The following is a 112,392-nucleotide window of genomic DNA, read 5'->3' as shown; positions in this document are numbered from 1 at the left end:
GGATGTGGTCCTCCTCGACGTCCACATGCCGGCCGGAGGCGGTCGCGGGGTGATCGAGGGGGTGCGGGCCGAGGGTTCCAGGGCGCAGTTCTTGGCGCTCTCGGTGTCGGATGCCGCGGAGGACGTGATCGGCATCATCCGGGCGGGCGCCCGTGGCTACGTGACCAAGTCCATTTCGGCCGACGAGCTCGTCGCCGCGGTCCAGCGCGTCCACGATGGAGACGTCGTCTTCTCGCCGCGCCTGGCGGGCTTCGTGCTGGACGCGTTCGCCGGCGAGTCCGACCAGCCGATCGACCCGGAGCTCGACCTCCTCACCGCCCGGGAGCGCGAGACGCTGCGCTTCATCGCGCGCGGCTACACCTACAAGGAGGTCGCCACCGAGCTTCACATCTCGGTCAAGACCGTCGAAACCCACGTCTCGGCCGTGCTTCGCAAGCTCCAGCTCTCGAACCGATACGAGCTGACCCGCTGGGCCTCGGACCGCCGCCTGATCTAGGAGTCGCGCCGACCTCGTTCGGCTGCCCATTTACACCCAGCGTGCGTAACGACAGAGATCGGCTCAGTAAGTCGGCCCTACCGGCCATGGCGACCGCAATAGCGCGCAACCCGGGGCTGGCTCGTGCTCAGCCGGAAGGAGGACGCCGCTTCCCTTGGCGCGGGAGGCCTCCAACTTGGCCGATACGTACGCTGGGCGCAAGCGAACGCGGCCTAGCCCTCGAGGGTGTCTGCGGAGCGGTCGAAGGCACGTCGGACGACCAGGACGCCGGTGACCAGGGCATACACCCCGGCCAGCCCGACGCACACCGCCAGCGGCCAGCTGTCAGCGCCGATTCCGTCCTCCAGCCCGGGAATATTGCTGAGCACGATGATCGCCACCCCGACGAATCCGAGCGCGAACGCCGCCAGCGGCCAGCCGATCAGCCGCCTCGGTGCGATCAGGGCGCCGAAGGCCGCAACCGCGAGGCCGATCAGCACGGCGAAAAGCCCGGCCGTCGGGCCGACCAGCTCCGGCTCGGTGATCCCGAATCGCGCCACCTCCCATTGCTGGAGAACGATGTTCAGGACGGCCGATAGCCCGATGCCGAACGCCGCGACGCCGATGGCAAGGAGTGGCGGCCGCAGCCACGCGCCCAGGGCCAACTGCGCGGCCAGCAGGACGCCGAGCACTGACAGGACGCCCCAGATCGGCGACCACGCGGCCATCTCCACGAGATGTGGCGTATCCCAGACCAGTCTCAACGCGGCAGTGAATGGCAGGACCGCGAGGAGCGCAGCCAGGAAGAAGACGAACGACAGCGCCGCCCAGGTCAGGCCGCGAGCCGGGGTGAGCGTCATTCGCCCCCGAAGAAGTCGTTGATCGCTGCGGTGTCGTCGGAGAATGCCCAGCGCTTGGTGATCTTTCCATCCTTCATGTGATAGATCTCGGCGACCTTGTAGTCGAAGGTCTGCCCATCCTTCGTGGCGTGTGCGCTGGCCAATACGACGGTGTGGTCGTCGTTGGCGATCACGTCGTGCAGGTCTCCGGTGATTTCGTACGGCGGAGGCGTGTCGCTACCCATCCCGAACCGCGCGGCGAGAGCCTCCTTGCCGATGATCGGCTCGGCGCGGCCGATCTCGTGCCATTCGACGTCATCGGCGAGCATGGCGGCCATTTCTCCGATGCTACCGCTGTTAAAGCTCTCCATCATGCTGCGAACCAGGGCTGCATTGGGGTGGTCGGCCATGGGACTCCTCCTGTGGGGAACGTGGAACGAGATGATAGGCCTGTCGACGATCCGATCAAGACCCGTGCTGGTGGCCCGGTGGCGGATCGACGGCGGGGGAGGTGCCGGCGTGCTGCGGATGACGGCGAAGCCGATGGCCCAGCAGACCGTGCGTCGGGCTGGCCACGAATGCCACCACGAAGAGGGCGGTTGCCAGCAGCACGATAGTGCCGCCGGACGCCGTCCCCAGGTGGAAGGAGATGTAGTACCCGGCCACGCCCACGCCCGCTCCGATGATTGATCCCAGCGCAAGCATTGGCACGAATCGGTCCACCAGCAGGCGCGCCGTCGCCGCCGGGGTGACGAGCATGGCCAGTACCAGGATGATGCCGACCGCCTGGATGCTCACCACGATCGTGACCGTCAGCAGCGCCAGCAGCAGGAAGTCGAGCGCGAAGACGGGGTAGCCGAGGGCGGCGGCCAGGGTGCGGTCGAAGGAGACGAGCACCAGCTCCTTGTGGAGCACCGCCAGCACCGCGATGATCGCCAGCCCGACCGCCGCGCTGACGGCGATGTCGGCGGTCGACACGCCCTGCAGGTTGCCGATCAGGAACCCGGTCAGGTCGCCCTGGAAGGTGTGGCGGGTGCTGATCAGGACGATCCCCAGCGCGAAGGCGGCCGCGAAGAATATGCCGATGGCGGCGTCCTCGCGGACGCGCCCGCTGCGCGTCACCAGCGCGATGGCGAGCGCGGTGATCAGCCCAGCCGCAAGGGCGCCGCCGAAGATGCTGAGCCCGGCCAGATAGGCGAGCACGATCCCGGGAAAGACGGCATGACTGATGGCATCCCCGATGAAGGCCAGGCGGCGGACGACGACGTACGCGCCGATGGCTCCGCAGGTGGCTCCCATCACGACCACCTCGGAGAGCGCGCGCAGAACGAAGTCGTAGCCGAGCGGATCGGTCAGCCAGTCCATCGCTCAGCCCGCTGGCGGCTGGTCGGTCGGCCCGTGGTGGCCGCCGAGGTGCACGTGGGTGTGGTCGGCTTCGCGCACGATCAGCAGCTCGCCGCCGAAGGTCGCGTGCAGGATCGGCGGGGTGAAGGTCTCCGCCGGCGGCCCGTAGGCGATCAGGCGGCGATTCACGAAGCACAGCTGGTCGGAGATCTCGGCCGCCGACTCGAGGTCGTGCGTCGCGTGGACGATGGTGGTGCCGGCGTCGCGCAGCTCCCGCAGCAGACCCACGATCAGCTGCTCGGTGGTCTGGTCGACGCCGGTCATCGGCTCATCCAGCAGGAGGACCGATGCCTCCTGCACCAGGGCGCGCGCCAGGAAGACGCGCTGCTGCTGGCCGCCTGACAGGGCGCCGATCTGCCGTCTGCCGAGGTCGGCCAGCGCCACCCGATCGAGCGTTTCGCGCACGGCGCGCCGGTCGGCCGAGCCGGGCATCCGCAGCCAGCCGATGCGCGGGTAGCGGCCCATCATCACCACCTGCTCCGCACTGGCCGGGAAGCTCCAGTCGACGGCCTCACGCTGCGGGACGTAGGCAAGCCGGGTGCGCTGCTCCGAGATCGGACGGCCGTCGAGCAGGACGCTGCCGGTCACCACCGGCGCAAGTCCCAGGATCGCCTTGAGCAGGGTGCTCTTGCCCGATCCGTTCGGCCCGATGACACCAACCAGCGTCCCGGGCGGGACCGCCAGGCTGACGTCGTGCAGCACCGGCCCGTCGCCATAGCCCGCATCGACGCCGTCGAGGACCAGTCCGGGGCGGTGTTCAGTCACGCCGACATGATACGTAGTCTCGGCTGTGCTAGCGTTGTCGCATGGATCGACGAACGTTGGCTGCGGGGGACCGGCTTGCCGCGGCCGGCGAGCGGGTGACCCAGCAGCGGCTCCTGGTTGCCAATGCGCTGGGTGCCGCCGGACGCCAGCTGACCGCCGAGCAGCTGTATCGCGACCTCCGACGACAGGAGCCGAGCATTGGGCGGGCGACCGTCTTTCGCACGCTCGAGACGCTCGTGGACGCCGGGGTTGCGCGCCGCCTTGAGCAGGACGGGCACGTTTACGCCTACGTGGCGTGCCTGCCGGAGCACCACCACCACCTTTCGTGCACCCGCTGCGGCCGAGTCGAGGAGATCAATGAGGCCTACGTGCAGCCCATCGCCGAGCGCCTGACACGCGACATGGGATTCGAAATCGACGACGCGCGCCTGGACTTCTACGGCCGCTGTGCCACCTGCCGCGCCGAGGAGCGCGTCGCTTCCGGCTGAGGGTTGACACCATCTTCGGCCACCTGATACTGTGTCTCAGTCATGAGACACCATCTCATCTTCGTCACGCTGCCGGGGCTCCTTCTCGCCGCCTGCGCCACCTCAACCCCCAGCCCGAATGACGCGCTGCTGCGGGTGGTGGCCACCACCACGCAGGTGGGCTCGGCGGCCAGGGAGGTCGGCGGCGACGACATCCAGCTCACCGTGCTGTTGACGCCTGGCGCGGAGGCGCACGACTTCGAGATCACGCCACCGGCGGCGGCCGCCATCGAGGACTCGGACCTCATCCTGGAGAGCGGCGCCGGGCTCGAGACATGGCTGGAGGACGCGCTCAACACGATAGGCGGCGCGGACCGCGTCCGGGACATGAGCACCGGCATTGAGCTGCGCGCGCCGGAGGATCCGACGGAGTCAGAGGAGTTCGACCCGCACTACTGGTTGAGTGCCCCGAACGCGATCAAGCTGGTAGAGCACGTGCGCGACGCGCTCACCTCCGCGCGACCGGACCTGGCCGACGGCTTCGCCTCCCGCGCAGCGACCTACATCGACCGACTCGAGGCGGCGGATGTGGAGATCCGGCGCCGGATGGCCGAGATCCCCGAGGAGCGACGCGGGATTGTCACCAACCACGACGCGCTCGGCTATTTCATTGCCGAGTACGGCCTGCACTTCGTGGGATCGGTCTTTCCCAGCCTGGACGTGACCTCGGAGCCCGATCCCGCCCAGCTCGCCGCGCTGGCTGACACGATCCGCAGCGAGGGCGTGACCGCCATCTTCAGCGAATCGGCCGTGAACCCGGGGCTGGCGCAGGCGATCGCCGATGAGACCGGCGCCCGGGTGGTTGACGCGCCGCTCTTCACCGATTCTCTTGGGGCTCCCGGCTCAGGCGGTGAGACGCTGGACGGCATGCTCCTGCACGACGCCCAGGTTGTCCACGACGCCCTCGTCGGTTCATAGCGGTCGCAGGCTGGCCGTATCAGGCCGGCTTTGATTCCGCGCCGGGGACCTCATCTGCGCCTGTCGGTTCGTCGGTCGCGGAGGGCTCGGGCTCATCCAGCTCCGCCTCGGCAGGCGGCGGCTCAGCCACCGGCGCGGTGGTTGTCTGGCGCGCTTTCAGCTCGGCGAGCAGGGCCTCTTGGCGAGCATCGGCCTGCTCTCGGGCGATGGCCTCGTCGCGTTCCTGCTCACGTCTGCGCTTCATGCGTGAGCGAGTCTACGCCCGGGCGCAGCCTCTAGTAGTCGGGCGGGTTGTAGGGCGTCCTTGACGGCTCTTCGGCATCCGACCCTGTGGCCGGCTGGCTGGGCGACGATGCGTCGACCGGCGCGATGAACCAGACGCCGCCGATCCCCTCGCCTTCCGAATCGCCTGCCGCCTGATCGGCGCCGTAGTAGTAGAGCGGCTGGCCGCCGTGCGTGACCTGCTTGCTGCCGTCATCGCGGATGGTCGTCCCGAACTCGCCCGTCACGCCCTCGCCGGCGTTGACGTCGGAGCCATCGCCCAGCAGGGGTGGCCAGGCGGCGGCGCACTCGCCGGTGCAGGTGCTCGTGCCCGCGGTATCGGCCGTGAAGATGTAGAGCGTCATTCCGTCCGGCCCGGCAAGTGCGTCACCTGCGCTGGTGGTCGAAACGGTGATCTCGATGCCGCCGGCCTGCGAAGGGCTTCCGGCGCCGACCTGCGGAGTGCACGCGGCGAGCAGCAGCGCGCCGGCAGCCATGCTTGAGGCGAGACGCATCGGTTCTTCTCCCTGGCGCGGTTTGGTGTGACAGGCCACGTGCCCTTATCTCAACGTACGCCCGGCGTTACACCATGCTGGGCGCCTACGGTACTTTCCCGTCATCGACATGGTCCGTCCAATGGCTACGCTCGTCCAATGCCAGTCTTTGAGAACGGGTGGATCTGTCGCGAGTGCTGGTCCGCGAATCGCGAGCAGGACGAGCGCTGCTATCGCTGTCACGCGGTCCCCAAGCGGAGGGAGATGCCCGAGCCCATCACCTTCTCCACGCCGGATGGCAAGCCCAACGAGGAGCGGAAGAAGGTATCCAGCCTGACCGCCCCCCCGCCCCCGCCGGCGCCAGCCCCCGAGCCGACCACCCCCGTCGCCGCTGAGCCGGCTCCGCCCCGTGAGTTCGTCCTGCTGGCCCGGCTGCGCACCGTCGCGGCCACGATTGGTCGAAGTCTCGCCCACCTGGTGCGACTTGTGCGCGCAGTCCCTGGCGCACCGCGCGCCGCCTGGCAGTTCGCGACGAGGAAGGCCCAGGCAGCCGTTGAAACGTCGATGTCGCCGATCCGCGCCGTCCTGTCACACCGACGCGCCTGGCTGACCGCCGCCTGGCTGGTCTCCGCTCTCACCTCCGCGCTGCTCTTCTCGGTCGCGCTGCACGCCAGCCTGGCTGCCAGCCTCCTGGTGGTGGCCAGCGTCGCGATCTTCAGCGGTCTCTCAGCTGCAATCACCACCAGTGCCTCGGAACGCCGCGACCGGAGGGCCGGTGACGCACCGCAGCCCCTCGTTGGACTGCACGAGGTCCACGACCCTGCAGTCCGCGCGGCTGCCGAGCAGGCAGCGCAGCCTGCCCCGGTCCTGGGGTCCCACACCGGCCGCTAGCCCTCTCGCAGCGTCATGGACCGGTAAGAACGCCGATCCCGAGCGTGACGACCCCGATCGCCAACGACGTGGCGCCCGCATACACGAGCCAGATGAACCGATTCGGCTCGGTCCTTCCCGCACCGGCCGACGAGAAGAAGAAGCCGGCCGGCATCAGGATCGCCGCCAGCGGCACCCCGGAGCGGGCGATCGCCGACCACGGCTGGCCGAGCCCGATGGCATCCGCGTAGACCTGGCAGACCAGGCTGAAGACGACCAGCACGCCGGCATGCGCATGGCCGGCCCGGGCGAACGAGATCTGGAAGCCGGTGGCCGCCACTTGGCGTCGGACGATCGCGAGCATGTAGAGGCCTCCGGACTCGACGGCGACCACGCTGAGCAGCAGCACCCCGGCGGTCAGGCGGGCTTCGTCGGAGAGGGTCATCGGTCAACCTCCAGTGGTTTGCGGAAATGGCGGTCCAGCTCGGACGCCCAGCGGCGACCCAGGCCCTCGGCGTTCGTGGTCAGCCAATCGGCGAGGTGGATCGTGCCGGCCGGCGGCTGCTCGGAGAACATGAGGCGCTGCTGCAGCTCGGTCACCTCGTGTCGGGTCAGCACCACGTCACGCACGACAAGGCCGATGAGCCCCGCGGCCGCAAGCGAGAAGGCTACCGGCGTATGGACGACCAGCGCCCGGCTGCCGACCGCACGGCGCACGAGGCCAACGAAGTCGTTGAAGGCGAAGATGTCGGGCCCACCGGCATCGAGCGTGGTGTCCTCGGCCATGCCTCCAGCCCGCACCGCCACCTCGGCAACGTCTTCCACATGGACCGGCTGGATCGGATAGCGTCCGTCGCCCGGGATCCCGAAGGCGGGCAGCCGACGCAGGGTCCAGGCCAGGTTGTTGACCAGGATGTCGCCGGGCCCGAAGGTCACCGTGGGCCGCACGATGGCATGCCCGATGCCGGACGCGCGCAGCGCGTCCTCGACCACCGCCTTGGCGCGGAAGTACGCGGTCGGGGCGTCATGCGAGGCGTTGACGACGCTGATGTGCACGATGCGCCGAACCCCGGCCTGGCGCGCGGCTTCGAACAGCATCCGGCTGCGCTCGATCGCCCAGGCGTAGGTGACCGGTCCACGCTCGAAGCGGATCCAGAACGTGTTGTAGAGGGTGTCGCTGCCGCTCAGGGCCGCGTTCAGCCGATCGGGATCCGCGAGAACCTCACGCGTCAGGTTGCGGACCTTGTCACCCGCGGCGACCAGGCGCTGGGCGATGAATCGGCCCGTGAAGCTGGCGGCCCCCGTCACGGCATGGCTTGTCATGTCAGAGGCTCAGTCTAGGACGAGCCGTTGCAGCGCTACTCCACCCCGATTGAGAACTCGAGGGATTGAATCATCTCATCCAGCGTTGCTTCATTGGCGGCATAGTCGCCCGGTGCGTCGGGCCCTGTACGTGCGATGAACCATGATCCGTTCTCGCAAGCCACCCCCGGACGAAGGTCGATGAAGTACGCATAACCGGACACCTCACCAGCGTTTGCTCCCTCGCCGAACGCCAGCTCTCGCGCCCAGGCCGGGAACCCCTGGATCACCAGCACTCTTTCCGAAATGACTACCTCGAAGGATCCAAGGCACCCAGTTCCCATCGTCAGGGCGATCTGGGCGCCCATCCACCCTCCGTTCTCGTCCTGCTCCGCGCTGAATGGTTGCTTTGCGAAGAGGCGACACTCAGTGAGGTTCAACGAAGGGTCGGCTGGGTGAACGAACCAGCCTGGCGGATACGAAACCGAGAATCCGTTGGGATTGGAGCAGCGGGGCCACGCGACCGCCGTCGCGGAAGCCTGGGCGCTGTTGGACTCGGAGGGGATCGGCCGCGGCGAGCAGCCCATTAGCAGCACCCCAAGCAACACCGCGGTCACAGCGTCGGTTGTCATGCGCGAGGCCAGTCTAGGGCGAGCCGTTCCAGAGCCTCGAGCGGCAGCCAGGTCCAATCCGGCCGGTTGTTCGCCTCGTACACGACCTCGTAGCACGCCTTCTCGAGCTCGAATGCGGCCAGCAGCGGCACCGCGTCCGGGCTGATCCCGCCATACCCCTCGAGGAGAGCCGCTCGGGCCGTACTGAGCCATTGGCTGCGCTCGCCTGGTGCCGACCCCTGGGCGGCCGCCGTGTGCGCCGCGTAGTCGAGCGAGCGCAGCATGCCGGCCAGGTCGCGCAGCGGCGACGCCGGCGCCCGACGCTCGGCGAGGGTCCGCGCCGGCTCCCCTTCGAAGTCGATCACCGTGAAACCATCGTGGCTGCGCAGCAGCTGGCCCAGGTGGTAGTCGCCATGGACTCGGCTCACGCGAACTACCCCTGCGTCCTCGATCGCTGCGAAGGCGGCCGTGATGCGGGGAGCCAGGCCCGACAGGCGAGGCAGCGTTGCAGCGTTCAATACGCTCAACGCAGCGTTCAGCTGACGCCCGGCCGAGGCGCCCCAGGCGACGAGCTCAGCCTCGGTGGCGAGGCGGACGGGAAAGCCGGCTGCCCCGGGCTGCGACGCAAGGGCCGCGTGCATCCCGGCGGTGAGGCGGCCGATCTCAGAGATTCCACGGATCGCCTCCACCGGCCCGTCCGGCTCCGCGGCGAGGCGGTCGAGCACCCAGGTCCAGGCGTCGTCCTTAGAGCTCACGAGCTGCTGCAGCATGGCTGCCGAATGCGGCTCGCCGTCGAGCAGGTAGGTTGCGGAACCTGCGAGGGCGGGCGCCTGGCGGAACCCGACGTCGGTCAGGAACGCGTTCACTTCGACCTCCGGGTTGGGGCCTGACTCCACCAGCCGATACACCTTGAGCATCAGCGCCTCGCCCAGCGCCACCGAGGTGTTCGACTGCTGCACCCCCAGGCGGTGCTCGGCCAGCGACGTGAGCGCCGCCGCCCCGCCCGGGAGCAGCTCGGGCGCGGCGCGGGTTGGTGTGAACAGCCACTGGCCGCGAGCGCCGGACAGCTCGCCCCCGGCGAGCATCAGCGCGGCGAGGCTGCGCCACACCCCCTCCCCCTCTCGTGGCTCGCGAAACTGGCCCCCGGCCAGGGTCACCGGCACCAGGTAGCGGGCGCGCCCTCCAGCGACGTCGGTCGCCTCGAGGACCACAAGCCAGCCGGGGGGCCCACCGATCTCCGCCGCGTCAACGAATTCGACGGTCGCCAGCGCCCGGCTCTTGCCGCGAAACCAGCGCTGGGCGGCGAGCCACTCGGGGGTGAACGCCGACGCCAGGCGCTGGAGCCGGCGATCAATCGCCGGCTTGGGTGCCATCGGTGAGCAGGAACCAGTAGAACCCGTGGGGGCCGAAGGTCAGCAGGTATGGCAGCTCGCCGATGGGCGGGAAGCGGACGTGACCGATCATCTCGACCGGCACCATCCCGTCGAAGGCGCGCAGGTCGAGCTCGACGTACTGCGCGAAGCGCGACAGGTTGGCCACGCACAGGATGGTGACCCCTTCGTGCTCGCGCAGATAGGCGAGCACGCGCATGTTCTCCGGGGCGAGGAATTGCAGCGACCCGCGACCGAAGGCAGGGAATTCGTGACGCACGCGCAGGATGCGGCGCATCCAGTGCAGCAGCGAGCCCGGGATTCGCTCCTGGGCCTCGACGTTGACCGCCTGGTATCCATACACCGGGTCGACGATCACCGGCGAGTAGAGGGCCGCTGCATCGGCGGTCGAGAAGCCGGCGTTGCGGTCGGGCGTCCACTGCATCGGCGTGCGGACCCCGTTGCGGTCGCCCAGGTACACGTTGTCGCCCATCCCGATCTCGTCGCCGTAGTAGATGACCGGCGTTCCTGGCATGGACAGGAGCAGCGCGTTCAGCAGCTCGATGCGGCGGCGGCTGTTCTCGACCAGGGGTGCGAGGCGGCGCCGGATCCCCTGGTTGATGCGCGCGCGCTTGTCGGCCGCGTACTCGGTCCACATGTAGTCGCGCTCGGCGTCGGTCACCATCTCGAGCGTCAGCTCATCGTGATTGCGCAGGAAGAGCGCCCATTGCGCCGTGGCGGGGATCTCCGGGGTGCGCTCCATGATGTCCACGATCGGGGTGCGATCCTCCCTTCGCAGTGCGATCCAGATGCGCGGCATGAGCGGGAAGTGGAACGCCATGTTGGACTCGTCGCCGTCGCCGAAATAGGGCCGCACGTCCTCCGGCCACTGGTTCGCCTCTGCCACCAGCATGCGGCCCGGGTGCTTCTCGTCCATCGCCGCGCGGAGCCGCTTTAGGACCGTGTGAGTCTCCGGCAGGTTCTCGCAGTTGGTCCCTTCGCGCTCAACCAGGTAGGGGACCGCATCCAGCCGCAGGCCATCGACGCCCATCTCCAGCCAGAAGCGCATCACCCGCAGCACGGCGCGCAGGACGGCGGGGTTGTCGTAGTTGAGATCGGGCTGGTGGGAGAAGAAGCGGTGCCAGTAATACTCCTGCCGCCCGTTGTCCCAGGCCCAGTTGCTCGCTTCCGTGTCGACGAAGATGATCCGGGCGTCGGCGAACTTCCTGTCATCGGTCGACCAGACATACCAGTCGCTCCGGGGATTCGTCGCGGATGCGCGCGACTCCACGAACCACGGGTGCTGGTCGCTGGTGTGATTGATGACCAGCTCGGTGATCACTCGCAGGCCACGCTTGTGTGCGGCCCGCACGAAGGCTCGGAAGTCGCGGCGGTCGCCATACGCGGGGTGGACGTTGGTGTAATCGGCGATGTCGTAGCCGTCGTCGCGCAGCGGTGACGGGTAGAACGGCATCAGCCAGATGGCGGTCACGCCCAGGCTGGCGATGTAGTTGAGCTTTCCGGTGAGGCCGATGAAGTCGCCGATGCCGTCTCCCGACGAGTCTGCGAAGGCCTTCACGTGCAGCTGGTAGATGACCGCGTCCTTGTACCAGAGCGGGTCATCAGGCGGGCCTGGCGTGGATTGGCGGCTCATGGCGAGAGGGTACCCGCTCGCAACTGGCTAGGCTTGCCGCATGAGCCGGACCGATGGCGACCGCCTGACAGATCTGCGGGCGGACGTTGCAGCGCTGTACCGCGCAAATCGACGGCAGGGCCACGCGGACTGGTGCGGGGCCGATTACGACTACGTCTGCCCGTCCGCAGGGACGTACCCATACCAATGGTTTTGGGACTCGTGCTTTCACGCCGTTGTGCTGAGCCATCTCGACGTCGTGCGTGCCGAGAGCGAGCTGACCACCCTCCTCGCCAACCAGCAGCCGGACGGATTCGTGCCGCACATGACGCTCTGGCCGGCGGATCGCGCTCCTGATTCCTCAGGCCCCTACCGCGTGGCGGGACGATCGCCGTGGCTATCGGCGAGCATGCAGCCGCCGGTGCTGGCCGAGGCGGTCGCGGCGGTGGCGGCCCGCGGACGGGGAGCCGCCTTCACGCGGGAGGTGCTGCCCGCGGTCCGGCGCTTCTACGACTGGTGCGCACGGGAGCGTGACCCCGATCGGGACGGGCTGATCGCGATTTTCGAGCCGCACGAGTCGGGGATGGACCAGACCCCTGCGTACGATGCCTACCTCGGCGTGAACGGAGACGAGCCGGCGGCCTTCGAGGCGGCCTGGCGCGAGGTCGCTGAGAGCAACGCACGGGCCGGCCACATCGCGGAGGCGATCTTCGACAGCGACCGGTTCGTCGTCGAGGACCTCGCCATCAACGCCCTCTATGCCGAGAACCAGCGCGTGCTCGGGCGGCTTCTCGACGAGACGGGTGATGCAGACGGGGCGGCGCTCCTCGGCGAACGTGCTCAACGAACGACCGCGGCCCTGCTCGAACGCTGCTGGTCGCCGGCGGACGAGGACTTCCATGGCCTTGCCGGTCGGAGCGAGACGCGGCTCCCCGGTGGAACGGTCGCTGGCCTGCTGCCGATCATCCTGGCTGAGCTGCCGGGCGAGATCGTCGACCGCATCGTGCGCAGGATCGAGGACCCGGCTGACTTTGGCGCGAGGTACCCGGTCCCGTGCGTGTCGCTGGGCCACCCCGCCTATCGGGCGGCGCCGGCCGGCGGGACGGTGCTCTGGCGCGGGCCCAGCTGGATCAACACCAACTGGTACATCGCGCGCGGGCTGCGACGCCATGGCCGCGAGGAACTGGCCGCGAGGATCGAGGATGCCAGCCTGTCGCTGGTGGAGCAGTCAGACTTCCGCGAGCACTACAACGCGCAGAGCGGCGAGGGCTACGGGGCGAAGGGATTCGCCTGGTCGGCACTCGTCCTCGACATGGCCGAAACTCGCGTCAACGAGCGCGGTGTCGAAATCGGTTGAAGATGCGCCGCAGGAACGACATGCTGAGATTGTAGCCGCCCGACACGCAAGCCCAGGCTCAGCCCTTGACCGCGCCGCCCACGATGCCGCGCACGAAGAAGCGCTGCAGGCCGAAGAAGACGATGAGCGGCAGCGCCATCGAGATGAATGCCGCAGCTCCGAGGAACTCCGTGCCCGCCCCCTGTGAGGTCATCAGGCCGGCGATGCTGACCGTCAGCGGCAGGTTGTCCGGATTGACGATGCTGATATAGATCAGCGCCACCAGCAGGTCGTTCCATACGAACAGGAACTGGAAGATCGCTAGCGCCGCGATGGCCGGCACGCTCATCGGCAGTGCCAGGCGGAAGAAGCTGGTGACCGAGCTCGCTCCGTCGATGGCCGCCGACTCGAACACTTCGCGCGGCAGCGAGCCCATGAAGTTCCGCAACAGGTAGATGGCGAACGGCAGCCCATAGGCGGTATGCGCCAGCCAGACCGCCAGGAAGGTGCCCGCGATGCCCCAGCTGGCGAACATGCTGAGAACCGGAATCAGGGTAGCCTGCAACGGGACGACGAGCAGCCCCACCACCACCACGAACAGGATGTTGCGGCCGGGGAACTCCATCCAGCTGAAGGCATAAGCGGCGAAGGCGGCCACGAAGATCGGGATCACCGTGGCCGGGATGCTGATGAACAGGCTGTTCAGGAAGTTCGTGCCGATGTTGCTCTGGCCGAGCACGTGCTCGTAGTTCTCGAAGGTGAAGTTGTAGGGCGGGAAGAGCGCCGACCACCAGCCCGTGCCGAATGCGTCCGTTGCCGGCCGGAAGGAGTTGATGAACAGCCCCAGGGTTGGGATCGCCCAGATGATCATCAGCACGATCAGGGCGGTATGCAGGCCAATGTGCCTGTGCGCCAGCCAACCCTGCTTCGGCCCGACGCGGTCGAGGGCGGCACCGGCGGCGGTCATCGGACCGCCTCTTGGGCTCGGAAGCGACCGATGTTGAAGAACATGATCGGGATGATGGCGAGCAGGAGCACCACGGCGATCGCGCTCGCTCGCCCGTACTGGCCGAACTTGAACATCTCGGAGTACATCTGGTTGGCGATGACGTTGGTGTTCAGCTGCCCGCTGGTCATGCTGTAGACGATGTCAAACGCCTTCAGGGCGGTGATGATCATCGTGGTCGATACGACGACCAGGGTGGGCACGAGCAGGGGGAAGACGATGCCGCGAAAGACCTGCATCTCCGTCGCACCGTCCATGCGCGCCGCTTCCATCAGCTCGGGATTGATGCCCTTGAGAGCAGCCGAGATGATGACCATCGCGAAGCCGGTCCACATCCAGGCCATGACGATGATCAGCATGAAGGTATTGACGCTGAAGTCCTCGACCTGCAACCAGGGCACCGGCCCCAACCCCCCGATGCCGATCGCCGCATTCAGGGTCCCGGTCTGGATGGCCCCCGGTGGCTTGTACTGGTACATGTACAGCCAGATCACGCCTGCGGCGACCATGCTGATGGCAAGCGGCACGAAGATCACGCTCTTGGCGACCGACTCGTAGCGCACCTTGTCGACGAGCACCGCCACGAGCAGGCCAAAGCCCACCACGAACAGGGTCAGGAAGATCAGCCACAGCACGTTGTTCTTCAGCGCCGACAGTGCGTCGCTGCTGCCGAAGAACCAGACATAGTTGTCGAGCCCGACGAACTCTGTGCCGGGATGGTTCTGGAAACTGTGAATGGCAGTCCCGAGCATCGGCCAGACCAGGAAGAGGGCGAGGAAAGCGAGAGCGGGAGCCAGCCACAGCCAGGGCCGAACAGCCGGCCGCCGACTCTCGGGCAGGACGCGAAGCACCTGCTCCGTGGCCCAGATGTAACCGACCAGGACGGCAGGCACACCGATGACCACGATGACCGCGGTGATCAGCTTGTCGGTCATGCTCCTCCTCGGGTGATCAGGAGGTCCGTTGTGAGCCGAGGCGCGGCGTGTGCCGCGCCTCGGCTCTGATGAGGGTCAGATGCCGCTACTCAGCGGCGTAGGCGTCGATGGCGACCTCCTGCAGGGCCTCAAGGGCCTCGTCCACCGTCTCATCACCATTGGTCAGGCTGACCATGTGCGACCAGAAGGCCGCGTTCATGGCGCTCGGCATCAGGTCCGACGCATCGAACACGAACTGCTCCGCGTTCGCGACCGCCGCCCCGGCATTCTTGCTGAAGTCGTCGGGATACGAGGTCGCATTCTTGTTGGCTGACAGCGCGCCACCGGCCGCGACCCAGATGTCCTGGGCCTCGGCAGTGACGAGGTACTTCATCAGCGACTTGGCCGCGTCGGTGGCATGGAACATGCCGAACAGGTCGCCGGCACCCTCCACCGCTTTCGCGTAATCAGGGTTGATTGCGGGGAACGGGAACGCATTGAAGTCGGTCCCCGCCGCGAGATCGGCGAACTTGCCGAGGCCGCTCATGAAGTTCGCCTGCTGGAAGAACTCGCATCCAGGCGGACTCGAGAAGAGCGGGTCACCGGCCAGCTCGAACTTGGTTGCGACCGTGTTGGTGCCGCCACCATACGAGTTGTCGATGACGTCCACGTAGAGGTCGAAGGCGGCCTTGATCTTCGGGTCGGTCCACTCGACGTTGCCCGCCCACCAGTCGTTGTAGACCTCCGGACCGGACTGCCGGAGCAGGATGTTCTCGATCCAGTCGGTGGCAGGCCATCCAGATGCGTCGCCGGACGAGATGCCGACACACCACAGGGCCTCCGCGTCACCCTGGTTCGTCGCGCCCTGCGAGATCAGCTCGTCCCAGGTCGCGGGCGGGCTCGCCGCGTAATCGTGCGCGGCGGTGTTGTAGTAGATCAGCCCCTTCAGGGCGGCCTTGATGAAGACCCCGTAGGTCTTGCCCTCCGACTTGCCCAGCTCCACCAGGGCCGGCGATGTCTCGTCGGTGTACGTCGCCACGTCGAGGACGTCGTCGAGCGGCTGGAGCGCGCCAGCGGCGGCGTATTCGGCCATCTGTCCGGGGCCTGGCAGCCCTGCCAGATCGGGCAGCACGCCAGTCGGGACGCCGGCGGCCAGGATGTCATTGATCGATCGCGTGCCCTGGTACTTCACCGTATTCCCGGTATCGGTCTCCCATGGCTTGACCATGGCGAGGAAGGCGTCCTGCTCCGCATCGGTCCAAGTGCCGATGACCGTTACGGTCTTGTCATCAGTGGTGGTCGAAGTGCCGCACGCCGCCACCACGAGGGTGACGACCACGAGCGGCATGAACCAACGGAATCGTCTCGCCATGAGTTCCTCCATTACGAAGCCACCTGTGAGTGGCGAATGCTCGTGGTTCGTCGGTCCGCTGCTCCAGAATCAGTCAACTGACCAGCGCCTTTTCGGACTCCGGGTCGAAGACGTACAGCCGGTCGAGCGGCACCGCCAACTCGACCTGCTCCCCGGCCTTGACCTTCCGATCGGACGGCAGGAGCGCCACGATGTCGTTCCCCTCCGCCCGCGCGTGTATCAACTCTTCGTTGCCCATGTACTCCACCACGTCCACCATGGCCGGGAAGCGCACCGCCTGCTCGCCACTCCCATTCACCAACTCCAGGTGCTCAGGCCGAAAGCCGATGGTCAGGCTCGACCCAGCAGGACGCGCAGCGGCGGCCCTGGCGGGCTCGCCCGACAGCGTCAGCTTCGCCTGCCCCATCATCAGCTGCTCGCCCGAAGCGGTGACGGTGACGAAGTTCATCGCCGGCGAACCGATGAAGCCGGCCACGAACAGGTTGGCGGGATGCGCGTAGAGCTCCTGCGGGGTGCCGACCTGCTGGAGGAGCCCGTCCTTCATCACCGCGATCCGGTCGCCCATGGTCATCGCCTCGACCTGGTCGTGGGTGACGTACACGATGGTGGTGCCAAGGCGTCGGTGGATCCTCGCGATCTCGGCGCGGGTCTGGACCCGCAGCTTGGCGTCGAGGTTCGAGAGCGGCTCGTCCATCAGGAAGACCTGCGGCTCGCGGACAATGGCTCGGCCCAGCGCCACTCGCTGCCGCTGGCCACCGGACAGCGCCTTCGGCTTGCGGTCTAGGAATTTCTCAAGGCCCAGGATCCCGGCCGCATCTCGGACCCGGGTCTCGATCTCGGCCTTTGGCATCTTGCGCAGCTTCAGGCCGAAGGCAAGGTTGTCATAGACCGACATGTGCGGGTAGAGGGCGTAGCTCTGGAAGACCATGGCGATGTCGCGGTCCTTGGGAGCCACGTCATTGACCACCCGGTCACCGATCAACAGGCGCCCGTCGCTGATCGACTCCAGCCCGGCGACACAGCGCAGGGCCGTCGTCTTGCCGCAACCGGAGGGGCCCACCAGGACCAGGAACTCGCCATCGGCGACCTGCAGGTTCAGGTCGTTGACCGCGATGACCTCACCGGGGAAGCGTTTGAACACGTGATCGAAGGTGACCGTCGCCATCTCGCAATGGTCCTCATGAGGGGTCTGCGCTCGCCCATCGGGCGGGTCAACCTGGCCGCGCGATACCGCGGGTCCTTCATCATAGGACACCGCGCCACCGGGGGGAAGTTCGCTAGTCGGCGAGGCCCCACAGATCGCCGACGGTGAATCCCTCGGGGAACGGATCGTCTGGATCGAGTACGTACTCGGCTCGGCCCGTGATCCAGGCGCTGCCGGTCAGCTGCGGCACGACGGCACGGTACGGCCCGACGGTCGTCTCGCGCAGCAGCCGGCCGGTCCAGGCCGTGCCCAGGATCCCCTCGTGCACGAAATCCTCGCCGATGCCGAGCTTGCCGCGCGCGTGCAGCACGGCCATGCGGGCGCACGTGCCGGTGCCGCACGGGGAGCGGTCCAGGACGCCGGTGAATGACTCGGGGCGATCCCAGTCCAGCGTGCCGGACGAGACGACCACAGTGTTCTTGCCGTCGGCCCCGGCGAGTGTTGGCGGGCCAGTCAGCTCGACGATGCTGATGCCGCGGATCTCGGGGTAGTCGGGATGCGCGACCGGGATCTGCTCGCGCGCGGCGGCCTTGACCATCTCGCCCAGCCGCACGATGTCGCGCCCCTCGTCGGGCGTCAGCCGCAGGCCCAGCGCCGAAGCTTCGACGATAGCGTAGAACATCCCGCCCCACGCCACATCGACCTTGACCCGGCCGATCTCGGGCACCTCGACCGGCGCGTTGATCTCGATCGCGAAGGCGGGGACGTTCTCGAAGGTGATGGAGGTGGCCCTGCCGTCGCGGACTTCCGCTCTGATGCGAATCAGGCCGGCGGGCGCCTCGAGGGTGAGTTGGGTGATCGGCTCCGCGACCGGAACCAGCTTTTCGGCTATCAGGACGGTGGCGGTGCAGATCGTGTTCGAGCCGCTCATGGCCGGGTACTCCGCCTGCTCCATGATCACGAAGCCCGCATCGGCCTTTGGGTCGGTGGGGGGCAGGATCACGTTCGCGCAGAGGGCAGGGTAGCCGCGCGGCTCGCGCAGCATCAGGCGTCGCAGCTGGTCCCCGTGCTCGGCCAGGTGGTTGCGCTTCTCGAGCATCGTCGCGCCCGGCACGTCGTGGACTCCGCCAATGATGACCCGCCCCGGCTCACCTCCGGCATGCGCGTCGACGGCCGTGATGGTCGGGTCAAGTCGCATGCCGGCATGGTGCCACGCCTGCGCTGCCCGGGGACATCGCGCATAGTGACCGCCTCGTGGTCAGCCTCCTCAACGCCCGTTCCACCGTGCACGAGCTGCTCGACGCGGAGCATCTCGACCTGCTCGAGCTGCGCCGGAACCTGCGCGAGATGGCGATGCTCAATCGCCTCCCGGGAGGCATCGGCGAGAGCGTGCGGGCCGTCGAACGGCTGCTGGGCGAGCAGACCGAGGCGACCGTCCTGGACGTCGGGACGGGGTCGGGAGACTTCGTGCGTCGCCTCCGGCGCCAGAGGCACGTCGAGGTGATCGCGTCGGACCTGCGGGCGGAGGTGCTCGACATCGCCGCTCGTAACCTGGCCGGTACCAACAATGTGTCCCTGCTGAAGGCCGATGCGCGCGCCATCCCGCTGGCCGACGGCGAGGTGGACGTCGCCCACGCGTCGCTGCTGATGCACCATTTCGATCCCGATGACGCGATCACGGCATTTGCCGAGATGCGACGAGTCTCGCGGCTCGGCGTGGTCATCAATGACCTGCGGCGCGGCCCGCTGCCGTTTGTGATGACCGCGGCCGCGGTCCTGGCCCTGAGTCGTGGCGCCTACACGCGGCACGACGGCGTCCTCTCGGCGCGCCGCGCCTACACCCTGGCGGAGCTGGACACGCTGGCGTCGAAGGCTGGCCTGAAGCGGGTCAGCAGGAGCGGGCGCTTCTGGCCCCGCGTCACGACGGTGTACCGGTGAGCACGGCGGCGCTCGACTGCGAGGTCCTGGTGGTCGGCGCGGGGCCGGCGGGGTCGGCCGTTGCCGCTGCCCTCGCTGCCCACGGTCGCGACGTGCTCCTGCTCGAGGCTCGCGCCCATCCGCGGCCGAAGGCCTGCGCCGAGTACGCCAGTCCGCGGATTGTCGAGGAGCTCCGTCGGCTCGGCCTTGCTGACGACGCCTGGAGGGCCGATGCGCTGCCCCTGTCCGGCATGCGCGTGATCCGCGGGGACGATGCGGTCGATGTTCGGTATCGCGATGCGGCCGGTCCTCGCAGCGCGTGGGGCCTCGACCGTCTCGTCTTCGATGCGGCACTGGCGGCCTACGCCGTGGCCTCCGGCGCCCGGCTCTGGGAGCACGCCTCGTTCGGCGAGCCTCTGTGGACGGATGGCCGTGTCAGCGGGGCGGTCGTCAGCACACCCAATGGACCCGCCACCGTCACCTGCCGCTGGCTGATCGGGGCCGATGGGGCTCGCTCCCGGGTCGCGAATCGGCTGGGCGTGGAGCGACCGGTCGTCGTCCCCCGGCGACTGGGCATGGTCGCCCACTACCAGGGCGACGCCGAGCTTGCTGACCACGGCGAGATGCACGTGGGCCCGGGCTGGTACGTGGGGCTGGCCCCGCTGGCCGGCGGCCGGCTGAACGTTGGGATGGCACTACCCATGGACGGGCGAATGGGTCGCACTGCGCTGGAGCGGTTCCAGGCGGGGATCGATGGCATCCCGGCGGTCGCCGCTCGCCTCGCGGGGCGCAGGCGCCTGACGCCCATCCGGGGTGCCTCGCCGATCGGCCATCGCGTGGCGCGCGCCGCCGGCCCCGGCTGGATGCTGGTCGGCGACGCGGCCGGCTTCATCGACCCGTTCACCGGCGAGGGGATCTATCGCGCGCTGCGCTCCGCCCGGGCGGCCGCGGAGTCGCTGGCCGGCAACGATGACGGCGCCGAGAAGCGCTACCTCGCTGCCCGCCGGCGTTCCTTCGCGGCCAAGGACGCGTTGACCTGGCTGGTCCAGGGGATGCTCGCCGCGCCGCCCATAATGGGCTACGCGCTGCGTCGCCTCGCATCCAGGCCCGAGACGGCCGAGCGGCTGGGCAGCGCCCTGGGCGACTGCCGCCCGGCCAGCGACGCCCTCTCGCCGCTCTTCCTGGCGCAGGTCCTCCGGCCATGAAGAGCCGAGTGGAGATCCACATCGACGCACCGCTGGAGCGCATCTTCCCGCTGGCCGCCGAGGTCGAGCGCTGGCCCGAGCGACTGCCGCACTACCGCTACGTGCATCGTCTGCCCGCCTCGAACGGGGAGCGACGCTTCGCGATGGGCGCCCGTCGCGGCCCGGTCCCGGTTCGCTGGGAGGCGACCCAGCGCCCGCTCCCCGACGAGCGGCGGATCGAGTTCACGCACACCGGCGGCGTGACGCGCGGCATGCGGGTCGCCTGGCGCTTCGAGCCGAGCGACGGCGGCTGGGAAGTCAGCATCGAGCACCAGCTGAAGCTGGACTGGCCCCTGATCGGTGGCGTGGCGGCGGAGTGGGTCCTCGGCCCGCAGTTCATCGAGGCGATCGCGCGCCGGACGCTGCGCCGCGTGAAGGTCCTGGCGGAGACGGGCTCGTGAAACGGGTGGCGGTGACGGGGATCGGGGCCGTGACCCCCATCGGCTCGGGAGCGGATGGGCTGTGGGCCGGCGTCCTGGCCAACCGCTCGGCGGTGCAGGCGATCGACCGGTTCGACGCCTCGCCATTCCCATCGCGCATCGCGGCCCAGATCAACGACTTCGTGCCAACCGACCATCTCGACGCCAGGCGCGCCAGGCGGCTGGATCGATTCAGTCAGCTCTCGGTCGCCGCCGCAAGGATGGCCATCGGTCAGTCATGCCTGACCGATGCCGATCGGTCCGATGGCCACACCGGGGTCTGGATCGGTTCGGCGCTGGGTGGCGTCGCCTTCGGTGAGGAGCAGCACGCCGCCTACGTGCTCGGTGGAGTCCGGGCAGTCGCGCCGACCCTGGCCACGGCGGTCTTCGGCGGGGCGGGGGCGAGCAACGTGGCGATCGACCTCGGCAGTCGCGGGCCGGCGGTCGGGAACGCCAATTCATGCGCCTCGGGCGCGGTCGCCATCGGACAGGCGTTCGGGGCGATCAGATCGGGGATGGTCGACATGGCGATCGCCGGTGGAGCCGAATCACCGCTGGCGCCGCTGACCCATGGCGCATTCGCGATGATCCGCGTCCTCTCGCAGCGCAACGACGACCCTCTTGCTGCGTCGCGTCCCTTCGACCGCGACCGCGACGGCTTCGTCATGGCCGAGGGCGCGGCCATGCTCGTGCTGGAGGCGTGGGAATCGGCAGAGCGGCGAAACGCCACCATCCTGGGCGAGGTGGCCGGCTTCGGCGCCTCGACCGATGCGTACCACCTGACGGCGCCACTGCCTTCCGGCGAGGCTGCCGCGGCGGCGATCGCAACGGCCATGGCAGATGCGGGCGTTGCGCCCGGCGAAGTCGGCTATGTCAACGCGCACGCCTCGAGCACGCAGCTCAACGAGCTGGCCGAGGCGAAGGCGCTGCACCTCGCGCTGGGAGAGCACGCCGCTGCCGTGCCGGTCTCGGGCACGAAGGGACTGTACGGCCACCCGCTGGGGGCGAGCGGGGCGATCGAGGCGGCGATCACGGTCATGGCGCTGCGGAACGGCCTGCTGCCGGGAACGTGCAACCTCGTCAACCTCGACGAGCGATGCGAGCTGAACGTCCTGCGAGAGCCCGTCGCAGCGCGCCCGCAGGCGGCGCTCTCGACCTCGTTTGGCTTCGGCGGCATGAACGCCGCACTCGTCTTCCGCGCGACGTAGCATCGGCTCGTGTCCGAGTTGACGCAGCTTCTCGACGCCGCGGAGGCGATGGCCTCCCGCGGTGAACCGATGGCGCTGGCGACCGTGGTGGCCACGCGGGGCTCAACCTACCGGCGCGCGGGCGCGCGTCTGCTCATACCCGCCGCGGGCGAGCCGATTGGCAACGTCAGCGGCGGCTGCCTGGAGGGCGACGTGACCCGCATCGGCCGCGAGGTGATCGCCTCCGGTGAGCCGCGCCTCGTCGAGTTCGACATGACCGCGGACGAGGACGCGGTGTGGGGCTACGGGCTGGGCTGCAACGGAGCCATCGAACTGTACGTCGAGCCGACCGGCGGGGCGCTCGAATCGGTTGGGGCGCTGCGCACCGGCGAGGGCGCATGCCTGGTCATCCCGCTCGGCGGCCCGGACGCAGGGACGCATCGGCTGGAGACCGATGGCGCCGCCGCCGCGGCGCTCCACGCCGGCTCACCGCGCGTCGAAGAGCTCGGCGGCGAGCGGGTCTACTACGAGCCGCTGCTGCCACCTCTGCGACTGCTGGTATGCGGCGCCGGCCACGATGCCATCCCGCTGGTGCGTCAGGCGACGGAGCTGGGTTGGCGGGTGGTGGTGGTCGACGTGCGCGAGGCGCTGCTGACCCCGGAACGCTTCGGGGTTGGGGTCGACTTCGCCAATCCGAACCCGGAGGCCGCGGCCGACGCGCTCGCCCCGGATGCGCGCACCGCGGCCATCCTGATGAGCCACAACTATCTGCGCGACATCGCCTACCTGCGCTCGTTCCTCGATCGGCCGCTTGCCTACCTCGGCGTGCTCGGCCCCCGCGGCCGCACCGAGCAGATGCTGGCCGAGATCGGTGCGCCGGAGGCCATCGAGCGGCTCCACGCGCCCGCCGGCCTGGACATCGGCGCCGAAGGGCCGGAGGAGGTGGCTCATGCCATCATCGCCGAAATCCTGGCTGCAACCCGTGGTCGGAAAGGCGGTCCGCTGCGCGATCGGAGCGGCCCGATCCACGATGCGGGCTAGCTTTTCGGCAGGCCGACCGCCTCGTCCAGGCGTCGCAGGAAGGCTGGCGCCCCGAGTCGTGTGAAGATCGACCGCGCTTCGCTCGCAGCGGCCTCCGTGTCCGGACTCTCGCCCTCGACGAACTTCACGAAGTCCAGCTCGCAGAGCGCGAGGTCGAACCAGCACTCGAGATCGCGCCACTGACGCATTGCATCGCGGAATGCCACGGCAGCCTCCTCGAGATTGCCGCTCAGCGCGGCGATGCCGCCGTCGATAGCGCGGGTGCTGGCGTGAATCGCGCGACCGTGGAACCCGAGCTTGCGAAGCTGCTCCGCCGCCGCGCGCGCGCCCTCCGGTAGGCCGGCCCACAGAGCCGCACGCCCGACCAGGGGGAGGTCGGCGGATGCGCCGTCGGGGATCGCCGCCACGTCCGCGGCGAACGATTCGTGCGCGTCCGCAAAGCGTCCTTCGGCGAGGGCAACCCAGCCCTTCAAGGCATGCAACTGAGAGAGCACGACCGGCTCATCGGTCGTCTCGCCGAAGGTCTCGGCTCGGGCCGTACCCGCCTCCGACGGTCGTCCGCGGAGCGCCTCCAGGATGGAGGTGTAGACATCAGCGACGAAGCGGTCGGGCGGCGCCAGGTCGGCTGCCAGCAGGTCCGCGAGGATCGCCTCGGCGCTGTCCCATTCGCCGACGTGGATGGCCAGCTCGCTCGCGTTCGCGCCCATAGTCGCCATCATGTCCCGACTGCCAGCTCGCTTGGCCACCTCGAACCCCTCGAACGCGAGCCGAAAGCCGGCCTGCGGGTCCTCGGCGGCGAGCAGGCTGCTCAGGTTGACCCGCGCCCGGATGCCGGCGTACGAGAGCCCGTAGGAATCGCTCATCTCGAGCACGCCGCGCAGCCCCGCGACGCCCTCGCGGACGCGGCCGCCAAAGCCCAGCGCGGTTGCGCGGGTGTTCAGCAGGTCGGCGATCTCGGGAACCATGTCCAGCCGTTCCGCCAAGGGCAGGGCGCGGTCGGCCCACTCGACCGACGGACCGAATTCACCGTGGAGCATGTAAGCCCGCGACAGCGCCGCCCAGACGGCCACGATGCTCGCATCCTGGCCGAGGCCAGAGAGTGCGGGCAGGGCAGCCGTGATCTCCGAGATTGCAACGGCCGGTTGCGCACCGCTGGCGAGGAGCCTCCCGAGGCTGGCCACCGACTGCGCTTCCGATGGCGGATGGCCTGCCTCTCGGGCAGCGGCGACCCCCCGACGCAAGTAGCCCTCGGCCAGGTCGTACTTGCCCGCGGCGCCGGCTGCTTCGCCGGTCCGCCGGAGCAGCCGGGACTGGTCGGAGGCGTCGGCCGTCACATCCATCGCGAGCTCAAGGAAGCGGACCGCCTGCTCGTGTGAGCCGAGGGCGGTGGCCCGCTCAGCGGCCCGCTGGAGGAGCTCCGCGGCATGCGCGCGGATTCGGTCGGCATCGGGATCGTCGGGCGCGCTGCGATAGGCGTCAAGGTAATGCGATGCGGTCGCATCGATGATCTCGTCGTCCTGGAGCGACTCGAAGTGCTCGCCGGCTGCCAGGTGCACCACCTTGCGGTCGCGCTTGGTGAGGGTGCCGTAGGCGACGTCGCGTACCAGCGCCTGGACGAAGCCGTACTGGCCGCGCTCAGGTGACCGCGGGTCGGTGTCAAGCGTGAGCAGCTCGCGCCGGACGAGGCCGTGCAGGCGGGCCTCGAGGTCGTCTCCCTGGCCGGTGACGGCCTTCAGGCCCTGCAGCGTGAAGGTCTGGCCAAGGACCGATGCGTACTGAAGCAGGGACCGATCGGCCGCATCGATCGCGTCCAGCCTGGCCGCGATGAGCGCGTGCAGGGTGGCGGGCACGGCCAGGGTGCTGAGGTCGCCGATCGGCCGATACGCTCCATCGCGCAGCTCCAAGCGGCCATCCTGCAGCAGCATCCGTACCGTCTCGACGGCATACAGGGGGATCCCCTCTGCGCGGGTCACGATCTGCGCGACCGTGGTATCTGGGAGCCCGGGCACCAGGCTGGCGAGGATGTCCCGGATCACATCGTCGGGGAGCGGCTCCAGGGCCAGGCTGGTGAAGCTGCGCTGTCCAGCCCCCCAGTTCGCGCGGCGCTCGAGGAGCTCGGGGCGCGCCAGGGTGATGATGTAGATCGCGTAGCCGCGGCTCCATTCCAGCAGGTGGTCGATGAAGTCGAGCTGGCCCGGATCGGCCCAGTGCAGGTCCTCGAAGACCATGACGAGTGTGTTGTCGCCTGCCACCCGCTCGAAGAACGTGCGCCAGGCCGCGAAGAGATCGTCACGGCCCACCGTGTCGGCGTCGGCCATTCCGAGCAGCTGCTCGAGGCGTGGCCCCATCCAGCGCCGCTCCGCGTCGTCGGGGACGTAGGTCTCCAACGCCACTCCGAGCTTGGCGCGGGTCGTGGCGGCGTCGTCCAGCTCGAGGAGGCCGACTCGGCTGCGCACCATCTCGGCCAGGGCCCAGAAGCTGATCCCCTCGCCATACGCCGGCGAGCGGCCCTGGTGCCAGAGGACGGTCATCTTGATCCCGTCGATGTACTTCAGGAACTCCCATGCCAGCCGGCTTTTGCCGATGCCTGCCTGGCCGATGATCGAGACCAGCCGCGGGCGCTTCTCGCGCGGCGCGGCGTGGAAGAGGTCCTTCACCAGGCGCAGCTCGGAGTCGCGCCCCATGAAGGGCGCCTCCAGCTGATCGCCTCGCCCGACGCCGCCGCGCTGGGCGACCACCCGCAGCGCACGATAGGCGGGGACAGGACTGACTTTGCCCTTCAGCTCCTGCTCCCCGACCGGCTCGAAGACGATGGCGCTCTCGGCGCTCTGCCGGGTGGCCTCGCCGACGATCACGGTGCCAGGCGTCGCCACCGCCTGGAGTCGCGAGGCCGTGTTGACGAGGTCGCCCGCCACCATCCCCTGGTTCGAGGCGCCGAGCGTGACTGCCGCCTCGCCGGTGAGCACCCCAGCCCGTGCGCTGAGCTTCTCGCCGTCGTGCCCCAGGTGGCTGACGGCATCGACCAGGTCGAGCGCGGCCCGCACCGCCCGCTCGGCGTCATCCTCGTGGGCGACCGGTGTGCCCCAGACGGCCATCACGGCGTCGCCGATGAACTTCTCGACCGATCCGCCGTACCGGGTCACGATCTCCTGGGCGACGCCGAAGTACTCGGTCAGCTGCTCGCGCACCGCCTCCGCGTCGCGCACCTCGGACATCGTCGTGAAGCCGACTAGGTCGGCGAAGAGGACGGAGACCAGCTTCCGTTCCGCGACCGTGCTCGCAGAGCCTGCATCGGGTGCAACGGCCATTGCCGGGGCTGGCTGTGGCGCGCCCGCGGGGGCGCCGTTCGTCGCAGCGCCTTGCGCAGTGGGCGCGGCCTTCTGGAGCGCAAACCCGCACTCGGGGCAGAATTTCGGGCTCCCCTCGTATGGCGTGGCGCACGATGGGCACACCTGCTGAAGTCGGGTGCCGCATTCGGCGCAGAACTTCTGGTTCGGGGACGCGGCGACGCCGCAGGAAGGGCACTGCATTGGGCGCACAGAATACCGGCGAGCGCGAGTCGTGCCTAGGCCGCTTGGCGTCTAGCCGCCGATGTAGCTCATCTCGACCTTCGGAAGCGCCACTGTCTCCGCAGAGCGGATCTCCGAGTAGCGGTCGTCGCGGGTCTCCCAGATCTGACGCAAAGCCGCCTCGATCTCCGCATCGGAGGCGCCGCCTCGCAGCAGCGCCCGCAGATCGTGGCCGGCGGTCGCGAAGAGGCAGGTGTAGAGCTGCCCGTCGGCGGAGAGACGGGCGCGATCGCAGTCGCCGCAGAACGGCCGGCTGACCGACGCGATGATCCCGATCTCGCCGCCGCCGTCGAGATAGCGGTAGCGCTCCGCCACCTCCCCACGCTTCGTGGGCGCCATCGGCTCAAGGGGAAATTCCGAGTTGATGGTCGACAGGATCTCGTCCGCGGTGATGACCTCGTCCAGGCGCCAGCCGTTGGAGTGGCCGACGTCCATGTATTCGATGAAGCGCAGGATGCGGCCCGTCCCCCGGAAGCGCCGCGCCATGGGCAGCACGGCGTGCTCGTTCCAGCCGCGCTTCACCACCATGTTCAGCTTGATCGGGCCGAGGCCGGCCGCCTCCGCCGCCTCGATCCCGGCCAGCACCCGGGAGACGGGTACACCGGCGTCGTTCATGCGCATGAAGGTGGCGTCGTCATCGGCGTCGAGGCTGACCGTAACCCGATGCAGCCCCGCCTCCTGCAGCTCGGAGGCTTGCTCCGGGAGCAGCACCCCGTTGGTGGTCAGGGTCAGGTCGCGCACGCCCGGGATCGCGGCCAGCATCCCCACCAGCGTCGGGAGCTCGCGCCGTACCAGGGGCTCGCCGCCGGTGAGGCGCACCTTCTCCACGCCGAGGCGAGTGAAGATCGCCACCAGCCGCGCGATCTCCTCGAAGGTGAGCAGCTCCGCGCGGGGCAGGAAGGCGTGGTCGCGACCGAAGACGGCGCGCGGCATGCAGTACACGCACCGGAAGTTGCAGCGGTCAGTGACGCTGATGCGGAGGTCGTGGAGCGGCCGGCCGCGCGTGTCGCGGGGCAGCATCGGAAGGAGCTCGGGCATGGGCGTAGATGCTACGCTCGGTCGGGGACCAGCGCCTCGAGACGCTCGGGGAGGCCGGCCAGGTCGGTCAGCTCCGCGGCCCGCGGCAGGTCGCTTTGCTCCGCCCCGCGGTTGATCCAGACGCAGCGAAGCCCAAGCCGCGCACCCGGCTGGATGTCGTGGAAGAGCGAGGCTGCCACGTGCGCGTGGCGCCCGCGATCGGCCCCGGTCTGCGCGAAGAACGCGTCCCAGTGGCGGACTGCGGGCTTGTAGGAGCCGATCTCGGAGGCCACGATCCGCAGGTCGACCGGCACCCCGATCGCGCGCAGCGAAGCCTCGAGCAGGTCCGGGTCCGTGTTCGAGAGGATGGCGAGCCGCCAGCCACGCCTCCGCAGCTCGGCGAGGACAGTGGGCACCTCGGTGAAGACCGGCCAGGCCGGGAGCGACGAGCCCAGGGCATCCTGCTCGCCGCGGGGCAACTCGAGGTGGGCGAGAGCCGCCACGCTCGCCAGCGTCTCCGCCATAACGTCGCGATAGGTCATCCCGCGCCCGGCCTGGACCGCGGGCTCGAGCTGGTGGTAGAGGGTCAGCAGAGCGGCCGCGTCCGCATCGGGCCAGATGCGGGCAAGCGAGCTGCGGATGCCGCCCATCCAGTCGACGAGGGTGCCGTAGCAGTCGAAGGTCGCCCACCGGTCGCCCATCGCCCGAGTCTACCGGCCGCCGGCCGGTCAGGTGCCCAGGCACACCTTGCCGTAGAAGACCGGGATATCGAGCGCGACGTGGATCGCGATCGGCAGCAGCAGCGAGCGAGTCCGCAGCGCGATGGCGCCGAGGATGAGGCCCGCCGCGGCGGTGGCCGCCATGACCGGCAATGGTGAGCCGATGAAATCGGTCCCGGCGCCGTGCGCCAGGCCGAAGACGAGGGCCTGCAACGCGAGGGCGGAGGCCGCGCCGGTGATGGGCGTCAACCAGCGGAGGAGCGCCCCGCGATAGGCGACCTCCTCCATGCTGGCGTTGGCGATTGCGAAGGCGAGCGCGGGAACGAGACTGAGCAGATCGGCCGGCATGGGCGAGATCGGTCCGAAGAACGGTTTCGCCAGGATCGGTCCCAGCAGGACCGCGGCAGCCCCGATCGCGGGCAGGGCCGCCAGCCAGATGAGCAGCCACCGGCGGGACGGCCAGCGCAGGCCGACGTCGGCGGGATCGGCGCGCACGAGTCGCATGATCAGCCCAACCGACGTGAGCACCAGCAGCGCACCGATGATCCGGAGGACCGCGAACGGAGCGAACCGGTCTGCGCAGGCGAGGTCATCGGCGAATCCCCCCAATGGCACGCTGGCCCACGCCATGTTCAGCGCGACCACGAGGCAGCCGGCATAGACCAGGACCACCGGGCCGGCCCGCTCGTCGGGTCTGCGCCGCGCGAGGAGCACGGATGCCAGCAATCCCAGCAGGAGACTCAGCATCACGGGCAGGCGCATCCATTCGACCGCCGCTCCTGCCACGAGGAGGATCAGCGGCAGCAACGTGCTGGCCGGGACGCGGATCATGCGAGGCGTGGCAGCATGTTCGCCGATGACGCCTCACGACGCCTTCCTTGACTCGCTGCGCGCCGCGGTCGGTGCCAGCCACGTCCTGACCGACCCCGACCTGCGTGCCTCATACGAGACCGATTGGACCCGTCGTTGGCGCGGTGAAGCCCTGGCCGTGGTGCGTCCGGCCACGACCGACGAGGTGGTCGCCGTCGTCCTGGCCTGCGCGGCGGCGGGCGCGGCCGTGATTCCCCAGGGTGGCAACACCGGACTCGTGGGCGGCTCGGTACCGCATAGCCTCGCGGACCGTCCGCAGGTCGTCGTCTCGATGCTGCGCCTGCGCGACCTCGAGCCGGTCGACACCCTGGCGGGCGAGGTGACGATGGGCGCCGGTGGGACGCTTGCCGCGCTGCAGGCTCATCTGCGTCCCGCTGGCTTCGCGTTCGGAGTCGACCTCGGGGCCAGGGACTCCGCAACCATCGGCGGCATGATCGCGACCAACGCGGGCGGGATCCATGTGCTGCGGCATGGGCCGATGCGCGCGCAGCTGCTGGGCCTGGAGGCGGTTCTGGCCGACGGCAGCGTCGTGCGACGACTGCCGGGAATGGTCAAGGACAACACCGGCTATCACCTTCCCTCGCTGCTCGCAGGCAGCGAAGGGACCCTGGCCCTGATCACGCGCGCACACCTGCGCGTCGTTCCGGTCAGGCCGCGGCGCGCGGTGGCCCTGCTCGGCCTGGCGCGAGTGGCAGATGCGGTGTCGCTGGCCGGAGATCTGCGGCGATCCCTGCCCGAGCTGGCAGCTGCCGAGCTCTTCTTCGACGAGGGGATGGAGCTCGTGCTGCGCCATGTCGCTTCCGACCGCCCATTCCGCGACCGCCATCCGGCCTACCTGCTGTTCGAGGCCGATGGCGACGCCGACCCGACCGAGCGGCTGGCCGACGCCATCGCCGACGCGCCCGGGGTCGACGATGCGGTCATCGCCTCCGACGAGGCCGGCCGCGACCGGCTCTGGAGCCTGCGAGAGCGCCACACCGAGGCGATCAGCGGCGAGGGTGTCGCCCACAAGCTCGACGTGGCGCTGCCACTCGCGCGCCTGGCTGAGTTCATCGAGCTCGTTCCCTCGGTGGTTGAGGAGACGACGCCGGGCGCGGCGACCTACCTGTACGGGCATGTGTGCGACGGGAACGTGCACGTGGGGATCATCGGTCCGGCACCCGACGACGAGGCCGTGGACGACGCCGTCCTGCGGCTCACGATCGAGATGGGGGGAACGGTGAGTGCCGAGCACGGCATCGGCGCCGCCAAGGTGGCCTGGCTGGATGCGGATCGCGGAGTCGCCGACGTCTCCGCCATGCGGGCCATCAAGCGTGCGCTCGACCCGGGCTGGATGCTGAACCCCGGCGTCCTGCTCCGCCAAGCGGAGGCCTAGGGCAGGAAGATCAGCTTCAGCCCGGCGACGAGCAGGACCGCTGCGAGCGCGCGGCGGATCCAGGGGGCGGGCATGCGCCGGCTGCCGAGCTGCGACCCGACAGCGCCGCCAATCGCAACGGCACCCAGCCAGAGCGGAAGGGCGGGCGGGAGGCTGCCGACCGAGGCCAGGTTGCCGGCCAGGCCCGAGATCGAATTGGCCAGGATGAAGGCGGCCGAGGTTCCCGCCGCGAAGCGCGTCCCCGCCCAGCCCGCGGCCAGCAGGAGTGGCGTCAGGAAGATCCCGCCGCCGGTGCCAGTCAGGCCGGCCAGCAGGCCGATCCCCGACCCGGTAGCGACCGCGCCGGGCCAGGGAGCTCGGGGTGGGAAGTCAGCGCCGGCGTGGGAGGCGGTCCAGCCGAATCGCGCTGCCGCCACCAGCAGGACGGCTCCGACAAGCGGCCGATAGATCGTGGTCGGCAGGGTGAGCCCGCCGCCGATGAAGGCAGCAGGGATCGAGCCCGCCACGAACGGGATGAGAGCCAGGGGTCGGACATAGCCGGCCCGAGCGAAGCGGAGCGTCACGATGCTCGCCACCAGGATGTTGAGCACCAACGCGGTCGGCTTCATCACCTCCGGAGCGACACCGACGAGCGCCATGCTGGCGAGGTAGGCCGATGCGCCGGCGTGGCCGACGGAGCCATAGAGCAGCGCGGCCACGAGGAAGAGGACGGCCAGGATCAGGGTCGGATCCACGCAGCGATGCTACGGGCTACGCTGATAGTCGTGTTCGAGACCGACGCGGAGCTCGCCGAGCTGCAGGCCATGTTCGATGCGCACTTCGCGCGTGCCACGAGCATATGCGCGAGATCGTCAAGCCCACTCGCCGGCTCACTGCGCGGCAGGTGGTTCGCCATCTGGACGGCATCCGGCACGTCGCGTTCGCCACCGTGACCTCGCGCGGCGAGCCGCGGGTGTCTCCACTCGACACGCTCTTCATTCACGGCCGGTTCACCGTGAGCACTGGCGCGGGCGCGACCCGCCTCGAGCACCTGCGGCTGAATCCCGCCTGCAGTGCCGTGCACATGGAGGGCGATCGCATTGCCGTCGTGGCCAACGGCACCGTCGAATGGATCGCGCGAGAGCATCCGGACCACGACGAGATCCACCGCACGTGGAGTGAGGCGTACGAGTCCGATCCCTATACCTGGGGTGACGGTGTCGTGCTCTTCCGCATCCAGCCGCGATCCATGTGGGCCTATGCCTTCCACCCCGAGGAGTTCCCGGAGTAGGGGGCGTCAGCGGCGCCCGGCAGACGCATCGGCGAAGAGCAGGCCCATCACCCGGGCCACCGTCGGGAAGGCATGGATCGTGTCTGCCAGCACGGAGAGCGGCGTCTGCAGCTTCACCGCCAGCACCGCCTCGTGGATCGCCTCACTGACGCCGGGTCCGGCCAGGAAGACGCCGACCAGCGTGCCCGCCACGCGATCGACCACGATCGTGACGTGGCCCTCCGCCTCGGCCGCCTCGCCCTTGGCGGTCGATGCCAGGTCGCTGGTCAGCTCATCGGCGTCGATGCCGCGCTCCTGCGCCTCCTCGACCAGCAGCCCAACCGACGCCGCCTCGGGATTGGTGTAGATGGCGCGCGGGATGGCGCGAAGGTCCGGGGTGACCTCGTCGCCGAGCGCGATGCGGGCCGTCATCTCGCCCTCGTAGTGGCTGACGTGGGTGTGCATCTCGGGGCCTGCCGGGTCGCCGGCCACGAAGACCCTCGGCGCGATGCGCAGCTGGGCGTCAGGCTTCAGCGTACCGGTCGAAGTGTCCACCCCAACGCTCTCCAGCCCGAGCCCGGCAAGCGGCAGGCTGCGGCCGATGGCCAGCAGCACCGCGGCGCCCTCCTCGCTCGAGCCATCATCGAGGTCGAACCGATGCGAACCGTTCGCGCCGGCACCAGCGTGCGCCGCAACGGCACGCGCACCGGTGCGGATCGTGACGCCGTCGCGCACCAGCGCCCTGGCCACCGCGGCCGAGCTGCGCTCGTGGTCGCGCGGCAGGATGCGCGGGCTCGGCACGACCAGCGTGACCGGGACCCCGTAGCGGGCGTAGACCTGCGACAGCTCCACGCCAGTCGGGCCGGCGCCGAGGATCAGGAGGCTCGCCGGCAGCTCGCGGGTCGAGGTGGCCTCGCGGTTCGTCCAATAGGGGACCTCTGACAGGCCGGGCAGCTCGGGCACCTTGCTGGTAGAGCCGACGGCGACGATCACGGCGCCGGCCTCGAGCGCGTGCTCGACATCGTCGTGGCGGACAACGACGCGTCCCTGGCCGTCGAGTCGGGCGGTGCCGCGCATCGCGACCGCGCCGGCCTTCTCCAGGTCCCTGAAATGGCGCGAGTCATCGGGGTAGTCGATCCCTTCGCGGCTGATCATCCAGTCGCGTCGCAGCGAGGCCTTCGGCCACGGGTAGTCGCCCCCGCCGGCATGCACCGTCGCCGAATGGAGGAGCGACTTGGAAGGCATGCACGCGAAGAATGGGCAGGCGCCGCCGAACAGGTCGCGATCGATGATCGCGACCGAGGCGCCGAGCTTCCTGGCCTTGAAGGCAGCGGCCTCTCCCGCCGGGCCGGCGCCGATGATCACCAGGTCGAATCTGTCCACTGGCGCAGCATCATAGGGCGGCGTATCCTTCCGACCTCATGAATCCGCTCCGCCTCTCACCGAGCGCCGTCGACCTGCTGTCGCGCCTCGAGGGCGAGCCCTGCGGTTGTACGCGGCGGGGAGCCGCCGCGTAGCTCTCGTCCGGCGCCATCCGCGCCGCGCGCCCGGCCCCTCGCATCTCGTGACGATTCGCCACGTACTCCAGGAGGAGCCGATGTCCCTGTTCAGTCGCCCAATCACCATTCCCGCCACGCTGGCGCCGGCGAAACGGCCGGTGCCCGGTCGCTGGATCGACCCGCGCGCCCAGCGCCTGGGCGCGGCAACGTCCGGAATCACGCTGCTGCTCGCGGCGGCCCTCAACGCGTGGCCGATCGTCGCCGTGACCGGCTCATTGCTCGCTCTCTCCGCAGCCCTTGGGACCCGGTGGTTCCTGTTCGCTCGGCCGTGGCCATTCGTGCGCGCCTGGCTCCGTCTCGGGCCGTCGGAGCTGGAGCACGAGCTCCCGCCCCGCTTCGCGCAGGCCCTGGGAGCGACCTTCCTGGCGCTCGGGAGCGCGCTGCTGGCGGCCGGCCTGGCGCCGTGGGGCTGGCTGCCGGTGCTGGCCGTGATCGGGCTGCAGGCGCTCCTGGCGGTCACTGGCTTCTGCCTCGGTTGCCGCCTCTTCTTCCTGCGCTGGTGGGTTCCGGACCTGTTCGCGCGGCTGGTGGGTCGTGGAATCCGGCGCGAGGCGCTGATCTACTTGGACGACGCCTAGGGACGAGGCCTGGCCGGGGACGACCAGCCGCTCAATAGCTGAGAACGCGATCCGCCGCAAAGACGAGCTCGACCAGCTGATCTGGCGTGGCGAACTCGACGCTCTTGCCGCCGAGTGCCTCGACCGTGACTTCGCGTGCCTTGCTCGACATGCCCGAGGCATAGAACGTGGCGCCGCCCGCCGCGAGCGCCTCGTAATGCTCGCGCAGGCTGCCCGTCCCAATCCCCTGCGCGAGGTCCATTGTCGAGTTGCGAAGGAGAGCCACCGCGTCGCCGGCAAGGAACAGGTCCACCTCATGCCCGTTCGACAGGGCAGTTCGCGCCACCAGGAAACCGAGGGATGCGCGGGTCGGGTGCTCGGGGCCGGACGTGATGTGGACCAGGAGTCGGCTCATCGTTCTGTCCTTCCAAGTGATGACGTAAAGAATGCTTGCATGGTTGTGGCTCAGGCCACCACCCCCGCGATCCAGGTTCGCATCGGCCTCAGTGACCCGAGACTCAGGGCGAACGCCCCTTCATGCTCGGCGTCCCACGCGACGATGTCGGCGTCGGCGCCGATCTCCAGCGCACCCTTTCGCCCGGCGAGCCCCAGGGCCGCAGCGCCTCCCGCCGTCGCAGCGGTGACAGCCTCCTGCACGGTCATGCCGAGCATCGTGGCCCCGAGTCCGATCACGAGGGGCATCGCCCCCCATGCGCCGAACGTGCCGGCATTGGCGTCACTCGCCAGGGCGACGGTCACCCCGGCATCGAGGAGCGCGCGTGCCGGCGGGAGGCCGCCGCGCATGACGAGTGCGGGACCGGGGAGCAGCGTCGCCACGGTGCGCGACCCGGCGAGCGCAGCCACGCCGGCTGCATCGAGCTGCTCGAGGTGATCGGCGCTGGTCGCGCCGAGCCGGACGGCGAGCTCCGCTGCGCCGGTGCGCTCGAGTTGGTCGGCGTGGATGCGGATCCCCAAGCCAAGACCTGCCGCACCGGTGAGGATCCGTTCTGCCGCCTCGAGTGAGAAGAAGCCGCGATCGCAGAAGACGTCGCAGAATTCGGCGGCTCCCGCCGCCGCCACCGCGGGAAGCATCTCCTCGGCAACGGCCGCGGCGTGGGCGTCCATGGAGCCGGCCTCCGTCGGAACGGCGTGGGCTCCGAGAAAGGTGCGCACGACGTGGACCGATACGGACTCGGCAGCCTCGCCGATCAGGCGCAGGCAACGAACCTCCTCCGAAGTGGAGAGCCCGTACCCGGACTTGCACTCGACGGTGGTGGTGCCCGACGCCAGCTCGGCGCGCAGCCGTCCCTCGATCGCGGAGCGCAGCTCCTCGTCCGATGCGGCTCGCGTCGCAGCGACGGTGCGCAGGATCCCGCCGCCGTCATACGGAGCGCCAGCCAGCCGGGCCGCAGCCTCGTCGGACCGGTCACCCACGAAGGCGGGGTGGGTGTGCGCATTGACAAGGCCCGGCGTCACGAGGGCGTCCGGCAGGTCGGTGATGGCGCCGGCATCGGGCGCCTCGGTCCGAGCGCCGATCCACTCGATCCGGCCACCGCGCACGAGGATCGCCCACGGCAGGACTCCGTCGTACGGCTCAGGCCTGAGGAGTCGGCCGCGCCCGGTGAGCAGGAACGAATCGCCAGGCATCGGCCCAACCATAGCCCCTAGCCGATCTCCGGCTCGGCGATCGGCTGGCGCCGGGGCTCACCCCGGAAGCGAAGGGTGGCAAGCACGAGGCCGATCAGGATCGTGCCGGCGCCGAGCAGCTGGATCAGCGACGGCGCCTCGCCCAGCAGGAGCATCGCAAGCATCACCGAGCCGACCGGCTGGAGGGTCAGGATGACGCTGGTCAGCGCCGCCGGGAGCCGTGGCAGCGAGACGCTGATGATCAGCCAGCCCACGACCTGCGACGTGAGCGCCAGGAGCAGCAGCCACCCGTGCGCCGGCCAGCTCGGGACCAGGTTCACCTCCCGCAGCGGCAGCCCGATTGCCAGCGAGGCGAAGGCAGCGATCAGGGTCGCCTCGAAGAGCGGCCCGGCGGGGCGCTGCAGATCGGCATTGCCGCGTCGCAGCACGAGCAGGAAGGCGGCATACGCCAGTCCGACCACCAGGCCCAGGATGACGCCGAGCCCAGGATTCGTGCCGTAGGCCCCCGTGCCGACCACGCCGGAGATGAGGACCACGCCGATCAGCACCACCGGCAATGCCAGCAGCGTGCGCCTCGGCGGACGCTCGCCCAGGATCCACCAGGCCAGCACCGCCACGATCACCACCTGGGTGTTGCCGAGCACCGTCGCCAGGCCGGCGCCCACCAGGCCGATGGTGTGGTGCCAGATGACGAGGTCCAGCGCCAGGAAGACGCCGGCCAGCATCGCCAGGCGCACCTGTGCGGCGGGCCGCGGGCCGTAGGCTCGTCGCTCGAGGTACGCGATCAGGCCCAGCGCGGGCAGGGCATACGCACAGCGGAAGATTGCCGCTGTCGCGGGCTCGACGTCCGCGAGCCGTACCAGGATGCCGGAGAACGCGATCGCCATCGCTCCGAGCCCCGCCGTCATCACGGGTCGATCGGCAAGGGCGCCGAAGACGGAGACGATCATCGCTGCGCAGGGTAGCCGAGCGGTCAGGCCGTTCGCATATGGCTTGCCGTCCGCTGATCGGCCGACGACACTTGCCGGGTGACCGAGAGTCCGACCGGAACCGTCACGTTCCTGTTCACCGACATCGAGGGTTCGACCCGCCTCGCCCAGGACCTGGGCGAGGAGTGGCCGCCCCTCCTGGAGCGGCATCGCCAGATCGCGCGAGCGGCGTGGGCGGAGCAGCACGGCGTCGAGATCGGGACGGAGGGTGACTCCTTCTTCGTGGTCTTCACCAGCGCACCGCAGGCGGTTGCGGCGGCGGTGGCGGTACAGCGCGGCCTGGGCGCAGAGGCGTGGCCGGTCGGCGGCCAGGTCCGCAGCCGGATGGGGCTGCACACCGGCGAGGGCGTGCTGAGCGGCGGCTCCTACGTGGGGCTCGACGTGCATCGCGCGGCGCGGATTGCCAACGCGGGGCACGGCGGCCAGGTGCTCCTCTCGGCCACCACTCGAGCACTGGTGGAGGGGAGCTTGCCCGATGGCGTCTCGCTGCGCGAGATGGGGGAGCATCGGCTCAAGGACCTGTCACGACCCGAGCGCATCTGGGACCTGGTCATCGAGGGAGCAGCCGGCGACTTCCCGCCGCTGCTCACCCTGAACGCGGTTCCAAATAACCTGCCGATGCAGCTGACCTCGTTCCTTGGGCGCCAGCGCGAGATCGCCGAGGGCCGGCAGCTGCTGATCGATGGTCGCCTGCTCACGCTGACCGGCCCGGGTGGGACGGGAAAGACCCGCCTCTCGCTGCAGATCGCGGCCGACGCCACCGATCGATTCGCGGACGGCGTCTATTTCGTGCCGCTGGGCACCATCAGCCAGTCCGACCTGGTGCTCCCCACCATCGCGCAGGCGCTGGGGCTGGTCGACCCGGGGACCCAGCCGCTCGACCGCCTGGCGGAGCACATCGGCGACAAGTGCATGCTGCTGGTGCTCGACAACTTCGAGCAGGTCAGCGACGCCGCCCCGCAGATCGCCGAGCTGCTGGTGCGGGCCACCAGGATCTCGGTGCTGGTCACCAGCCGCAGCCCGTTGCGGGTCTATGGTGAGCGCGAGTACCCGGTTCCGCCCCTCGGCGTCCCGGATCCGCAGCACCTTCCCGACCTGGAGCAGTTCTCGACGTACGAGTCGGTGGCGCTCTTCGTCGAGCGCGCCATGGCGGTGCGGCCCGGTTTCGCGGTAACCGGCGCCAACGCGCCGGCTGTGGCGGAGATCTGCGTGCGCCTTGACGGATTGCCGCTGGCGATCGAGCTGGCCGCCGCCCGGGTCCGCGTCCTCAGCCCGCAGGCGATCATGGAACGGCTGGGGGACCGGCTGAAGCTCCTCTCCGGCGGCTCCCGCGATCTTCCGGAACGCCAGCAGACGCTGCGCGGCGCGATCGCCTGGAGCCACGACCTGCTCGAGGAGGCAGACCAGCGCCTGTTCGCCCGCTTCGCGGTCTTCGCGGGGGGAGCCACGCTGGATGCCATCGAGCAGGTCGTATTCGACGCCGATGACGGGGCGGACCCCCTCGACGCGATCGCATCGCTGGTCGACAAGAGCCTGGTGCGCCAGGAGAGCGAGCCGGACGGTGAGCCGCGCTTCCGGATGCTGGGCACGATCCGCGAGTTCGCGATGGAGAAGCTCGCCGAGCGCGCCGAGGCCGACGGTCTCGCGGACCGGCACGCCGCCTGGATCCTGGCCCTGGTCGAGGCGGCGGGGGCATCGGTCTTCGGACCGGACAAGAAGGCGATCCTGGACCGATACGAGCGCGAGCACGACAACATCCGCGCCGCGCTTTCTCGCGCGATCGCCCGCGATCAGGCCGAGATGGCGATGCGCATCTTCGCGGCCTGCTGGCGGTTCTGGCAGATGCGCGGCTACCTCGCCGAAGCGCGGGAGCATGCCGAGCGTGTGCTCGCGCTCCCCGGCAGTACCGATCAACCCGACGCGCGAGGCGCAGCACTCGAGGCTGCGGGTGGGATCGCCTACTGGCAGGGCGACCTGGCGCCCGCCCGGGCCTGGTACGAGGGGGCACTCGAGATCGCACGGGCCTCGAATGACGAGGCTCGCATCGCCAACGCCATCTACAACCTGGCCAGCTCCGCGGGCATGGAGCACGATGACCAGGTGCGCGCGCACACCCTGGCACAGGAGGCGGTTGAGATCTATCGTCGGGTGGGGGACGACGCGGGGATCGGTCGCTCCCTCTGGGGTTTGGCCAACTCGTTTTACTTCTTCGGCGATTTCGCAGGCGGCATCGAGTTGGCTCGGGAGGCGCTGGAGGTCTTCCGGCGCATCGAAGATCGGTTCATGACCGGCTGGACGCTCTACATGATGGCCCTCTACAACCTGACCCTTGACCAGGCGGCCATGCGGCGGTTGCTCGAGGAGGCCCTCCCGCTCTTTACCGAGAGCGAGGACAAGTCCGGATACGCGCTCGTCTTCGACGCCTTCGCGGCGTTGTACTGGATCGAGGGCGACGTGAAGCGCGCCGTCAGGCTGGCGGGGTACGCGGCGGCCACGGAGGCGAGCGCCGGCACTGGCCTGGCCAAGATGAACCGCGAGTTCGCGGGCTTCTACCCGGAGACATTGACCGACGCTCCCTCGCTGGCTGCAGCCTTCATGGAAGGCCAACGGCTCACGGTCGAGCAGGCCACCGAACTCGCCCTGGGCCGCGGATAGGCCGAGCCTCAGGCGGGGGCGGCGAGGTCTCGGCGAGGGAAGATGATCAGCGCATAGGCGACCGGGATGACGATCGCGACGGCCAGGATCACGAAGTCCAGCCAGTCGGTGTTGCCGGTCAGGATGTTGCCGGGATTGAAGTGGTGGAAGAGCGAGTATTGCTGCGACCAGGCCACGTCGCGCCAGAGCGAGCCCAGGATCTCCAGGAAGTAGTTGACCAGGAGGTAGGCCATCGTCAGCCCCAGCGCCGGCGCGTGCCGGTCGAAGGTGACCGAGGCCGCCAGGCCGAACGCGGCGAAGGCCGCCCAGAGCATGACGCCGTTGAGGAAGACCAGCGGCATCAGACCCAGATCGAGCTCGTCGGTCACTCCCTGGATCGCGACGCCGATGAGCTGGCCGCCCAACAGCGCCAGCATCACGATCCCCACGAGGGTGGCCGAAGCCACCGCCAGCGTCACGTACAGCGTTCGGCGTGAGATCGGTCGCGACAGGAGCACCTCCAGCGTGCCGCCCTCGCGCTCGCCGGCGATGGCACTCACGGTCGAGCCGACGGCGAAGATGCCGACGAAGGCGATGGCCAGAGGATGCTGCAGCCCCAGGGTCAGTGCTCCCGGCAGCGTGAAGAGGCTGCCGGAGCCGAAATTCATGAGCTCCTCGGGGAACACACCTGAATTCGCGAGGTCCTTGAAGGCTTCGGCGAACTGGACGTAGATGATGGGGATCAGCATCCCCCAGCCGACGGACGCGACCACCACCGCCGCCAGCCGAACCCGGTTCCAGCGCAATGTCTGGAAGAAGAGGCGGAGGTTCAACCGCGTCGCTCCTCGCTGGCGTCGTCGCCAGCGTAGTACTCCAGGAACGCCTCCTCCAGCCGCGCCGGCTCGATGGTCAGGTCCTCCAGCGAAGGGGAGGCGATGGCGCGCACGAAGCCCGAGACGTCGCCCTGCAGGGTGGCCCGCATGCGATCGCCCACCACCTCGATGTCAGCCAGGCCGGGAATGCCGGCCAGGTCTGGCGCGACGCCCCGCCAGCGCAGCTCCACCTTCTTCTTGCGCCGTGCCAGCAGGTCGTCGACGTTCTGAAGCGCCATCAGGTGACCCGAGCGGATGATCGCGACGCGGTCGCAGATGCGCTCCACCTCCGACAGGACGTGGCTCGAGAAGAAGATGCTGCGGCCCTTCCGTCGCTGGTCGTCCATCAGCGCGTAGAAGGCGTGCTGCATGAGCGGGTCGAGCCCCTCGGTCGGCTCGTCCAGGATCGCCAGCTCCGGGTCGTGCTGCAGGGCCTGGATCACGCCGATCTTCTGCCGCATCCCGCGCGAGTAGTCCCGCACCCGCCTGCGCAGGACCGATGCCGGCATCTGCAGCCGTTCGCACAGCTCAGCTTGCATCGCCGAGCCCTGGCCCTGGAGGTCGGCCAGGTACTCGAGCGCATCGGCTCCGCTCAGCGAGTCGTAGAGGGCGATGCCGCCGGGGAGGTAGCCGGTCCGCCGCCGGATCTCGACCGAGTCGGCCATGATGTCGAGTCCCAGCACGGTCGCGGACCCCCGGGTCGGATGCAGGAAGCCGAGCAAGGTCCGGATCAGGGTCGACTTGCCCGCGCCGTTCGGCCCCAGGAAGCCGAAGATCTCGCCGGGGCGGATGTCGAGGGTCAGGTCGACGAGCGCCTCCACGTTGCCGTAATGCTTGGTCAGCGCATCGGTGGCGATGACCGCCTGCGGCGTGCCCATCGGCTCGGCGTCCATGGAGGGCAATCTACACCGATGCCGGGCAGCCGCGGGGGGTTGGGTGGCCGCGCTGGACCCGGTGCTACACTCTGCCTCCCGAACCGCCACGCGTCGACCGCTGCGGCGGTTCGTCGGTGTCACCCGTTGGAACGCCAGGAACTGCCCAATGAAGATCGCTGTCCCCCGCGAGACCGCGCCCGGCGAGACGCGCGTCGCGCTGACGCCGCAGGCCATCGCCGCCCTGCTCGAGGACGGCGTAGCGGTGGTCGTGCAGTCGGGCGCGGGCGACGCATCGTTCATCAGCGATGAGGCCTTCCGCGAGGCTGGAGCCACCATCGTCCCGGATGCGGCCGCCCTCTACGGCGACGCCGACGTGGTGGTGCGTGTTGGTCGGCCCTCGGACGAAGAGACCGGCATGCTGCGGTCCGGCGCGATCCTGATCGGGACGCTGGGGACCCTCGCCAATCCCGAGCTGGCACGCCGCCTGGCCGAGACCGGCGTGACGGCCATCAGCATGGATTCCATCCCTCGGATCTCCCGCGCCCAGAGCATGGACACTCTCTCCAGCCAGGCGACCGTGGGCGGCTACAAGGCGGTCCTGATTGCCGCCGAGCGGCTGCCGAAATTCATGCCGCTGCTCACCACCGCAGCGGGTACCGTCCGACCGGCGCGCGGGATCGTGATGGGCGCCGGCGTGGCGGGGCTGATGGCGATCGGCACCGCGCGGCGGCTTGGCGCGGTGGTCGAGGCGACCGACGTGCGGCCGGTCGTCAAGGAGCAGGTCGAGAGCCTGGGAGGGATCTTCATCGAGGTCGAGATGATCGAGGAGGAGAAGGCGAACGCCCAGACCGCCGGTGGCTACGCCCGCGAGATGAGCGACGACTACAAGGCCCGCCAGGCCGCGCTGATCGCCGAGCGGGTGAAGGAGGCGGACTTCGTGATCACCACCGCCCTCATCCCCGGGCGCCCCGCCCCGCGCCTGGTCACCGATGCGATGGTCGCCTCCATGAAGCCCGGCAGCGTCATCGTCGACATGGCCGCCGAGGCGGGCGGCAACGTCGAGGGAACCGAGGCCGGCAAGGAAGTGGTGAAGCACGGCGTGACCATCATCGGCCTCACCAACCTGCCGGCCACCATGCCCGGCAGCGCCACCGCCATGTACGCCAAGAACATGCAGACCCTCCTCAAGCACCTGATCAAGGACGGCGCCATCGCCCTCGACTTCACCGATGAGATCACCCGCGGCGCGACCATCACCCACGGCGGCAAGGTGGTCAATGAGGCGACCGCCAAGGCGCTGGGGATCGAGGTGGCCGATCCGGCGCCGGCTGCATCGGCTCCGGCCGGAGACTCGGTGTGAACGAGGCCGTCCAGACCCTCGCCACCGAAGCGCTGCTCCAGGCCCTCTTCGTCTTCGTGCTGGCCGCCTTCGTTGGCTACGAGGTGGTGAGCAAGGTGCCGACCATGCTGCACACCCCGCTCATGTCGGGGGCCAACGCGGTCCATGGCGTGATCGTGGTCGGGGCGATGCTGGTCGCCGCCTCGGCGGAGGGTCCACTGCGGATCGTGCTGGCCCTGCTCGGCGTGATCCTGGGCACGATCAACGTGGTCGGCGGCTTTGTCGTCACCGACCGGATGCTCGAGATGTTCAAGCGCCGCCCGGACGCCAAGCCATGACCACACTCGAGGTCGTCACCTTCTTCGTCTACCTGGTCGGCTCGGTCAGCTTCATCCTGGGCCTCAAGTTCCTCTCCTCGCCTGTCTCGGCGCGACGGGGCAACCGCCTGGCGGCGACCGGCATGGCGATCGTGGTCGGCTGGGTCTTCATCACCGAATTCCTGCTCCGCGACGGCGGGCTGTCGACCGTCTGGATCCTGGCCGTGGGCATCCCGGTCGGCGCGCTGGTCGGTGGGGTGGGGGCTCGCCGGGTGCCGATGACCGCCATGCCCCAGATGGTCGCCATCTTCAACGGCGCGGGCGGCGGCGCGGCGGCGCTGGTGGCCGCGGCCGAATTCCTGCGCGATGCGGGCGACTCCGGGCCCCTGCTGCCGGTGACCTTCATGGTGGCCACCCTGCTCGGCGCCGTCATCGGCGCCGTTTCCCTTACCGGTTCGGTCATCGCCTTCGGCAAGCTGCAGGGGATCGTCTCCGGGCTCCCGGTCACCTACCCCGGCGACAAGATCGTCACCGGCGCGCTGCTGGCCGGGATCCTGGTGCTTGGCGTCGTCTTGACCCTGGTCACCAACAGCGTGCCTCTCTTCCTGCTCTTCGTGGCGCTGGCGCTGGTGCTGGGCGTCGCCGCCGTGATGCCGATCGGCGGAGCCGACATGCCGGTCGTGGTCAGCCTGCTCAACGCCTACACCGGGATCGCCGTGGCGGCCACCGGTTTCGTGCTGAACAACTACGCGCTGCTCGTGGCCGGCACGCTGGTCGGCGCGTCCGGCACGATCCTGACCCAGCTGATGTGCCGGGCCATGAATCGGTCCATCTTCAACGTTCTGTTCGGCGCCTTCGGGACCGCCGGGGCGGTCACGGCGGGCGCCGGCGGTGACCAGGACGTGCGCGAGATCAGCGCCGATGACGCCGCGGTGCTGATGGCCTACGGCAAGAAGGTGATCATCGTGCCCGGCTACGGGATGGCCGTGGCGCAGGCGCAGCAGGCCGTGCGCGAGCTGATGGACCTGCTGATTGAGAAGGGCGTGGACGTCGAGTTCGCGATCCACCCGGTCGCCGGCCGCATGCCGGGGCACATGAACGTGCTGCTGGCCGAGGCGAACGTGCCCTACGACCGCCTCAAGGAGATGGACGAGATCAACGACGACTTCCCGAACGCGTCAGTGGCGCTCGTCATCGGCGCCAATGACGTCACCAACCCCGCTGCCAGGACCGATACCTCCTCGCCGATCTACGGCATGCCGATCCTCAATGTTGACCAGGCCGAGCACGTGATCGTGCTGAAGCGCTCGATGGCCGCCGGCTTCGCGGGAATCGACAACCCGCTCTACGCCGACCCCAAGACGACCATGCTGTTTGGTGATGCCAAGAAGAGCGTTGAGGCGCTGGTCAGCGGAGTCAAGGCAGCCTAGCCCTTTGGTCGTCTGGCGGATATCACTCTCGGTGGTACAACCACACCGATGACTGCCTCGGATTGCGCGATCTGCGCCGGCCCGGCGGGGGACCCGCAGCTTGACCGGGTGGAGGTCTGGCGCGACGACCTCTGGCGCCTCACCATGTCCCGACACGGACCGACGCTCGGATTCGGCTACCTGGAGCCGCTGCGGCACATTCCCTTTCTCGCCGACCTGGACGGTCCCGAGGCGGCGACCTTCGGTCCGGCCATCGCCCACGCGAGTGCCGTCTTGCGGGAGGCGAGTGGTGCGGCGATCGTCTACGCATACGTCTTCGGCGACGGCATCCCGCACCTGCACGTGCACCTCGCGCCCAACCAGCCGGAGGGTGTGCTCAGCACGGCCCTGATCAACGGTCCGCTGGAGGAGCGCAGGCTGCCGAGCGGGGCGACCATGATCACGAGCAGGGATCACCCGGACCTTCCGGAGCGTGAGGTCGTGGCCGTGATCGAACGAACGCGGGAGCTGATGGCGAGATGATCGATCGCTGGGTGGTCCTCGATGTCGGGGAGACGATCATCGATGAGACGCGGGTCTGGTCGATCTGGGCGGACATGCTCGGCATTCCACGGCTCACCTTCCTGGCGGGCTTCGGGGCGGTGCTGGCCCGCGGCGGCGAGCATCGCGACGTGTTCGAGCTCTTCAACGTCGCCGATTGGCGCACCGCCTGGCCCGAGCACGAGGCGATCTACGGCGGCTTCCAGGTCGACGACCTCTACCCCGATGCCATCCCCGCCATGGATGCGCTCCGCGGCCGCGGGTATCGGGTGGCCGTGATCGGCAACCAGCCCGCGAGCCGAGACGAGGAGCTGCGCCGGATCGGTGTCGAGGCCGAGGTGATCGCCATGTCGGCGGAGATGGGGGTCGCCAAGCCGTCCCAGGAGTTCTTCGAGCGCGCCCTCGAGCTGCTCGGCTCGCCCAGGGCGTCATCGGTCGCCTACGTCGGGGACCGGGTCGACAATGACGTGCTGCCGGCGGTCGTGGCCGGGATGCGCGCGGTCTGGATCCGGCGCGGACCGTGGGGCTTCATCGAGCGCCTGCCGGAAGGGGTGCACCCCGCGCTGATGGTCTCCTCGCTGACCGAGCTGGCAGACCGGATCGACGATGCCTGGTCCGGCTTGCCCGAGGCGGAGGAGAGCGACTAGACTCACCGGACCTCCTTCGGGAGCCAGGGCCGAGGCCGGGCCCGTATCGCCGGACCTGAGGTGGAGACTGCGCATCGCCGCGCGGTCTCTTCTGTTTTCGGAGAAGAACATGGACCTGACCCCGGAAGCCGTCACCCAGGCGACGTCCATCGGCGAGGTCGATCGGCTGCTGCGAGGCACGGATCCGATTCTCGTCAATCTCGGCGACAGCCTGCACCGACTCGCCAAGATGGCGGTCGAGCGGCCCGGGTGTCGGGTCCTTTCGGTTGTCGATGAGTCCGGCCTGCTCGTCGGCCTGGTGCCCGTGCGGCTGCTCGTGAACGACATCTTCCTGAAGATCGTGCCGGAGGAGTTCCTGGGCGTCATCACCGATATGGACGACGTGATGGAGTACGCCCGCCACCTCGGGGCGCGAACCGCCGGTGACATCATGCTGCGGCCCACCTCCGTGCGCCGTGACGCGACCGTGCGGGACGCGTTCGAGACGATGCACCACGCCCGCCTCAACGGCCTGCCGATTGTCGACGAGAAGGGCAGGGTCGTGAGCTACCTCGACCAGCTCGAGCTGCTCCTGGTCTGGGTGCGTGCCAGCGGGCGAGAGCCCCTCCTCCATCCGAGCGCGGACGCCGACACGGGCACCGACGGGGAATGACCGCCACTGTCGTCCTCGGCCTTGCCGTCTTCCTGGGCACGTATGTCCTGATCGCCACCGAGCGGGTCCACAAGACGATTGCCGCCATGGCCGGTGGCGTGGCGATGATCCTGCTCGGGATCGTCACCCAGGAGCAGGCGTTCGAGCACATCGACTTCAACGTCATCTTCCTGCTCGCCGGGATGATGATCCTGGCCGGGATCATCCGGAAGACCGGCGTCTTCGGCTGGATGGCGGTGCGCGCGGCGCGCTTCGCGGGGGGCGATGCCTATCGGGTGCTGGTGGTGATGAGTGTCATCACCGCGGTGGCGTCCGCTCTCCTCGACAACGTGACGACCGTTGTCCTGGTCGGGCCGATCACGCTCTTCCTCGCCGCTCGACTTGGGCTCAACCCGATGCCCCTGATCATTGCCGAGATCCTCGCCAGCAACATCGGCGGGACCGCGACCCTCATCGGCGACCCGCCGAACATCCTCATCGCCAGCGCGGCGAACATCGACTTCGCCACCTTCTTCCTGAACATGGGGCCGCTGGCGGGCATCGTGCTCGTCGTATTCCTGGTGGCTGCGCGGTGGCTCTTCCGCGGTCAGCTCGTCGTCGACCCGGAGATGCGCGACGCGCTCCTGGCTCTGGACGAGCGCCAGATGATCACCGACCCGACGCTGCTGCGGAGCTCGCTCGTCGTGCTCGGCCTGACCATGCTCGGCTTCGTGCTCCACGGACCGCTGGGGTACGAGCCGGCCACGGTGGCGCTGACGGGCGCGGTGGCGCTGATGGTGGTGGCCAGGGAGAACCCGCACGAGGTGCTGCGGGAGGTCGAGTGGCCGACCCTCTTCTTCTTCATCGGCCTCTTCATGCTCATCGCCGGCGTGATCGAGATCGGCATGATCGAGGCCATCGCCACCGCGCTGACCGATCTGACCGGCGGCGCGCTGGCCGGTGGCGCGATCGTCATCCTGTGGCTCTCGGCGGTCCTGTCGGGAGTGGTCGACAACATCCCGTACACCGCCACGATGCTCCCCGTCGTGGAGCAGATGTCGGAGCCGCACGGTGGGTCGCAGGCGCTGTGGTGGGCGCTGGCGGCCGGTGCCGACATGGGGGGCAACCTGACCATCATCGGGGCATCCGCAAACGTGATCCTGGCCAGCATGTCCGAGCGCGAGGGCCATCCCATCGGCTTCTGGACCTTCATGAAGTATGCGGTGCCGGTCACCCTCGGCAGCATCCTGATCTCGACCGCCTACATCTGGCTGCGCTACCTGCTGTAGGGCGTCGCCCGCGCGCCAGGGCAGCCTGGAACATGCAGGAGGCCCCTCGCGGACGAGGGGCCTCCTGAGCGTGAACCAGGGAACGGTTGGGGCTACTCGCCTCCCTCGGTGACCTCCACGACAGCCTTCTCGAAGTCGTCGCCGGTCGCTTCCTCGAGCCCGTCGAGGGCAGCCTCGGCGAGATCGGTGCGGAACGCTTCGTCGGGCGGCTCGGCCGCGATGATGTCGGCCTCGAGCGCCGTGTCCACGGTCTGCGCCCAGGCATCAGCGCTCAGGATGCCGATCCCGTCAGGCGACGGCCAGATCAGCGCGTTGATCTCGTTCATCATCCACTTCTGGTGGCCGGCGCCGAGCGTGCTGCCGTTGTCGACCACGAACTGCTCGCATGCCGCGGCGTTATCACGGCAGTAGATCCAGCCCTTAAACGATGCCCGCAGGAACTTGGTGGCGACGTCCTCGTTGTCGCCCTCGGCGAGCCACGCGGCGCGCGCCCAGACGGCGTCCTGCAGCATCGCCGTCCCGACCTCGTTGTAGTCGATGACGTTGATGTCGTCTTCCGTGTACAGCTCGCCCGTGACCGGGTTGATCGTTTAGAGGAGCTGGGCGTACTCGTTGTAGATCATCGCTTCGGCAACGTCGACGCAGTCGGTATCGGCCTCCGCGCAACCGTCATAGGCGGCGAGCAGCTCGGCCATGCTGAAGCCCTGGGTCACCTGGGTGAAGTCGACCCCCGGCTCCAGGCCTTCCTTCCGGGCGGAGGCGATCACCTCGAGCTCATTGCCGAAGCCCCAGGCTCCCACCTTCTTGCCGGCGAAGTCAGCCGGGGAGGTAATGCCACTGTCCTTCCAGGAGACCGAGAGCGTCCCGGCACGCTGGAAGACCTGGGCGATATTCACAAGGTCGGAGCCTGCCTCGCTCTCGCGCGCCTGGAGCACCTTCGGCACCCAGGCGAGCGTGAATTCCGGTCCGTCCGACGCCGATCCGACGACCTGCGGAGCGATCTCGGCGCTGCCGGGGACGATCTCGACATCGAGGCCCTCATCCTCGTAGTAACCGAGCTCCTGCGCCGCGTAGTAGCCGGCGAACTGGGCCTGCGGGAACCACTGCAGCTGCAGGCGCACCGTGGTGAGTTCGACACTCGCGCCCGGCCCAGCCTGGCACGCGGCGAGCACGAACATGACGCTGACGCCGATCGCCAGCCCGATTCTGGGAACCCTCATCTCCACTCCTCGATCAATTCGTCGGCCCGGGGGCGGGCCACCTTCGGCAATAGGCTGATTTTAGGGGCGGCACCAGTCGCTGGCCAGCCCTAGCCGGTCACGCCACGCGTTCGCCACGCACCGAAGGATGCCAGGGGATCAGGAACCGCTCGGCCCCGGCGACCACGAGGTACATCACGATCCCGGTCACCGACACGACCAGGATGGCGGCCCAGGTGACCTCGAAGGCGAGCGTGCTCGCGCTCTCGACCACGACGCGGCCGAGAGCGACGTTCAGGCCGCCGAAGTACTCGCCGACGACCGCCCCGATCAGGCTCAGGGTGGTGCCGATCTTCAGGCCGGTCAGGAAGAAGGGGAGCGCATTCGGGATGCGGACCTTGCGCAGTACCGCCATGTCACGAGCCGCGTACGAGCGCATCAGCTCCAGGGCCGATGCATCGACCTGGGTCAGTCCACGCAGCACGTTGATCATGATCGGGAAGAAGACCAGGGCGGCCGAGATGGCCATCTTGGAGTAGGGGCTCTGCGACCCGAACCAGTTGTTTGCGATTGGCGCAAAGGCCACGATCGGGATGGCGTTCACCGCGATACCGATTGGCAGCACGATGTCGCGGGCGCTTGGAAACCGCGCCACCACGAAGGCCACCGCGAGGCCCAGCAGCGCGCCGGCGATCAGGCCGCCGCCCGCCTCCTGCAGGGTGACCTGGGCGGCCGGAAAGATCTGGTAGCCGGCCTGCCAGTTCTCGAACAGGGCATTTACGATCGAGGAGGGGGCCGGCAGGATGAAGGCACGGATCTCTAATGCTCGAATCACCGCCTCCCAGATGGCAATTCCCCCTACTCCGACGATGATCGCCGGCAGGTAGCGGACAAGCCGAGCCCGGGCCTTCCTCACCCGATCAGCCCCTCCGCCTCGGCCCGTTCGAGCGAGGCGATTGCTCCGTCGCGTCGCTCCTCCCCGCCGCGCAGCGCCTCGCGCACCTCGGTCACCATTTCGAAGTAGCGGCGGCTCTCACGCGTCTCGACCCCGCGCGGGCGGGGCAGGTCGATCTCGACAACCCGCGTGATGCGCCCCGGCCGCGCGCTCATCACCACCACCCGGCTTGACAGGAAGACGGCCTCGGGGATCGAGTGCGTGACGAAGACGACGGTGATGCCGGTCTGCTCCCAGATCCGCAGCACCTCGGAGTTCATCCGTTCGCGGGTCATCTCGTCGAGCGCGCCGAACGGCTCGTCCATCAGGAGGATCGACGGCGAGAAGGTGAGCGCCCTCGCGATCGCCACGCGTTGCTGCATCCCGCCCGAAAGCTGGTAGGGATGGTGCCGCGCGAAATCGGTCAGCTCGACCAGCGCGAGCATCTCGCGCACCCTGGCGTCGCGGGCCGCGCGATCCTGGGTGGTCAGCTCGAGCGGCAGCCGGACGTTCTCCTCGACGGTGCGCCACTCGAACAGGACGGGCGCCTGGAAGACCATCCCGTAGTCGCGGTCGATGCGGGCCTGATGCGCCGGCTTGCCATTGACCGTCACCACGCCGCCGGAAGGTTGCGTCAGGTCTCCAATCAGCCGCAGCAGGGTCGACTTGCCGCAGCCAGAGGGGCCGATGAGCGACACGAATTCGCCACGCCGCAGCTCGAGGTCAATCCCAGTGACGGCCGTCATCGTCTCGCCGCTCGGCAGCGCGAAGGTCTTTTCCAGCCCCGCCAGACGGACGACTGTCGGATCGGCGGCCGAGTCCATGGTCATCCCGCGGACGCCTCCGGCCGGCCGCGCAGCACGCGCAGCTCGACCAGGCGGACCAGGGCGTAGAAGGTGATGCCGAGCAGGGAGGCCACGAAGATGGCGCTCCAGAGCTTCGCCGGGTTGGTGACGTACTGCTGGTTGAACTCGATGATCGACCAGCCAAGGCCGTTCTGGATCGCCCCCGGTCCTTCTCCGATGATCGCCCCGACGATGCTCGCCGTGGCCGTGATCTTAAGGGCGGTGAACAGGAATGGCAGCGACGCCGGCAAGCGGAGCTTCCAGAGGATTGAGCGGCGCGATGCCGCGTACGACCGCATCAGCTCCAGCGCTCGCGGGTCGGGTGAACGCAACCCCCGGATCATGGCGATCGTCACCGGGAAGAAGGTGAGATAAGTGGCGATGATCACCACGCTCATCACGTTGTTGCCAAAGAAGAAGACGATCATCGGCGCCAGCGCCACGATCGGGATCGTCTGGCTGGCGACGACGTAGGGCACGAACGCACGCTCGAGCAGCTGCGAGTGCACAAAGGCGGCGGCCAGGCTGACGCCCAGGAGGCCTCCAAGGCCGAAGCCGATCGCCGCCTCACGCCACGTGTACAGGGCCTTGAGGATGAGATACACGAACAGCGACTGATCCGCGTTACGCCGATACGGTCCTGCCATGGTGTCGACAATGTCCCAGAGGTGCGGCAGGCTCTGGTCATTGACCGTGGTGATCTTCAGCGGAGGGCGCCACTCCAATCCGAAGTAACGCCAGGGATCGCCGCCGATGAACTTGAGCCCCTCCCAGACGAGGAAGACGGCGACCAGGAAGAGCAGGTAGATCCCAATCCTGCCGAGCCGTGAGCGACGTGGCGCGGCCGGCTCAGGCGATCGCCGCATCGGTCGCATCGAGGGCCCGATCGATGACCGCGAACCCCTCGCGCAGCTGCTCCTCGGTGATGCACAGCGGCGGGTTGGTGAAGACCTGGTTCCAATGCAGCATCGTGTACAGGCCGTCGGCTCGGAGCTGTGCCTCGAGCGCGGTCATCTCCGGCGATGAGCCGTTGAACGAGGCCATCGGCTCCATGGTGTCTCGTGAGCGAACCAGCTCGAAGACCCCGAACAGGCCGATGCTGCGCACGGTGCCGACGCTTGGATGCCGCTCCTGGAGGCCGGCCAGCAGCTCCTTCAGCACCGGGTCGAGCCGCGCGGCGTTGCCGACCATGTCCTCGTCGCGCAGCACGCTGACCGCCGCGATGGCCGCAGCGCAGCTGATCGGATGGGACGAATAAGTCAGCCCGCCGAAGTAGACCTTCTCGTTGAAGTAGTCGGCGATCCTGGGACCCATCGCCACCGCACCGAGCGGGAGATAGGAGCTGGTCAGCCCCTTGGCCATCGTCATCAGGTCCGGCACCACGCCCCAGTGGTCCACCGCGAACCAGCGCCCGGTGCGGCCGAAGCCGGCCATCACCTCGTCGCAGATCATCACGATGCCGTGCTTCGTGCACAGCTCGCGGATCCCCTCGAGGTAGCCGACGGGAGGGATGAGGATGCCGTTGGTGCCGGCGACCGTCTCCATGATGAAGGCGGCGATGGTGTGCGGCCCCTCGTATTGCATCACCTCTTCGATGTAGGCAAGATGCTGCTCGACCGGCTCCGGCTCGCCGCGCGCCCAGCGCCACGGGTCGAGGACGCGAATGATCCCCGGCACGCCGGGCTCGTTTGCCCAGCGCCGCGGGTCGCCAGTTGCGCTGATCGCCCCGGCGGTCGCGCCGTGGTAGGAGCGGTGGTAGGCCATCACCTTCTGGCGCCCGGTCACCGTGCGCGCCATGCGCAGCGCATTCTCGTTCGCCTCCGCCCCACCCAGCGTGAAGAAGAACTTCTTCAGGTCGCCGGGCGTCACCTCCGCCAGCAGCTGCCCCAGCCGGCCGCGCACCTCGGTCGCGAACTGCGGCGCCGCGAATGCCAGCTTGTTGGCCTGCTCGGCGATGGCGTCCGCCACGCGCTTGTTGCCGTGGCCGATGTTGATGCTCATCAGCTGGCTGTTGAAGTCGAGGTAGCGCTTGCCGTCCGGATCCCAGAAATAGACCCCCTCGGCCCGGTCGATGACGATCGGGTTGATCTTGGCCTGGGCTGACCAGGAGAAGAATGTGTACTCGCGGTTGAGACGCAGGATCTCGTCGGTGGTGAGCCGACCGGTCGCGGTGACGGTCATCGGTACCTCGGGCGCAGCGGGTGCGCTGATCGTGTGGGAAGGCGATTAGACCACACGCGGGAAAGCCCACTCCCCGGCGTCATGCCTCCGGGTCTTTCCGTTCCCCTGTCGTCCCCCGCGTATTCGCTCAGCGCATGAAATCGCGCAGGAAGCTCCCTTCCCGTGTCGTCCCACTCCGCTGGCGAATGACACGCCACCGGAAGCCGCGCATCGGTGCGTTTCTATGCGTGTGGTGCATGGCCCTGCCTTCGGAGCCGCCCGTCCATAAGCCAGGGTTATCGTCGTGCACGAGAACCGTCCCATCGGTGCCGTTTGATGACCCGCGTTGATACTGCGTCACCGATGAACCTCGATCGGTGCACGAGCATGAGTCAGCCTTATCAAGCCGCCTCTATGGGCGTGGTTCCGATTCCGACCGTCATCGGTCGTCGAGGGGGAGGGTTAGCGCGCTGCGCGCAGGATCGCGTCGGCGGTGCGGTCGATATCGGCCTCTGTGGTCGACCAGTTGCTCACGCTGATGCGGATGGCGGCCCGCCCCTGCCAGGTGGTGCCTCCCATCCATGCCTCGCCGCCATCCTGGACGCGAGTCATCACTTCGCGGGTGAAATCGTCGCCGTCTCCGCCGTCAGGCGCGTCGAAGCGGACCAGGACCTGGTTCAGCACGACCTCGTTGAGGATCTCGACGCCATCGGCTGCGGCGAGGCGCGAGGCCATGCGTTGGGCGAGGCGACAGCAGCGCTCGATCATCTCGCGCACGCCGTTGCGCCCAAGCGAGCGAAGCGCGGCGTACACGGTGAAGCCACGCGCGCGGCGCGAGGAGTCGAGAACGAATTCCCACCCATCGCGCTGGTCGTGGCCCTGCATCAGGTACGGGGCCCTGGCCGACATTGCGGCGCGCTGCGCGGCCGGGTCGCGAACCGCCACGAAGCCGCAGTCGTAGCCGACGTTCAGCCACTTGTGGGCGTCGGTGGCCCAGGAGTCGGCCCGCGCGACGCCGGCGACCAGGTGGCTGAGCGAGGGGCTGACGCTGGCCCACAGCCCGAAGGCACCGTCGACGTGGATCCACGCATTGGGGTGGCCGGCGACGGCGTCCGCGACCGCGTCGGCAGGGTCGAAGGCGCCGGAGTTCACATTGCCGGCCTGGATGCAGACGATGGTGGGCACGCTCTGGTCGAGCGCCTCGGGCAGCAGCTCGGCCCGCATCCGGCCCTGGTCGTCGGCGGGAACGCGAACCACCCGCTCGCGCCCGAATCCCAGGTACTGCAGCGCGGTCAACACCGTCGAGTGTGCGTCGCCGCCGATCACGACCCGAATCTCCGGCGCCCCATACAGGCCGCGCGCCTCGATGTCCCAACCCGCCCTGGTCAGGACGGCATGCCGGGCGGCCGCGAGACCGACCGCGTTGCCGAGGCCGGCGCCGGTCGGGAAGCCGACCCCCGCGTCGGCGGGGAGGCCGAGCAGATCGAGCATCCAGGATCCCGCCACCAGCTCGGCGGCAGCTGCGGCCGGCGACAGTGCGTGGAGGACCGCGTTCTGGTTCCAGGCCCCCGCCAGCCAGTCGGCGCCGGTCGCGGCCGGCAGGGCTCCACCGACCACGAACCCGAAATAGCGCGGTCCAGCCGAGGCGACGAGTCCCGGGTCCAGGATCCGAGCCATCTCCTCGATCACGGTCACCGGATCCTCACCGGCATCGGGGAGCGGACCGCCGAGCTCGGCCGCAAGGCTGGCGGCGTCGGTCTGGGCGCCGACGTGGCGCTCGGTCAGCCCGGACAGGAACGCGATCCCGAGCTCGGACGCCCGGCGCATCGCCCGCTCCCGCGCGTCCATCGCAGCTACGCCGGTGTCGCGCTCGGCGCGCGCAGCTTCTCACCGACGAGGGTGGCCAGGCGCTCGGCGATCGCCCACCAGTCGAATGACTCGGTCACGTCCGAGGCGTTGACGATGAGGAGCCGCTGCCCGGGGATGTAGATCGGGATGATGCGGTCGAGGATCGCCTCGATCTCGTCGCGGAACGCATCGCTGGTCGACCGCACGCCGTCTGCCTGCAGCGCGACGTCGGGCAGCAGGCGCACGAACAGGTCGTAGGTCGTGGCCCAGCGGCGGATGAGAGGCTCCACCCCGAACGGGTCGGCGCCATCGGTCACCCGCAGGAAGTACGCGAAGTTGTCCACCACGGACCGATCCGTCACGAGAACTTCCGCCCGCTTGCGAAGCTCCAGCTCCTGCTGGATCTGGGCCATCAGCACCCAGAGCTGCGCCTCCGGCGTGGCCCCTTCGTTGAGGCCGAGCGGGTTGAAGCGGATCACCTCGCGGCCGACCTCGACGCTGCGCCCCGCCCTCCCGACCGTGCTGGCGAAGGCGTGCACGGCATTCGTCTTGCGCACGGAATGCGAGCCGATGAACGCGATCTTGGCCGGATGGTTCCAGGACATGGGCGGCGCCAGTGTATCGCCGGCCATCATGCGGCCGTGGCTGCGGCATCCTGATTTCGGCTGTGGAGAGAGGGGCGTCGGCGCCTCAGCGTGCCTTGCGGAAGACGAGGACGCTGACCAGCCCGATGGTCACCAGCATGCCGATGACGAGCAGCAACCTGCCCGGCAGCCCTCCCGCCGTTCCGCTATCGGTCGAATCAGCTGGCGGACGTGCATCGCTCGGACGCAGCGCCGCCAGGTCGCCAGACCAGATCTGCGTGTTGGAACAGGCGTTATCGGTAAGCTCCGCATTGACGACGGAAGCGAAGACCAGATACTTGCCGTTCGCCTCCCAGCTCCGATCGACGCCCGTGATGGCGTTCCCGTCCGGCCCCCCGTTGACCATCGCACGAGCTGGCAGATCCGGCCCGCGCCATACCTCGTCGACGGCGAAGGACGCAGTCCGGCCTGCGTTTTCCAGGCCAACCACTGTCCCGACAAACACGCTGTCGGCGTCGCGGAGGGCCTGGTCGATCGGGACGGGTGGAGCACAGGAGGCTGCCGCCGGCATGGCGCCCATCACCATCCCTGCCGCGGCTGCCAGCAGCGCAACGCCGAGTTTTCTCATCGGCGACTTGGACGCCTTCGCTCGTCGATCGGTTGCATGGTGCGGTGTAGAGTATCGGCTCCTTCGACCATCTCACCGCCCGAAGGGCGAGGAGGAACCCGATGGCGCGAGTCGTCCGCGCGGCCCTGTTGCAGGCCGACTGGACCGGCGACAAGGAGTCGATGATCGCGAAGCACGAGAAGTACGCGCGCGAGGCTGCCAAGCAGCGCGCCAAGGTGATGTGCTTCCAGGAGCTCTTCTACGGCCCCTATTTCTGCCAGGTGCAGGACCCGCAGTACTTCGCCTATACCGAGAAGATCCCCGGCGGGCCGACGACCGAGCGCATGCAGGCGCTGGCCAAGGAGACCGGCATGGTCCTGATCGTGCCGATGTACGAGGAAGACGCCGAGACGACCGGGATCTACTACAACACCGCCGCCGTGATCGACGCCGACGGCACGTACCTTGGCAAGTACCGCAAGACCCACATTCCCCACGTCAAGGGCTTCTGGGAGAAGTTCTACTTCCGCCCCGGCAACATGGGCTATCCGGTCTTCGACACTGCCGTCGGGAAGGTGGGGGTCTACATCTGCTACGACCGCCACTTCCCGGAGGGAGCCCGGGCGCTGGGGCTCAACGGGGCGGAGCTGGTCTTCATCCCCTCGGCAACCTCGCGCGGGTTGAGTGAGTACCTGTGGCGCGTGGAGCAGGTCTCACACGCGCTGGCGAATGGCTACTACGTCGGGACGATCAACCGGGTCGGGATCGAGCCGCTGGGCGAGGACGACTTCTACGGCCAGTCCTACTTCGTCGATCCGCGCGGCCAGTTCGTCGGGAACGTGGGCGATGCCCACAAGGAGGAGCTGCTCGTCCGCGACCTCGACATGGACATGATCACCGAGGTCCGCCAGCTCTGGCAGTTCTACCGCGATCGACGCCCGGATGCCTACGCCGACCTGGTGCGACCCTAGCCCTGTTGCCGCCGCTTACCAATGGAGTTGGTGAAACGTCATCGATGGACGTCTGCAACGGCCGCGTGGGGCCCGATTACCGTGGTTTTACCAGTGGCGCTGGTGAGGCGACGCGCGAACGGCGTCTCGGGCGCATTTGTACCAACCACATTGGTAGGCGGGAGTCATAGAGGAGCCGATGGACTTCGGATTCACGCTCAAGCCCGAGAACGACCTCAACCGCACCGTCGACCTGACCAAGCGCGCGGAGGCCAACGGCTTCAGCTATGGCTGGCTCTTCGACAGCCACGTGCTGTGGCGCGAGGCGTACGTGCTGCTGACCCTCATGGTCCAGGCCAGCGAGCGGCTGCGCCTCGGCACCTGCGTGACCAATCCAGCGACGCGCGAGCCGTCGGTGACGGCATCGGCCCTGGCTGTCCTCGATGAGCTGAGCGGGGGTCGGATGGACCTGGGGATCGGCCGCGGCGACAGTGCACGGCGGGTGCTCGGCAAGCCGCCGACCACCATGAAGACGCTGGAAGAGGCGATCTCTGTCATCCGCGACCTCGTGGAAGGGCGCAGCGTCACCTTCGAGGGGACCGAGCTGGTCTTCCCGTGGACGGGCAAGTGGAAGTTACCCGTGTGGGTGGCCGGCTATGGGCCGATGGCGCTGGCCATGACCGGCCGAGTCGCGGATGGGCTCATCCTCCAGCTCGCCGATCCAGACCTGATTCGCTGGTTCGTCTCACAGCTGCGCGAAGCGGAGGCGTCCGCGGGTCGCCCGTCCGGAAGCGTCAAGGTCCAGGCGGCCGCACCCGCGCACATCGGCCCGCGCGAGGTCGGCCGCGAACGCACTCGGTGGTTCCCCGCACTGGTCAGCAATCATGTCGTCGACCTCGTCAACAAGTACCCGCGCGAGCAGCTGCCTGAGGCGCTGACCGGCTACATCGGCAACCGGGAGGGCTATGACTACCACCACCACGCTGAGGTCGGTTCCGGCAACGCCGCCTTCGTTGGCGACGGGGTGACGGATCGGTTCTGCGTGCTGGGCGAAGCCGAGGAGCACGTCGCCAAGCTGCATGAGCTGGCCGATGCGGGCGTCGACCAGTTCAATATGTACCTGATGAACGGCGACGAGGAGGACCAGCTGGAGGCCTACGGCCGCCAGATCGTGCCGCTGCTCTCGGCCGCGAGCAGGACCCATGCCTGATCTCGAGCAGCTGGAAGCAGCGGCGGAGGAACGCTGGCTGGGCCAATGGCTGGTCGGGCCGACGCGCATCCGCTACGAGGAGCTGCCACCCCAGGCCGGCGATGTCGCGCCGGACCCGATGCTGCTCGACACGTCGGGCGAGCCGCGGCGCCTCTCCGACTTCTGGGCCCACGGGCCACTGCTCGTCATCTTCATGCGCCATTTCGGCTGCTCGTGCCTGATGGAGCGCTGGGAGGGGCTGAAGTTCGAGCTGAGCGCTTTCGCCGAAGCTGGTGCCCGAGTCGTCGCCATCTGCCAGTCCGAGCCGAAACGGGCACGGGCCGTGGCGGAGCGTCGCGAGTACCAGTTCCCACTCCTGTGCGATCCGGACCTGGCAGCCTATCGGGCATTCGGCCTGCTCGAGGGGCAGCCGTCGCAGATCCTGCACGACTTCCCGTGGCGGCCGGGGGACGAAGAGACGGCGCGGACACTCTTCATTGAGCCGCGGCGGGGGACGGAGCGGGCGGTGGTCGACTCCCCCTGGCAGCTTCCGGGTGAATTCGTGATCGGCTCCAACGGGCGCATCGCGCTGGCGCACCGCTACCAGTACTGCGAGGACCTTCCGCCGAAGACGGTCCTCCTTGGCGCCATTGCCGCGGCGGAGGGCTGAGATGGCCACGACCGTCCGCAAGATCGATCAGCTGCGCCAAAGCATCGCGCCGTTCATGGCGTTCTTCACCGGCCCGTTCAGCAAGCTGAACGCCAATCCGGAGATCGCCAACTTCGCGGTTGGCAATCCCCAGGACTTCCCGATGCCGGCCTATGTCGACTCGCTCCGAAAGCACCTCGAGCCACGTCGCCGCGACTGGTTCGCCTACAAGGACAGCGAGCCGAAGTCGAGGATCGCGGTGGCCCGCGGCCTGTCGCAGCGGACAGGAATGGAGTGGGACCCCGCCGACGTGGCGATGACCAACGGCGGCTTCGCGGCCCTGGCCGTCGCCATGCGCGCGCTGGTCGAGCCGGGTGACGAGGTCATCTTCCTCTCGCCGCCGTGGTTCTTCTACGAGTTCATGATCCTCGCCGCCGACGGCGTGCCGGTCCGGCTCCACCTCGCCCCGCCAGCCTTTGAGCCGGACCTCGAGGCGATCGCAGCTGCGATCACGCCGCGGACCCGGGCCCTGCTCTTCAACTCGCCGCACAACCCCAGTGGGCGGGTCTATCCGCTCGAGACGCTCGAGGCGCTGGCACGGACCCTGACCGATGCTTCAGCCCGCATCGGCCACCCGATCTTCCTGGTCTCCGATGAGCCCTACAACCGGATCATTTTCGATGGCCGCACCTTCCACTCACCGGCGGAAGCGTATCCGCACACGGTCGTCACCTATTCCTATGGGAAGCAGCTGCTGGCACCGGGTCAGCGCATCGGCTACCTGACCGTGCCTCCCACCATGCCCGACCGCGAGGCGTTCCGCGAGACGGTCTTCGTGTCGCAGTTTGCGACCGGCTACGCATTCCCGAATGCGCTGCTGCAGCACGCTATCGAGGATCTCGAGGAGCTGTTGATCGACATCGCCGCCATGCAGCGCCGCCGTGATCGGCTGGTCGGCGCCCTGCGCGAGATCGGCTACGAGACGACCATGCCGGAGGGCAGCTTCTACGTCATGGCGCGCGCGCCGATCGCGGACGACGTGGCCTTCTCCGACCTGCTCGCCAAGCACCGCGTGCTGGTGCTGCCGGGGACCATCGTCGAGGTGCCGGGCTGGTTCCGGATCAGCCTCACCGCCACCGACGAGATGGTCGAGCGCGGAATCCCGGGCTTCGCCGCCGCGTACGCAGAGGCAGAGGAAGGAACATGAGATGAAGCCAAGCTTCGTGGCCGGCTTCGCGCCGATCGTGAAGGACGTGGAAGCCAGCCGCGCCTTCTGGGTCGACGGCCTGGGCATCAAGATGGGGGAGACCGCGCCCGGCTACTGGGCCACCGACGACCTCGATGGCGTGAAGCACTTCGGCCTTTGGCCGCTCTCCGAGGCAGCCGACGCGTGCTTCGGCACGGCCACCTGGCCGGCGGACATCCCCGAGCCGACGGCAGGGGTCGAGCTCGACGTCGAGTCGGCGGATGCCGTTGCTCCCGCCGCGGCCGAGATGGCGGCGCGTGGGTATCGGCTCCTGGTCGAACCGAAGGTCGAGCCGTGGGGTCAGACCGTGGCTCGCCTCCTCAGCCCGGAGGGGATCCTGGTGGGCATCGTGTACACGCCCTGGATGCATCAGCAGGGGTCGGATCCCCTCGCGGGATGACCCGGACGATCACCGAGCCGGGCTAATTCTCATCGGCGGGGGCGTAAACCGGTAACTGCCGTGCCGTGCATCGTGAGGACGGCTTACCTCTCGCGAGGTCAGAAATAGATCATCAAGCCGAGGCATCGAGGGCACCGTGCCGTGGTGAGCCTCCACGGGTGAGAATTACGCGGTTCCGCACCAGCGCGCTACCATCGGTTCCCCCACCCCCGCGAACCGAGCCACGAACACCCCCACGCAGGGAGGAACGCGATGCGCACGCTGATCAAGAACGGCACCGTCGTCAACGCCGACGCCACCACCCGGGCCGACGTCCTGGTCGACGGCGAGAGGATTGCCATGATCGGCACCGACCTGGCCGCGACCGCCGACCGCACCGTGGACGCATCGGGCAAGTGGGTCATCCCCGGTGCCATCGACGTGCACACCCACATGGAGCTGCCCTTCGGGGGGACCGCTGCCAAGGACACCTTCGAGACCGGGACCCGCGCGGCTGCCTTCGGAGGGACGACGACCATCGTCGACTTCGCGGTCCAGCCCCGGGGCAAGGCGCTGCGCGACGGCCTCGACGCCTGGCATGAAAAGGCCGATGGCAATGCCTGCATCGACTACGGCTTCCACATGATAATCAGCGACGTCCGCGACGACGTCCTGGCCGAGATGGACACCCTGGTTGACGAGGGGGTGACCACCTTCAAGCTGTTCACCGCCTACCCCGGCGTCTTCTTCTCCGATGACGGGGCCATCTTCCGGGCGATGCAGCAGTCGGCGAAGAACGGCGGCCTGATCATGATGCACGCCGAGAATGGCCTGGCCATCGACGTGGTCGCCGGACAGACCTTCGACGCCGGCAACACGGATCCGTATTACCACGGCACCAGTCGCTCGCCAGTGCTGGAGGGCGAGGCGACCAACCGCGTCATCCGCCTCGCCGAGGTGGCGGGCGCGCCGGTCTACATCGTGCATCTCTCCGCCCGCGAGGCTTTGAACGAGGTCAGGCGAGCCCGCGACGAGGGCCTGCCCGCCTTCGCCGAGACCTGCCCGCAATACCTCTTCCTGTCACTCGAGGACATGGGAGGCGGCTTCAACGGCGCCAAGTTCGTGTGCTCACCGCCGCTGCGACCCGCCGACCACGCTGACGACCTGTGGCTGGGTCTCCTCAAGGACGACCTGCAGGTCGTGTCGACCGACCACTGCCCGTTTGACTTCCACGGACAGAAGGAGATGGGGGTCGGTGACTTCCGCAAGGTCCCGAACGGGCTGCCCGGGGTCGAGAACCGGGTCGACCTCCTCCACGACGGTGGGGTGGTGGCCGGGCGCCTGACTCCGAACCGATGGGTGGAGGTCATGTCGACCGCGCCGGCCCGCATGTTCGGGCTCCCGCAGAAGGGAGCCGTCGCGGTGGGGCTGGACGCGGACCTGGTGATCTACGACCCGGCGCGGAAGCACACCATCAGCGCCTCGACCCACCACATGAACGTCGACTATTCATGCTACGAGGGTCGCGAGGTGACTGGGGCCGCCGACGTCGTCTTGGCGCGCGGCAAGATCCTGGTGGATGGCGAGGAATGGCTGGGCGCCAGGGGCGACGGCCAATTTCTGAGGCGCCAGCGAAGTGCTTATCTGAAGTAGCCGCCCACTCGGGGTATCCTCGACCACCCAACCCCGAGGAGAAGGGACCGCGTGAACCGATTGCGGGCCGCTGCCGCACTGGCGACACTGGCCATTGTCCTCATTGCTTGCACTTCGGCAGCATCGAGCAACGCCGGCGAGCCGTCGACCGACGCAGCGGCGGCTGCCTCGGAGGAGCTTGCTCCCGATGGCGGCATCCTGCCGTCCTTGACCGAAGGAGCTGTCGCCGACCTCGAGGCCTGGATCCCCGACGCCGTCGCGGGCGTGGCAATGAAGAAGGTAAGCATGCGGGGCAACGAGTCCCTGCTTGAGTTCGACGCCGATGTCATCGGCACGTTACTTCAGGATCTCGGTGTTTCGGAGAACGAGGTGTCGCTGGCGATCGGAGTCGGCTACTCCGCGACCGTCAATTTCAGCGCAAGGATGTTTGTGTTTCGTGCCGCGGGAGTTGACTCCGACCGACTCGCAGTGGCCTTCAAGAAGGCCACTGATTCCTCGCGCGATACCCCGCTGGATTGGACCGCCACCACGATCGACGGCAAGCAGGTCGAGACGGCAGCCGACGGCCCTGCGACGAATTACCTGTACGTCGATGGTGACGTGCTGGTGTTCCTGGTCCCCAGCGACCAGGAAATCGCCGCTGAGATCATCAGCGGCCTGCCCTGAAACTCCAACCGGCGGCGATCTTCGTCAACGAGGGGGCCGGCTCGGCGCACTCGACGCGCGTGCGCTCCGCCGTGGCGCTCGCCCGTCGCGCGCTGGACGCGGACCTGCACGTCACCGCCACGCGCGACCGCGACGAGCTGCGCGCCTTCCTCGACGAGCGCTTGGGCGAGTACGCGACGGTCGTGATCGTGGGCGGCGACGGTTCGCTGGGGGTCGCCTACAACGCCGTGGCCGATCGGCCGGACGTCACCCTGGGCTACATCCCGGCCGGGTTCGGCAATGCGACCGCACACCTGCTGAACCTGCCCCGCCACCCGGCCGCGCTGGCCGGCGTCCTGCTGGCGGCTGAGGCTCGCCCGATCGACCTGGTGGCGGTGAATGGTCGCCTGGCGCTCTTCGCGGGGGCCGGCTGGGACGCGGATGTCGCGCGCCGATATACCGCCGGGGGTGCGCAACGCCTCCGCGGCTGGGCGACCGCGGTGGCCGCCTCGCTGCCCGATCTCGCACGGCGGCATCGGGTCCGGGTGGTGGCCGACGGTGCAACCATCCATGAAGGGCCGATGATTCTGATGGTGGCCAGCACGACCCCCTTCTACGGCCGTGGGCTGCTCGTCAACCCCGGTGCGCGCCCCGACGCCGGCCAGCTGACGGCGAGGGTCTACCCCGGCCCGGCGCCGCGCATGGCGGCTGAGGTGGGCCGCTGGGCATCGCGCCGGCCGCCTGCGGCGCAGGGCGTTCCGGCGACCACGTTGACCATCTCCAGCTTGACCTCGCGGCTGATCCCCGTCCAGGCCGATGGCGACCACATGGGCGAGGCGGGGGAGTGGCAGTTCGAGGTCCGTCCAGCCGCGGTGCGACTGATCGGGAAGTGGTGATCAAGGGCACCAATAAGCGGGCGGCGCGGTTGCGCGACCGAGACCATCGGCCTAGGCTGGACGGCACCATGACGACCCTGGCACTGGGTCGCCTTCCTCGCGATCGGCCTGAGACTGGCTGCTTATTTTCCAGTTAGGCCGCCTAACGGTCGCGAACGCTTGGTCTGCGGGACACGGCTTCGCCGGGTTCCATGTTCGCGATGACGCGGACATTGATGCAGACATTGTTAGCGAGGTAGGTCCAGATGAAACTGCGCGCAAGGCCGTTCCACAGGTTCACGGCCATTTTCATGGCGCTGGCGTTTATCGTGGCGTCGGCTACATCTGCGATAGCGCTGTCGCAGATCAACCCGGGAGATGACGCCGTGAGCGGCCAGACGTATGTCCGGCACGACGGCGGCAGTGACGACGCGGTCCTGCATTGCAACAACACTGGGACGAGCACTGCGCCGGACGCCAATCCAAACGACGACGATCTTGACAACAACGACGGAGGGAGCCGTCGCCAGGGCAACGAGCCGTTCTCCGTGATCGACCCCACTGATCCCCAGACGGTGGTCGCCGGCTGGAACGACTACTGCCAGACCGACCTGGGGGACGGCTGGCAGGGATTCGCCTACTCGCGCGACGGTGGCGAGACATGGGTCGACTCCTTCGTGCCCGGCTATCCAGAGGACACGTCCGCAGAGGGCCAGGCGTCTCCGCTGTTCGGCACCCACACCGATGCGGGCGACCCGATTGGCGCCTTCGACAACGACGGCAACCTCTTCGTCGGTGGGATCAGCTTCAACCGTGCCGATGCGATCAACGGCCACGTGTATGTCGCGAAGTACACGTCCGGCGATGTGGTCATTCCCGGGCTGACGCCGGACTACCCGGTCAACTACAAGCACACCCGCGTCGTCGGAATCGGCACCCCGTCGCGGAACTTCTTCGGGATCTTCCAGGACAAGCCGATGCTCGAGGTCGACCGCACCGATGAAGCCTCCGAGGGGAATGTCTACGTCTGCTGGTCGCGCTTCACCGGCTTCGGTCAGAACAAGATCTACCTCAGCCGGAGTACGGATAACGGGGAATCCTTCTCCAGGCCGATCCAGCTGACGACGCACGGCTTCAGCGGCTCGGTGCAGGGCTGCGACATCGCGATCGAGGGCGACGGCGACCTGTACGTCACCTTCCGCACCTTCAACGATGCGAGCGTGCCGGGAGCCAATGCCCTCTTCTTCGTGCGCTCGACCGATGCTGGAGCGAGCTTCAGCAGACCGAAGAAGATCCAAGACATCACGCCGTACAACCCGCTCGATGGCAGCCGCGACTGCGGTGACGGCGCGGAGCTCTGCCCAACCGGGTTCGTGTTCGCCCGCGTGCCCCTGGAGCCACGCTCAACGGCAGACCAGAACGCCACCACGGACGGTGTCTACCTCGTCTACAACGCGGTCGATCCGGCGACGATCGTCCCCAACCCGGCGAACAGCTACAACTCGGCCGGTCCAGGCAAGGTCGGCCGCTCAGTCGTCTACGTCGTCGCATCGACGGACGATGGAGCCACGTGGAGCAGCCCAGTCAAGGTAGACAACGCCGGGGGTGTCGGCCATCAGTTCTTCCCTGATATCGACGCGTTGAACGGCACCCTTGCAGTGGTCTGGCAGGACAGCCGGACCGACGACTGCTGGAGCGTCCAGCGGCCGATGGGCAACACCGCTTCGGCCACGGCGTGCGCCTCGGACGACGTGGTGAATACGTTCGTGGCTTCGGCATCGGCGTCCGATCTGAGCACCTGGTCGTCAATCAAGGTGTCGGACGTCGGGCACCAGCCCCAGTACGAGATGTTCGGTAATCGGCAGGTCCCGTTCCAGGGCGACTACAACTGGGTCTCCATCGTGGACGACGGGGGAGACCTGGAGGCGTATGTGACCTGGACCGATAACCGCAACGTCGTCCCGGGCACCGATCCACGCGAGACGGTGCAGGATGGTTTCGATGTCTTGCAATGCCGTGTGCTGGGGACTGACGGCGTGACGTACGGCGCCGACCAGTGCGCGAACGCCGGTGGCGTTGACCAGAACATCTACGGCAATCGGTTGTCAATCCCGTAGCAGCTGTCACCACAGTTGAGTACCGCGAGGCCCTCGGTTCCGACCGGGGGCCTCGCCCTATCCCGCGAAAGCCCTCCGCACCTGGTCCAACGCCGCAAAGGCCGCGCGTCGAGCGCGCTGCGGCCCGCTGCCGTGCACGCGCACCTCGACCATCGGCAGGCTGACGGTTCCGGTCACCGAGACGCGGACGCGGCTGCGACCATGGGCATCGGTCGGGAGCAGCGAGACCTGGATCACCGCGTCGGCCACCAGGGTGGACATGGCGCCGCCGCCGTCGAGCAGACCGCCAACAAATTGCGCCGACCCGGGAGCTGCCTCGGCAGCGGCCAGGATGGAGAGCAACGTGCCGCGGGTGTCGGCTTCCCACGAGGCGACGGTCGCGGCGCCCGCGCGCCCGAGTGCAGCGAGTGCCACTCCCGCGAGACCGGCTTCGTCGGTGCCATACGCCCGGTCGCCGAGGAGAGCCAGCGCACGCGCCACCGGCGCATCCAGGGCTTCCACCTCACCTCGGGTCCAGAAGCGCAGGTGCACGCCGTCGTCGTGCGCGTAGATGCCCGCATCAACGCCGGCACCGGGCTCCGCCAGCAGGTCGCCGACCATCTCGGCCAGGGCTGACTCGCCGATCCCAAACGTCTTCACGCTCCGCGCGTGGACGGGCCGCAGCGCGAAGCGGCCGGCAAGACGATGGACGACCTGCTCGTTCCACATGCGCCGCATCTCCGACGGGACTCCGGGCATCAACACCACGACCAACCCTTCCCGATCCACCCACCAACCGGGCGCGGAGCCGATGGGGTTGGGGAGCGCCGCGGCTGATGGCACACGCAGGGCCTGGCGCAGGTTGGACTCGGGCATCGTTCCGAAGGCCGCGAAGCGCTTCCGCAGCTGCGCCTCGAGGGCGTGGTCTGGGATCAGCTCCTCGCCCAGGGCATCGGCCAGTCCCTCGCGGGTCAGGTCGTCGTGGGTCGGCCCCAGGCCACCGGTGGCCACCACCAGCGGGACGCGGCCGCCGGCCTCGGCGAAGGCTGCGGCGATCACCGCCCGGTCATCGGGCAGCGCGCGGATGCTTCGCAGCGGGATCCCGAGGCGTGCGAGCGCCGATCCGAGGAAGGCTGCGTTGGTGTCGATCGTCTCCCCGGCGAGCAGCTCCGAGCCGATGCTGAGCAGCTCGGCGGTGGGTCCGTTGCTCTCGGGGTCCATCGGTCCGGAGTCTAGTAGCATGCGGAACGTGGCCTCATCCATGACGACAGCCGACACGATCACCCCGGAACTGCGGGAATGGCTGCTCAGCAAGCTGCGATTCCCGGTGATGGCCACCATCGGCAAGGACTGCATGCCGAAGCTGTCGGTGATCTGGTTCGACCTGGATCCCGATCGGGACGACGTGGTCCTGCTCAACACGCTCGCCGGTCGCATCAAGGATCGCCACCTGCGGCGTGACCCGCGCGTCAGCCTCTGCTTCGAGGAGGGGACCGATTACGTCACCATCGAGGGCCGCGCCGAGCTCTCTGACGACCGCGAGAAGGCACTTGCCAACATCTGGGCCATGGCCCACCGCTACGGGCAGGGCGAGGGCTCGTTCGCGATGGGCGACCGGGTCGACATCACGGTCCACGTCGAGCGGGTGATCCGCCACACGTGAGCTCGCCCGTCAAGCTGGGCATGCTGGCCTGGAACCAGTACACCACCTGGCCAGCTCTGCGCGCCGCGGCGGTCCACGCTGACGAGCTCGGCTACGACGACCTATGGACCTGGGACCACCTCTACCCGATCGTGGGCTCTGACCAGGGCCCGATGCTCGAGGGCTGGATGGTGATCGCCGGCTGGGCCGGTGCCACCGAGCGGGCTCGGATCGGGCTGATGGTCGGCGCCAACACGTACCGCAACCCAGCCCTGGTGGCCAAGATGGCGACCGCCCTGGATCACGTCTCCGGCGGGCGGGCGATCCTGGGAATCGGCGCAGCCTGGTTCGAGACCGAGCATACGGCCTTCGGGATCCCGTTCGGCGGCTCGCCCGGCGAGCGGCTGCGCTGGCTCGACGAGGCGGCCCGCATCATGCGCGGCATGCTCCTGGGTCAGCAGCCGTCTGGCGAGGAGTTCTATGCGGCGCGCGCCGTTCGGAACGACCCGCCGCCGGTGCAGGCGCGGTTCCCGCTGCTGATCGGGGGTGGTGGTGAGCGTCGCACGCTGCGGACCGTCGCGCTGTACGCGGACATGTGCAACCTCGGTGGTGGCTTCGAGAACGTCAAGCACAAGGACGAGGTCCTCCGCCGCCACTGCGCCGAGGTCGGGCGCGACGAATCCGAGATCGAGCGGACGGTGGGGATGGGGGTCACGGTCATCCGCGACACCGAGGCCGAGGCGCGCCGCGTGAACGACGAGCTCTTCGCGCACAACGGCAGGGCGCGGGCCTGGCCCAACCAGAACATCGGGACGCCGGAGCAGGTCGCCGAGATGATGCGGCCGTACCTGGGGATTGGGTTCCGGCACTTCATCATCGGTTTTCCTGCGCCCCACGACGGCGAGAGCATGGAGCGGTTGATCACCCAGGTGAAGCCGATGTTGGAGGCCGGCTGAGCCGGGCTGCTCGCCTCGGCGCCTTGGGCCGCTTACCAGTGACATTGGTACAACAGCGCGTCGGAGCCCTCCCGAGCCGTTCTGGGTGCAGTTCCGGCTCATTTGCACCAGCCCTGTTGGTAGCGCCGCGCCCGACGTGGGGTTGGGGCGCGGTTGTACCAATGGGATTGGTAGCGGAGCGCTCATAGGCCTGCTACTACCCACAGTGCTACATCGGCGCATGAAGGGCTCCAGATGTGCGCTGGCAGTCCTCAAGGTGCTCACCGGTCGCGCGGGAAGCGCCTCCGAGCCCCGATATGCGCGGATATAGCACTGGAGGTAATACCTGCGCGGCGTGCGCAGCAAAGAGAGCGCTACGCTCTCCCCATGAAAGTCACGCTCCTCGCCGGCGGGACCGGCGGCGCCAAGCTCGCCCACGGGTTCCAGATGGTGCTCCCGCCCGGGGACCTGACGGTGATCGTCAATGTGGGAGACGACGCCGAGCAGCACGGCCTGCTCGTCTGCCCCGACCTCGACACCATCATGTATACCCTCGCCGGCATCCCCGACCGCGAGCAGGGGTGGGGCGTGGCCGGGGACACGTTCACGGCCATGGAGCAGCTGGCGCGGTACGGCGCCGAGACGTGGTTCCGGATCGGGGACGCCGACCTGGCGACCCACGTGCGCCGCGCCCACCTGATGCGCGACGGAGCCTCCCTGACCGATGCAACCGCGGCCATCGCCGGCTCCCTGGGCGTGTCGAGCCACCTGGTCCCGGCCACCGACGATCGGCTCCGAACCCGCCTGTTGACCGATGCCGGTGAGCTCGACTTCCAGGCCTACTTCGTGCAGCGCGGCCAGCGCGATGAGGTGCGCGCCGTGCGCTTCGATGGGACCGATGCCGCCCGACCCAGCCCCCCCGCGCTGGTGGCGCTGGCCAACGCCGAGCTGGTCGTGATCGGTCCGTCCAACCCGATCGTCAGCATCGGCCCGATCCTGGCCATCCCCGGCATGCGGGATGCGCTCCTCGCCTCGCCGGCGCCGCGGATCGGCGTCAGCGGGATCGTGGCTGGCAGAGCGCTGCGCGGACCGGCGGACCGCATGCTGACCTCGCTCGGACACGAGTCGAGCGCACTGGGCGTGGCGCGCCTGTACGAAGGGCTCATCGGCAGATTCGTGATCGACGAGCTGGACGAGGTGCTGGCGCCGCAGATCGAGGCGCTCGGCATGGGCGTCAGGGCCCTGCCGACGGTGATGCGCAGCGACGACGACCGGGCCAGCCTGGCGCGAGCCCTGCTGGAGCTGGGCGAGGGTATGCTCCCCGGGTGAGCGTCCGGATCATCGTGCCGCACCGTGGCCTGGCCGCTGCCAAGACCCGCCTGGCGCCGGTGCTCGACGACGGTGAGCGGGAAGCGCTCGCTCGACGCCTGCTGGAGCAGGTGCTCCGCGTGGCACACGAAGCCTGCGGTGACGTAGTGGTCATCACCCCCTCCGAATCGCTCGAAGCGTTGGTCAACGCCGCGGGCGCCAGGCTCGTCGTACAGCGCGGCATGGGACTCAACGCAGGCCTGGGGCAGGCCCGCGGGGAGGCGATCGGCGAGGGGGTCAGGACCCTGGTGATCCTGCATGGCGACCTTCCCAACCTGGGAACCGATGACGTCGCTGCCCTGCTCGATGCGCTGCCGGAGGCCGGGGGCGTGGCGATCGCACCGGATCGGGCCGGGACCGGCACCAACGCGCTGGCCCTCCGACCGCCGGACGCGATCGCGTTGCGCTTCGGCGTGGGGTCCTTTGCCGCGCATCTAGCCGAGGCGGAAGCGGCAGGCGTCCCGCTCTCGGAGGTGCATCGGCCCGGACTGGCCTTCGACCTGGACACCCCCGCCGACCTGGCGCGCTGGATCGAGCTGGGCGACGCGGCGTGATCTCGCTCATCGCCGTCGACGGCATCCCGGAGATCAAGCCGGGCGACGACCTGGCGGGATTCATCGCGGCGGCGCTGGTCGCCGCCGACATCGGGCTCAAGGGTGAGGACATCCTGGTCGTGACCCAGAAGGTCGTCAGCAAGGCCGAGGGGCGAGTGGTCGAGCTGTCCACGGTCACCCCGCGCGCGGAGGCGCGCGAATGGGCGGCGCAGTGGGGGAAGGACGCGCGGCAGGTCGAGCTGGTCCTGCAGGAGAGCGCCGAGGTGCTGCGCATGGCCCCTGGCGGGCTGATCATCTCGCGGACGCGGCATGGCCTCGTGTGCGCCAACGCGGGGGTCGACCTCTCAAACGTGGGTGGTGGGGAAGTCGCGACGCTGCTGCCCGAGGACCCCGACGGTTCGGCGCGGGCGCTTCGCGATCGGTTGGGCGAGCTGGCTGGCGCGCGCCCGGCAGTCGTCATCAGCGACTCGTTCGGACGGCCGTGGCGCAACGGGATCGTCAACGTGGCGATCGGGTCCGCCGGGCTGGAGCCATTGCTCGACCTGCGCGGGACGCCGGATGCCCAGGATCGGGTCATGCACTCGACGGTCATTGCGGTGGCGGACGAGCTTGCATCGGCGGCGGACCTTGCCGGCGGGAAGGTGGCCCAGCGACCGGTGGTGGTTGTGCGTGGATACGAGTACCAGGCCGGAGAGGGGGGAGCCTCCGCCCTGGTCATGGATCGCGAACTGGACCTCTTCCCCTAGGTCGCCAACTCGCGACTTACGCTGAGCGTAAACGGGCCAAGTTCAAACGGGAATGTCACCCCATTGCAACGTCCGTCGCACGGTCGCGCTGGCGTGACTGCAAGGTCGCGCGCACAATTGAACCCGCGTTATGACCGATCCGAGCGAACCGACCCTCATCCTTGGCCGCTACCTGCTCGAGGAGCGACTGGCGCGCGGTGGCAGCGCGGAGGTCTGGCGCGCCCGCGACGAGAAGCTCAATCGTCCCGTCGCGGTGAAGCTGTTGCACCCTCACCTCGTGGCGGACGAGCGGGCGCGTCTGCGACTTGCCGCGGAAGGGAGGCTGGTTGCCTCGCTGAGGCATCCGCGCATCGTGCAGACCTACGACGTCGTGACCGAGGGAGACACGCCGGCGCTGGTCATGGAGCTGATCGAGGGCGAGTCGCTCAGCGCTCGGCTGGAGCGTGATGGCGCGCTCCCGCCCCGCGTGGCAGCGGGCATCGGCACAGATGTCGCCGACGCCCTGGCCGAAGCCCACCGGCGGGGGATCATCCATCGCGACGTCAAGCCGTCAAACATCCTGATCGACCGTGAGGGGCATGCCAACTTGGCCGACTTCGGGATTGCGCATTCGCTGGAGTCCGGAGCCGAGCGGCTGACCCAGACGGGGATGGTCGTCGGGACCCCCGCCTACATCGCTCCGGAGCAGCTCGCGGGAGGGGAGGTCGGTCCGCGCACCGATCTCTTCGGGCTGGGCTCCATCCTGTTCGAGATGCTCACCGGCCGACCGCCGTTTCAGGCGATGGCGCCGCTCCCTCTGGCAGAGGCCCACGCCGCCGGTCCGCCCGAGATGCCCGACGTCGATTCCGCGCTTGCCGACATCACTCGCGCTTGCCTGGCAAACGCTCCATCAGATCGGCCGCCGGACGCCGACCTGGTTGCAGCGACCCTGCGTGGCGTCTCCACCATGAACCCCACCGAGCGTGACGCCGACACTCGGGCAATCCCGGTCGTCGCCGCGGTCCCCCCAGCGGCGACCCCCGAGGAGAATTTCGTCCGGCGGTGGCGTCGAAGGGTGCCCATTGCGGTTGGCGCCACCGGCCTGTTCGTCGCGGTTCTGCTGGCCGTGGTGATGCTGGGACCCGGAGAGCAGGCCACCGGCGCCCCGCCGTCACCCGCCAGTTCGACGGACGCACCGGCCTGGATGACGCAGCTGATGGCCGACTATGCCGATGCCTGCGGTGCAACGCTCGATCCCGCCGAGATCGACGGCCTGGCTCAGCCCGAGGCCGAGAAGCAGGTCTCCGACCTGGTTGAAGCATGCGCCGCGGCGGCGGAGGCCAGCGGCGGCGGTAACGGCGGCGGCGGGAGTGGCAGCGGAAAGGGCAAGGGCGGCGGAAAGGGCCGCTAGCGTGGCTAGAGCGGTTGCAGGAACAGACTCACGATGTGGGCCCCCTCAACCCGGAAGTTGGCCTCGACATGCATCGAGGGAGCGCCCGGACGCATGACCGTCACATCGGCGATATAGCTCGCGCCCATGCTGCGCCCGTCGTTCGCGTACATCCGGAATCCGTCACCGGCGCGCACGAACCAGCCGCCGACCTTGTCGCGGCCACGCAGGTTGGTCCGCTCGTCGGAGCCGGGGACCGAGATGCCCAGCACCGCGTGTTCGGCGAAGAGGGCGATCGCATCCTCGCGTCGGTCGTCGTTGATCAGCTCCATGAAGAGGTCAACGGTCTCGGTGGCTCCCATCGGCCGAGAAGGATAGCCGACCACTGCGGTGCGCCGGGATGCGCCGATGGGGGCTGTGGGCTGATACGCTTCGCCTGACCGGCAATGCGGGCACCGCGGACGCCGGTCGCCGTTGTCAGTCCAATGCGCGCGGTTCGCGCCGCCCGCGAATTCAGGAGTACACGACCTTGTCCTCATTCTCCGACCTCGCGGCCGAGTTCCTGGACGAATACCACGCCGAGCACCCGGTGCAGGCCAGCGCCCTGGGACTGGCGGCCTACGACGACCTGCTCGACGACCTGTCGGCCGATGCCTTCGAGCGCCGCCGAAGCTCGGATGACGAATGGCTCGTTCGCTTCGGGGAGGTCGATCCGGCGGCCCTGACCTTCGACGAGGCGATCGACCGCGACCTCCTGGTCGCCAGCCTCACCGAGCGGGCGATCTACGACGAGTGGGAGATCTGGCGGCGCAACCCGGATGCCTACATGAACCCCGGGCTGGATGGCGTATTCATCCTGTTCCTGCATCGGCTCCGACCGGAGGCCGAGCTGGTGCGCAGCGCCATCGGTCGCCTGCGCGGGATCCCCGCTCAGCTGGACGCCGGACGCACCAACCTGCGACCGGAGCTGGTCCCCGCCCTGCTCCTGAAGCGGGCCGTCAACCAGGCTCGCGCCGGCGCCCGCTACACCCGCGAGCTGGTCCTCACCCAGGTGGAGCCCAGCAACCGCCCCGAGCTGGCGGCTGCCGGCGCGGTGGCGGGCGACGCCCTCGAGGCGTACGCGACCTTCCTGGAGGAGATGGAGCCGAACGCGACCGGTGACTGGGCCTTCGGCGAAGATCGCTACAACGGCATCCTGCAGCGGGCGGAGCTCTTCGACTTCGACGCGCGTGCCCTGCGCGAGCGAGCGCGCGGGCAGCTCGAGGAGATCAGCGGCGATCTTCGACGCGGCGCGCAGGAGCTCGCCGGTCATGAGGATTGGCACACCGTCCTGCTCGAGCTGAACAAGGATCGGCCGCTCACCCCCGAGGCGATGCGGGTCGGCTACGAGGAGTGGACCGCGAAGGCCCGCGCCTTCCTGATCGAGCGCGGCCTGGTCAGCTTCCCGCCGGGCGAGGAATGCACCGTCGAGCCGTCACCGCCCTTCCAGCGCCCCGTCCTGGCGGTCGCCTCCTACCAGGATCCGCCCCCCTTCTCCTCGTCCATGCACGGCCATTTCTTCGTCCCGTACCCGCCCGACGAGGCGAGCGACGCGGAGATTGCCAAGCGCCTGGAGTCGAACTCGTACCCCAGCATCCCGTCCACCGCGGTGCACGAGGCGTATCCCGGGCACCATTGGCACCTCGTCATGGCCAAGCTCAACCCATCGGCCGTGCGGCAGGTCTTCGGGACGAGCTATTTCGCGGAGGGCTGGGCCCTGTACGCGGAGCGGATGATGCGCGAGAACGGCTTCTACGACGACCTGCGCCACATCATGTTCCAGTACGAGGCGGCCCTCTTCCGGGCGGCGCGGATCGTGGTCGATACCAGCCTGCACCTGGGCGAGATGACCCACCAGGAGGCGGTGGACTTCATGCTCGAGCACTCCTCGATGACCGAGCCGACCGCCATCGCCGAGGTCACGCGCTACTGCAGCTGGCCGACGCAGGCCAGCTCGTACCTGACCGGCTGCCTGGAGATCCTGCGCATCCGGGACCGATTCCTCGAAGCACGCGGCGCCTCCCTGACCGATGTCGACGCCCTGCGCGACTTCCATGACGCGATCACCGGCTCCGGCACGATGCCGATCGCCCTCGCGGAACGGGCGGTGATGGCCACCGCATGAGCCTGGCTGTATGACGGCCGAGCTCGATCGGCTGGCGGACGAGTTCTGGGATGCGGTCCTGGCGGCCGATCCGGCGCAGGGGACGGCCATCGGGGATCATCGCTACGGCGATCGGCTGAGCGATATCTCGCAAGCGGGCCGCGCGGCGCTGGCGCAGCGCTTCGCAGAGATCCAGGCTGGCGTGGCTGCGCTGCCTCCCGAGTCCGATCCGGAATCGGAGCTGACCCGGGCCGCGCTGTCGCAGGCGGTCGGCGATCGGCTCGCCCTCCTGGCCGCCGATCCCCACGCGCACACCGTGGACGCCATGAGCGGGCCGCAGTCCTCCTTCATGAGCGTTCCCTCCTACCAGCCGTTGCGCGACGTGGCCGATGGCGAGTCGATGCTCGCCCGCTGGTGGGCGATGGGGCCGTGGGTCGATCAGCAGATCGCCCAGCTGCGCCGCGGATCGGCTGACGGCCGGGTCCCGGTGGCGGGATCCGTGCAGCGGGTGATCGCGCAGCTCGATGAGCTGCTGCAGCGACCGCTCGAGGAGTGGCCATTGCTGGCGCCCCTGCAGGCCGAGCACGACGGCTGGAGCGACGGGGCGTGGCGTGCCTTCCAGGTTGGCCTGGCCGGCGCAGTGCGCGACGGCCTGCGCCCCGCCTATGCCCGGTATCGCGCGTACCTCGCCGATGAGGTCCTCGCCGGCGCCCGCGACGAGGCGCACGTCGGGATCTGTCACCTGCCCGGCGGGGTGGAGACCTATGCCAGCCTGGCCCGCGCGCACACCACGACCGATCTCTCGGCCCAGGAGATCCACGATACCGGTCTGACCGAGACCGCGCGCATCGACGCGGAGATCGCTGAGCTCGGTGGCCGGGTGCTGGGGACTCCGGACCTGGCCAGCACGCTGACGGCCCTGCGCGGAGACCCATCGGTCCATTTCGAGTCGGCGGAGGAGATCGTGTCCGTCGCCGAGGCGTCGCTCGCCCGCGCGGTGGAGGCGATTCCCGCCTGGTTCGGGCGCCTGCCGCGTGCCGCCTGCGAGGTGGTGCGGATGGAGCGGCACGAGGAGAAGCACGCGACCATCGCCTACTACCGTGAGCCGCCGGAGGACGGCAGCCGGCCGGGGCGCTACTACGTCAACACCTACGCGCCCGAGACGCGGCCGCGCTACGAAGCCGAGGCGCTCGCCTTCCACGAGGCGGTGCCCGGCCACCACCTGCAGGTGGCGATCGCCCAGGAGCTCGAACATCTTCCTTCCTTTCGGCGTCACGCCGAGACGACCGCATTCGTCGAGGGCTGGGGCCTCTACTCGGAGCGGCTCGCCGACGAGATGGGCCTCTACAGCGGCGATCTCGACCGGATCGGCATGCTCTCCTACGACGCCTGGCGCGCCTCGCGGCTGGTGGTCGACACCGGCATGCACGCGTTGGCCTGGTCTCGGTCAGCCGCCATTGACTTCATGACCGCGCACACGGCGCTGGCCCTGAACAACATCGCCAACGAGGTGGACCGATACATCGGCTGGCCCGGTCAGGCCCTGGCCTACAAGATCGGCCAGCTGGAGATCCGTGCCCTGCGGACGGAGGCGGAGGCGGCGCTGGGCCGTGGGTTCGATATCCGTGGCTTCCACGACGCGGTCCTGGGCCATGGTGCGCTGCCGCTGGCCACCCTCCGCGTTGCCGTGGCGGCCGAGCTGGGGCTGGCTGGCTGAGTAGCGGGACTGCTCGAGGTGTCGGGTCACACCAGCGGCGACGCTACCACCGCTTGCGTGCCGGGAGTAGAGTTTCAGTTCACTGGACGACGACACGGACTGCTTCGTTCGCGGAGGTGCCCGCCATGCCACGGCGCCGTTACCTGTCGGGGGTCATTGCCCTCACGGTCGCGCTCGCCCTGCAGCTCCTCCCCGTGGGCGGTGCAGCGGCGGCATCGCCGGCGATGGCGGCGACCGGCGACTCGATCACCCGCGCATTCAACACCTGCTTCTTCCCGTTCACCGACTGCACGCAGAACTCGTGGTCGACCGGAACGAGCAGTACTGTGAACAGCCACGCGCGGCGGCTCGGGATCACCAGCAACGCCTTCAACGACGCCGTGAGCGGCGCCAAGATGGCCGACCTTGGCACCCAGATGGGCAAGGTCGTCGGACACGCCAAGGTGATCGACTACGTCACTGTTTTGATGGGCGCCAATGACGTGTGCACCAGCAGCGTCGCGGGCATGACCTCGCCATCGACGTTCGAGCAGCAGCTGCGCGACGGACTGGACGTGCTCGCGTTGAGCGCGAACGGGAAGAACGCCATCGTCTATGTTGTCAGCATCCCGAACGTCTACCGTCTCTGGGAGATTCTCCATACCAACTCGACGGCGGTGTCGCGATGGAACAGTTACGACATCTGCCAGGCGTTGCTCGCCAACGCGACCTCTCTCGATCCAGCCGACGAGGCGCGCCGCAGGACCGTCCGTGCGCGTAACCTCGAGCTCAATGCGATCCTCGCAGACGTCTGTGCCGAGTACGCCGAGAACCTCGCGGAGGGCGTGAGCCCGGCGCTCGACTGCCGGATCGACGGCTACTCCGGCTTCCGCTACGACTTCGTGCCGACCGAGGTCTCGACGCGCGATTACTTCCACCCGTCGACCACGGGACAGAAGACGATCGCGCAGGTTTCGTGGGATGTCGGTCCCTTCGGCAGCTTCTCGCCCAGCACCGCCCCCGTCGCGCACTTCACGATGAGCTGCTCCGGCCTGAGCTGCTCGTTCGACGCCAACCGGTCCCTCGACCCGGACAGCGGCACCCTCAGCTATGCCTGGGATTTCGGAGACGGGAACACAGCGTCGGGCGTGACGACCAGCCACTCGTACGGCGCCGGCAGCACCTATCCCGTGCAGCTCACGGTGTCGGACGGGGCGCTGTCAGATATTGATGCGGGCACCTTTACTCTGACCGGCGCCTCCACCAACAGCCCGCCGACTGCGAGCTTCAGCGAATCCTGCACCGACCTGACCTGCGCCTTCACCGATGCCTCGACCGATAGCGATGGATCGGTCGTTGCCTGGAGCTGGACCTTCGGCGATGGCGACGGCTCGACGACGCAGAACCCGACGCACACCTACGCCACGGGCAACACCTACACGGTGAGTCTGACGGTGACCGATGATGAAGGCGCCAGCTCGACCACCTCGCACAGCGTGACCGTCGCTCAGGCGAGCGCGATCACCCTCTCGGCGGTCGGCTACAAGCTGAAGGGCGTCCAGCACGCGGACCTGAGCTGGAGAGGCGCGACCTCCACGAACGTCGACGTCTACCGCGACGGGGTGCTGATCACCACCACGCCCACGCCCAACGACGGCGCGTACACCGACCTGATCGGCAAGAAGGGCGGTGGCAGCTACGCGTACAAGGTCTGCGAGGCGGGAACGCAGACCTGCTCCAACGAGGCGACCGTCAGCTTCTGAGAGTCGCGTTCCCACCGACGCGCGTTCTTCGGCGCCATCTGAGAAATCCCGTCGATTGGATGACGCGGGCGCTGTCCCAGCGGTGCATGACGAGTAGTGGGACTGTTGGGCCGCCGTTGAGCGTCCCTCTCGAGCCTCTGTGCGACAATCGAGGCTCCCATGACGACTGACGCCTCTCTCGCCACGCCCTCCGCCACCTCTGCGGCGACCTTGACGCGCCCCGACCTGCGAAATCTGGCCATCGTCGCGCACGTCGACCACGGCAAGACGACACTGGTCGACGCCCTGCTGCGCCAGACGGGGGCGTTCCGCGCCAACCAGGCCGTGGTGGATCGGGTCCTGGACTCCGGTGACCTGGAGCGCGAGAAGGGGATCACCATCCTCGCCAAGCAGACGACGATCGATCACGGCGGGATCCACCTGAACATCGTCGACACCCCCGGCCACGCCGACTTTGGCGGCGAGGTGGAGCGCAGCCTGCTGATGGTCGACGCGGTCCTCCTCCTCGTGGATGCCGCTGAAGGTCCGCTGCCCCAGACCCGCTACGTCCTCTCCAAGGCGATGGCCCGGCATCTGCCCGTCATCGTCTGCATCAACAAGATCGACCGCTCCGACGCGCGGCCGGCGGAGGTGCTCGACGCGATCTACGAGTTGTTCATGGACCTCGGCGCGACTGACGCCCAGATCGAGTTCGCGGTGGTTTACACCAACGCCAAGCTCGGCACCGCGACCCGCGACCTTGCCCAGTTAGGGACCGATCTGCTGCCGCTGCTCGACCTGCTGGTGGAGGTGACGCCGCCGCCGTCGTACGTCCCGGACGTGCCGCTTCAGCTGCTCGTCACCAACCTGGCCGCCAACGACTACGTGGGCCGCATGGCGGTCGGGCGCATCTGGAGCGGGACCGTCAAGCCGGGGCAGCGCGTCACCATCGTGCGCGAGGAGCCGGAGGCGGCCGATGGCTCGGTCGAGCCGGGGCGGACGGTGACGCTCAACGGCACCGTGACCAGCCTGACTACCGCACGCGGCATCGAGCGGGTCGACATCGAGGAGGCGGGGCCGGGCGACATCGTGGCCCTGGCCGGCATCCCGGAAGTGACGATCGGCGACACGATCACCGATCCCGCGGACCCCCGCCCGCTGCCGCGCCTCGACGTCGACTCGCCGACCCTGCGCATGACGCTCGGCGTCAACACCTCGCCCCTCTCCGGTCGGGACGGCCGCTACGTGACCAGCCGCCAGATCAAGGCGCGGCTCGAGCGCGAGGTGCTCGGCAACGTCTCGATCGAGGTCTACCCGACCGAGGCGGGCGACACGTTCGAGGTGCGCGGCCGCGGTGAGCTGCAGCTGGCCGTGCTGGTCGAGCAGATGCGGCGCGAGGGATTCGAGCTCCAGGTCAGCCGTCCCGAGGTGATCCTGACGACCGTGGACGGACAGACCATGGAGCCGTATGAGCGCATCACCGTCGACATCCCGCCCGAGTTCATCGGTGAGGTGCAGGCTGCCCTGGCCGGCCGCAAGGCAAAGCTGGAGCAGATGTCAACCGATGCCGACGGTCGCGTCCGCCTCGAGTTCGTGCTGCCGGTCCGCGGGCTGATCGGCTACCGCGGGCAGCTGCTGACCGAGACGCGCGGAACGGCGCTGCTGCACCAGATCGCCGAGGGGAATGGCCCGTGGGCGGGGGAGGTCACGCATCGGACCTCGGGGGTCCTGGTCAGCGACCGGGCGGGAATCTCGAACTCATTCGCGATCTTCGCGCTTCAGGAGCGCAGTGAGTTCTTCATCGGAACCGGGGTGGAGGTCTACGAGGGAATGATCGTCGGCGAGAACAGCCGCCCCGGCGACCTGGACGTCAACCCCACCAAGGAGAAGAAGCTCACCAACATGCGCACCCATGCGCACGACGAGGCGCTGCGCCTGACCCCGCCGCGCCTGATGACGCTTGAGTCGGCGATCGAGTTCATCGCGGCCGATGAGCTGGTGGAGATCACGCCCTCCTCGATCCGCCTCCGCAAGCGAATCCTGACCCAGCACGGCCGACGCCGAGCGGCGGGCCGTGAATACGAGCTGGGAACCAGCTAGGACAGCTAGGAAGAAGAGCCGATGGTGGCCCGCTCGTCTGGCACCTCGGGGAGCACCTGCTGGCTGAAGCTGGCCACCGCATCGGCCATGCCGATGTCGTGCCCCGCAGCCTCTGATCGGTACCAGCGGTGGTTGAGCAGCTCATGGAAGAGCTCGGCCGGCTCGCGCTTGGCGTGCAGATCGGGAGGGATCGCCGCCACCGCAGGCTCGAACACCTCGGCACGCCAGCGATAGCCGACCACCGAGTCCGGGAGGCTGCGCCCCTCGGCGGCCTCCAGTTCGGCCCGATATCGCGCAATGTCATTCAGCAGGCGGCGTGCCTGGTTCTCGCCGACGTCCAGGCCGGTCAGGCTCAGCAGGCGGCGCCGATGGTGGCCCGCCTCGACGACGCGCGTCGGCAGGCGCAGGCGATACCCACCCTCCACCGTGAGCAGCTCTACCTCCTCCACGTCGAAGCCGAGCTCGTTGAGGCGGCGCAGGCGTTCATCAATCCGATAGCGCTCGTTCGGGCTGATCACCTCGTCTCGCGTCAGCTCGCTCCACAGGCTCTGATAGCGGGGGCGCAGCTCGGCGGCGACGGCCAGCGGGTCGTCGATGCTCGGGCTCGGTGCCTCGCCCCGCTCGGCCAGCATCGCCATCACGTCGAGCAGCTCGCCGGCGAAGTTCTCTTCGGCGATCGACAGGTCGTAGGCGCGCTGCCCATCGGAGAGGGAGGGATGCATCTCGCCCGTCTCGGCATCCACCACGTAGGCCGCCAGCGAGCCCGCGTCCCGCCGGAAGAGGGTGTTGGAGAGAGAGCAGTCGCCCCAGAAGAAGCCGGCCAGGTGGAGCCGCACCAGCAGTTCCGCGACGGCGTCGAGGAGGCGGCCATGCAGGTCGGAGATCCCGCGCTGGGTGAAGAGGGTCCGGTAGGGGAGGCTGAATTCGAGATGACGTGTGATCAGCGCCGCGTCCAGGTCCTCGCGTCCGCTGACCACCCCGACCGCCTCGACCACTGGGACCGATTCCGCTGCCAGTTCTCGCAGCAGCCGGTATTCACGCTCGGCGAGAGGCTCGGGCAGCTCCTTGAGGGCGTACAGCTGGCCGTCGTAGTCCACGAAGCGCACGACGTGGCGGCTGATGCCGCGTGCCACCTCAACGATGCGCGGCGACTCCCAGCCTGCCAGCGGCTCCGACCACGGCAGGTCCAGGAAGTCGGGCCACGATCCGCGCGGCAGCATCTGGAATCGCATCGGTTCAGATGGTAGGACAAGGCTCGACATAAGCCAGGCTTATGCTCCTGCACCGATGCGCCCGCGGCGGTGCCACCTGATAAGCGGGACCAATGCCACGGCACGGATACCACCCCATCGGTGCATGACGATAAGTGGCAGTTATCAAGCCAAGATTGAGTCGCCCCTGGCGCTCCCGTGCCCATACCGTGTGAATGCGCCGGACTGACTGGCGCACGATGCGGACGAGGCATGGACACCGAGCTCGTGATCAGAGCGCAGCACGGCGACGAAGAGGCTTTCACAAGCCTCGCCGTGGCCGTGGGCGATCGGCTCCATGCGGTGGCGCACAGGATCCTGCGCGACATTGACCTCGCCGAAGACGCGACGCAGCAGGCGCTGCTGAACGTCTGGCGAGACCTCCCGCAGCTGCGCGACCCGGCGCGCTTTGACGCCTGGTCGTACCGGCTCCTCGTGCGCGCCTGCTACGCCGAGGCCCGCCGGACTCGTCGCTCGGCATCCAACCTTCGACTCCTGCCGGCTGATGAGCCGACAACGGCGGATGGCACGAGCCTGGTCATTGATCGCGACCAGCTCGAGCGCGGCTTCCGGCGGCTCTCCATCGATCATCGTGCGGTGGTGGTGTTGCACCACTACCTCGACCTGCCGCTCTCGGAGGTCGCCGAAGCACTCGGCGTGCCCGAGGGAACGGTCCGTTCAAGACTTCATTACGCGATGCGCGGCCTGCGCGCGGCGCTCGATGCCGACGCACGCCCGACCCGACGGGAAGGCTCGCAATGAGCACTGAACGCGACGTCGAGCGCATCGTTCGGTCGTGGATGGACGAGGGCGTGAATGCGCTCCCGGACCGCGTCCTGGACCTCGTGCTCGACCAAGTCCCCGCGACCCCCCAGCGCCGAGCCGGTTGGCTGGCGCGGAGGTTCCCGCCCATGAACAGCAACATCGTCCGCTTCGGCATCGCGGCGGTTGTCATCGCCCTTGCAGTCGTCGTGGGAATCAATTTCCTACCCGGCCCAAATACCGGGAGTCCTCCGGAGGCAACTCCATCGCCTTCGGCGACCGCCGAGCCGACGCTGTCGCCGGCATCCGCTCCGCCGCTGACCCAGAGCTTCACCTCGACGCATCATGGGATCTCGCTGTCGTATCCCGAGGGATGGATCGCTCAAGCGGCGACCGAGCCCTGGACGGATAGCACGTTTCCCCTCTCCTTCCAGGTGCCCCAAGTCGACTGGCTGTACGACCCGACCCTGAGGGCTGACCTGTTCCTGGCCATCGCTTCGCAGCCGATCGGCGATTCCACGCCCGAGGATTGGGTCGCCGAGCAGATGGCGAGCGACGAGGGGTGCGGCACGACCGAGCCGATCGCCGTCGACGGCGGCACGGGACTGATCGGGGCCGGACATTGCGACGTGGCGGTCGTCACAACCGCTGGCCGCGGCTACTGGATCCAGCTCTATACGTCTGGCGACGACCCACTCGCCGTCGCTCCCTACGACAGGGCATGGTTCGAGGAGGTCCTTGCCACCGTGGCGCTCCATCCCGAGGATGCGGTCGATACGCTGCCTTGATTCTCGCCGTAGCCGGCTCTTCGCTCAGGCGCCCGGTCGACGGCCGGGCGCCTGGGTCTGCAGCGATGCTCGACATCGGTCGAATTTTGAAGGTGGCATCGGCCTCTGCCCCCATACCGTGTGTAATGCATCGGTCTGAACCCGATGCCTTAGACGGAAGAGGGCATGGACACCGATCTCGTGAAGCTCGCGCAGAACGGCGACAAGGGGGCATTCACGACCCTTGCCGCCGCGCGGGCGGATCGGTTCCTTGCCGCGTCGCACAGGATCCTGCGCGACCTGAGCCTTGCCGAGGACGCGACGCAGCAGGCGCTGCTGAGCATCTGGCGGGACCTTCCTCAGCTTCGCGACCCGGCACGCTTTGATGCCTGGTCGTATCGCCTCCTCGTGCGCGCCTGTTACGCGGAGGCCAGCGAGACCCGTCGTTGGACGCCGAACATTCGACTGCTGCCGGCTGATGAGCCGATGGCGGCGGACGAACTGGATACGGTCGTCAACCGCGACCAGCTCGATCGTGGCTTCCGACGGCTCTCCCTCGATCACCGAACGGTGGTGGTCCTGCACCACTACCTCGACCTGCCGCTCGACCAGGTTGCCGAAGCACTCGGCATCCCGGTCGGGACGGTTGCTTCTCGACTTCATTACGCGATGCGCGCGCTGCGAGCGGCACTCGATGCCGACGCACGCTCGACCACGCGAAAGGCTGCGCAATGAGCGCCGATCGCGACGTCACCCGCATCGTTCGGTCGTGGCTCCACGAGGACGCCTACGAGGACGCGGATCGCATCCTCAACCTCGTCCTCGATGAGGTGGACACGACCCCACAGCGCCGAGCCTCGTGGCTGGCGTGGAGGTTCTCTGCCATGAACAACATCGTGCGCGTCGGCCTCGCCGCCGCCGCCGTCGTGATCATCGCCGTGGTCGCGATCAATCTTCTCCCCGGTTCGGGGGGCCTTGGCGGCGACCCAACCCCGTCGCCGTCCCCGTCGGTTTCGCCGTCCGCGGCAGAGCCGACTCCTGTGGGGCTCCTCCCCGAGGGTCCGCACATGATTCTCGTGCCGGGGACGCCGCAACCGGACAGCGTCCCGCTCACAGTTACGCTTCCAGCCGACTGGTACGGGGAGGTCGGTGGCGGCATCCTCGCAAAGAACGACAATAACGAACCGCCGGATGGTGCGGGAATGATCATCTTCGTCCAGCGGGAGTACATCGTGTACGGCGACGCATGCCACTGGCAGACGACGCTGCCGGACACGCCCGCGACCACCGTGGACGAGTTCGTGGCCGCGCTGTCATCTCAGGCGTCGCGCGATGCCTCGGAGCCGGTGGACATTACCCTGGACGGGTACGCCGGAAAGTCGATCACTCTGGAGGTCCCCGCCGACGTTGACTTCACCGACTGCGATCCGGGCTACGGCGGTAGCTGGGACTGCGGCGGAGACGGCATGACCCCGTGCGGCTATCACAGTGGTCCGGGCGAGATCGACACGGTGTACGTCCTCGACATCGACGGTTTGATCGTGGCCTGGAACACGAAGTACTACGCGGGAACGCCCGCGGAGCACGTCGACGAGCTCGAGGCCATCGTCCAGTCCGCCTCATTCGGCGAATAGGCGCGATGCACGGGCGGCCCACCAGGGCCCCCCGTGCCCTGCTCTCGTCTTGAACAATGCGCCCTGTCGAGGAATCATTTACGTATGTCCAAACGCGTTCTCATCCTCGCTGCCGTGGTCGCACTCGCCGCCTGCGTGCCAAGCGGTCCGGCCCCGAGCGGCTCGCCAACAGCCAGCGCTGGGCCGCAGGGCGGGAGCGTGGTCATCGTCGGCCGGATCGTGACCTTGGACGAGCCGCCCATCGCGGAGGCACTCCTCATCGAAAACGGAACCGTGACCGCAATCGGCTCCCGGGACGAGGTGCTGGCGCTCGCCGGAGACCACGTCCCGGTCATGGACATCGGTCAGAACGTGGCGTACCCCGGATTCATTGATGCCCACGCCCACTGGATCGGCGACCGCGACTACTACGGCCTCGATTCCGCCGAGGAAGCCATGGATGCGGCGCTCCGCCGGGGCTGGACGTCGATCTCCGAGCAATGGGTCAACCCGGAACGCCTCACCGAGCTGGAGACCCTGGCCGCCGACAACGCCCTCCGGCTGCGGGTGGACGCGTACCTCACGCTCAACGAGCCGCAGATCGGCGGCGAACACTTCGGCGACTGGTACGCCGACCGCGAACCGGGATCGGTCAGTGACCACCTCCGTGTCCGGGGCCTGAAGATCCATCTCGATACCGGCTTCGAACTGGACCTCCTGTGGGAGGCTGACGAGCTGACCCCCACGGTCGTCCGGGCCAGCCAGGCCGGCTGGCAGGTCGCCATCCACACCTTCAGTGACGAGGCCCAGGAGATGGCCCTCGACGCCTTCGAGGCGGCCATTGGTCCGAGCGGGCCGAACCCGCTCCACCACCGGACCGAGCATGCCGTGCAGGTGACCGATGCCCAGCTGGCGCGAATGGTCGCCATGGAGATCGCGGTGGTGATCCACCTTGACACCGCGGTGGCCGACTGGCTGAGCGAACCGAACTGGATGGCGGCGATGGGCGGGGAGACTTCGTGGTTGGCCCGTTGGCGGGACTTCGTGGACGCCGGGCTGCACGCGGCGGGCGCGACGGACATGCCCTGGATCCTTCCGGACTTCGAGTTGACCGATGACATCGGCCGGCCGGTAGACCAGATCGCCGGCGGCATGGACCCCATCGGCAGGGTCTACCCCGAGCCACCGGCGTGGATGGCCGCCCAGCTGCTGACCGCCGAGCAGGGCCTGCGGGCGGTAACCCTGGACGCTGCCTACGCGCTGGGGGACGAAGGGCGTCGCGGCCAACTGGCAGTTGGCATGCTGGGCGACGTCACCATCCTCAGCGGCGACGTCACCACCGCTACGCCGGATGAGATCCGGGCCATGACCGTGATCGGCACCATCATCGGCGGTGTGGTCGAGTTCTGCGCCGGACCGGAGGTCTGTTCGCTTCCCGAGGGATAAGTCTGCCCGCCGATGGTCGGCGCACTTCCACCCAGATTGAACAGATAGGCTGCCCCCAGGACTCTCCTGTCTGATCGCGTCCACCAGGACCGGTCAGTTCACGGAATGGAGGGATGGGTGCAGGCAACGCTGGTCGACCAGGCCAAGCGAGGGGACGCGGAAGCGTTCGACTCGCTGGCGCGCATGGTTGGCGACCGCTGCATGGCCATCGCGTTTCGGATCCTGCGCGATGCCGATCTGGCAGAGGACGCCGTCCAGACCGCGTTCATCACGGCCTGGCGCGAGCTGCGCTCACTGCGAAACCCCGATCTCTTCGAACCGTGGCTCCATCGGATCCTGACCCACGCCTGCTATGCCGAGGCCAGGCATCGCACGCGCTGGGCGGCAGGCATCCGGCTCCTCCACGTCGATCCCGTGCACGGTCTCGACGACACTCTGACCGTGGACGATCGCGATCAGCTCGAACGCGCCTTCCGCAGGCTCACCGTCGAGCAGCGCGCCGTCCTCATCTACCACCACTACCTCGGTCTTCCCATTTCCGAGGTGGCTGAGCGCATTGGTATTCCGGTCGGGACCGCGAAGTCCCGCCTGCACCACGCGACCCGGGCGATGCGGGCCAGCCTCGAGGCTGATGCCCGCTCGTCCACCAACCAGGAGCGAAGGGCATGACCGCGTCTCGAGATCCCGATCGGCTGATCCACGCCTTCCTCGACGAGGGCCTGGATGAGCTGCCCTACCCGGTCTACGACGCGGTTCGTGATCGAATCGAACAGACACGACAGCGGGCCGTCATCGGCTCGTGGAGGACACCAGACGTGAACCGACTTCTCAAGATTGGCCTTGCGGCCGCGGCGGTGGTGGTCATCGCCGTCGTCGGCTTCCAATTCCTCGGCGACTCCAATACCGGCGGTCCCGGCGCCAGCGAATCGGCCGAGCCGTCGGCCACCGCAACCCCGAGGCCGAGTCCGACGCCGACCGCCCCGGAGCCGTCGTATGGCCCCCTCAGCGAAGGGCCGTTCGTCCTGGTCTACGAGCAACTCTTCGATGTGCGAACGACCGTCACCATCCCGGCTCCCGACTGGCACGGGCTTCTGACCTACACCGGCGTCGAGAAGCACGGCATGGCCGGCCCGCCGCAGGGTGCCGGGCTCGTCGTCTTTGGCGGGGGCATGTTGGTCTATGGGGACCCCTGCGCGTGGGAGTCGACCCGGCCGGACGACCCGGCCGCCTCGCTCGATGAGCTGGTCGCGGCCCTGTCGGCCCAGGCCTCGCGGGACGCCACCGCGCCGGTCGACGTGACCGTGGGCGGGCATCCCGGGAAGATGCTGACCCTTCACGTCCCGGAGGACGCGGTGTTCACCGACTGCGACGGTGGCGAGTTCCGCACCCTGATGGAGGTGTCGGACTCGGGCGACGAAGCTCCCCGCTTCCACCAGGGACCGGGCCAGATCGACGAGGTTTGGGTCGTGGACGTCGACGGCACGCTCGTCTTCTTCGACGCCGGCTACTTTGCGGACACGCCGGCCGAGGACGTGGAGGAGATGCGGGCCATGGTCGAGTCGGCCACGTTCGAAGTGCGCTGACCGATCGCGACCCCGGAACCGATGCGCGGGCGGCCCAAGATGGGCCGCCCGCAATCACCTATGGACTTGACGCCGCGCTCGGGCTCGCATCGGGACTTGCATTCCGTTCGATGCGCGTGAGCACCGAGCCGCCAAAGGGAATCCAGTCGCCGCGGTGCTCAGTCAGCGTGAGCGTGCCGTTCTCTTCGTCGTAGGCGAATGTGAGTCCGCCGCCCCCCAGGATGTTGCCAACCGGAAGGTCAGCGTACTCGACCTCGAGGCGGGTGCCGTCCACGCGCCCGCTGGCGACGTTGGCAAACCCTCGCTGCTCGGTCAGCCCCGGTTCAATATGCTCAATCTCGGTCCCGAACCACCACACGCAATCGCCGACCTGGCGGATGTAGTACACGCCGCCTTCACTTCCCGACCAGGCGCCCGTCAGCTCGCCGACGTCCTCGGGATCGTCCGTGGCGCAGGCGATCGCGGCAAGGTCGATGGTCGTTGTGCTGGGGTCCGCGCCGGGTGAAGCGGCGGAAGCCGAGTCATCCCCTGCCGACGGGCCTGGGGCAATGTCCCCGCATGCAACTAGCGCCAGGGTCAGGGTAAGCCCGACGAGCACGCAGGCCGCCGTCCGACGATGTTGACGATGTTGAGGCACGTCGTGTGTCCTCATGCTCGGAATAGCCGCGCAGGCTCATGGCGCCGCCGATACGACGGCGCCGAGGCAGGATATCTTGCCCGGTGGCCTGGCCGCATTGCAGATTGAACCGACAGGCTGGGTCGGGAACTCTGTAGTCCGATCGCGTCCAGATCGGGCGCGACAAGACTCATCGGCCTTGGAGGAATGGGTGCACGCGGACCTGGTGGGCCCGGCGCAGCGAGGTGATCGAGAGGCCTTCGATGAACTCGCCCGCACGGCCGGTGACCGCTGCATGGCGATCGCGTTCCGAATTCTGCGCGATTTCGACCTTGCCGACGACGCCGTCCAGACCGCGTTGCTAACCGCATGGACCGAGATTCGGGCCCTGCGGAACCCCGACCGCTTCGAGCCGTGGCTGCACCGGATCCTCACCCACGCCTGCTACGCCGAGGCCAGGCGCCGCCGGCGCTGGACGGAGGGCATCCGGCTCATCTCGGTCGAGCCCGCGAGCGGGCCTGATCCCTACCTGACCGTCGACGATCGCGACCAGCTCGACCGGGCCTTCCGGAGGCTCACCGTCGAGCAGCGCGCGGTCCTCGTCTTTCACCACTTCCTCGGGCTACCGCTGCCCGAGGTGGCGGACCGCATTGGCATACCGCTTGGGACCGTCAAGTCCCGCATGTACCACGCCAAGCGCGCGCTCCAGGCCAGCCTCGAGGCTGATGCCCGGGCGTCGTCATCCCAGGGGCGAATGGCATGAGCGCACATCGAGACCTCGATCGGCTGATCCATTCCTTCCTCGCGGAGGGGCCGATGGAGTTGCCCGACCCGTCGTACGACGAGGTGCGCGATCGCATGGAACAGACACGACAGCGGGCCTTCATCGGTCCGTGGAGGACATCCGACATGAACCGATATCTCAAGATGGGTTTGGCCGCCGCCGCCGTGGTGGTGATCGCGGTCATCGCCTCCAACCTGCTGCCTGGCTCGACGGCGCCGGGCGGCGAAGGGCCGGAATCGGTCGCGCCATCTCAGGCGCCCTCCGAGCCAGCCCCGTCGGCCTGGGTTGGAATCCCCGAGGGCCCGTTCGTGGTCACTGGGACCGATGACCCCGTGCAGGTCACGGTCAACATCGCGTCGTCCGGCTGGGTCCCATTGCCGGAATTCGATGCCTTGAGCAAGGACGACGACGGCCTGGACGCGCCGGAAACCGTTGGCGCTGCGCTGCTCGCGTGGGCATGGCCAGCCGGGACCGGGTTCAACGTGTACGGAGATCCGTGCCAGTGGTCCACGACCATCCCGGAGACGCCCGCCACCACGCCCGACGAGATCGCCGCGGCCTTCGCGGCCCAGGCGTCGACCGACGCGACGGCGCCGGTGGACGTCACTGTGGGCGGGTTCGCCGGCAAGACGATCACGCTCCACGTGCCGATGTCGTTCGACCTGCCGAACGCGAGCCGGGAGGAAAAGTTCGCCGATTGCGACAACGACGTGTTCGCCTTCTATGGGGTCGAGGGGGAAACTGGAGAGGCGCGCAACGCCCAGGGAGCGGGCCAGGTCGACGAGCTGTGGATCCTGGACGTGAACGGCGCGATCGTGATCCTCGATGCGACATACGGCCCGGCGACACCGGTCGACCTCGTCGAAGAGATGCGGACCCTCGCCGAGTCGGCCACCTTCGAGGCACCCTGACCGATCGCGACCCTCACCGATGCGCGGGCGGCCCGCTCGGGCCGCCCGCACTGCATACAGGCCGGGACCGATTGAACAGTTCGGCTCCCCGGAATGCTCTTTTCACAAAGCCACGCACCGGAGGGGCTGAGTTGACCGCCCTCGAAGCAGCTTTCCGCACGCGGCTCACTGCCGTGGTGGCGGTCGTGCTCGCCACGATCGTCGTCGCCGGCTGCGCCCCGAGTTCCACGAGCTCCCCGTCGTCGTCGGCGGCGGCCCCCAGCGCGACCCCATCCGCCTCGGCATCCCAGGCCGGTTCACTCGTCATCCTCGGCAGGATCGTGACCATGGACGAGCCGCCCGTCGCCGACTCCCTCCTCATCCAGAACGGAACGGTGGCCGCGGTCGGCTCCCGGGACGAGGTGCTGGCGCTCGCGGGTGACCAGGTGCCGGTCATCGACATCGGTCAGAACGTCGCGTACCCCGGCTTCATCGACGCCCACGCCCACTGGATCGGGGACCGCGGGTACTACGGCCTGGATTCGGCTTCCGAAGCCATGCAGGCGGCCCTCGAGCGCGGCTGGACCTCGATCGCCGAGCTGTGGGTCAACCCGGAGCGGCTCACCGAGCTGGAGGGCCTGGCCGCCGATGAGGCCCTCCCGCTGCGGGTGGACGCCTACCTCGCCCTGAACGAGCCGTCGATCGGCGGTGCCCATTTCGGCGACTGGTACGCCGACCGCGAACCGGGCCCGATTACCGACCGGCTCCGCGTCCAGGGCTTGAAGATCCATCTCGACCACGGTGCCAAGCTGGACCTCCTGTGGGAGGCGGATGAGCTGAACCGCACCATCGCCGCGGCGAACGAGGCCGGGTGGCAGGTCGCGGTCCATGCCATGCGCACCGAGGCTCAGGAGATGGTCCTCGATGCCCTCGAGGCGACGCTCGGCCCGACCGGGCCGAACCCGCTCCGCCACCGGATCGAGCACGCCATCCAGGTGACGGATGCCCAGCTCGAGCGGATGGTCGCCATGCAGATCCCTGTGGTGATTCACCTGGACACCGCCGTTGCCGACTGGCTGGGCGAGCCGGATGCGTTGGCGGACCTGGGTGGCGAGACGGCCTGGCTGACCCGCTGGCGGGAATTCGCGGACGCAGGTCTCCACGTCGCCGGGGCCACGGACGCGCCTTGGATCTTCCGACTTCATCATGACCGACGACATCGGCCGGCCGGTGGACCAGATCGCGGGCGGCATGGACCCGCTGGGCCGCGTGTACCCCGAGCCGCCGGCGTGGATGGCTGCCCAGCTGCTGACCGCCCAGCAGGGCCTTCGAGCCGTGACCATCGACGCAGCCTACGCCCTGGGCGACGAGGCGCGCCGCGGTCACCTCGCCCCGGGCACGCTCGGCGACGTCACGATCCTGAGCGGGGACGTCAGCAATGCGACGCCGGACGAGATCCGGGCCATGACGGTCATCGCCACGATCGTGAACGGCCTCCCGGCCTTCTGCGCCGACGCGGAGTTGTGCCCGCCCACCGACGAGCCAGCCTCGTAGCGACACGGGCCGCTGCCTGGCGACCGGGTCGCCGGCCAAGCGAGTCCTACCATCGTTCCTCGTGAACTAGGGCTTCCAGCGGCTTGCGGCCCCCGCGCTTCCTCGGAGCGGTGAGCTGCGACGGGTCGGCGGCGTAGCCGAACGAGAGGAGGTAGTTGCAGCGTCGGTCGGCCGGCAGTCCGAGCAAGCGTGACGCCAGCTCCTGCTCGAAGACCGTGGCAGGCGCACTGCCGATGCCGAGCTCCCAGGCGGCCAGGACCATGCTCTGCGCGGCCCGTCCGAGGTCCCACATCCGCGTGTTTCGCCACCCGGCGCTCTCATCGGGGGTGACGAGCGCGACCGCCATCGCCGCGCCGGCCAGGTGATCGGCGTATCGGCCCACCCCGGTCAGCTCCCGCAGGTGATCGCGGTCGCGGATCACGATGAACGCCCACGTCTGCTCGTTCTTGGAGCTGCCGGTGCGGCGGGCCGCGTTCAGGATGCGTGCCTCGTGCTCGGCGGAGAGCGGGCGATCGGCGAAGTCGCGGATGACGCGCACCGAGTTGATCGCCTCCCAGACGTTCATCGGTCAGATGCCTCCGAAGTCGCCGCCCCCAAAATCGCCGCCCCCGAAGTCACCCCCGAAGTCGCTGCCGCCCACATCGGCCTCCGCCGCGTCGCCAGGATCACTATCGCCGCCAGGATCACCTCCGGCGTCCGGATCCGAGTCGTCGAAGACGGCGCCGGCGATCGCAGTCCCCACGAACGCACCGGCCAGGCCGGACAGGAACATCCCGCCGAAGCCAGGTCCCTGCATCCTGCCGAACGTCCGCTCCAGGGTTCCGGGCTCGCGCATCTCTGCGCGGGTCGCCATGCGGGCCAATGAACCTGGGTCGTCGCCATTTGGGACCTCCGAGGCTGGGACCTCCTGGGACAGCTCCTGGAGCACCTGGGCACGCTGCTCGGGTGTCAGCCGTGAGAACGCTTCCTCATGCGCACGCTCGATTTCATCCGGCGGTGCCGTCCGGAGCAGGTACAGATAGCGCTCGATCGCCTTCTGGTCGTCCATGATGGTCACCTCATTCGAATCGGATATTGCGCCGGCTCGGCCTCGCCGCGGCCGGTCGGCTCAAGAAGGATCGCAGAGACGGATGCCAGCGTCATGTCGCAGCGCTTGCGATCGGTCTTCCAGACTCCCCGATGCAGCGCTCGCGCTCGTGGCCTTGTATAAGGCAGGCTTATGCTCCTGCACGGATCCGCCCGTGGCGGTGCCGCCTGATAAGCGGGACTCATTCCACGGCACGGATGCCGCGCCATCGGTGCAGGACGATAACTGGCGCTTATCGGACCCCGACCCTTGGGTCCGAGGCTACGCCTCCAGGACCTCGATCCGGATCCGCTTGTTGATGCGGCCTTTGGATTCGTAGCCGGTGACCCGCACCCGGCCGATCTCGCCGGTGTGGGAGACGTGGGTCCCACCATCGGCCTGGAGGTCAAGGCCGACAATCTCAATCGTTCGCACCTCGCTGATCCCCTCCGGCAGCAGGTTGATCTTGGTGCGGATTAGGTCGGGAATGGCAAAAGCCTCGTCGCGCGGCAGGAGGGCGACCCGAATCTCGCGGTCGGCCTCGATCTCCACGTTCACGCGGCGCTCGATCTCCGCGACCAGCTCGCCGGCCATCGTCTCGAACTCGAAGTCCATGCGACCGGCCAGCGGCTCCATGTTGCCGCCGGTCACGGACGCTCCCCAGTCGCGCCAGATGACGCCGCACAGCACGTGGAGCGCCGAATGGGTCCGCATCAGCGCGTGGCGTCGCTCCCAGTCGACCTCGGCGCTCACCTGTGTTCCGACAGGCGGCAGGTCGCCCTCCACCAGGTGCCAGACCTCGTCGCCGGACTTGCGTGCGCCGGTGACGCGCCACGCGGCGTCGGCATCGGTCCGCAGCCAGCCCGTGTCCGCCGGCTGGCCACCGCCACCGGGATAGAAGACGGTGCGATCGAGGAGCACCGCACCGTCATCGGCTCTCAGCACGCGTGCCTCCGTGGATGTCGCGTAGGCATCGGTGTAGGCCAGGTTCTCCGTCACGGCACGATCCGTCCGCCGACCACCGTCGCGGTGACCCGGGTGCCGAGGATCGCCGATGGCCCCTCGCTGAGCAGGTCCCGGTCAAGCACGATCAGGTCGGCGAGGCGGCCGACCTGCAGTGCCCCGCGCTCCGTCTCGGCATGCTCGGCATAGCTGCTGCCCCACGTTGCCGCGGCCATCGCATCGGCCACCCCGATCGCTTCGCCCGGCAGCCAGCCACCCGCCGGCTGCCCGTCGGTTGTGGTACGCGTCACCGCCGCGTGCAGTTCGAGGAAGGGGTCGTACGGAACGACCGGCCAGTCGCTGCCGAACGCGATCGGCGCGCCGGAGCGCAGGAGGCTCCCGATTCGCCAGCCGGAGGCTGCGAGCTCAGGGTCGAGGGCGCCTTCCCAGACGGCCATCTGGCCCGCCTCAGGAAACCCGTGGAAGGGCTGCATGCTGGCCACCACCCCGAGCTCCGCGAAGCGACCCAGGTCGGCAGGGTCGATCGTCTCAATGTGCTCGACCCGATGCCGCCGTTCGGCCGCGCGCCCCGGCCCTACCGCCTGGAAGGCGTCCAGTGCCTGCCGCACGGCGGCGGTGCCGATGGCGTGCAGCTCGACCTGCCATCCGCGTCCGTGAGCCTCGGCCACGGCGGATCGCAACTCCTCCTCAGCCCACCGGGGGTCGCCGCGGGTCGTGGAGCCCGGATACGGGGTCAGCAGCGAGGCCGTGTGGGCCTCCACCACGCCATCGATGAACGACTTCAGGATCCCGCCCCGCAACCATGGGTCATTGCGGTAGGGGGCGACCGTCGACTCATAGCGGTCGAGGATGGCGCGGAGTCCCGCCTCTCCCTGGCCGGGAAGCATCTCGAGCGCCGACCGGACCCTGATCGGCAGCCGGCCGTCAGCGTCACGTAATCGATCAAGCGTCGCGAAACCCTCCTCGCGGGCCCACGCATCCTGGACGGCGGTGATGCCAGCATGGGCCATGGCGGTCAGCCCGGCGCGCAGCAGCGCCAGCGACTCGTCGGCCGACGGGGGCGGGATGAGCGCCTCGATCGCCTCTGTGGCGCGCTCGAGGAGCGCCCCGGTCGCCTGCCCGCCCGTGTCGCGCACGATCTGCCCGTTCACCGGATCAGGCGTTCGTTCGTCGATGCCGGCGGCCGTCAGCGCGAGCGAGTTCGCCCACCCGGAATGGCCGTCGAAGCACTCGAAATAGGCCGGACGATCTGGGACCGCCGCGTCAAGCTGCTCGCGCGTCGGCATGCCGCCAGGGAAGGCGGCGTACAGCCAGCCGCGTCCCGCGACCCACGCGCGCTCCGGATGCGCCGCCGCGAAGGCGCGGATCGCAACTTGGACGTCGCTCAGGTCGGTAATCCCGAACAGGTCCAGGCGACTCAGGGTGGTGGGTGCCCAGCGCAGGTGGGTGTGCGCATCGTTAAAGCCGGGCAGGATGAGGCCGCCGTCCGCTTCGATCACCTCCGTGTCGGGGCCGCTCCATCCGTCCGCGTCGCGATCGGTGCCGATGGCCATAATCCGGTCGCCGCTGATGGCCACGGCGGTCGGGGCTCCATCTGCCATCGGGCCGGTGGCGCGCCCGCCGAGCGCTGCCGAGCCGGGGTGTCCGCCGGCGAAGACGCGCCCGCCGCGGACGACCAGTCCGCTCATCCCTCGACTCGCATCGATCGCTCGATCCCCGCCGGCCCGATGTCGACCACGTAGCCCCGCAGGATCCCCATGCTGGCCTCAGAGCCGGCGTTGACGCTCAGCGTGTCCATGATGCGCGCCTCACCGCCCGATTCGTGGATATGGCCGTGGGCGCCCAGCAGCGGGCGGAAGTGCTCGATCGCCGCGCGCACCCCGTGCGAGCCGACCGGGCCGCGCAGGACGTCGCCGGCCGAGACGGTGGGGCGCAGGCTCGCGTCAAGCAGCGGCGCCTTGTCGAGGCCGGAGTTGTATGGGGGCACGTGAGTCATCAGCACCGTGCGGCGCAGGTCGCGCACCGGCGCCAGCAGGTCGGCGATCTTGTCGAGGAACTCCTCTTCGCCCATCTCGCGCGGGGTGTGCCATGGGGTCGGCGACGACCAGCCGAGGGAGGCGAGCTGCAGGTCGCCCGGCAGGTCGAGGACCCGCTCGTTGGCGTTGATTGTGCGCCAGCCCGGGCGGTCGAGGAGGGGATCGATGACGAACTCGTCGTCGTTGCCGGGCATGAGATAGACCGGGATTGGCGACTCCTCCAGCCGCTCGTTGGCGAGCTCAAGCCACGCCAGCAGCCGCTCCTCCATCAGCCGGCGAAAGAGGGTCATGCGGTACTCCTCGTCCTGGCTGATCCGCTCCGCCTCCGCATCGGTCGTGACCACCGAGTAGTAGCCCACATCGGCAATCTCCCGCTCGAGGGCTGCCAGCTCGTCAGCGGTGCGAGCGATCTTGCGCGCTCCGAGTAGCGACGCCTCGTAGTGCCCGTTCACCTCGCGGATGGGAACGATCGCCTTGCCGGTCAGGTCGCCTGCGAGCAGCACCACGTCGGCCTTGTACAGGTTCGTCCGGGTGGCGTTGAGCAGCTTGCGCCACGCGCGCTCGGCGGCGTGCAGGTCGCTGCAGATGTAGATCCGGGTGGTCGCCATCGGTCAGGCCCTGCGGCCCGGCGCGCCCCAGCCGCCACCGCCGCCGGTGATGATCGTCACGGTGCTGCCGGGATCGAGGGTCACTGTCGCCTTGGAGGCTACCGGAAGCAGCCCGCCACGCGGATCACGAACCTCTAGACGGGTGGATGTCCCGCCGCCGCCGCCGGCCGCTCCGCGCGGACGGAAGGCGGGGTTGGTCTGCTCGCAGTAGAGCACCACCCGCTGCGACGCCTCGCCGAGGACCTGGTAGGTGCGGCGCAGCCCGCGCCCGCCATGCCAGCGCCCGCGCCCCTCCGAGCCGTCCACCAGCTCGCTTCGCACCAGGCGCCACGGGTACTCGATCTCGCACACCTCGGCGGGCAGCAGGGCGACGTTGGACATGTACGTGTCGACCCCGTCGGTTCCCGGGCCGCCCGGCCGGTCGCCGTGTGGTCCGTGGGCGCCGCTGCCGCCCCCCACCACGTCCTGGATGACCACCGTCCTTCCGGTCTTGGGCGATGGCCCGGCGGCCATGATCGAGAAGAACCCGACGAAGCTGGCGCCGATCCGCAGCTCCGGCCACAGCCGCCCGGCCGCTGCGAGCAGGACGTCGGCGAGGCGCTGGCAGGTCAGGTGGCGCACGCTCACCGCGGCCGGACGCCGGGGGTTCAGCAGGCTCCCCTCGGGACAGACGATCGTCACCGGGCGGAGCGAGCCATCGTTCTGGGGCGCGTCCTGGTCGGTCACCGCCTTGAGCAGGTAGGCGACGCAGGCGCGGGTGCTCGACCACGGGTTGTTGATGCCGCCCGCCACCTGCATGGCGGTCCCGCTCAGGTCGACCGTCAGCTCGTCGCCCAGCTTCTCGAGGCGGGCGTGGACGCGCGTCGGCGCACCTCCCGCGCCGTCGTCGTCGAGGTAGCCCTCGGCCTCGGACGAGCCGCCGGGCAGGGCGGCGAGGGCACGCCGCGTCCGCTGCTCGGCCGTGCGCAGCGCCTGCGCGAAGGCCGAGCGGAGAGTCGGAACGCTCCAGTCCGCGGCGAGCTCGAGCAGCCGGCGCTCGCCGGCCAGGCAGCTTGCCATCTGGGCGCGCAAGTCGGCGAGGGTGGAGATCGGATCACGCACGTTTGCGGCGATGAGATCGAACAGCTCCGTCACGGGCGTCCCCGCCCGGCTGAGATGGACCGGTGGCAGGACCAGCCCCTCGTGGAAGAGATCGAGGTTATCGGCTCCCTCCGTGCCGGGGTTGCGCCCCCCGAAGTCGACCTGGTGGGCGACGGAGGCGCTGAAGGCGAGCAACGACGGACGCGCGTGTCTCCCCTCGTGGGTGCCGAAGATCGGTCGAATGACGTTGACGTCGGGGGTGTGCGCTCCGCCCGCATACGGGTCGTTGGCGATGAACACGTCGCCGCGGGCCAGGCTGGGGGAGTGGCGAGCGAGCACCTCCTGGACGACGAGCGACATGGCGCCGAGCTGGGCGGGGATGAAGTCACCCTGGACCACCAGCCGGCCGCGGTGGTCGAAGATGGCGCAGCTGTAGTCGAGCATCTCGCGGATGATCGGGCTGTAGCTGGACCGTCGCAGGGCCGCGCCCATCTCGTCGGTGACCGAGAGCAGGGCGGTGTGCAGCAGCTCGAAGGCCACCGGATCGGGCGCATGGGGCGCTGCCCTGGTCGCGTGGCTCACCGTGCGGCCTCCCGGATGCGCAGCTCACCGAAGCGGCCGACCCGCGCCAGCATGCCGGGCAGCACCAGCGTCGTCGCGTCGAGCTGCTCGATCAGGCAGGGCCCCACCAGCCGGTCGCCGGCTCGCAGCAGATCCCGATCCCAGACCCTCACCGACCGGCGGTCGCGCGCGGATGGCAGCAGCACATCGCGATCATCGAGCCGGGCTTCCCGGCGCGGGTCTCCGCCCGCGGTTCCGCGCGGGAGCGGGACCGGCTCGCGCGGTCCGAGGGTGCCGAAGACCGAAAGGCGCAGCGTCACCGCCTCGACCGGCTCGTCGGGCGCGGCGTGACCGTAGGTTGCCTCGTGCAGCGCGTGGAACGTGGGCCGTAGTCCACGCACCGCGGCAGCCGTGATGCCCGCTAGCGGAACCGCGAGCTCGTACCCCTGCCCAAGGTAGCGGCAGTCGACGGCCGCCGAGGCATAGGCGGTCGCCATCGGCACCCCGTCACGGCGCAGCTGCTGTCGGAGCTCGCGGCTCGCCGTCCGCAGCCAGGCCAGGATCTCTGTGGTCACCGACGGATCGAGCGGTTGCAGTAGGGTCTGGGAGGCATCGACCCGCAGGTCGGCGGCGAGCAGGCCGTCGGCGGAGCCGAGACCAGGCCGCCGCGGCACGACCACCTCCCCGAGGCGCAGGTCGCGGAGCAGAGCCGCGGCGTGCAGCGGGCCGGCGCCACCGAACGCGACCAGGGTGAGGCCGCGCGGATCGCGACCCCGCTCGATCGAGACGCGGCGCATGGTGCGCGCAACATGGGCGCGGGCCACGGCCAGCACCGCCTGCGCGGCGCGGTCGACGGGCAGGCGCAGCGCCCGGCCGATCGATCGCATCGCTCGCCGGGCGGGTTCCGGGTCGAGCCGAAGGCTGCCGGCCAGCGGCCTCGACGGTGCCAGGTCGCCTACCAGCAGGTGGGCATCGGTGACGGTCGCCCATTCGCCGCCAAGCCCGTACGAGGCGGGCCCGGGTTGCGCCCCGGCACTCCGCGGTCCCACCTTTAGCAGGCGGCCGGCGTCGACGCTGGCGATGCTCCCGCCCCCGGCGCCGGCCGAGACCATGTCGATGGCGGGGGTCAGCAGCGGGATGCCGTCCAGCCGGTGATGCACTGCCGTTGGCGGTCGCCCATCGCGCACGAGGGCCACGTCGGCGCTGGTGCCGCCCATGTCGAGACTGATCAGGTCGCGCAGCCCAAGCCGCAGGCCGAGCGCCACCGCGCCGGCCACGCCCCCGGCTGGGCCGGACAGGATGAGCCGATGCGGCCACGCCGCGGCCCGCTCGGCCGAGGCGAGGCCACCATTCGAGAGCATCACCAGCGGCGGGGCGCCGATGCCGGCCTCGCGAACCGCGCTGGTCGCCCGGGTCATGTGCCGATCGACGATCGGCCGCAGGCCGGCCGCCACGACCGTGGTCATCGTGCGCGGCAGCTCCCGGAACTCGCTTGCCACCGCGCTGGAGACCGTGATCGGCGTCCCGGGCAGGCTGCTGGCAACGGCCGCCTCCAGTCTCCGTTCATGGGCCGGGTTGGCGTACGAGAAGAGGCAGGCGATCGCCACGCTCTCCGGCCGACGCTCGGCGGCCTCCAGCGCCGCGCGGGTCACTTCCTCGGCAGTGAGCTCCTCCACCACCACCCCGTCCGGGCTCAGCCGCTCGCGCACCTCGAGACGATCCGCGCGCTCGACCAGCGGGCGCGGGCGCGCCGCCCAAAGGTCGTACATGTGGCGTCGCGTCCCGCTGCCGATCTCGACCAGGTCCCGGAAGCCCGTCGTGGAGAGCAGCACCACGCGAGCGAGCCTCCCCTCCAGCAGCGCGTTGGTGGCGACCGTCGTCCCGTGCAAAGTGAGCGTTGTCGCCGGCAGGTCAACCCCCTGGGAGGCGAGGTCGGCGAGCGCCGCGCCGAGGCCCCCGGCCGGGTCGGCGGGCGTGGAATGGACCTTCGCCCACCGATGCAGCCCATCGGTCGAGGCAGCGATGGCATCGGTAAACGTTCCCCCCACGTCGACCGCGATGAGCCAGCGGCGGGGGGCGGCATGAGGCCGCCTCCCCGCCGGTGCTTCAGTCAGGCGGCACCTGCTGGTACATCAGCCGCGTGTCGACGCCGGCGCGACGGTTGCGGGCCGCCTGGACGAAGTACCAGACCAGGCCGATCACCAGCAGCACCAGGGTGAACGAAACTCCGGTGCGCGTCAGGTAGGCCAGCGTCGACTCGTCGCCGCCGGGCTGGAGGGTCGCCGAGATGGCGGTCCAGATCGGCTCGATCCCCGCCACCCAGTAGACGACCACCGCGAAGACGAGCCAGACCACCCCGAGGAGCGGCAGCCAGGCCCGCCACGGCGCGTTGGCCACCAGGTCGCGCCTGGTGAACGGCGCCAGGATGGCGTTGATCCCCGGCATCACCCAGGTCAGCAGCTGGAGCAGGATGCTCAGCCACAGGAAGGCGATCAGGGTCAGCCGGCCGTCGGGCGGTGCCCAATCGACGGGCAGGATCGGGAACATCTGCAGCAGCAGGAACACCACCACCACCGCCGATATGGCCATCATCGCGTTGAGGGGGGCGTGGGTCCGCTCGTTCACCTCGCCGATCCACTCTGGCGCCTGGCGGTCGAGCGACCAGGCCAGCGCCATGCGGCTCATGAAGATGATGTAGACCGGGCAGAGCAGGAACGGGAAGAGGGTCCCGCCCAGGTTGACGATCGCCCACACCGGCCAGAGGTCGGGGTTGGCGATGGTCGCGGTGAGCGGCATCACGTTGGGCATCCCGTAGGGCATCCCCGGCCCTGACCCGCCCCAGTACTGGACCCCCCAGCCGAGCTGCGTCTCGAGGCCGAGCTTGATGCTGAACCAGTCGACGTAGACGGTGTTCATGAACACGCCCACCGCCAGCGCGCCCAGCACGCCCAGCACCACGCCGCGCCGCACGTTGCCGCGCACCTCGCCGCTGATGTAGGCCGAGTACTGGAAGCCGATGAAGTTCAGCAGGATGATCGCCAGCACGAACGGGAAGGTGGTCAGCGCGAAGGTGACCCCGGTGTCGACGACCCCGTTCTCTGTCCCGGCCGCGGCCAGGTCGGCGGCGCTGATGCCGGTCAGGCTCAGCAGGTTGGCCTCGAAGGTGCTCCGATCGGTGAACGCCAGCCCAAAGACGAACTGGGCCACCACCGCGACGAGGGCCAGGATTGCTAGCCCGCTGACGATGCGGTGGAAGCGACGGGTCGGCTGGATCGAGACCCAGACGATGCCGGCCAGCACCACCACGGCGGGGATCAGGCCCGGCAGGCCCTTGATGATGCCGTCCTCGGCGAACCAGCCGGTGGCGGTGGTCGTGAGGTCGCTGCCGGTGCCAATGCCCACGATCACGCCGGTCACCTGCAGGCCGATCAGGACCAGCGAGATCTCGAACAGGATGATCGTGATGCAGGCGAAGGCCAGCGTCCACGACTCCAGCCAGCCGACGAACGGCCCAAGGCGGGGCACGATGCGGCTGGTGAAGACATAGTCACCGCCGGAGCGTGGCATGGCCGTTGCCAGCGAGGCGAAGATCAGGCCCAGGATCACGGCGAAGACACCGAAGGTGATCGTCCCCCAACCGTAGGTGGTCAGGCTGGCCACCGCCCCGATCGGGACGAACGAGAGGCTGTACGAAAGCGGATACCAGCCGGCCCCGCCGCCGACAAAGGCGCACGTGTTGAAGAACAGGGCGTTCCAGACGCTGACCTCGCGCACGAGGCCCGAGCTGTTGCGAGTGAAGAGCTTGCCGCCAGTCGCCGACATGGTCGCCATGCTGGGCCCTCCTCCTTGCTCCACCCCTTGTCAGTATCGAGGCGTCAGGGCCGCCTCCTCGTCGAGCGACCGTTCTGCCGGCTCACCCTTACCGACCTCCGGCATCGATGGCCGCGGGCGAATCGTGCCGCCGTACATCGGCAGGTAGACGCCAGCCCCCTCGTCATCCAGCTGCGCCCACATCCGGTTCATGGCGACCGACCCGTTGCGCCGAACGCGTGCCACGGTGTCGAGGTCGAGTACCTCGCTCAGGTACTCCTCGCCGTCCCCGGCCTGCTGGAGCACATGCCCCTCGGGATCCACGATTACACTTCGACCCGGCCCGGGCCGGCCGCCCATGTTCACGTTGACCACGTAGACCTGGTTGACGATCGCGTTGGCGCGCGCCAGAACGACCTCCTGGTCGCGGTCCGAGGTCGGTGTGGCGGTGACCTGGAAGATCACTTCGGCGCCAAGCCAGGCCATCTGGCGAGGCACCTCCGGGAACCATCCGTCGTAGCAGATCATCAGCCCGGCCCGCCCGATCCCGTCGATCTCGAAGACGATGAACTCGCTGCCGGCCGCGGGGCTCTCCCAGGGTCGCCACGGGAAGATCTTGCGGTAGCGAGCGCGCAGGCTGCCATCCGGCGCAAACGCCAGCGCGGTGTTGTAGATCCGGCCGTCTTCCCCGTGCTCGTAGATGGATCCCGGCAGCAACCAGATCCCCAACTCGCGGGCAAGGTCGGCGAGTCGCTCCGTGGTCGGGCCCGGGATCGGCTCGGCGACGGCCTGCTTTGACCACGATGGGTCGGCCGCGCTGTGCATGCCGCCAATCGCCGACAGGTACAACTCCGGGTAGAGGAAGAGGCGGGCGAGTGGGTACGAGGCGCGCAGGGCACGCTGCTCCGAGGCGAACTTGTTCCAGGTGGCTGGCATATCCCACGCCACTGGCGCAGCCTGGACCGCGAGGATCGGGAGTGTGCGACTCAAATCACTATCCCGTAGTTGCGCGTTAATACTGAGCAGTCTCGGGGCTGGTGTCCAGACCCTTTTCCACCAATCGGGTCGCCCGCCATACTGCAAGCCATGACCGGCGAGCGGCTGGACGATCCGCTGGCGGAGGCAACGCGCCTGGTGGCGCTCGCCGATTCGAGCGGCCTCGCGGTCCGCCTCATCGGCGGCCTGGCGATCGAGGCCCGCGTCCCCGGCTGGAAGGGCGGCGCGCGCTCGGTGGCCGGGCGACGCGACATCGACCTCGCGACCAGCCGGCGTGACGCTGCGGGCGTGGCGCGCCTGCTCGGCGATGTCGGATACGTGGCGGATCGGCATTACAACGCGATCTACGGGCACAAGCAGCTCTACTTCATGGGCCCGACCAATGCCCGTCCGATCGACGTCGTGATCGAGACGCTCGAGATGTCCCACCGCCTGCAGTTCGGGCCGCGGCTGGCGGCCGACTACCCGACCCTCTCGCTCGCCGACCTGCTCTTGTCGAAGCTGCAGATCGTTCACCTGAACGCCAAGGACGCGCTCGACGCCTGGGTCCTGCTCGCCAACTTCCCGCTCGCCGAGGCTGACCGCGAGGGGATCAATGTGCGACGCCTGGTGGAGGTCACCGCCCACGACTGGGGCTGGTGGCGAACCGTCAGCGGCAACCTTGACCGACTGCTCGACCCGGTCACCGAGCGCCTTCCGCCAGCGCTGCACGACCCCGTTGCGCAGATTCGGGCCATCCGCAGCGCCATCGACCAGGCGCCAAAGTCTGCGCTCTGGCGGCTCCGCGCCCGCATCGGCGAGCGTGTGCGCTGGTACGACGAGCCTGAGGAGATCGGGCACGAGCAGCCCTGAGCAGGTCCCCTTCGCGGCACGCTGGCAGGCGCTACCATCGGTGCGCCATGGGCTTTTCCGCCACCGTCGACAGCCTGCTGGACGAGTACTTCCGCCTCCAGCCGGCCGATGCCACCGAGCTCGGCGAGCACGCCTATGACCACCACTGGCCGGACCTGACCCATGCCGGGCGCGTGGCCTGGTCCGGGTGGCTTGCTGACGTGGAGGCCCGCATGCAGGCGCTCGAGCCAGGCGCGCTGACGCATGACGAAGCGATCGACAAGCGGATCCTGCTCGAGAACCTGGCGGCCATGCGGTTCGCGGCCGATGAGCTGCGCGAGGTCGAGTGGAACGCGATGGTCTACGTGTACCTGTTCGGCGGCGCACTGTTCACGATGCTGGCGCGCGAATACGCGCCGATTACCGAAAGGCTCAACGCGTTGGCATCCCGCCTGCGTGGCCTGCCGGTCGCGCTCGACGGGGCTCGCGACGCGCTGAGCAAGGAGAGCGGCCGGCCGGTGAGCCGTTTCCACGCCGAGAAGGCGGTGGAGCGGATGGCGGGGGTCGCCGACCTGGTGGGGCTCGCGGTGCTGGAGGCCGAAGCCTGTGACGACGCCGGCGTGCTGGCCGAGGTCCAGGTCGCTGCGGGAGTCGCGACCGAAGCCATCAACGCGTGGACGCAATGGCTGCGCGACGAGCTCCTCCCGACCGTCGACGGTGACTTCCGGCTAGGCCCCGAGCTGTACGCCGCCAAGTTCCGCCACTCACTGAAGAGCGCGGTCACGCCAAAGGAGCTCGAGGCGATGGCCGTCGAGGAGTACGACCAGACCCGCGCCGAGATGACCCGCATCGCCCGTTCGATCTGGGGCGACTGGATGGGCGACGCCCCGCCGCCGGAGAGCGACGACGAGGCGGTGCGCAGCGTGCTCGACGCCATCGCGGTCGACCACCCGCGGGCCGATGAGCTGCTCGACTTCTGCCGCGCCGAGAACGAGCGGATCGAGGCATTCGTGGCCGAGCACGATATCGTCGGCCTCACCGAGGAACCGCTCCAGATCATCTGGACCCCTGGCTTCCTGCGCGCCTTTGGCGGCGCGATGCTGATCCCTCCCGGCCCGCTGGATCGCGGGCTGGGCAGCTTCTTCGCGATCACCCCCGTCAACGAGGCGTGGCAGGCGGAGCGTCGCGAGTCGTATCTGCGCGAGGACAACGCACGGATGCTGCGGCTGCTCACGATTCACGAGGCGGTCCCGGGCCACTACCTGCAGCTGGCCTATTCGAACCGATCTCCTTCGCTGGTTCGCGGCGTCTTCCGCTCAGGGGTCTTCAACGAAGGATGGGCCGTCTACATCACCCAGGTCATGATGGACCTCGGCTACGGAGCCGATGATCCGGCGCTGATGCTCGTCCACTGGAAGTTCTACCTGCGCTCCGCCACCAACGCGCTGATGGACATCCGCATCCAGTCCGGTTCGATGGACGAGGAAGAGGCGATGAGCCTCATGGTCGAGGGCGGCTTCCAGGAGGAGGGCGAGGCGACCGCCAAGTGGGACCGGGCGCGGCTCTCCTCGACCCAGTTGTGCGAGTACTTCCTGGGGAGCGTGGAGATGCACGGGCTGGAGCGTGAGGCCCGCCGCCGCGCCGAGGCCGATGGTGGCGAGTTCGTCTACCGGCCGTTCCTGGAGTCCGTGCTGGCCCACGGATCGCCGTCGCTGCCCGTGATCCGCGACATCCTGTTCAGCTCGGAGACAGCTCCCCGGCGAGCGAAAGGATCGAAGGAGCCCCCGGCGCCGAGTACGTGAGCAGGGCCGTGGCGTCGAACAGGTGCCCCGTCGCCAGCAGCGCCACGGTCAGGTGCGCATCGGGGAGGTGCACCAGCAGAGTGGTGTAGCCCCGCAGCAGCCCGGAATGCCCGTAGCCGAGCAGGCCACCGAACCGATACTGCTCGGCACCCATTCCATATCCCTCGTCGTTGAAGTCGAGCATCTGCGCCAGGGTGTCCGCGCGCAGGATGGCCCCGCCGTACAGCGCATCTCCCCAGCGCACCAGGTTGACCGCGTTCGAATCGAGCATGGCCGATGTCCAGAAGGCGCTGGTCCACGACACGCCCAGCAGGTACGGCAGGTGGCCCTTTGACGGTACCCCCGTGCCGGCCAGCTTGAGCGGGCCAGTGATGCGGCGCTGCAGCTCGTCGCCAAACCGGTGGCCGGTGACGCGCTCGACCAGCAGCCCGGCGATCACGTAGTTCGTGTTCGAGTACGCCCAGCTCGTGCCCGGCGCGAAGGTTGACGGCCCGAGCAGGGCCAGCACCTCGGCCGGCTGCCAGATGCGTGACGGTTCGGCGTTGAGCCGATTGCGCATCGGTGCCAGCAGATCGGCGATCCCGGACGTGTGGCTGAGGAGCTGCCGCACGGTCACGCCGCGAGCGATCGTCAGCTCGGGCAGGTATTCGTTGACCGCTGCGTCGAGCGTCACGCGGCCCTCTTCGACCAGCTGCAGCACGATCGTCGCCGTGAAGGTCTTGGTGACGCTGGCGATCGCGAACGGCGTGGCGCCGCTCAGGGGCGTCGTGCTCCCTTGGCGCGGCGGCCCTGACCCGCCGCTCCAGCCGAGCTGCGCATCGGCCGAGACGCCGACCGCGACCGAGGTCAGGCCGAATGCCGCCCGTGCCCGATCAACCGCCGCCTGCAGGGCGGCCGCCTCTGCCTGAGAGACGGGAAGCAGGTCGATCGGTCGCGCCGTGCCGCCGCCATCGGCTCCGTCTGGCGTCGCCTCCGGCAACGGCTGCAGGCCGGGCGTGGCGGACGCTCCTGCGCTCGCTGCTGGGAGCCGAGACGTCTGTGTGGGAGGCAGCTCACCGGGAGCGAGCGCGCCCGGGGCTAGCGTCACCGAGACGGCCACCAGCACAGCAAGCACGGCCGCAGCACCGGTCAGGTGGGCGATCGGTCGTCGCATAGGGCCTCAGCATGCGGCATCGGGACGAGGGCCGTTGACGCGCCGCGGCCCGGTAGCATTCCCGGCAATGCTCGACATGGGGCGCGGCTTCAGCGCCGTCCGTCACCGCAACTTCCGTCTGTACTGGATCGGCCAGATCATCAGCCTGGTCGGCACCTGGATGCAGACTGTCAGCCTGCCGTGGCTGGTGCTGCTGCTCGGCGGCAGCCCCATCCAGCTGGGCGCCGTCCTCGCCCTGCAGTTCGCGCCGTCGCTCATCCTGGCGCCGTTCGGCGGGGTGCTCGCGGATCGGGTCGACAAGCGGCGCCTGCTGCTGACCACCCAGTCGGTCGCGGCGCTCCAGGCAGTCGTTCTCTTCGCCCTGACCGTGACCGATGTGGTCCAGGTCTGGCACGTGATGGTCCTGTCACTGGCGCTGGGCTTCGTGAACGCCCTTGACATGCCCGTCCGGCAGTCGTTCGCCGCCGACCTAGTGCCGCGCGACGACCTGATGAACGCCATCACCCTCAACTCGGCGAGCTTCAACCTGGCCCGCGTGGTGGGACCGGCAGTGGCCGGCCTGACCCTGGCGTTCTACGGCCCCGCCTTCAACTTCGCGATCAATGCGGTCAGCTACGGGGGCGTGCTGATTGCGCTGCGGCAGATGGACCCCGGCGCCATGCTCCCCCTCGCGCGGCCGACCACGATGCCCTCGATCCGGTCGAGCCTGGGTGAGGGGGTGAGCTACGCGCTGCGCACCCCGACCGTGCTCTGGCCGCTCGTCCTGCTGGCCGGGATGGGGACCTTCGGCATGAACTTCCAGACCCTGCTGCCGCTCTTCGCGCGCTTTACCCTCTCGCTGGACGCCGATGGCTATGGCGCCCTTTTCGCCGCCATGGGGCTCGGCTCGCTGCTGGCCTCCGTGGCGCTGGCCTATGTCGGCCACCGCCGGCCGCTGGTGGGCATGATCCTGTGGGGCGGGCTCGCGTTCGTGTTCTTCGAGGCGCTGCTTGGGCTCTCGCGCACCGCGGAGCTCGCCTTCCCGCTGATCGTGGCAGTCGGCCTCAGTTCGATGCTGATGATCAACACCATCAACGTCATCGTGCAGCGCAGCGTGCCGAATGAGCTGCGCGGTCGGGTGATGTCCCTCTATATCACGGTCTTCGCGGGAGTCACCCCGATCGGCGGCCTGCTGGCCGGGGCGGTGGCCGAGCTGTGGGACCCGTCGGTCGCCTTCCTGCTGGGGGCGGCCATCGGGAGCCTGTTCATCGGCCTTGTCGCCTGGCAGCTGGTGGTCCTCGGCAAGGGCCAACAGACGGTGACTGCTTGACCGATCCTCCACGCGTCCGACCCGGGTTGACCCTTGGGCTGCTGGCCCTGTCGCACGCGGTGATCCATGCCCAGTCGGCGCTGATGCCGCTGATCTACCCGATCATCATCATCGAGTTCGCGCTCAACCCGCGGGATATCGGCCTGTTCATCGCCGTGACCACCGCCGTCGGCGGCTCGATGCAGCTCCTCTACGGCTTCCTGACCCGATGGGTGGCGCGCCCCGTGCTCCTCGGCGGCGGACAGCTCGTCTTCGCGGCGGGCCTCCTGCTGTCCGGCCTGACGCATTCGCTGGGGCAGCTGCTCGCCTCCATCTCCTTCGCGCGCGTTGGGTCGAGTCCGCAGCATCCTGTCGGCAACGCCCTCCTCTCCGACGTGTATCCGCCTTCTCGCCGGGGCTTTGCCATCAGCGCCCATATCAGCGGCGGCAACGTGGGGACCGTGCTGGTGCCGTTCGTGGGGTTGGCGCTGATCGGCTCGGTGGGGTGGCAGACGACCCTTGCCCTGTTCGGTGTCCCGGCGCTCTTGACCGGGTCGCTGATCCTGTGGCGCGTCCGCGAGGATGGCGCCGCGTACCGGGCTCGTGCGCGTCGTGCCGGTTCAGTGTGGGGGCAGCTGGGCTCCGTGCTCGGTCGGCGGGACCTGCGGCTGATCCTTGGCGCTTCGCTGATCGCCGCCGGCGGGCGCGGCCTGGACATCGTGGCGCCATTCATGCTGCTCTACCTGCGCGGGCCGTTGAATCTTTCGGAAGAAACGACCGCCGTCCTCTACGCCCTGCTCCTGGTCGGCGCCGTCGTCGGGCCGCTCCTCGCCGGGTGGCTCTCCGATCACTTCGGCCGGCGTCGCACCCTCGTCGTCTACTACGTCCTGTCGGCCGTGGGCGTGCTGGCCTTCCTCGCCGCGGGCTCCAACCTGGTTCTGCTGGTGCCGCTGCTGCTGCCGTTCGGGACCGCCGTCTTCTCCGAGTCGCCGGTCCTCCAGGCCTTCCTCGCCGACCGCGCCTCGGGTCCCACTCGCGACGTCGCCTTCAGCGTCTACTTCACCTTCGCGTTTGGGATCGGGGCCTTCTGGGCGATCGTGATCGGGAATGTGGCCGCTGAGTGGGGGTATCCGGTTGCCTTCGTCCTGATGGCGGCCTCGTACCTGGGTGCCGCCTGCCTCGTTGCCCTGGTGCCCGCGCAACCCGCGACCGCCGGCGCTGCAAGTTAGGTCGTCGTCCCGTCCTACCAATGACATTGGTACAACTCGTCGCGGATGGCATCGGAAGTGGATATCTGGCAGCCATAGGCGTGTTAGCACCAACGACACTGGTAGATTCGCGCGTCGCGAGTCTCCGCCAACGCCGGACGCGCCGTTCTACCAGTGGGCTTGGTAAGCCACTGATACATCGGCGCTAAGGCCCGGGGCGGAGGATGGCCGCGTGAACTCCTTCCGGCCACGGCCTGCATCGACCGGTCGCACCCGCGCAAGCTACCTCGCCGCATCGTTCGGTCGTGAGCTCCGCATGGCCCGGATGACCGCCGGCCTGACTCAGACCAGCCTTGCCAAACGCGCCGGCGTGAGCCAGCAGCTGGCCAGCTGGGCCGAGCTCGGGACGGGCAATGTCTCACTCGAAGCGCGATGCCGGCTGGCGGCCGCGTGCGGACACGAACTCGCCTGGCGGCTTTATCCAGTTGCGACCGTCCGCCTGCGGGACTCCGGGCAACTGACGCTGGCTCAGGCGATCGTCGGGGTGGCGCATCGCAGCTGGCGTCCACGCCTGGAGGTGCCGGTTGCCGCAGGCGACGCCCGGGCAGCAGACCTCCTCCTGACAGGGCCGATGGAGATCATCCACATCGAGATCGAGCGCGCGCTCGTGGATTTTCAGGCGCAGCTCAGGTCGGCCCAGGTCAAGCGTGAGCTCCTGGCGGCCCAGGAACAGCGGCCGATCCGGCTCGTGATCGCTGTCCCGTACGCGCCGGCCAGTCGAGAGCGCCTCGCCCCGTTCTCGCAGCTGATCAGCCAGACCATGCCGGCGGAGTCCCGCGCGATCTGGCGAGCGATTCGTGGCGGCGAGCCGCTGAAGAACGACGGCATCCTGTTCGTCCGCACACCGCGCCGCCGCCAGCCCCAGTCATAGCCCACGAAACGGCTTCCGCGCGGAGCCCGCACGCCCTAGCATGTGCCCCGATGGACGACGAGCGTCTGGCCTCGATCCCACTGCTGGCAGTCCTCGACAAGCGCGCGCGCAAGCAGGTCCTGCAGACGGCGCGCGAAGCTCACTACGCGGCCGGCCAGACGGTGGTGCGCGAAGGCGATCCCGCGACCGTGCTGTATCTGATCGTCAGTGGCCACGCCGGCGTCGAGCAGGAGGGACGCAAGGTCGGCAGCATGGGGCCGGGCGAGTTCTTCGGTGAGCTTGCTCTCATCGAGGAGCACGGTAGAACCGCCACGGTCGTGGCCGAGGACGAGCTCGACTGCCTGCTGATCAGCGCCTGGGAGTTCAAGGCGTCGCTCGAGGAGCATCCACAGATGGCGATCCCGATGCTCAATGCGATCATCGCCCGGCTCCACCGTCGCGAACACCATGGCTGACGAGGCCACCAAGGAGCAGACCGAGCCGGCCGAGAAGATGGAACCCGCGGCCGAGGCCGCGACCATCGAGAACCTCCTCCGCGAGGAGCGCCTCTTCCCACCACCACCCGAGTTCGTGAGAAGCGCCACGGCCAACGACCCGCAGATCTACATGCGGACCGCAACGGAGGAGGGCTTCCGCGAGTTCTGGACGGAAGAGGCCGAGCGGATCGACTGGATGGAGCCCTGGACCGAGCTCCTCGACTGGCAGCTCCCCTACGCCAAGTGGTTCGTCGGCGGCAAGCTGAACATCAGCGTCAACTGCCTCGACCGCCACGTCGCCAACGGCCTGGGGGACAAGGTCGCCTACTACTGGGAGGGCGAGCCCGGCGACAAGCGGACCCTCACCTACCAGGACCTGCTTGACGAGACGTGCCGGATGGCCAACGCCCTGCGAGCCCTCGGGGTGCAGAAGGGCGACAGGGTCGCCATCTACATGCCGATGATCCCCGAGCTCCCGGTCGCGATGCTCGCGTGCGCACGGATCGGCGCTCCCCACTCCGTGGTCTTCGGGGGCTTCTCGGCTGACGCGCTCGCGGGCCGCATCGATGACGCGCAGTGCACCACGGTAATCACCGCCGACGGCGGCTATCGCAAGGGCGCGACGGTTCCCCTGAAGAGCAATGCGGACGACGCCATGGCGCGCAGTCCATCGGTCCAGAACTGCGTGGTGGTCAGGCGCACGGGCGACGCCGTGGAATGGCAGGAGGGCCGCGACCACTGGTGGCACGAGCTGACCGCCGACCAGCCAGCCACCGCCACCCCGGAGCCGATGGACTCCGAGGACCTCCTCTACCTCCTGTACACCTCCGGCACGACGGCCAAGCCCAAGGGCATCATGCACACCACCGCGGGCTACCTGGTCGGGACCGCGGCCACCCATCGGCTCATCTTCGACATCAAGCCGGACGACGTGTACTGGTGCATGGCCGATATCGGCTGGGTGACCGGCCATTCGTACATCGTCTACGGGCCGCTCGCCAACGCGACGACCGGGATCATCTACGAGGGCGCCATCGACTTCCCTGACAAGGACCGATGGGCCCAGATCGCCGCCCGATACCGCGCCACGATCCTGTACACCGCCCCGACCGCCATCCGCGCCCTGATGAAGTACGGGCAGGAGGCCTTCGCCGGCGACGACCTGTCGTCCCTCCGGCTGTTGGGCTCAGTAGGCGAGCCGATCAACCCCGAGGCATGGGCCTGGTACTGGAAGTACATCGGGGGAGAGCGCTGCCCGGTGGTCGACACCTGGTGGCAGACCGAGACCGGCATGATCCTGATCACGCCGCTGCCGGGGATCACCACCACCAAGCCGGGGAGCGCCACCTTCCCGTTCCCGGGTGTCAAGGCCGACGTGGTCGACGAGGCCGGCAGCACCGTGCCGCTGGGTGGTGGCGGCTACCTCGTGCTCGAGCGGCCGTGGCCGGCCATGCTGCGCGGCATCTACGGCGACCACGACCGATACGTCGAGACCTACTGGTCGCGCTATCCCGGCCGATACTTCGCCGGGGACGGCTGCAAGCGCGACGACGAGGGCTACTACTGGCTCCTCGGCCGCGTCGACGACGTGATGAACATCTCAGGCCACCGCATCTCGACGACCGAGGTGGAGTCGGCACTCGTCTCGCACCCCGCCGTCGCCGAGGCTGCGGTCGTCGGCCGCACCGACCCGATCACCGGCCAGGCCATCTTCTGCTACGTGATCCTGCGTGCCGGGTTTGAGGCATCCGAGGAGCTGGCGGCCGAGCTGCGGGAGCACGTCGCCGAGGTGATCGGGAAGCTGGCGCGGCCCAAGCAGATCATGTTCACGCCGGACCTTCCCAAGACCCGCTCCGGCAAGATCATGCGTCGCCTGCTGCGCGACATCGCCGAAAAGCGGCCCCTGGGCGACGTGACCACGCTCGCGGACGAGGGGATCGTCTCCTCGATCCGTGAGCAGTCGGGTCGGGGAGAGGACTAGCCTCGGCTCGGCTTCCGGGTATAAGCCCCACTTATGCTCCTGCACCGATAGGGGCTCTCCCGCGCACCTGGATAAGCCAGCCTTATGCAGGTTCACCGATCGGCGACCATCGGTGCACGAGTATTAGCCGGACTTACCGGCCAACCCCCGGGAGGGCATGCGAACCCACAGGAGCCCGTCCCCTCCGACTGGCACACCGGCGCGAAGGCAGGCCCAGATCCGCTTCGAGGGGACGGGAAGGGCAGCCGCCAGCAACGACCGATGATTCAGCACCGCGGCCCGGTTGCGCCGCGTATCCAGGACGGCGATGACCAGCCAAGCTGACCGGCCCGTCCGCTCGACCGTGGCCGCTCGCTTGAGCTGAGCTGCCCGCAGCTGAGCCTGGAGATCGAGGAGCGCCCGTTCCACCTCCACCGCGACCATTCCCGCAGGGCCATCCAGCACCATGTCAACTGCCCGCCGATCTGGCGCCGCACCCACAGGGACCTCCAGCCGAACCCGCCAGGCTGACGATGCGGCGGCCCTGATCGTCTCGGCGACCTGCAACTGCCCGGAGTCGCGCAGTCGTACGCCGTTCCCCGGATACAGGCGAAGCACCAGGTCATGGCCAGCCGCCGATGCGAGGCGATGCATGACGTCGAGGCTCGGCACGATCCGACCACGTTCAGCCTGGCTGATCAGAGCCTGACTGACACCGGCTCGTTCCGCTACCTGCCTCTGCGTCAGACCGGACACCGCGCGAGCGGCGACGAGTTCGCGGGCCAAGCGCCCGGCCACCTCATCGCCATGAAAGCCAAATCGAACACGGGGGGTCGGCATGCACCAAGCATGGCCAAGGGCGCCAACCGGGCAGTTATCCCTCCATTACTGCCCGTTTGCTACGATGCGCCCCGTGAGCTTCACGCGACGGACCAAGGCAATCATCGCGGCTGTTCTCAGCGTCGGATGGCTGCTCTACATGATCGTGGGGCTGCAGGTCATCAACCTCATCGCGCCGGTCCACCTGGGA

At 68.9% G+C, this 112,392-nt stretch carries 111 protein-coding genes (2 of these 111 only partly in view); 58 read left to right on the top strand and 53 right to left on the bottom strand.

All coding sequences use genetic code 11. From position 1 onward, the window contains the following. Window positions 1-496: the 3' portion of a response regulator transcription factor gene (locus tag WEB29_02090; GenBank protein MEX2135739.1), read on the top strand. The gene continues 164 nt to the left of window position 1, outside the view; the window shows 496 of its 660 coding nt (coding positions 165-660); its start codon lies beyond the left edge, outside the window; its stop codon occupies window positions 494-496. 212 nt (window positions 497-708) lie between these two features. Here the strand turns inward: WEB29_02090 and WEB29_02085 are convergent, their stop codons facing one another. From WEB29_02085 to WEB29_02070, 4 genes are read right to left on the bottom strand one after another with little or no spacing between them, the layout of a single operon-like run. Next, window positions 709-1,335, bottom strand: coding sequence for a hypothetical protein (locus WEB29_02085; GenBank protein ID MEX2135738.1), 627 nt, complete (start codon window positions 1,333-1,335; stop codon window positions 709-711). Further along, on the bottom strand, window positions 1,332-1,724 hold the full coding sequence (locus tag WEB29_02080; GenBank protein MEX2135737.1) for a nuclear transport factor 2 family protein: 393 nt from the start codon (window positions 1,722-1,724) through the stop codon (window positions 1,332-1,334). Before WEB29_02080 ends, WEB29_02085 begins: the two co-directional genes overlap by 4 nt. Before the next feature lie 55 nt (window positions 1,725-1,779). Next, complete coding sequence (locus WEB29_02075) at window positions 1,780-2,679, bottom strand: metal ABC transporter permease (GenBank protein MEX2135736.1); 900 nt, start codon at window positions 2,677-2,679, stop codon at window positions 1,780-1,782. A 3-nt stretch (window positions 2,680-2,682) separates the two neighbouring features. After that, window positions 2,683-3,483: a metal ABC transporter ATP-binding protein gene (locus WEB29_02070; GenBank protein ID MEX2135735.1), complete on the bottom strand. Its 801-nt coding sequence runs from the start codon at window positions 3,481-3,483 to the stop codon at window positions 2,683-2,685. A gap of 41 nt (window positions 3,484-3,524) precedes the next feature. Between WEB29_02070 and WEB29_02065 the strand changes: the two genes are divergently transcribed. Continuing rightward, a complete protein-coding gene (locus WEB29_02065) occupies window positions 3,525-3,971 on the top strand; it encodes a Fur family transcriptional regulator (protein ID MEX2135734.1) in 447 nt (148 codons plus the stop codon). 42 nt (window positions 3,972-4,013) lie between these two features. Further along, entirely contained in the window at window positions 4,014-4,928 is a 915-nt protein-coding gene (locus tag WEB29_02060) for a metal ABC transporter substrate-binding protein (protein ID MEX2135733.1), read from the top strand. A gap of 19 nt (window positions 4,929-4,947) precedes the next feature. On the opposite strand, the gene WEB29_02055 is transcribed toward WEB29_02060, so the two are convergent. Both WEB29_02055 and WEB29_02050 read right to left on the bottom strand, forming a co-directional pair. After that, window positions 4,948-5,172, bottom strand: a complete 225-nt coding sequence (locus WEB29_02055; GenBank protein ID MEX2135732.1) for a hypothetical protein — start codon at window positions 5,170-5,172, stop codon at window positions 4,948-4,950. 31 nt (window positions 5,173-5,203) lie between these two features. Further along, a complete protein-coding gene (locus tag WEB29_02050; GenBank protein MEX2135731.1) occupies window positions 5,204-5,704 on the bottom strand; it encodes a hypothetical protein in 501 nt (166 codons plus the stop codon). 138 nt (window positions 5,705-5,842) lie between these two features. Between WEB29_02050 and WEB29_02045 the strand changes: the two genes are divergently transcribed. Next, a complete protein-coding gene (locus WEB29_02045; GenBank protein MEX2135730.1) occupies window positions 5,843-6,574 on the top strand; it encodes a hypothetical protein in 732 nt (243 codons plus the stop codon). A 13-nt stretch (window positions 6,575-6,587) separates the two neighbouring features. Here WEB29_02045 and WEB29_02040 read toward each other — a convergent pair whose 3' ends face one another. The 5 genes from WEB29_02040 to treS all read right to left on the bottom strand — a co-directional run bounded on the left by WEB29_02040 (window position 6,588) and on the right by treS (window position 11,490). After that, a complete protein-coding gene (locus WEB29_02040) occupies window positions 6,588-6,998 on the bottom strand; it encodes a hypothetical protein (protein ID MEX2135729.1) in 411 nt (136 codons plus the stop codon). Then, window positions 6,995-7,876, bottom strand: a complete 882-nt coding sequence (locus WEB29_02035; protein MEX2135728.1) for an NAD(P)H-binding protein — start codon at window positions 7,874-7,876, stop codon at window positions 6,995-6,997. Before WEB29_02035 ends, WEB29_02040 begins: the two co-directional genes overlap by 4 nt. Window positions 7,877-7,911: 35 nt before the next feature. Further along, entirely contained in the window at window positions 7,912-8,223 is a 312-nt protein-coding gene (locus tag WEB29_02030) for a hypothetical protein (GenBank protein ID MEX2135727.1), read from the bottom strand. Between the two features lie 260 nt (window positions 8,224-8,483). After that, a complete protein-coding gene (locus tag WEB29_02025) occupies window positions 8,484-9,839 on the bottom strand; it encodes a hypothetical protein (protein MEX2135726.1) in 1,356 nt (451 codons plus the stop codon). After that, window positions 9,817-11,490 (bottom strand): maltose alpha-D-glucosyltransferase, encoded by a 1,674-nt coding sequence (gene treS, locus WEB29_02020; GenBank protein MEX2135725.1) that lies wholly within the window; start codon window positions 11,488-11,490, stop codon window positions 9,817-9,819. Before treS ends, WEB29_02025 begins: the two co-directional genes overlap by 23 nt. 40 nt (window positions 11,491-11,530) lie before the next feature. Here treS and WEB29_02015 point away from each other — a divergent pair, with 40 nt between their 5' ends. After that, window positions 11,531-12,826, top strand: coding sequence for a hypothetical protein (locus WEB29_02015; protein ID MEX2135724.1), 1,296 nt, complete (start codon window positions 11,531-11,533; stop codon window positions 12,824-12,826). A gap of 58 nt (window positions 12,827-12,884) precedes the next feature. On the opposite strand, the gene WEB29_02010 is transcribed toward WEB29_02015, so the two are convergent. From WEB29_02010 to WEB29_01990, 5 genes are all read right to left on the bottom strand, one after another. Beyond that, on the bottom strand, window positions 12,885-13,772 hold the full coding sequence (locus tag WEB29_02010) for a carbohydrate ABC transporter permease (protein MEX2135723.1): 888 nt from the start codon (window positions 13,770-13,772) through the stop codon (window positions 12,885-12,887). Then, entirely contained in the window at window positions 13,769-14,746 is a 978-nt protein-coding gene (locus tag WEB29_02005; GenBank protein MEX2135722.1) for a sugar ABC transporter permease, read from the bottom strand. Before WEB29_02005 ends, WEB29_02010 begins: the two co-directional genes overlap by 4 nt. Window positions 14,747-14,831: 85 nt before the next feature. After that, on the bottom strand, window positions 14,832-16,097 hold the full coding sequence (locus WEB29_02000) for a hypothetical protein (protein MEX2135721.1): 1,266 nt from the start codon (window positions 16,095-16,097) through the stop codon (window positions 14,832-14,834). A 73-nt stretch (window positions 16,098-16,170) separates the two neighbouring features. After that, window positions 16,171-17,262, bottom strand: coding sequence for a sn-glycerol-3-phosphate ABC transporter ATP-binding protein UgpC (gene ugpC / locus WEB29_01995; GenBank protein MEX2135720.1), 1,092 nt, complete (start codon window positions 17,260-17,262; stop codon window positions 16,171-16,173). Between the two features lie 112 nt (window positions 17,263-17,374). Continuing rightward, window positions 17,375-18,439 carry a proline racemase family protein gene (locus WEB29_01990; protein ID MEX2135719.1) on the bottom strand — a complete coding sequence of 355 codons (1,065 nt, stop codon included), beginning with the start codon at window positions 18,437-18,439 and terminating at the stop codon, window positions 17,375-17,377. Window positions 18,440-18,495: 56 nt separating this feature from the next. Between WEB29_01990 and WEB29_01985 the strand changes: the two genes are divergently transcribed. The 5 genes from WEB29_01985 to WEB29_01965 are packed head-to-tail and all read left to right on the top strand — an operon-like array spanning window position 18,496 to window position 23,049. Then, window positions 18,496-19,179, top strand: a complete 684-nt coding sequence (locus WEB29_01985; protein ID MEX2135718.1) for a methyltransferase domain-containing protein — start codon at window positions 18,496-18,498, stop codon at window positions 19,177-19,179. After that, the gene (locus tag WEB29_01980) at window positions 19,176-20,363 is read left to right on the top strand and encodes an NAD(P)/FAD-dependent oxidoreductase (protein ID MEX2135717.1); all 1,188 of its coding nucleotides are present in this window, start codon (window positions 19,176-19,178) and stop codon (window positions 20,361-20,363) included. The genes WEB29_01985 and WEB29_01980 overlap by 4 nt, the downstream gene beginning before the upstream one ends. Then, window positions 20,360-20,803 carry an SRPBCC family protein gene (locus WEB29_01975; GenBank protein MEX2135716.1) on the top strand — a complete coding sequence of 148 codons (444 nt, stop codon included), beginning with the start codon at window positions 20,360-20,362 and terminating at the stop codon, window positions 20,801-20,803. The genes WEB29_01980 and WEB29_01975 overlap by 4 nt, the downstream gene beginning before the upstream one ends. Next, window positions 20,800-22,029 (top strand): beta-ketoacyl-[acyl-carrier-protein] synthase family protein, encoded by a 1,230-nt coding sequence (locus WEB29_01970; protein MEX2135715.1) that lies wholly within the window; start codon window positions 20,800-20,802, stop codon window positions 22,027-22,029. The genes WEB29_01975 and WEB29_01970 overlap by 4 nt, the downstream gene beginning before the upstream one ends. Window positions 22,030-22,038: 9 nt before the next feature. Further along, entirely contained in the window at window positions 22,039-23,049 is a 1,011-nt protein-coding gene (locus WEB29_01965) for an XdhC family protein (protein ID MEX2135714.1), read from the top strand. Here WEB29_01965 and WEB29_01960 read toward each other — a convergent pair. From WEB29_01960 to WEB29_01945, 4 genes are all read right to left on the bottom strand, one after another. Further along, window positions 23,046-26,357, bottom strand: coding sequence for an adenylate/guanylate cyclase domain-containing protein (locus WEB29_01960; protein MEX2135713.1), 3,312 nt, complete (start codon window positions 26,355-26,357; stop codon window positions 23,046-23,048). The two genes, WEB29_01965 and WEB29_01960, sit on opposite strands and share 4 nt — an antisense overlap. 273 nt (window positions 26,358-26,630) lie before the next feature. Next, window positions 26,631-27,656 (bottom strand): GTP 3',8-cyclase MoaA, encoded by a 1,026-nt coding sequence (gene moaA, locus WEB29_01955; GenBank protein ID MEX2135712.1) that lies wholly within the window; start codon window positions 27,654-27,656, stop codon window positions 26,631-26,633. Window positions 27,657-27,667: 11 nt separating this feature from the next. Further along, window positions 27,668-28,336, bottom strand: a complete 669-nt coding sequence (locus tag WEB29_01950) for an HAD-IA family hydrolase (GenBank protein MEX2135711.1) — start codon at window positions 28,334-28,336, stop codon at window positions 27,668-27,670. 27 nt (window positions 28,337-28,363) lie between these two features. Beyond that, complete coding sequence (locus tag WEB29_01945; protein MEX2135710.1) at window positions 28,364-29,185, bottom strand: CPBP family intramembrane glutamic endopeptidase; 822 nt, start codon at window positions 29,183-29,185, stop codon at window positions 28,364-28,366. A gap of 25 nt (window positions 29,186-29,210) precedes the next feature. Between WEB29_01945 and WEB29_01940 the strand changes: the two genes are divergently transcribed. Beyond that, the gene (locus WEB29_01940) at window positions 29,211-30,599 is read left to right on the top strand and encodes an FAD-binding oxidoreductase (protein MEX2135709.1); all 1,389 of its coding nucleotides are present in this window, start codon (window positions 29,211-29,213) and stop codon (window positions 30,597-30,599) included. Here WEB29_01940 and WEB29_01935 read toward each other — a convergent pair. Continuing rightward, a complete protein-coding gene (locus WEB29_01935) occupies window positions 30,596-31,333 on the bottom strand; it encodes a sulfite exporter TauE/SafE family protein (GenBank protein ID MEX2135708.1) in 738 nt (245 codons plus the stop codon). The genes WEB29_01940 and WEB29_01935 overlap by 4 nt on opposite strands. Window positions 31,334-31,437: 104 nt before the next feature. Here WEB29_01935 and WEB29_01930 point away from each other — a divergent pair, with 104 nt between their 5' ends. Then, window positions 31,438-31,869 carry a pyridoxamine 5'-phosphate oxidase family protein gene (locus WEB29_01930; GenBank protein MEX2135707.1) on the top strand — a complete coding sequence of 144 codons (432 nt, stop codon included), beginning with the start codon at window positions 31,438-31,440 and terminating at the stop codon, window positions 31,867-31,869. A 6-nt stretch (window positions 31,870-31,875) separates the two neighbouring features. Here WEB29_01930 and WEB29_01925 read toward each other — a convergent pair whose 3' ends face one another. Then, window positions 31,876-33,231 carry an NAD(P)/FAD-dependent oxidoreductase gene (locus tag WEB29_01925; protein MEX2135706.1) on the bottom strand — a complete coding sequence of 452 codons (1,356 nt, stop codon included), beginning with the start codon at window positions 33,229-33,231 and terminating at the stop codon, window positions 31,876-31,878. A gap of 214 nt (window positions 33,232-33,445) precedes the next feature. On the opposite strand from WEB29_01925, the gene WEB29_01920 reads away from it, so the two are divergent. Continuing rightward, the gene (locus WEB29_01920; protein MEX2135705.1) at window positions 33,446-33,985 is read left to right on the top strand and encodes a DUF4395 family protein; all 540 of its coding nucleotides are present in this window, start codon (window positions 33,446-33,448) and stop codon (window positions 33,983-33,985) included. 31 nt (window positions 33,986-34,016) lie between these two features. On the opposite strand, the gene WEB29_01915 is transcribed toward WEB29_01920, so the two are convergent. From WEB29_01915 to WEB29_01905, 3 genes are read right to left on the bottom strand one after another with little or no spacing between them, the layout of a single operon-like run. Further along, the gene (locus WEB29_01915) at window positions 34,017-34,379 is read right to left on the bottom strand and encodes a DsrE family protein (GenBank protein ID MEX2135704.1); all 363 of its coding nucleotides are present in this window, start codon (window positions 34,377-34,379) and stop codon (window positions 34,017-34,019) included. A 50-nt stretch (window positions 34,380-34,429) separates the two neighbouring features. Continuing rightward, window positions 34,430-35,611, bottom strand: coding sequence for an imidazolonepropionase (hutI, locus tag WEB29_01910; GenBank protein ID MEX2135703.1), 1,182 nt, complete (start codon window positions 35,609-35,611; stop codon window positions 34,430-34,432). A gap of 17 nt (window positions 35,612-35,628) precedes the next feature. Next, window positions 35,629-36,561, bottom strand: a complete 933-nt coding sequence (locus WEB29_01905; protein ID MEX2135702.1) for a DMT family transporter — start codon at window positions 36,559-36,561, stop codon at window positions 35,629-35,631. 78 nt (window positions 36,562-36,639) lie between these two features. Here WEB29_01905 and WEB29_01900 point away from each other — a divergent pair, with 78 nt between their 5' ends. Further along, window positions 36,640-39,255: an adenylate/guanylate cyclase domain-containing protein gene (locus tag WEB29_01900; GenBank protein ID MEX2135701.1), complete on the top strand. Its 2,616-nt coding sequence runs from the start codon at window positions 36,640-36,642 to the stop codon at window positions 39,253-39,255. An 8-nt stretch (window positions 39,256-39,263) separates the two neighbouring features. Here WEB29_01900 and WEB29_01895 read toward each other — a convergent pair whose 3' ends face one another. Both WEB29_01895 and WEB29_01890 read right to left on the bottom strand, forming a co-directional pair. Continuing rightward, the gene (locus WEB29_01895) at window positions 39,264-40,067 is read right to left on the bottom strand and encodes an ABC transporter permease subunit (GenBank protein MEX2135700.1); all 804 of its coding nucleotides are present in this window, start codon (window positions 40,065-40,067) and stop codon (window positions 39,264-39,266) included. Further along, a complete protein-coding gene (locus WEB29_01890) occupies window positions 40,064-40,999 on the bottom strand; it encodes an ABC transporter ATP-binding protein (protein ID MEX2135699.1) in 936 nt (311 codons plus the stop codon). The genes WEB29_01895 and WEB29_01890 overlap by 4 nt, the downstream gene beginning before the upstream one ends. Window positions 41,000-41,147: 148 nt before the next feature. Here WEB29_01890 and WEB29_01885 point away from each other — a divergent pair, with 148 nt between their 5' ends. From WEB29_01885 to WEB29_01855, 7 genes are all read left to right on the top strand, one after another. Beyond that, complete coding sequence (locus WEB29_01885) at window positions 41,148-42,341, top strand: Re/Si-specific NAD(P)(+) transhydrogenase subunit alpha (protein MEX2135698.1); 1,194 nt, start codon at window positions 41,148-41,150, stop codon at window positions 42,339-42,341. Next, window positions 42,338-42,658 (top strand): NAD(P) transhydrogenase subunit alpha, encoded by a 321-nt coding sequence (locus tag WEB29_01880; GenBank protein MEX2135697.1) that lies wholly within the window; start codon window positions 42,338-42,340, stop codon window positions 42,656-42,658. The genes WEB29_01885 and WEB29_01880 overlap by 4 nt, the downstream gene beginning before the upstream one ends. Further along, window positions 42,655-44,067, top strand: coding sequence for an NAD(P)(+) transhydrogenase (Re/Si-specific) subunit beta (locus tag WEB29_01875; protein MEX2135696.1), 1,413 nt, complete (start codon window positions 42,655-42,657; stop codon window positions 44,065-44,067). The genes WEB29_01880 and WEB29_01875 overlap by 4 nt, the downstream gene beginning before the upstream one ends. Before the next feature lie 48 nt (window positions 44,068-44,115). Next, window positions 44,116-44,589: a hypothetical protein gene (locus tag WEB29_01870; protein ID MEX2135695.1), complete on the top strand. Its 474-nt coding sequence runs from the start codon at window positions 44,116-44,118 to the stop codon at window positions 44,587-44,589. After that, window positions 44,586-45,254, top strand: a complete 669-nt coding sequence (locus WEB29_01865) for an HAD family hydrolase (protein ID MEX2135694.1) — start codon at window positions 44,586-44,588, stop codon at window positions 45,252-45,254. The genes WEB29_01870 and WEB29_01865 overlap by 4 nt, the downstream gene beginning before the upstream one ends. A gap of 109 nt (window positions 45,255-45,363) precedes the next feature. Further along, window positions 45,364-45,906 (top strand): CBS domain-containing protein, encoded by a 543-nt coding sequence (locus tag WEB29_01860; GenBank protein ID MEX2135693.1) that lies wholly within the window; start codon window positions 45,364-45,366, stop codon window positions 45,904-45,906. Beyond that, on the top strand, window positions 45,903-47,174 hold the full coding sequence (locus WEB29_01855; GenBank protein ID MEX2135692.1) for an ArsB/NhaD family transporter: 1,272 nt from the start codon (window positions 45,903-45,905) through the stop codon (window positions 47,172-47,174). The genes WEB29_01860 and WEB29_01855 overlap by 4 nt, the downstream gene beginning before the upstream one ends. A gap of 92 nt (window positions 47,175-47,266) precedes the next feature. Here WEB29_01855 and WEB29_01850 read toward each other — a convergent pair whose 3' ends face one another. From WEB29_01850 to WEB29_01810, 9 genes are all read right to left on the bottom strand, one after another. Then, window positions 47,267-47,686, bottom strand: coding sequence for a hypothetical protein (locus tag WEB29_01850; protein ID MEX2135691.1), 420 nt, complete (start codon window positions 47,684-47,686; stop codon window positions 47,267-47,269). 78 nt (window positions 47,687-47,764) lie between these two features. Further along, window positions 47,765-48,394 carry an ABC transporter substrate-binding protein gene (locus WEB29_01845; GenBank protein MEX2135690.1) on the bottom strand — a complete coding sequence of 210 codons (630 nt, stop codon included), beginning with the start codon at window positions 48,392-48,394 and terminating at the stop codon, window positions 47,765-47,767. Window positions 48,395-48,491: 97 nt separating this feature from the next. After that, window positions 48,492-49,289: an ABC transporter permease gene (locus tag WEB29_01840; GenBank protein ID MEX2135689.1), complete on the bottom strand. Its 798-nt coding sequence runs from the start codon at window positions 49,287-49,289 to the stop codon at window positions 48,492-48,494. Beyond that, window positions 49,286-50,053, bottom strand: a complete 768-nt coding sequence (locus tag WEB29_01835) for an ABC transporter ATP-binding protein (protein MEX2135688.1) — start codon at window positions 50,051-50,053, stop codon at window positions 49,286-49,288. The genes WEB29_01840 and WEB29_01835 overlap by 4 nt, the downstream gene beginning before the upstream one ends. Before the next feature lie 80 nt (window positions 50,054-50,133). Continuing rightward, on the bottom strand, window positions 50,134-51,018 hold the full coding sequence (locus WEB29_01830; protein MEX2135687.1) for an ABC transporter permease: 885 nt from the start codon (window positions 51,016-51,018) through the stop codon (window positions 50,134-50,136). Next, complete coding sequence (locus tag WEB29_01825) at window positions 51,002-52,333, bottom strand: aminotransferase class III-fold pyridoxal phosphate-dependent enzyme (GenBank protein ID MEX2135686.1); 1,332 nt, start codon at window positions 52,331-52,333, stop codon at window positions 51,002-51,004. Before WEB29_01825 ends, WEB29_01830 begins: the two co-directional genes overlap by 17 nt. 441 nt (window positions 52,334-52,774) lie before the next feature. Continuing rightward, a complete protein-coding gene (locus tag WEB29_01820; GenBank protein MEX2135685.1) occupies window positions 52,775-54,160 on the bottom strand; it encodes a pyridoxal-dependent decarboxylase in 1,386 nt (461 codons plus the stop codon). Between the two features lie 5 nt (window positions 54,161-54,165). Further along, window positions 54,166-54,765, bottom strand: coding sequence for an AAA family ATPase (locus WEB29_01815; GenBank protein MEX2135684.1), 600 nt, complete (start codon window positions 54,763-54,765; stop codon window positions 54,166-54,168). An 85-nt stretch (window positions 54,766-54,850) separates the two neighbouring features. Then, window positions 54,851-55,372: a hypothetical protein gene (locus tag WEB29_01810; protein ID MEX2135683.1), complete on the bottom strand. Its 522-nt coding sequence runs from the start codon at window positions 55,370-55,372 to the stop codon at window positions 54,851-54,853. A gap of 101 nt (window positions 55,373-55,473) precedes the next feature. On the opposite strand from WEB29_01810, the gene WEB29_01805 reads away from it, so the two are divergent. The 9 genes from WEB29_01805 (at window position 55,474) to WEB29_01765 (ending at window position 65,054) form a co-directional block, all read left to right on the top strand. Next, complete coding sequence (locus WEB29_01805) at window positions 55,474-56,322, top strand: nitrilase-related carbon-nitrogen hydrolase (protein MEX2135682.1); 849 nt, start codon at window positions 55,474-55,476, stop codon at window positions 56,320-56,322. A gap of 178 nt (window positions 56,323-56,500) precedes the next feature. Further along, a complete protein-coding gene (locus tag WEB29_01800) occupies window positions 56,501-57,511 on the top strand; it encodes a TIGR03842 family LLM class F420-dependent oxidoreductase (GenBank protein MEX2135681.1) in 1,011 nt (336 codons plus the stop codon). Then, window positions 57,504-58,160 (top strand): peroxiredoxin-like family protein, encoded by a 657-nt coding sequence (locus tag WEB29_01795; protein MEX2135680.1) that lies wholly within the window; start codon window positions 57,504-57,506, stop codon window positions 58,158-58,160. Before WEB29_01800 ends, WEB29_01795 begins: the two co-directional genes overlap by 8 nt. Before the next feature lies 1 nt (window position 58,161). Continuing rightward, on the top strand, window positions 58,162-59,346 hold the full coding sequence (locus WEB29_01790; GenBank protein MEX2135679.1) for an aminotransferase class I/II-fold pyridoxal phosphate-dependent enzyme: 1,185 nt from the start codon (window positions 58,162-58,164) through the stop codon (window positions 59,344-59,346). A gap of 1 nt (window position 59,347) precedes the next feature. Next, entirely contained in the window at window positions 59,348-59,785 is a 438-nt protein-coding gene (locus tag WEB29_01785; GenBank protein ID MEX2135678.1) for a VOC family protein, read from the top strand. Between the two features lie 252 nt (window positions 59,786-60,037). Continuing rightward, a complete protein-coding gene (gene hydA, locus WEB29_01780; protein ID MEX2135677.1) occupies window positions 60,038-61,417 on the top strand; it encodes a dihydropyrimidinase in 1,380 nt (459 codons plus the stop codon). A 51-nt stretch (window positions 61,418-61,468) separates the two neighbouring features. Next, the gene (locus WEB29_01775) at window positions 61,469-62,083 is read left to right on the top strand and encodes a hypothetical protein (GenBank protein ID MEX2135676.1); all 615 of its coding nucleotides are present in this window, start codon (window positions 61,469-61,471) and stop codon (window positions 62,081-62,083) included. Further along, entirely contained in the window at window positions 62,080-62,958 is an 879-nt protein-coding gene (locus tag WEB29_01770) for a diacylglycerol kinase family protein (GenBank protein MEX2135675.1), read from the top strand. The genes WEB29_01775 and WEB29_01770 overlap by 4 nt, the downstream gene beginning before the upstream one ends. Before the next feature lie 365 nt (window positions 62,959-63,323). Continuing rightward, window positions 63,324-65,054, top strand: a complete 1,731-nt coding sequence (locus tag WEB29_01765; protein ID MEX2135674.1) for a sialidase family protein — start codon at window positions 63,324-63,326, stop codon at window positions 65,052-65,054. 57 nt (window positions 65,055-65,111) lie between these two features. On the opposite strand, the gene WEB29_01760 is transcribed toward WEB29_01765, so the two are convergent. Then, window positions 65,112-66,254 carry a molybdopterin-binding protein gene (locus tag WEB29_01760; GenBank protein MEX2135673.1) on the bottom strand — a complete coding sequence of 381 codons (1,143 nt, stop codon included), beginning with the start codon at window positions 66,252-66,254 and terminating at the stop codon, window positions 65,112-65,114. Window positions 66,255-66,282: 28 nt separating this feature from the next. Here WEB29_01760 and WEB29_01755 point away from each other — a divergent pair, with 28 nt between their 5' ends. The 6 genes from WEB29_01755 to WEB29_01730 all read left to right on the top strand — a co-directional run bounded on the left by WEB29_01755 (window position 66,283) and on the right by WEB29_01730 (window position 71,668). Then, the gene (locus WEB29_01755; protein ID MEX2135672.1) at window positions 66,283-66,696 is read left to right on the top strand and encodes a PPOX class F420-dependent oxidoreductase; all 414 of its coding nucleotides are present in this window, start codon (window positions 66,283-66,285) and stop codon (window positions 66,694-66,696) included. Then, complete coding sequence (locus tag WEB29_01750; protein ID MEX2135671.1) at window positions 66,693-67,631, top strand: LLM class flavin-dependent oxidoreductase; 939 nt, start codon at window positions 66,693-66,695, stop codon at window positions 67,629-67,631. Before WEB29_01755 ends, WEB29_01750 begins: the two co-directional genes overlap by 4 nt. Before the next feature lie 366 nt (window positions 67,632-67,997). After that, entirely contained in the window at window positions 67,998-68,939 is a 942-nt protein-coding gene (cofD, locus tag WEB29_01745; GenBank protein ID MEX2135670.1) for a 2-phospho-L-lactate transferase, read from the top strand. Then, the gene (cofC, locus tag WEB29_01740; GenBank protein ID MEX2135669.1) at window positions 68,936-69,532 is read left to right on the top strand and encodes a 2-phospho-L-lactate guanylyltransferase; all 597 of its coding nucleotides are present in this window, start codon (window positions 68,936-68,938) and stop codon (window positions 69,530-69,532) included. The genes cofD and cofC overlap by 4 nt, the downstream gene beginning before the upstream one ends. Continuing rightward, complete coding sequence (gene cofE, locus WEB29_01735) at window positions 69,529-70,278, top strand: coenzyme F420-0:L-glutamate ligase (protein ID MEX2135668.1); 750 nt, start codon at window positions 69,529-69,531, stop codon at window positions 70,276-70,278. Before cofC ends, cofE begins: the two co-directional genes overlap by 4 nt. 130 nt (window positions 70,279-70,408) lie before the next feature. Next, complete coding sequence (locus tag WEB29_01730; protein MEX2135667.1) at window positions 70,409-71,668, top strand: serine/threonine-protein kinase; 1,260 nt, start codon at window positions 70,409-70,411, stop codon at window positions 71,666-71,668. Window positions 71,669-71,673: 5 nt separating this feature from the next. Here WEB29_01730 and WEB29_01725 read toward each other — a convergent pair whose 3' ends face one another. After that, the gene (locus tag WEB29_01725) at window positions 71,674-72,009 is read right to left on the bottom strand and encodes a hypothetical protein (protein MEX2135666.1); all 336 of its coding nucleotides are present in this window, start codon (window positions 72,007-72,009) and stop codon (window positions 71,674-71,676) included. Window positions 72,010-72,176: 167 nt separating this feature from the next. On the opposite strand from WEB29_01725, the gene WEB29_01720 reads away from it, so the two are divergent. The 4 genes from WEB29_01720 to typA all read left to right on the top strand — a co-directional run bounded on the left by WEB29_01720 (window position 72,177) and on the right by typA (window position 79,328). Further along, window positions 72,177-73,811 carry a DUF885 domain-containing protein gene (locus WEB29_01720; protein ID MEX2135665.1) on the top strand — a complete coding sequence of 545 codons (1,635 nt, stop codon included), beginning with the start codon at window positions 72,177-72,179 and terminating at the stop codon, window positions 73,809-73,811. A 10-nt stretch (window positions 73,812-73,821) separates the two neighbouring features. Next, window positions 73,822-75,507, top strand: coding sequence for a DUF885 domain-containing protein (locus tag WEB29_01715; GenBank protein MEX2135664.1), 1,686 nt, complete (start codon window positions 73,822-73,824; stop codon window positions 75,505-75,507). A 125-nt stretch (window positions 75,508-75,632) separates the two neighbouring features. Further along, on the top strand, window positions 75,633-77,249 hold the full coding sequence (locus WEB29_01710; protein ID MEX2135663.1) for a PKD domain-containing protein: 1,617 nt from the start codon (window positions 75,633-75,635) through the stop codon (window positions 77,247-77,249). Window positions 77,250-77,408: 159 nt separating this feature from the next. Then, a complete protein-coding gene (typA, locus tag WEB29_01705; GenBank protein ID MEX2135662.1) occupies window positions 77,409-79,328 on the top strand; it encodes a translational GTPase TypA in 1,920 nt (639 codons plus the stop codon). Between the two features lie 5 nt (window positions 79,329-79,333). On the opposite strand, the gene WEB29_01700 is transcribed toward typA, so the two are convergent. Beyond that, complete coding sequence (locus tag WEB29_01700; protein ID MEX2135661.1) at window positions 79,334-80,560, bottom strand: DUF4032 domain-containing protein; 1,227 nt, start codon at window positions 80,558-80,560, stop codon at window positions 79,334-79,336. Between the two features lie 231 nt (window positions 80,561-80,791). Between WEB29_01700 and WEB29_01695 the strand changes: the two genes are divergently transcribed. The 7 genes from WEB29_01695 (at window position 80,792) to WEB29_01665 (ending at window position 86,749) form a co-directional block, all read left to right on the top strand. Further along, entirely contained in the window at window positions 80,792-81,340 is a 549-nt protein-coding gene (locus WEB29_01695) for a sigma-70 family RNA polymerase sigma factor (GenBank protein MEX2135660.1), read from the top strand. Next, window positions 81,337-82,128 carry a hypothetical protein gene (locus tag WEB29_01690; protein MEX2135659.1) on the top strand — a complete coding sequence of 264 codons (792 nt, stop codon included), beginning with the start codon at window positions 81,337-81,339 and terminating at the stop codon, window positions 82,126-82,128. Before WEB29_01695 ends, WEB29_01690 begins: the two co-directional genes overlap by 4 nt. 165 nt (window positions 82,129-82,293) lie before the next feature. Further along, entirely contained in the window at window positions 82,294-82,842 is a 549-nt protein-coding gene (locus WEB29_01685) for a sigma-70 family RNA polymerase sigma factor (protein MEX2135658.1), read from the top strand. Further along, on the top strand, window positions 82,839-83,741 hold the full coding sequence (locus WEB29_01680) for a hypothetical protein (protein ID MEX2135657.1): 903 nt from the start codon (window positions 82,839-82,841) through the stop codon (window positions 83,739-83,741). The genes WEB29_01685 and WEB29_01680 overlap by 4 nt, the downstream gene beginning before the upstream one ends. An 84-nt stretch (window positions 83,742-83,825) precedes the next feature. Next, complete coding sequence (locus tag WEB29_01675; GenBank protein ID MEX2135656.1) at window positions 83,826-85,166, top strand: amidohydrolase family protein; 1,341 nt, start codon at window positions 83,826-83,828, stop codon at window positions 85,164-85,166. A gap of 117 nt (window positions 85,167-85,283) precedes the next feature. Continuing rightward, window positions 85,284-85,835 carry a sigma-70 family RNA polymerase sigma factor gene (locus tag WEB29_01670; protein MEX2135655.1) on the top strand — a complete coding sequence of 184 codons (552 nt, stop codon included), beginning with the start codon at window positions 85,284-85,286 and terminating at the stop codon, window positions 85,833-85,835. Then, on the top strand, window positions 85,832-86,749 hold the full coding sequence (locus WEB29_01665) for a hypothetical protein (GenBank protein MEX2135654.1): 918 nt from the start codon (window positions 85,832-85,834) through the stop codon (window positions 86,747-86,749). Before WEB29_01670 ends, WEB29_01665 begins: the two co-directional genes overlap by 4 nt. 58 nt (window positions 86,750-86,807) lie before the next feature. Here WEB29_01665 and WEB29_01660 read toward each other — a convergent pair whose 3' ends face one another. Next, complete coding sequence (locus WEB29_01660) at window positions 86,808-87,347, bottom strand: hypothetical protein (protein MEX2135653.1); 540 nt, start codon at window positions 87,345-87,347, stop codon at window positions 86,808-86,810. Window positions 87,348-87,576: 229 nt separating this feature from the next. Between WEB29_01660 and WEB29_01655 the strand changes: the two genes are divergently transcribed. Next, on the top strand, window positions 87,577-88,128 hold the full coding sequence (locus WEB29_01655) for a sigma-70 family RNA polymerase sigma factor (protein MEX2135652.1): 552 nt from the start codon (window positions 87,577-87,579) through the stop codon (window positions 88,126-88,128). Beyond that, window positions 88,125-89,060, top strand: coding sequence for a hypothetical protein (locus tag WEB29_01650; protein MEX2135651.1), 936 nt, complete (start codon window positions 88,125-88,127; stop codon window positions 89,058-89,060). Before WEB29_01655 ends, WEB29_01650 begins: the two co-directional genes overlap by 4 nt. A 13-nt stretch (window positions 89,061-89,073) precedes the next feature. Here the strand turns inward: WEB29_01650 and WEB29_01645 are convergent, their stop codons facing one another. Together WEB29_01645 and WEB29_01640 are read right to left on the bottom strand one after the other, a co-directional pair. Then, complete coding sequence (locus WEB29_01645) at window positions 89,074-89,367, bottom strand: hypothetical protein (GenBank protein MEX2135650.1); 294 nt, start codon at window positions 89,365-89,367, stop codon at window positions 89,074-89,076. Next, complete coding sequence (locus WEB29_01640; GenBank protein MEX2135649.1) at window positions 89,357-90,247, bottom strand: hypothetical protein; 891 nt, start codon at window positions 90,245-90,247, stop codon at window positions 89,357-89,359. The genes WEB29_01645 and WEB29_01640 overlap by 11 nt, the downstream gene beginning before the upstream one ends. Between WEB29_01640 and WEB29_01635 the strand changes: the two genes are divergently transcribed. Then, a complete protein-coding gene (locus WEB29_01635) occupies window positions 90,246-90,593 on the top strand; it encodes an amidohydrolase family protein (GenBank protein MEX2135648.1) in 348 nt (115 codons plus the stop codon). The two genes, WEB29_01640 and WEB29_01635, sit on opposite strands and share 2 nt — an antisense overlap. 46 nt (window positions 90,594-90,639) lie before the next feature. Here WEB29_01635 and WEB29_01630 read toward each other — a convergent pair whose 3' ends face one another. From WEB29_01630 to WEB29_01590, 9 genes are all read right to left on the bottom strand, one after another. Then, window positions 90,640-91,158 carry a nitroreductase family protein gene (locus tag WEB29_01630; GenBank protein MEX2135647.1) on the bottom strand — a complete coding sequence of 173 codons (519 nt, stop codon included), beginning with the start codon at window positions 91,156-91,158 and terminating at the stop codon, window positions 90,640-90,642. Window positions 91,159-91,161: 3 nt separating this feature from the next. Beyond that, on the bottom strand, window positions 91,162-91,641 hold the full coding sequence (locus tag WEB29_01625) for a hypothetical protein (GenBank protein ID MEX2135646.1): 480 nt from the start codon (window positions 91,639-91,641) through the stop codon (window positions 91,162-91,164). Between the two features lie 300 nt (window positions 91,642-91,941). After that, on the bottom strand, window positions 91,942-92,658 hold the full coding sequence (locus WEB29_01620) for an alanyl-tRNA editing protein (GenBank protein ID MEX2135645.1): 717 nt from the start codon (window positions 92,656-92,658) through the stop codon (window positions 91,942-91,944). After that, window positions 92,655-94,310 (bottom strand): amidohydrolase, encoded by a 1,656-nt coding sequence (locus WEB29_01615; GenBank protein ID MEX2135644.1) that lies wholly within the window; start codon window positions 94,308-94,310, stop codon window positions 92,655-92,657. Before WEB29_01615 ends, WEB29_01620 begins: the two co-directional genes overlap by 4 nt. Further along, window positions 94,307-95,266 carry a metallophosphoesterase gene (locus WEB29_01610; protein ID MEX2135643.1) on the bottom strand — a complete coding sequence of 320 codons (960 nt, stop codon included), beginning with the start codon at window positions 95,264-95,266 and terminating at the stop codon, window positions 94,307-94,309. Before WEB29_01610 ends, WEB29_01615 begins: the two co-directional genes overlap by 4 nt. A 3-nt stretch (window positions 95,267-95,269) precedes the next feature. Further along, window positions 95,270-96,928 (bottom strand): hydantoinase B/oxoprolinase family protein, encoded by a 1,659-nt coding sequence (locus WEB29_01605; protein ID MEX2135642.1) that lies wholly within the window; start codon window positions 96,926-96,928, stop codon window positions 95,270-95,272. Beyond that, window positions 96,925-98,955 carry a hydantoinase/oxoprolinase family protein gene (locus tag WEB29_01600; GenBank protein MEX2135641.1) on the bottom strand — a complete coding sequence of 677 codons (2,031 nt, stop codon included), beginning with the start codon at window positions 98,953-98,955 and terminating at the stop codon, window positions 96,925-96,927. Before WEB29_01600 ends, WEB29_01605 begins: the two co-directional genes overlap by 4 nt. 58 nt (window positions 98,956-99,013) lie before the next feature. Then, complete coding sequence (locus WEB29_01595) at window positions 99,014-100,738, bottom strand: amino acid permease (protein MEX2135640.1); 1,725 nt, start codon at window positions 100,736-100,738, stop codon at window positions 99,014-99,016. 30 nt (window positions 100,739-100,768) lie between these two features. Next, window positions 100,769-101,707 (bottom strand): carbon-nitrogen hydrolase family protein, encoded by a 939-nt coding sequence (locus WEB29_01590; protein ID MEX2135639.1) that lies wholly within the window; start codon window positions 101,705-101,707, stop codon window positions 100,769-100,771. A 96-nt stretch (window positions 101,708-101,803) separates the two neighbouring features. On the opposite strand from WEB29_01590, the gene WEB29_01585 reads away from it, so the two are divergent. Continuing rightward, window positions 101,804-102,565, top strand: a complete 762-nt coding sequence (locus WEB29_01585; GenBank protein ID MEX2135638.1) for a hypothetical protein — start codon at window positions 101,804-101,806, stop codon at window positions 102,563-102,565. Between the two features lie 47 nt (window positions 102,566-102,612). Next, window positions 102,613-104,346 (top strand): DUF885 domain-containing protein, encoded by a 1,734-nt coding sequence (locus WEB29_01580; GenBank protein MEX2135637.1) that lies wholly within the window; start codon window positions 102,613-102,615, stop codon window positions 104,344-104,346. On the opposite strand, the gene WEB29_01575 is transcribed toward WEB29_01580, so the two are convergent. Then, entirely contained in the window at window positions 104,282-105,499 is a 1,218-nt protein-coding gene (locus WEB29_01575) for a serine hydrolase domain-containing protein (protein ID MEX2135636.1), read from the bottom strand. The genes WEB29_01580 and WEB29_01575 overlap by 65 nt on opposite strands. A gap of 67 nt (window positions 105,500-105,566) precedes the next feature. Between WEB29_01575 and WEB29_01570 the strand changes: the two genes are divergently transcribed. The 5 genes from WEB29_01570 to acs all read left to right on the top strand — a co-directional run bounded on the left by WEB29_01570 (window position 105,567) and on the right by acs (window position 111,383). After that, complete coding sequence (locus WEB29_01570) at window positions 105,567-106,808, top strand: MFS transporter (GenBank protein MEX2135635.1); 1,242 nt, start codon at window positions 105,567-105,569, stop codon at window positions 106,806-106,808. Beyond that, entirely contained in the window at window positions 106,805-108,016 is a 1,212-nt protein-coding gene (locus WEB29_01565) for an MFS transporter (protein ID MEX2135634.1), read from the top strand. The genes WEB29_01570 and WEB29_01565 overlap by 4 nt, the downstream gene beginning before the upstream one ends. Window positions 108,017-108,227: 211 nt before the next feature. Further along, entirely contained in the window at window positions 108,228-108,926 is a 699-nt protein-coding gene (locus WEB29_01560; protein MEX2135633.1) for a helix-turn-helix transcriptional regulator, read from the top strand. A gap of 50 nt (window positions 108,927-108,976) precedes the next feature. Next, window positions 108,977-109,381, top strand: a complete 405-nt coding sequence (locus WEB29_01555; protein MEX2135632.1) for a cyclic nucleotide-binding domain-containing protein — start codon at window positions 108,977-108,979, stop codon at window positions 109,379-109,381. Window positions 109,382-109,418: 37 nt separating this feature from the next. Next, window positions 109,419-111,383, top strand: coding sequence for an acetate--CoA ligase (acs, locus tag WEB29_01550; GenBank protein MEX2135631.1), 1,965 nt, complete (start codon window positions 109,419-109,421; stop codon window positions 111,381-111,383). A 123-nt stretch (window positions 111,384-111,506) separates the two neighbouring features. Here acs and WEB29_01545 read toward each other — a convergent pair whose 3' ends face one another. Then, the gene (locus tag WEB29_01545; GenBank protein ID MEX2135630.1) at window positions 111,507-112,202 is read right to left on the bottom strand and encodes a helix-turn-helix domain-containing protein; all 696 of its coding nucleotides are present in this window, start codon (window positions 112,200-112,202) and stop codon (window positions 111,507-111,509) included. 73 nt (window positions 112,203-112,275) lie between these two features. Here WEB29_01545 and WEB29_01540 point away from each other — a divergent pair, with 73 nt between their 5' ends. Beyond that, a protein-coding gene (locus WEB29_01540) for a hypothetical protein (protein ID MEX2135629.1) crosses the window boundary here: on the top strand, window positions 112,276-112,392 show its 5' portion. Its footprint extends 87 nt past the window's final position; only the first 117 of its 204 coding nucleotides appear in the window; its start codon is at window positions 112,276-112,278; the stop codon falls past the right edge of the window.

This window comes from Chloroflexota bacterium (genome assembly GCA_040902225.1).
In the GTDB taxonomy this organism is placed as follows: domain Bacteria; phylum Chloroflexota; class Limnocylindria; order QHBO01; family QHBO01; genus CF-167.
This window is presented reverse-complemented; position numbering and strand designations above follow the sequence as displayed.

What these genes read in the sequence shown, in the direction of transcription:
- WEB29_02085 (MEX2135738.1), bottom strand. Translation starts at nt 1,335, where the DNA reads ATGACGCTCACCCCGGCTCGCGGCCTGACCTGGGCGGCGCTGTCGTTC.
- WEB29_02080 (MEX2135737.1), bottom strand. Translation starts at nt 1,724, where the DNA reads ATGGCCGACCACCCCAATGCAGCCCTGGTTCGCAGCATGATGGAGAGC.
- WEB29_02075 (MEX2135736.1), bottom strand. Translation starts at nt 2,679, where the DNA reads ATGGACTGGCTGACCGATCCGCTCGGCTACGACTTCGTTCTGCGCGCG.
- WEB29_02065 (MEX2135734.1), top strand. Translation starts at nt 3,525, where the DNA reads ATGGATCGACGAACGTTGGCTGCGGGGGACCGGCTTGCCGCGGCCGGC.
- WEB29_02060 (MEX2135733.1), top strand. Translation starts at nt 4,014, where the DNA reads ATGAGACACCATCTCATCTTCGTCACGCTGCCGGGGCTCCTTCTCGCC.
- WEB29_02055 (MEX2135732.1), bottom strand. Translation starts at nt 5,172, where the DNA reads ATGAAGCGCAGACGTGAGCAGGAACGCGACGAGGCCATCGCCCGAGAG.
- WEB29_02050 (MEX2135731.1), bottom strand. Translation starts at nt 5,704, where the DNA reads ATGCGTCTCGCCTCAAGCATGGCTGCCGGCGCGCTGCTGCTCGCCGCG.
- WEB29_02045 (MEX2135730.1), top strand. Translation starts at nt 5,843, where the DNA reads ATGCCAGTCTTTGAGAACGGGTGGATCTGTCGCGAGTGCTGGTCCGCG.
- WEB29_02040 (MEX2135729.1), bottom strand. Translation starts at nt 6,998, where the DNA reads ATGACCCTCTCCGACGAAGCCCGCCTGACCGCCGGGGTGCTGCTGCTC.
- WEB29_02035 (MEX2135728.1), bottom strand. Translation starts at nt 7,876, where the DNA reads ATGACAAGCCATGCCGTGACGGGGGCCGCCAGCTTCACGGGCCGATTC.
- WEB29_02030 (MEX2135727.1), bottom strand. Translation starts at nt 8,223, where the DNA reads ATGGGCGCCCAGATCGCCCTGACGATGGGAACTGGGTGCCTTGGATCC.
- WEB29_02025 (MEX2135726.1), bottom strand. Translation starts at nt 9,839, where the DNA reads ATGGCACCCAAGCCGGCGATTGATCGCCGGCTCCAGCGCCTGGCGTCG.
- treS (MEX2135725.1), bottom strand. Translation starts at nt 11,490, where the DNA reads ATGAGCCGCCAATCCACGCCAGGCCCGCCTGATGACCCGCTCTGGTAC.
- WEB29_02015 (MEX2135724.1), top strand. Translation starts at nt 11,531, where the DNA reads ATGAGCCGGACCGATGGCGACCGCCTGACAGATCTGCGGGCGGACGTT.
- WEB29_02010 (MEX2135723.1), bottom strand. Translation starts at nt 13,772, where the DNA reads ATGACCGCCGCCGGTGCCGCCCTCGACCGCGTCGGGCCGAAGCAGGGT.
- WEB29_02005 (MEX2135722.1), bottom strand. Translation starts at nt 14,746, where the DNA reads ATGACCGACAAGCTGATCACCGCGGTCATCGTGGTCATCGGTGTGCCT.
- WEB29_02000 (MEX2135721.1), bottom strand. Translation starts at nt 16,097, where the DNA reads ATGGCGAGACGATTCCGTTGGTTCATGCCGCTCGTGGTCGTCACCCTC.
- ugpC (MEX2135720.1), bottom strand. Translation starts at nt 17,262, where the DNA reads ATGGCGACGGTCACCTTCGATCACGTGTTCAAACGCTTCCCCGGTGAG.
- WEB29_01990 (MEX2135719.1), bottom strand. Translation starts at nt 18,439, where the DNA reads ATGCGACTTGACCCGACCATCACGGCCGTCGACGCGCATGCCGGAGGT.
- WEB29_01975 (MEX2135716.1), top strand. Translation starts at nt 20,360, where the DNA reads ATGAAGAGCCGAGTGGAGATCCACATCGACGCACCGCTGGAGCGCATC.
- WEB29_01960 (MEX2135713.1), bottom strand. Translation starts at nt 26,357, where the DNA reads ATGGCCGTTGCACCCGATGCAGGCTCTGCGAGCACGGTCGCGGAACGG.
- moaA (MEX2135712.1), bottom strand. Translation starts at nt 27,656, where the DNA reads ATGCCCGAGCTCCTTCCGATGCTGCCCCGCGACACGCGCGGCCGGCCG.
- WEB29_01950 (MEX2135711.1), bottom strand. Translation starts at nt 28,336, where the DNA reads ATGGGCGACCGGTGGGCGACCTTCGACTGCTACGGCACCCTCGTCGAC.
- WEB29_01945 (MEX2135710.1), bottom strand. Translation starts at nt 29,185, where the DNA reads ATGATCCGCGTCCCGGCCAGCACGTTGCTGCCGCTGATCCTCCTCGTG.
- WEB29_01940 (MEX2135709.1), top strand. Translation starts at nt 29,211, where the DNA reads ATGACGCCTCACGACGCCTTCCTTGACTCGCTGCGCGCCGCGGTCGGT.
- WEB29_01930 (MEX2135707.1), top strand. Translation starts at nt 31,438, where the DNA reads ATGCGCGAGATCGTCAAGCCCACTCGCCGGCTCACTGCGCGGCAGGTG.
- WEB29_01920 (MEX2135705.1), top strand. Translation starts at nt 33,446, where the DNA reads ATGTCCCTGTTCAGTCGCCCAATCACCATTCCCGCCACGCTGGCGCCG.
- WEB29_01915 (MEX2135704.1), bottom strand. Translation starts at nt 34,379, where the DNA reads ATGAGCCGACTCCTGGTCCACATCACGTCCGGCCCCGAGCACCCGACC.
- hutI (MEX2135703.1), bottom strand. Translation starts at nt 35,611, where the DNA reads ATGCCTGGCGATTCGTTCCTGCTCACCGGGCGCGGCCGACTCCTCAGG.
- WEB29_01905 (MEX2135702.1), bottom strand. Translation starts at nt 36,561, where the DNA reads ATGATCGTCTCCGTCTTCGGCGCCCTTGCCGATCGACCCGTGATGACG.
- WEB29_01890 (MEX2135699.1), bottom strand. Translation starts at nt 40,999, where the DNA reads ATGGACGCCGAGCCGATGGGCACGCCGCAGGCGGTCATCGCCACCGAT.
- WEB29_01885 (MEX2135698.1), top strand. Translation starts at nt 41,148, where the DNA reads ATGAAGATCGCTGTCCCCCGCGAGACCGCGCCCGGCGAGACGCGCGTC.
- WEB29_01875 (MEX2135696.1), top strand. Translation starts at nt 42,655, where the DNA reads ATGACCACACTCGAGGTCGTCACCTTCTTCGTCTACCTGGTCGGCTCG.
- WEB29_01870 (MEX2135695.1), top strand. Translation starts at nt 44,116, where the DNA reads ATGACTGCCTCGGATTGCGCGATCTGCGCCGGCCCGGCGGGGGACCCG.
- WEB29_01865 (MEX2135694.1), top strand. Translation starts at nt 44,586, where the DNA reads ATGATCGATCGCTGGGTGGTCCTCGATGTCGGGGAGACGATCATCGAT.
- WEB29_01860 (MEX2135693.1), top strand. Translation starts at nt 45,364, where the DNA reads ATGGACCTGACCCCGGAAGCCGTCACCCAGGCGACGTCCATCGGCGAG.
- WEB29_01855 (MEX2135692.1), top strand. Translation starts at nt 45,903, where the DNA reads ATGACCGCCACTGTCGTCCTCGGCCTTGCCGTCTTCCTGGGCACGTAT.
- WEB29_01850 (MEX2135691.1), bottom strand. Translation starts at nt 47,686, where the DNA reads ATGCTGCAGGACGCCGTCTGGGCGCGCGCCGCGTGGCTCGCCGAGGGC.
- WEB29_01845 (MEX2135690.1), bottom strand. Translation starts at nt 48,394, where the DNA reads ATGAGGGTTCCCAGAATCGGGCTGGCGATCGGCGTCAGCGTCATGTTC.
- WEB29_01835 (MEX2135688.1), bottom strand. Translation starts at nt 50,053, where the DNA reads ATGACGGCCGTCACTGGGATTGACCTCGAGCTGCGGCGTGGCGAATTC.
- WEB29_01830 (MEX2135687.1), bottom strand. Translation starts at nt 51,018, where the DNA reads ATGCGGCGATCGCCTGAGCCGGCCGCGCCACGTCGCTCACGGCTCGGC.
- WEB29_01825 (MEX2135686.1), bottom strand. Translation starts at nt 52,333, where the DNA reads ATGACCGTCACCGCGACCGGTCGGCTCACCACCGACGAGATCCTGCGT.
- WEB29_01820 (MEX2135685.1), bottom strand. Translation starts at nt 54,160, where the DNA reads ATGGACGCGCGGGAGCGGGCGATGCGCCGGGCGTCCGAGCTCGGGATC.
- WEB29_01815 (MEX2135684.1), bottom strand. Translation starts at nt 54,765, where the DNA reads ATGTCCTGGAACCATCCGGCCAAGATCGCGTTCATCGGCTCGCATTCC.
- WEB29_01810 (MEX2135683.1), bottom strand. Translation starts at nt 55,372, where the DNA reads ATGAGAAAACTCGGCGTTGCGCTGCTGGCAGCCGCGGCAGGGATGGTG.
- WEB29_01805 (MEX2135682.1), top strand. Translation starts at nt 55,474, where the DNA reads ATGGCGCGAGTCGTCCGCGCGGCCCTGTTGCAGGCCGACTGGACCGGC.
- WEB29_01800 (MEX2135681.1), top strand. Translation starts at nt 56,501, where the DNA reads ATGGACTTCGGATTCACGCTCAAGCCCGAGAACGACCTCAACCGCACC.
- WEB29_01795 (MEX2135680.1), top strand. Translation starts at nt 57,504, where the DNA reads ATGCCTGATCTCGAGCAGCTGGAAGCAGCGGCGGAGGAACGCTGGCTG.
- WEB29_01790 (MEX2135679.1), top strand. Translation starts at nt 58,162, where the DNA reads ATGGCCACGACCGTCCGCAAGATCGATCAGCTGCGCCAAAGCATCGCG.
- WEB29_01785 (MEX2135678.1), top strand. Translation starts at nt 59,348, where the DNA reads ATGAAGCCAAGCTTCGTGGCCGGCTTCGCGCCGATCGTGAAGGACGTG.
- hydA (MEX2135677.1), top strand. Translation starts at nt 60,038, where the DNA reads ATGCGCACGCTGATCAAGAACGGCACCGTCGTCAACGCCGACGCCACC.
- WEB29_01760 (MEX2135673.1), bottom strand. Translation starts at nt 66,254, where the DNA reads ATGGACCCCGAGAGCAACGGACCCACCGCCGAGCTGCTCAGCATCGGC.
- cofD (MEX2135670.1), top strand. Translation starts at nt 67,998, where the DNA reads ATGAAAGTCACGCTCCTCGCCGGCGGGACCGGCGGCGCCAAGCTCGCC.
- WEB29_01730 (MEX2135667.1), top strand. Translation starts at nt 70,409, where the DNA reads ATGACCGATCCGAGCGAACCGACCCTCATCCTTGGCCGCTACCTGCTC.
- WEB29_01725 (MEX2135666.1), bottom strand. Translation starts at nt 72,009, where the DNA reads ATGGGAGCCACCGAGACCGTTGACCTCTTCATGGAGCTGATCAACGAC.
- WEB29_01715 (MEX2135664.1), top strand. Translation starts at nt 73,822, where the DNA reads ATGACGGCCGAGCTCGATCGGCTGGCGGACGAGTTCTGGGATGCGGTC.
- WEB29_01710 (MEX2135663.1), top strand. Translation starts at nt 75,633, where the DNA reads ATGCCACGGCGCCGTTACCTGTCGGGGGTCATTGCCCTCACGGTCGCG.
- typA (MEX2135662.1), top strand. Translation starts at nt 77,409, where the DNA reads ATGACGACTGACGCCTCTCTCGCCACGCCCTCCGCCACCTCTGCGGCG.
- WEB29_01700 (MEX2135661.1), bottom strand. Translation starts at nt 80,560, where the DNA reads ATGCGATTCCAGATGCTGCCGCGCGGATCGTGGCCCGACTTCCTGGAC.
- WEB29_01695 (MEX2135660.1), top strand. Translation starts at nt 80,792, where the DNA reads ATGGACACCGAGCTCGTGATCAGAGCGCAGCACGGCGACGAAGAGGCT.
- WEB29_01690 (MEX2135659.1), top strand. Translation starts at nt 81,337, where the DNA reads ATGAGCACTGAACGCGACGTCGAGCGCATCGTTCGGTCGTGGATGGAC.
- WEB29_01685 (MEX2135658.1), top strand. Translation starts at nt 82,294, where the DNA reads ATGGACACCGATCTCGTGAAGCTCGCGCAGAACGGCGACAAGGGGGCA.
- WEB29_01680 (MEX2135657.1), top strand. Translation starts at nt 82,839, where the DNA reads ATGAGCGCCGATCGCGACGTCACCCGCATCGTTCGGTCGTGGCTCCAC.
- WEB29_01675 (MEX2135656.1), top strand. Translation starts at nt 83,826, where the DNA reads ATGTCCAAACGCGTTCTCATCCTCGCTGCCGTGGTCGCACTCGCCGCC.
- WEB29_01665 (MEX2135654.1), top strand. Translation starts at nt 85,832, where the DNA reads ATGACCGCGTCTCGAGATCCCGATCGGCTGATCCACGCCTTCCTCGAC.
- WEB29_01650 (MEX2135651.1), top strand. Translation starts at nt 88,125, where the DNA reads ATGAGCGCACATCGAGACCTCGATCGGCTGATCCATTCCTTCCTCGCG.
- WEB29_01645 (MEX2135650.1), bottom strand. Translation starts at nt 89,367, where the DNA reads ATGACGAGTGAACCGGCCTGGGATGCCGAGGCGGATGGGGTCGCGCTG.
- WEB29_01635 (MEX2135648.1), top strand. Translation starts at nt 90,246, where the DNA reads ATGACCGACGACATCGGCCGGCCGGTGGACCAGATCGCGGGCGGCATG.
- WEB29_01640 (MEX2135649.1), bottom strand. Translation starts at nt 90,247, where the DNA reads ATGATGAAGTCGGAAGATCCAAGGCGCGTCCGTGGCCCCGGCGACGTG.
- WEB29_01630 (MEX2135647.1), bottom strand. Translation starts at nt 91,158, where the DNA reads ATGAACGTCTGGGAGGCGATCAACTCGGTGCGCGTCATCCGCGACTTC.
- WEB29_01625 (MEX2135646.1), bottom strand. Translation starts at nt 91,641, where the DNA reads ATGGACGACCAGAAGGCGATCGAGCGCTATCTGTACCTGCTCCGGACG.
- WEB29_01615 (MEX2135644.1), bottom strand. Translation starts at nt 94,310, where the DNA reads ATGAGCGGACTGGTCGTCCGCGGCGGGCGCGTCTTCGCCGGCGGACAC.
- WEB29_01610 (MEX2135643.1), bottom strand. Translation starts at nt 95,266, where the DNA reads ATGGCGACCACCCGGATCTACATCTGCAGCGACCTGCACGCCGCCGAG.
- WEB29_01595 (MEX2135640.1), bottom strand. Translation starts at nt 100,738, where the DNA reads ATGGCGACCATGTCGGCGACTGGCGGCAAGCTCTTCACTCGCAACAGC.
- WEB29_01585 (MEX2135638.1), top strand. Translation starts at nt 101,804, where the DNA reads ATGACCGGCGAGCGGCTGGACGATCCGCTGGCGGAGGCAACGCGCCTG.
- WEB29_01580 (MEX2135637.1), top strand. Translation starts at nt 102,613, where the DNA reads ATGGGCTTTTCCGCCACCGTCGACAGCCTGCTGGACGAGTACTTCCGC.
- WEB29_01575 (MEX2135636.1), bottom strand. Translation starts at nt 105,499, where the DNA reads ATGCGACGACCGATCGCCCACCTGACCGGTGCTGCGGCCGTGCTTGCT.
- WEB29_01570 (MEX2135635.1), top strand. Translation starts at nt 105,567, where the DNA reads ATGCTCGACATGGGGCGCGGCTTCAGCGCCGTCCGTCACCGCAACTTC.
- WEB29_01555 (MEX2135632.1), top strand. Translation starts at nt 108,977, where the DNA reads ATGGACGACGAGCGTCTGGCCTCGATCCCACTGCTGGCAGTCCTCGAC.
- acs (MEX2135631.1), top strand. Translation starts at nt 109,419, where the DNA reads ATGGAACCCGCGGCCGAGGCCGCGACCATCGAGAACCTCCTCCGCGAG.
- WEB29_01545 (MEX2135630.1), bottom strand. Translation starts at nt 112,202, where the DNA reads ATGCCGACCCCCCGTGTTCGATTTGGCTTTCATGGCGATGAGGTGGCC.